Raw genomic sequence first — 115343 nt, 5'->3', positions numbered from 1 at the left:
CTTCTGAAAAATCAACTCGTCCCCAAAATTCAACCAGCTTCTGATCTTTTGTAAACGCTTTGAAAGGAAATCCTTGTGGAGAGATTCTCTCTTCCAATGGGCAGTGCAAACATTCTTCCTGCGTGGTATGTAATGCGCACCCTTTTCCTAAACTAATATCTACTATTTTTTTAAAGTCAAATGAATATATCTGTTCCATATCTTCCGCAAGCTTTGTTTCATGTAAAACCTTGTAATCCTTTGTTAAAATCCATAACGCTTTTTGGATATGACGAAAAAAAAATTGTTTATCTGTCATTATTCTCACTCATTTCTTAGGATTAATGAGGACAGTTCTAGAGCGAATTTTTCAATCTTTTGCTCATCAAACACGTCGATAGCACTTCTATATCCTATCAGTAGTACGCCAATCACCTCATGCTTATCCATGACTGGAACTGCATAAACATTCACTAATTTTTCTGTTCTAGCAATCGGATACTCCAATCGTTTTTCAACATCTGCCAAAATATGTTTATCTTTTTGAGATCTGGCTGTTTTCCAGACTAATCCTGCGATTCCTCTTCCAACTTGCAAACGAATATTTTTATACGCAATGCTCTGATTACCTGCTACATATAACCAGTGGATTTCTTTTGGAGCATGCGTTGGCGCAACATTTTCAGCAAGTCCTACGAAATCTACCTGCCACTCTTTTTGCTTCTGCTCTATTAAGCTTTGAATTTGTCTCATTTTCATTACTCCAATTCTCTGCTTCTAACATGGTTGAATTCTGCTAGAAAACTCACTTGTATACTACCAAATCTTCTTTCAAAGTAACATTTTATTCTTATAAATATGGGCTTTAGCAATCTTGAAATAGTGAAAATACAAACTAGCCGCCCTAATGCCCTGCTTATACGAAAAAAAGCTAAATCTATAAAAAGAAATACACTTTTGTTTATTGTTGCCTTTATAAATCAATCTCCACTGCTAAAATAGCGTTAAAAAGTTTATCCATATGCGCCCAATCTGCTGGTGTTGGCATTTGTTGAGACCAATACATAATTGCGCCCAAATTAGCAGCATAAATATATGTAAATAACTCAGCTGGAATTTCATCTGACAGCTTTAACTTATCCATGTTTTCCTCAATATCTTTTTGAAACTCTGTAAAGAAAAAAGTAGCCATCGTCTTTAAAAAAATATCATCGTCCTTTTGCTTTTCTAAAATAGGTTGTACATTGTTATAAATCGTATCAAATCCTGACTGAAATGGATGTTTAATACGTGCTTTGATATCTAACGCAAAATAGTCTTGAAACTGCTCATGCAAAACATATAATAATAAATCATATTTATCCAAAAAATGCTTATAAAAAGTAGTTCGATGGATCAAGGCTTGTTTACAAATACTATTCACGGTGACACTTGAAAATTTTTCCGTTTCGAGCATTTCTAAAAGCGTTGTGTAAAGCGCTTTTTTGGTTTTTTGTACACGTAAATCCGTATGATTCATCTACATATCCCCTAAATTGTTGCTTAACTATACACTATATACAATCTGGTGCTTACTTTTTCTCTGACAATCATGTAATATACACTGTATGCTTATAAATATAATAGCTCGAATTGAAGGAGGAAACAACTAATTGGCAAAATTACTTTACAAACTGGGACAGACCTTCGCTAAACACAAGTGGAAAACTATTTTCTCTTGGTTTATCATTTTAGGAATTATCGTCACGGTATTGACTATTAATGGGGTTAATTTTACAGATGATATCAAAATGAACGGTCTAAAATCACTAGATACCTCGAATAAAATTGAGCAAGAATTTAAACAAGATAGTCAAAAGGGAAGCATTCGGGTTGTTTTCAAAAGCAAGCAAGAGAAAGGCATCTTAACTCCTGAGTCCCAAGCTGCTATCTCAGAAGTATTGACGGAAATAAAGAAAAATGATTCTAAAATAGAAAGTATTGCAAATCCTTACGAAGCAAAAACAATCAGCCCAGATATGACAACCGCGTTTGCAGATATTAGCTACAGTGTCAATGCTTTGGCTGTCAATGAAGAGTCGATAAACAAAGTCAAAGATTCATTGCATGATATGGATGATACAAATCTTCAAACAGAATTAACAGGAAATGTAATGATTACACCAATGGATATTGGCGGTTCATCAGAAGCTATTGGTATCGTCGTAGCGCTTGTCATTCTAATTATTGCTTTTGGATCTGTTATTGCAGCTGGTTTACCGATTATCACTGCCATTCTAAGTCTAGGGACGAGCATTGGTATCATTGCTATTATTTCCAGCTACTTTGAAATGCCAAATGTTACACTCACACTAGCTGTTATGATTGGTCTCGCAGTTGCTATTGATTACGCGTTATTTATTCTATTTAAATATCGTCAAATCATCCGCACGGAAAAAGACCATATAAGAGCTGTCGGACTCGCTACTGGAACAGCAGGAAGTGCAGTGATTTTTGCTGGAATTACGGTTATTATTGCTGTTTGTGGCCTCTCACTTGTTGGCATTGAATTTCTAACGGTTATGGGACTTGCATCAGCGCTCAGTGTATTATTCGCTGTTCTTTCTGCATTAATTCTAATCCCAGCATTTATCGGCGTTTTCCATAATAAAATCAAGCCGCAAAAAGATAAAAAGAACAAAAAAGGGGATAACATTTGGACGAAATTTGTTGTTGGCAAACCACTTATTGCATTCCTTCTAGCAGTTATTCTGCTCGGTGGATTAAGTATTCCATTTGGTTCAATGGAACTTGGAATTCCTGATAATGGTTCTAAACCAAAAGATTCCACGGAGAAAAAAGCATATGATATTTTATCTGATAAATTTGGTGAAGGCTTTAATGGACCATTAGTTATTTTAGCAGATATTAGAGCGGATGATAGTGCGGCTCATTTAACGGAAGTTGCTAATCATATATCTGATATAAAAGATGTAGCAATCGTCACACCGCCAATGCCTAGTGAATCTGGTAACTACGCACTAATTAGTGTTATTCCAAAGACTGGGCCTACAAATAATAAAACAACGCAACTCGTTCACGATCTCAGAGGCTACGCAAAAACTACAGACAGTAAATATAATATTAATTTAGAAGTAACCGGTCAAAGCGCAATTAATATAGATATGTCACAAAAACTAAACGATGCAATTCCAGTTTTCGCAAGTGTTATCGTTGTGTTGGCATTCATTTTATTGACAGTTGTGTTCCGTTCACTACTGATCCCTTTAACTGCCGTTCTTGGCTTTGTACTTTCTCTAACGGCAACACTTGGCTTCACAACTTTAATCATGCAAGAAGGAGTATTTAGTAATTTATTCGGTATCAGCACAACCGGGCCAGTTCTCGCCTTCCTGCCTGTTATCGCAACTGGAATTTTATTTGGACTAGCGATGGATTATGAGGTATTTCTAATGTCACGTGTTCATGAAGAATACACCCTAACGAAAGACAATACCCACTCCATCAAAACTGGTTTACGAGAAAGTGGTCCAGTTATTATTGCCGCAGCGTTAATCATGTTCTCTGTTTTCATCAGTTTCGTTTTTGCGCCAGATCCTATGATTAAATCTATTGGTATCGCACTTGGCTTTGGTGTATTGTTTGATGCATTTATCGTCCGTCTAACAATCATTCCAGCCATCTCTAAACTCTTTGGAAAAGCTACATGGTATATGCCAAAATGGCTAGATAAGATTCTCCCTTCACTCGATATTGAAGGACATCATTTAAAAGATAAAGAATAGAGTAATGAGAATCAATCTAAAAGGCTATAAACATCCCGCTTACAGTAATTAAGATTACAGATTACGAGACAATAAACAGTGAGAAGTTTAAAAAATAGCACTCGATTTAATTAACTAAATATATTTTCATTATTTCTACGCCCCTAAAGTCAGTATCTTCCACTTGGACTTTAGGGGCGTATTTTAAGTAGGATTATCCTTTTGGCAAATTAACTTTATTTACCTCTAGAGCGTCATTTTAATATAGCTACTTCCTTTCACTTCCCTAATGTGTTATACTCATTTTGTTGCAAACGCAATAAAATGGAGGCTCGCAATGAAAGATATTTTAAGAGATATAGGGGTTATTGCTCGCGCGCTGGACTCGATTAGCAATATAGAATTTAAAGAATTAAATCTATCTAAAGGGCAATTTGTTTATTTAGTTAGAATTTGTGAAAATCCCGGTATTATTCAAGAAAAATTAGTCAATATTCTAAAAATCGATCGGACAACTGCTTCTAGAGCCATTAAAAATTTAGAAAAAAACGGACTTATTATAAAAAAAGCTGATAAAAACAATAAAAAAAATAAATTACTATTTCCAACCGAATATGGTCAGGAATTATATCCCCTAATTATTCGCGAAAATGAACATTCCAATTCAATTGCCTTAAAAGGATTTAATGAGTCAGAAATAAGTGCGCTCTCACTAGCACTAAAAAAAGTAAAAGATAACATTGCTGATGACTGGCTATATGTAAAAAAAGGAAATAAAAGAAATTATTAATTGTTGGAGGAAAAATAATGATACGTTTATGCACAATAACAGATTTAGAACTATTATTAGAAATAAGCTATAAAACATTTGATGAAACATTTAGAGCACAAAATAAACCAGAAAATATTGATACCTACTTAAAAACAATTTTTACCTTAGAAAAATTGCGCAAAGAATTAGATAATCCGCATTCCTATTTTTACTTTATTTATGACCAAGAAGAAATCGCCGGATATTTAAAATTAAATCTAGAAGAAGCTCAAACAGAAGAAATACTAGGTAAAACTATCGAAATAGAACGCATCTATCTATTAAAAGCATATCAAAACAGGGGATTAGGAAAGGAATTATTTACCCAAGCTTTAAAAATCGCAAAAGAAACACATGTAGAAAAAATATGGTTAGGTGTCTGGGAACAAAATAAAAACGCTATTCAATTTTATGAAAAATTGGGTTTTAGCGCAGAGGGGAAACATGCTTTTTACATGGGGGATGATCGTCAAATAGACATTATTATGAGTAAACGTTTAGAAAAATAAACTAATTTACCTTCCATTGCAAAGAAGATTGATTTAAAACAATTATCTTAAATCAATCTTTCCCTGTTTACCTTGCCAGCAATTATCTCTTTTTCTTGGCGATAGTTACATACATGCCTTCTGGAAGGTTCCAATTTTTTACGACTTCAAAGCCAGCATCAGCTAGTGCCTGTTCCAACTTATTAGCTGTAATCTGGATTTCCATTGGAGGACCTTTTAATTCAGTTCCTATTGTGTCGAATTCTAAACAAGCGAAGTAACCGCCCGCTTTTACCACTCGGCTCACTTCATTTAAGACTTTGCTTAACGAACTTACCTCATGGAGTACGAGTGATGCAAGTGCAATATTTATTGTCCCAGTTTCTAGCGGAATTTCCTCCATACTTGCTTCTAAAACATCCACATTTGTTAAATTTTCGTTTGCTGCTTTTTGCTGAATAAGTGCTAACATTTGTGGATCCAAGTCTAAAGCAAAAACAGTATTATCCACTAATTTTGCAGCTGGAATTGTTAAAAAACCTGTTCCCGCACCTAAATCCAGTATAGTGTCTGCTTTATCCACTGGCACTTCTTGGATAAATGCTTCCGGAGACAAAACTTCCTTGCGTTCCGGACGGTCTAAATAATCGACTTTTCGCTTAAAACCAGCTTCTCCGTGGTGATTGTGATGATGATTATGGTGATTGTGATGATTCATTTTCTCACTCCTTTAATGATGATGTTTTTCGATTTCAACGACAATACTTCCAATAGTTTGTTCACTTAAATAAGCTTCCATTTGTTGCTCGGCATTGTCCATGACTTCTCCAATTAAACAATGTGGCTTACTTTCGGCATGATTTTTAGGGTCGCAATGAAAGAAAGCTGTTTTCCCTTCAATCGCTTGAATAACGTCTAAAAAACTAATATCATTTGCTGGTTTTGCTAATTTATATCCACCATTTACTCCAGTTATTGACTCGATAAAACTAGCTTTTACGAGCATCGTCAGCACTTTTGAAAGGTAGGTTGGTGATACATTTTGTTTGATAGCAAGTTCTTTCACACCTACCGTCTTTTCAGCAGATAAATTAGCTAAGTATACCATCGTATGTAACGCATAATTAGTTGCTTTTGAGTATTTCATTATCTCACCCTCTTAATTAAAGACTTAATGTATCTATAATATCTTCTTTCGTTTTATTTGTCAATAAAAAAAACCTCTTTCAAATAATGAAAGAAGTTTTCATAAAAAATCAAGTTAATTTTTGTAATAAAGCAAGTAATTGTTCTTCGTTTGTAACAGAATATTCGGGTTGATAGAGTGCGTCTTTCGGTGCTAGATGCTTACGTCGATTAAGCCAAATTGCATTCCATCCTGCTTGTTTTGCCCCAATTACATCATTTTTAAAAGAATCTCCTATATAATACGTTTTTGAACCAATCATTCCTAATTGCTCTTCTACCAACGCAAATAAACGTTTATCTGGTTTTTCATAGCCAATTTTCCCAGAAATAAAAGTGTTTTCAGCTGGAATCCAGTCATTTATACATAAATCATTTATTTTATGCTGTTGATGCAAGCTTGGTCCATTCGTAATAATCCCCATCATCGCATTTCTGCTTTTCCCCCACGTAAGAACTTCTTTTATTCCTGGTAAAAGCGTGATTTTCCGTTGATTATTTTCATAAACCTGTTGGAACATTTCTGCTTGTTTTTTGGTAATTTGGTAATCAAAATCATTTAATGCTTGCGTAATTCGGTATATATGCATTTCTGCTTTTGGCATTTCCCCATCTACAACCCGGTGGTACACTTCATCGCTATAAAAACGACTTTTAATATATAAATTTTCGATTTCTAGTTTGCTTTCATCACCAAAAACGGTTTTAAAAGCATCTTCAAATGGTTTTAATTGATCATATACTGTATCATCAATATCAAAAATCAGATTAATCATGTTTTCCTCCTACAAAATAGCCGCTTCTCTTACTCTATCATTAAAACGCAATATGAGGAAGAGCCTAGGCAAAAAGCCCAGACTCTTCTCGTATTATTTAGCTAATTGTTTAATTCTTGTTGTCGCGCCTTTTAGATTGTAACATTCAGAGTAACTGCGGATTGGGCGCTTGATATGGTCAATTACAAAACGCTTACCATCAATATTATTGGCTGCTAAATTAGCATATAAAGTATTTATTTCTTTTTTAACAGCGGCATCATTAAATGTATAATGACCTGCGATGTCTAGTATTTCCAGTGATAGTTCGTCATCTTGCATAATTTCATTAACGGTAATATCTTTTTGTCCATCTAGCATCCACTTGCGCCAGCGTTCACTCTTAATAGATTGTACGAGTAAGACTTCACGTGTATTTGAAGGGTTTTTAATTAAGCCATTTTCTGCTAATCTCCGCTCCAATTCCACTAGTTTCAAGTATGCTCTCGTTTCTTCTGTACCATATTGTGGCGCTACATTCGTTGCAGTAATTTCAGATGGGATATGCTCGAGAAGCGTCACATCATCCAAATAGTCACCGTTATGCTCTTTTAATCCAACACCATATTTCTTCGCCATTTGCGCTAAATCATACGCATTTTTAAAGTTAAAATGTCCAACTTGCTCTGTTTTCCGTGTTAAAGTTCCCGTTTGACCAACAATAAAAGTTGGTAATGGCAAATCGCGTTTTTCAAGTTCTTCTTTCAGTTGAATAATAAATTTTTCATATGTTTCAGTAGAGGTTAGCCCGCCGTTTGTCTCTTCCGTTCCTACTTCATAGCCAATTTCCGGGAGATTACGCTTTTTCCGTTCCGCTTCACAAAAGGCAATTAAGTCCACTGTGCGCTCTAACACTGTTTCCAGTGGGATTACTTTGCCAATTTCAAATGGGTCTTTCGTTGGATCAATCATCAGTAAATCGAATCCCGCCTCAATATCAGCTACATACGACTGCTTACCAAGCTCCATTGCCTTTTCTGTAGGTAAATGCTCATTTCGTTCTTGATCACGTTGCCAAGGGCCTCCGTGGTCACGACAGACATAGTACAATCCATCAAAGGCTACTTCATCCGCAACTTCTTTAATGGCTTCAATAAAACTAAATTGATTCCAACCATTCACATAACCTCCACCAAGTTCATCTGCATCCACTTGATTTCGACTTGCAATAAACATTAATGGATAGTCATCTTCTTTCGCTAATTCAAAACTTGCTTGTAGTAGATTTCGTGACATTGGACCAACGCCAATAAGCGTTGCGCTATCTCCGGTTGTTTGTAATTTTAAAAGGGATTCGACTGCTTTTTTAATAGGTAATTTCAATTATTTGTTCCTCCTAGAATTTAATTTTATGAAAACATTGTTTGTAGTTTTTTAATAAGTGCGTCAGATTTTTTAATAATATCGGAAACACTCATTTTCACTACTTTTTTACCTTTAAAACGTTGACTTTCTCTAATTTCCACATCATTTGTAATAATGACGCAATCTGCTTCCTCAATTTCTTTAGCAGTTAATTTATTTTCAATTCCTGAAGAGCCTTGTGTTTCTACTTTGATAGTAACGCCCATTTTTTTTGCAGAAAGTTCGAGTGATTCTGCTGACATATACGTATGCGCTACTCCACTTGGACAAGATGTTACTGCTACAATTTTCATTAATTATCATCCTTTCTAAATATCTTCAAAATTAATATCTAAATCATCAATTTCTTGACCTTCTTCCAGTGCCTCATCCAGCTCGGTTGCATCTTTTTTCAATATCCTAAGCATAACCGCTGTTACAACGGCTCCTAAGGCAATCGAAATGACATAGCCAATCCGATTTTCTACTACCGGAAGTACAATGAGCCCTCCCCATGGTGCATGATTCAAACAACCAAATAAGAACGCCGATATATTCCCAACAATCGCTCCGGTCATTATGGAAGGTATAACCCGTAACGGATCAGCTGTTGCAAATGGGATGGCACCTTCCGTTATTCCCACACTTCCCATAATTAGAGCCGCAATACCAGAGTCTCTTTCTACACGAGTAAATTTTTTAGGGAAAAGTAATGTTGCCGCTCCAAGTCCTAGTGGAGGTACACAAATCGCTACACCAACACCACCCATTAAGTAGGGAAGCGTATCTACTTGTGTCTGCGCAAATGTTGCTGCTACTTTATTGACTGGACCGCCCATATCAAAGGAAATCATTGCTCCAAGCAGTGCTCCAAGTGGAACCTTCGCCGCACCTGATAAGCTATTTAAAGCACTTGTCATCCAGTCCATAAAGCCAGAAATTGGTTCGCCAATGAGGAAAACTATTATCCCCCCGGTGATCAATGTTCCGACAAGCGGATAAATAAAAATGGATCCTAATGTTTTCATCGAAGTCGATAATTTGATTCTTTTCAACTGATTAACTACAAAACCTGCCAGGAAACCAGCGACAATCCCGCCAATAAATCCTGCACCAATTTCATTTGCTAAATATGCACCAATCATCCCTGGTGCTAGCCCTGGTTTATCAGCCATACTAAATGCTATGTAACCACCTAAAATTGGAACAAAAAGTGCCAGTCCAGCTGCACCAATCTGATTTAATTTTGCAAGCCAACCTGCATCTGGTACTGCTGCTTGTCCGCTTAACATAACGGATAGTGCGAAAAGTATCCCCCCTGCTACGACAAATGGAATCATGTAAGAAGTGGCGGTCATCAAATGTTTCTGCAAAAATTTAAGTGTTCTCATTTAGTTATCCTCCTTCACACTTTTATTTAGTAAAGCCATTGTTGCTGCATCGTCAAGCTCACTTAATTGCGTCCGGAAATCATCATGCATTAATAATCTTGCTAACTTGGAAAGCACTTTTAAATGTAAATTGCCTTCATTTTCTTCTGGAACTGCAATTAAAAAAACCAACTGGACGAATTCATCTTCTGTCGTCCATCTTACTGGCTGACTTAGTTTTCCAATCACTACACAAGGACGCTCTACACCGCTACTCTGGGCATGGGGTAAGCCAATTTCATGCCCAATATATGTCGAAAGTGTTGCTTCTCTTTCTAAGATATCTTTTTCAAAAAGTTTTTTATTTCCCAAATAGTTGGCTTGATCTAACACATCTACTAATGCTAGAATGGCTTCTTCTTTCGTTTTCACTTCTAAGTTAGAAATGGACAAGAAATCGATTTTCATGCTCATACTATCTAACCTCCTCCTCATATTTTTTAATAATCTGGTCTGCTTCGATAGGTGTTTTCGCTTGTTCTAACTGCGAAATAAAGTCTGTTTGATAGGTCATTTTTGTTAATGTGATAATCGCTGGAATCTGCTCTTTTTTATCTTTACTTGCAAGAATAAAAACCACTTTCGCTTGTTTAGTACCAAAAATAATGGGTTGTTTACTTATCAGCAGTGCCATACTGTTCATTTGAACTAAACTACTATCATTTCCATGAAATAAAGCAAATTCCTCATCTTTCACTGAATAAAAGCCTAATTCCTCTTGTATTTCAATGATATTATTTGCATATTCAGGATGAACGAACTGATTATCTGAGAGTAACTTCGTAGCAGACTGAATTATTTCTTGCCAAGTTGCTTTTTTCGAGATAATCCGAATGGCATCTGTTCCGATGAGGTCACTTAATCCTAGTTTTCGATTTGGAATACTCACATGCCCATAACCTAGTTCTTCTTTGATTACGCTGATTACTTGTTGCTTAACAGAACTTTCTAGAAAACTAAGTCGCTTATTAATAGCAAAATAACTAGTTAAAATGTTTTTCTTTTTTAAACCTTGCTTTTCCAATTCCACAAAATCACATTCTTTTAAAACTGGATTTACTTTGATAGTTGGTTTTGGCAAAGGCGTATCCATTTTGGCAGTTGTAATAACTAAATCTACCGCTTCCCAAGACGTAAAATCTTTTAACATATACTCTGGAATGGTCGCAACAAACGCAATTTGATATTCACTGTTAAGCGTATCTTTCATCATAGCGATTGCTCCGTATCCTAGACCACAAACTAGTAATACCTGCTGCTTTTCTTCTCGTTGATTCCGTTGAATACTTGCTAAAAAGTGGATTGAAAGTAAGGATATCTCATTTTCATTTTCAACCTTTTCTAGTATTGGTATGGTTTTAATCGCTTTACTCGTTGCATGAAAAACATATAAAAATTCTGCTGGAATAACATCAAAAGTATCTTCATAAATTTGCACATTTTTCCTCACTCGCTCAATCAACGGCGCTACATGATTTAAAAGACCTTTGTATAAAATAGCATCTTCTAGAAATGGTAAGTTTAGTTCTTCGCTCATTGCATTTATAAGTGAATTTACTAATGTTTCAGTTGTAATCAAGTCCATCTCTTCATTTAAGCTTGCATACTTATTCGTGAAGAACACAAAACCCACTAAAATATTTAACTGTTCCTGTGTGAACTTATAATCCAAAATCATTTCCATACTTTGAATGAGTTGTGGCTTAAATATCGGAAGCACTAACTTAGTGTCTTTTAATGGATTTTCGATATTATTTTTTATATACCAGCAAAAAACTAAAATATTTGCTAAGTACCAATAATATGATTCATCATTGAGGATCCAACCCATTTGTTTTAGCAGTTGCTTGGACCATTTATTCACTCCATTTAGATCAATTTCTTTTAATGAAATTTTTATCTCACTCAACATCCGCTTACTATAAAGATTAGTTTCGTTATTTTCATTTTGAATCAAATCAATATACTCACGTAAAATCCGAACGCGCTCATTTAAAATAACGCTTTCATTCCCTTTCAAAATGTATCCTTGCTTATACTCCAATTGAAGGTTTATTTTTTGAAGAGTTTCTTCCAAAAGCAATAAATCTTTTTTTATGGTTGTCCGCGAAACACCCATCCATTTGCTTAAATGTTCTAAATTCACTTTTTTAATATTGAAAAATAGTAAGTACTGCAAAATATGAATTCTTTCTTGCGGGGTAAATATATACGCTTCGTTTTCCTCCCGTACTAATTTGACCAAATCAACTGGTGAAATTAATCTTCCTTTTCCCTCCTTTAAAATTGGTTTTAATTGGTTTAGCGTTAGTGCGTCATTAATATTATCAATATCATATCGGATTTTTCGCTCAGATATTTCTAGCTTTTTACTGATATCACGAATACTTGACTCACTTTTGCCTTCTAAATACTTTATGATTAGTATCATTCTGCCACTTAACATTTCGGTCACCCCTTTATACTAGTTGCGATAAAATGATTTAGAAGGCCTGCCCCTAACATCATGTTACCGCCATGTAAGCACTTCCACAATTTACATAATTCGAAATAAATTTTTACAAAAACTACAAGTCTAATGAAACTCCTTTTGAATTGATAGTTCGTGATATTAATTATACATTTTGTTAAATAAAGCAACTAGCCATTTTGACATACTAAAAAACCAACCCGCTCAATGAAGGTTGGTCCCTTTATATTATATTGTGTATTCCTTTTTGCTCAAAAAACATAACTTAATTTGTTACTGGTATATCATTTTTAATGAATGTATATCTAAAGCTAAAAAAAGCACTCATTTTTTGGGCGGGCACTTTTTTTATTTCAGTAACTTCACGTATAAACGTTGCCATAAGAATAAAGCAAAACCAGCAACTAAAAGACTAAAGGCAACTAGATAGATTCTTACACCAAACTGGATACCCCATGAATACTCTGTAACATTTATAGATAAAATATAGAGAGCTCTCATTCCGTAAAAACCAGCAAAGTAAATACCTGTAATTAAAAGAACACCAATAATTTGTACTATTTCTTTAGATACTTTTTGCGGTACTCGCATTTTTTTCCAAAGTGAAATTGGAAGGAATAACCAACTGCTCCAAAATATTAGTGCAGTAAATTGAAAAGGAATTGCAGGTATTTGTACCGTTAGTAAACAAACTAAAAAGGTTGCACTTATGATAATAAGAAAAGCTGTCACTTCTGCATCTAACTTGTAACGATCGTGCCATAACTGATAGCGCTTAATTCGCTCTAGTCCAACACCTTCTTTTGATAAATAATGACGAATAACAGTAAGAATCAAGAGTAGAATTAGAAAGAAAGTAAGCATTAAGCCGCAAATCAGCAGTATTGTATCAAAAAATCCGCTCGCCATTCGATCCCCTGCTCTCTGTTTGTTTTCGCTTGTTTATTCTCTTAAAAATTCGTTCTGCTTGTTTAGAATCTTTTGATGCAAACTGAGCCATAATATTCGCTTCATTTTGAACAAGATGTAAATAACCTAGTGCAACAAAAATTGGTTCAGATGCAGCATCATCTAAAATAACAATTTCGCTATAGTCAAAGAAACTTAGGAAATCGATATGTTCTTCTAATACTGTTTGTTGTCCTTCTTTTGTATTGATGACAAAGCCCTCTACTTCACCTTCAAAAAATTGCCCCATAGGCGAGACGATTTTAAGTTTCATTTTCTTCTCCTCCTATTTCAAGTCTTTGTAGGATCCGATAAACAAGAAGTCCCGCTCTGAACGTTCATCATAATCGCCATTTAAAATACGTTCAATACTACCAAGTAAATCTTCAATTTCAACAAATATACCTTCAGTTCCTGTGAATTTTTCAGAAACGTAGAATGGTTGTGAAAGGAAGTTACGAATTTTTCTTGCTCTATTTACAAGTTTTTTATCTTCATCACTCAACTCAGCGATACCTAAGACATTAATAATCTCTTGAAGTTCCATATAGCGTTGCAGAATGAATTTCACTTGTACTGCTAATTGATAATGACGTTCCCCTACAAAGTTCGGATTAAGTGCACGTGAAGATGATTGAAGCGGGTTAACAGCTGGGAAAATTCCTAATGCTGCAATTGAACGCTCTAATACGATAGTGGAGTCCAAATGACTAAATGTAGCAACCGCTGAAGGGTCATCAATATCATCCGCAGGTAAAAATACACATTGAATGGAAGTAATGGAGCCGTCTTTAGTAGATGCGATGCGATCTTGAAAATCTCCTACTTCTTTTGAAAGCGTAGATTGATATCCACCAGTTATCGGAATTTTACCTTGCAAAGAAGATACCTCAGAACCAGCTTGGATAAAGCGAAAGACGTTATCAATGAATAGAAGTACATCTTTTTTCTCTTCATCACGTAAATATTCAGCAATAGTTAGACCAGTCAAAGCAACACGCATCCGAACACCAGGTGACTCGTTCATTTGACCAAGTACAACGGTTGTTTGAGGTAATACGCCACTTTCTTCTAGTTCTTTATATAAGCCAATTCCTTCACGAACACGTTCACCAACACCAGTAAATACGGCATTTCCACCTAACATAGCAATATTGTTAATCAATTCTTGCATAAGAACAGATTTACCTACACCAGCTCCACCAAATAGCCCTGTTTTACCACCTTTTAAAATCGGACAAATTAAATCAATGACTTTAATACCGGTATATAAGATTTCTTTATTTGTGTCTAACTCAGAAAGTTTTGGCTGTTTACGGAAAATCGGCCATTTAACTTCTGTATCTGGTTCAGGTTTCCCATCAATAGCTTTTCCATACACATTCAGCATTCTACCAAGAACTTGCTCTCCAACAGGCACCTCAATCGGACGACCTAAGTTAACAACAACAGTTCCTCTAGCTAGTCCACTTACTTCACCAATTGCAATGGCTGATACTGTATTGATACCTGTATGCTGTACTACTTCTGCTAAATAACTGCCTTGATGTGTCTGATATTCAAGTGCATAACCAATTTCAGGTAAATCACTTTCATTAAATTCTATTTTTAAAACAAAACCACTAATGCTAATAATGGTCCCTGTGTGTTTTTTCATTTATTCTTCTTCCTTCCTGATTGTCTGTGCACCGCTAATGATATCTAGTAGTTCACTGGTTTTCTGTTGCAACGCTTTTTTTCTAGAATCGAAAATCGCTTCTTCAAGCTGTTTTTGGATATTATCCTTTGCTTGCTTCATTGCGATTCGACGCATACAATATTCGCTGGCAACCGAGTAGCGAAACATACTATAAAGCAAGCCGCATAGATAGTTTTCGAGTAAAAGCTGCTCGACTTGTTCATCCTCTTCCTCATAATCAAGAACATAATCAACCTCAATTGGTTGCATACCTTCTTCTTCAGGAATGTCAGGATAAATCTTTTCACACATCGCCTCTGAATGAACCGCATTAAAATATTTTGTGAAAACAACATATAATGCATCCATCTGCTTGGAGTTAATTTGATCAATAAAATCAGCCGTAATCGATGTTGTTGTTTCTAAGTCGATGTTTTCAAGCGAAACTTGTAAAAAAGCAGTAATATTTTGCCCAAGTTTAGTCAAGTAACGATGACCTTGTTCACCAATAACTACCCAGTTGATTGTTACTTGATCCCCAAGAGATTCAATGAGTTGGTCGATTTTTGAAAACACATCACTATTGTATGCACCGCAAAGGCCACGTTCCGAAGTGACTGCAATAGCGGTGACGTTTTTTTCTTCTACAGCTTGATTATTACCATTATGCATGGTTTTTCGCACCCAGCGTAGACTTTTCAAGATAGTTTCATAATAACTAACAGCCGCTTCAGATTTTTCTCGTAATTGAGGAAGTTTTCCAAGCGTTGCCAGTTCCGTGACATGGACGATTCTATGCGTTGAGTTCAGTGCTTTAATGGTTTTTTGAGCCTGGTTTGTGCTACTCAACTAAAAGCCCTCCCCGCTTCCGAAATAATTTTTTCGAGCATTTTAGTATGTGACTCATCTAGTTCGTGAATATCACCAATTTGACTTGCAAATAGTTTAAATGCTTCATTCGAATTCGCTTTTTCTAACAATAGTCCTTTATAAGTTTGGATTTTTGCTGGTTGGATTTTTGTTAGGGAACCATTTTGGAAAGCATATAAAACCATTGCCAACTCTGCTACAGATAAAGGATTTAAGATATTTTGTTTAAATAATTCTGTTAAAATCCGACCATCCATAACCATTTTCATACTACCATCATCGAGTGCATTCCCAAAATCAAGTAGTTCTTTTAATTCTTCATATTGCGAAAGAATTAAAGTTAAGTTTTTACTAAGTTTGCGGATAATTGGGTGTTGCGCATCTCCACCAATCCTTGAAACTGAAACACCGACATCTACAGCTGGCTTTTGACCGCGGTTAAATAAATCAGATTTCAAGAATAATTGACCATCAGTAATGGAGATAACATTGGTTGGAATGTATGCTGTTACATCATCAGATAATGTTTCAATCATAGGAAGTGCTGTAATCGAGCCCCCGCCATGTTCTTCATTCATTTGAACAGCTCTCTCAAGAAGACTAGAGTGAATATAGAAACTGTCCCCTGGATAAGCTTCTCTACCCGGCGGCCGATTAAATAGTAAACTAATTGCTCGGTATGCATCTGCATGTTTTGTTAAATCATCAAAAATAATCAATACATCTTTACCTTGATCACGTAAAGATTCTGCAACAGCCATTCCAGCATATGGTGTTAAATACTGGGACGTAAGCGAGTCGCTAGCAGCAGTAGCAACAACAGTTGAATACTCCATTGCTCCATGACGTTTTAGTGTTTCAATAACTTCAGCAATATAAGCTGCTTTTAGACCAATTGCGACATAAATACAATGTACATTTTGATCATGCTGATTAATAATCGTATCTACAGCAATTTGTGTTTTTCCGGTTTGTCTATTGCCAAGGATTAGTTGGCGTTGACCTCGACCAATTGGAGTAATGGAATCAATAGCTGCAAGTCCAGTATTAAGCGGACGAGTCACGCTATCAATAGTCATAATTGCCGGTGTTACACAAAAAAGTGGGTAACTACTTGTTGGTTGTTCTCCTTTATCTTCGTATAACATTTTTCCGGTTGTATCGATAATACGACCAGCCATGTCTTCAAAAAGAGCTACTTCCATAAAGTTTTCAGTTACAGACACATTCATGCCTTCTAAAATATCGTTGGTTTCGTCAATCAACCCAATTCCAACAAATTCTTCATTTAATTCAAGAATAATGCCACGATGCTTTCCGTCAATTAATACAGCTTGGTGAAGCGCTGCATTTTCTAAACCTGATGAGAAAATTACTCCATCGGAAAGTTTTTCTACTCGGCCATGTTCTTTTAAATATTCTAAGTCCACTGGCGTTTCATATTTTTTCATATCAAAATGAATAGTTTTCAAAATTTCACTTCCGCTTCTATTTTTTCTGTTGAGCGTTTAATTAATTCCTGATAGCTCATATCAATAGATTTTGTTCCATAATCGATAATAACCCCACCAATTAATTCTTTTTTCACACGGTACTCAATTTTATAATTTTCATGAGTCGGATACCAAATTTTTTCAAAGTGGTTAGCCGATTCCTTGCTGGCAATTGTTATACTAATTAGACCAGTGTAAAAGTGCAGGTTATATACACCTAAGAAATTCTTAAAGAGTGTACGTGATTGACGATATGAAAAGTGCGTTAACATATAAAATAGAAACTGTACAAATTCCGCATCTAATTCATCTAAAGTTCCATCTTCACGCATTACTTTAAGTTTTTGTTCTGGTGATAAATAACTACTTTGATAGATTTGTTTAACAGCAAGTTTTCCTGCTCGCTCATTGAATTTCTTAAATGAAGCAGTAAACATATGCAATTGATCAGAAGAGTACATTTCAAACAGCTGTAATATTACTTTGTATGGTAATGCACAGCGGATTTTTTCTGCACGTATTAAGGCATCAAATTCACGAATAGCTTCTGTAAATAATGCTGCTTCATCTTCCTCTGATTCAATGAATACCTGTTGTAGAATTTCATCTATATAACTGCTAAGCGCCTTTTTAGGGGCATTCGGTGTAGTTGGAACACTTGGAACCTCCACAATTTGTTTTGGCTGTTCGTTTTGCCACATGTGAAGTTGTTGTTCATATTGCCTATTTTCTGCTACTAATTGGTCAATCTCTTCTAAAAAAATGATTTCTCTTTGCTCTGCTTCACTTGCTAGTTGCTGATTCTTCTGTTCTTCTCGTGTCGTGGCAACCTTTTGACGTTTTAGTCGTCGTAAAAGGCTTTCTTTTTCGAGTGACTTATCTTGACTAAGTTCGTAAAAGAAACTGGTTAGAATATTTTCAAGTTTTCTTAAGGTAAAATGCAGCAGGTATAAAAAACCAACCGCAAAAATACCATAAAGGATAATTGCTTCTATTATTTTTTCCATGTTTACACCCATCATATAAACGGATTAACCCAAAGCAAAATGACCGCAATCGCTAATGCAAAAAGCATTAATGCGACAATCATAAGGAGTCCCAAGAAGAGACCTCCCATAACTTCTTTTTTAGCATTTGGGTTTTTTCCGATAATTTCTGTTGCTCTACTAACTGCAATTCCTTGTCCAATCGCAGCTCCTAAAGTGGCGAGTCCAATTGCCAGCGCTGCGCCTATTACACTACATGCAACTACTAAATCCATTATTAAATTCCTACCTTCTTATGAGAATTACGATACGATAGATGCGTACCTCATCTGTTAATCTTGATATACATAAAGTTGTAACTCGCCATTTTTATCATAAACAGCTACGCGATATTTAAAGCTTTCTTTAGCCAGTTTGGAAATAGTTTGTTTGAAGTTTACCAGTCCAGTTTCATCGGCAGTAACTTCTTGCTGATTCCAAGTTGTCCAGCTATCATCTGTTCCATCAGTGCTTCTTTCAAAAGCTAACTGATAAGTTTCAACTGCATCGCGCTGCATAGCGAATGTCATATCATAAGTTGCATTTTGAGGTGCAAGTACATCCTCTACTTTGGCTGTCATATCAGTACTTTTGACAGCATTGTCGTCCACTACATCTTGCTCAATTCCTTCTGACTCTTCTGTTGTTTCTATTTCAGACGGATTGCTTTCTTCTGGTTGAAATGGTGTTAAAGAAATTGTAAAATTAGCGCCTTTGTTATAAGAAACTTCTTTTTTGACAGGATACTCAAAAATCTTACTTTCTTTTGTTTCATTATTTGTTGTTTCAAGAATTAGTTTGGCCTCTAAGTTAACTGATTCATCTGTAATAACTGGTACCAAACGAATATCGCCCTTCTCTTGATTAACAATTTGATAATCCACTTCTGTATTGTCTTCTTCATTAATTAACTCTACAGTTGCTTTGTTAAGTGTATAATCTGCTGAACTCCAGTTATAGTTAACTTGTAATGTTTTTTCCGGAGTTTGTGTTGCTCGTAAACTTTTCAAAACAGTTGCTTGCATGGTGTAATATTTTTCTGAGCTGTTCAGTTTTATTGTTTCACCATTTTTCATTTCAATTATTGTTTGGAACTGGTAGGCAGTACTTGGGGTTAAATCTGTAATATTGAGAAGCTCCCCACTGCCATTTACAAGGTTTGTACTTGCATCCATGTAAAAGCTATCGCCGTCTACTTTTGTTACTTTAATTCGTGTGCGTTTAACTCCATCAATCTGTGCATCTAGCGCAACATTAATTTTCATCGTTGTACTTGTTACACTTTGCATTTGGTACACGGCAGAGACTGTTTGCGTTGTGAAAGATTCACTTTGCATTTTCACTTCTTGAATGCCTTTATCTGTACCTAAATCATATTGATAAGTAAACTCAAGATGATATTTTCCGTTTGGTGAAAGCCCTGTTAAATTAGCTTCTGTATCTACAGCTGATACATATTGTGTGTTTACTGTTTTGCCGCTAGTTTCATCTACAGCACTGATTTTTGTAACACCAATTAGTGTGTTGTTTGGATCGGCATAAGTGTAACTAACTTTGGCGCTTGTAACACCTGGAGCAATATATCCAATTCGTAGAGAAGGGATATTTCGTTCTAGTTTCTTATTTAGCTCTTCAATTTTTTTCAGCACTTCATCATAGTTATCAATTTCATCTAAGTTTCCGCCTGAACCACTTCCGCTAGCACTACCATTTGAGTTGCCGTCTGTATTACCAGTAGCACCACCAGTTGAAGCGCCATTCGAATCATTATTAGAGCCGCTGTTTGAATCATTGTTAGAACCACTACCTGAGTTGCTATCAGTATCAGTTGTTCCGTCGCCTTCTTTAGTTCCATTTGAGCCATTTCCAGCTTTTAGTGTACTACTGTATTTTTTAGTAGCATTTAGTTCACCGCTTGCCTGCTCAGATGACTTATTACTGCCACTTTCTGATTCTTTTTCTTCTTCTTTCTTAGCAACAGTTTTCTTTTCTTCCTCTTCTTTTACAACCGTTTTTTCATTATCCGTTCCACCGAAACTAGCAAGATCGATTTTGCGTTTATCAACGGTATATGTTTCATTACTTGCATCTAGAACTGTTTCATCATTGACTTTTAAGGTCATATGTCCTAAATAACGACTTTTCTTTTTATTTTCATAAATAGTAACACTACCTGTTTTATCAATTAGCAGTAACGGTTTGGAAACTTCTTTAATTTTTTCCCCGCCTAGATAAAGTGTTGCATCTGCATTTAAAAAGTATTGTCGATTTGCTAATTTAACTACGCTGTTTTCTGCAATTGTTGAATTTTTGTATTGAAATGAAGAATTAGTCGGCTCATATACTTCTCTTCCTTTGAGCTTACTACTTATACCATCTGTATCAATTACTGGAACACTTTTTGTAAACATAAGTGAATCTTTATCGAGATAGAGAATAGTACTTTCCATTATTTCATTTCGGGTATCTTCTTCATTGTTTTTAGCAATTAGCTGATCATCATTCCAACTGCGATACAATGTGTTTCCTTTTTGAAATTGCAATGTTTCCTGTTCGTTATTTAAAACTACACCATTATCAGGGAGGGAGACAAGATTGTATCTTGCCTCCTTAAAGGAACCCCATAAGACAACAGCAATAATTATTAGCGGAACAGCTGCAACGATTATGCCTATTTTCCATGTAGGTTTCATTTACTTTCCTCCAGTTCAATCACTCCAAATGTTTTCCCTGATTCTGCTTCTTTTACAGTTACTTCAGAGTCGTGATAATCTGCTTTAATCTTAACGCCAGAATCTAAATCTTCTTTTTGAACAGTTTGTGTTTTTGTAAAGTCTTTACCAAACCAAGACTGAACGGTTTCCCAAGCTGTTAATTCTTTTGGCTCAACAGAAATAGTCACTTCCGTTTTAGCATCTGATGTATTGTTACTCATCAGTGTAAAACTATCTTTTGAAATATCTGCTTTTACGTTATTTTCTTCATTAGTACCTTGATACAAGGCTACTGGTTTCTTATCTTGATCGAAAACAGTTAAAGTATAGTTGCTAGTTGGCTCCATTGATAACGAAACCACTTCGGAAGCATCTTTTGCAGCTACTTTTTCTGTATCAATCACTTTGTTATCTTCATCTTTCAATTCATAAGTGTACGTTTCATTTTTGTTTTCGTCTGTATTTGCTAACGCAACGTCTAGCGTATCACTTGTCGCACGAACGCTCTTGAAGGATGTTAATAACAACGAAACATCTTGTTGTAACGTAATAAAGTTGGAAGTTTTTTCATAAGTTTTGATTTCATTTGTTGGTGTTTTATAAGTGATAATCATTTTTCCTAGGAAACTTTGGTCTTTCTTTTTACCAGCTATACTAAAGTTTTGAGAAATTGTTGCTGGATAAGCACTTGGTAAAGTCATATTTTTTGTTTCAACTAGTTGTGTTCTCTCATTATTACCACCATAATCAATCAACTCATAGAATTCCATTTTGATATTTTGAATGGTTGCAGAACCTGGTTTTACTTCTTTTGCTTGTAGCTTGATACTTTTAGTTGCTGCATCCAGTTGGATTGTAAGTGAGTTGGAAGTAACATATTCGTCATCAGTTGTAAAATTGAAACTATTGTTCCACGCTCTACTTCCGCCGCCATCTAGATTATCGTATTTCGTGCTAATTGTTAGCGTATATCCAGTTCCAGGGTCTAATTCGCTAAATGTATTTATCCAACTAGCTGTATCTCCCCCTGTAAAGTTGCCTTTCTTCACTTCTGTTCCAGTTTTTGTATTCCTCAAGACATATTGGAAGCTCTTATTCGGGCCGCCTACCAAATAGCTTTGCGGATCGTTATAAGAGAATTTTAATGTCGCTTCTCTTGCGGAAACATTTTCTAGTGTAATTGGAGCAGAAACATTACTTGGTGGAGAAATATAAATAGCTTTTGCATCACTCAAGAAGCTTGGTGCCTTCGCTAAACTAGTTTTCATATAAGCAGCGATGACATAAGACTTACCAGACACATAATTTTGTCCACCAGAAGTATTATACAAGCCAAATTCTGGAGTTTTAGTTAAATCATCAAATGTTGCTACAGGAGTTTTAGTTGCTAACTCTTGTTCCAATGCCACTAAATCAGATAAATTAGACGAAATAGTTGCAGCATCATACATGCGATATTCAATGTTCGTTAATACATTACTTTCATCCAAGAAATTAACCGTACCTTTGATTGTTCGGTTACCATATGCAGGACTCCATTGATATGAAGTTGAAGTCATACTTGGAACACTCTTCTCTGTCGTAATTGTTTCTGTATAGTACACTTTATCTTTTTCACCAGTTCCATCGAGTAAATTGTATTTACCTTCTACTTTAACGATATAGTTGGTATTTGGTGAAAGTCCTACAACAGAAATATCACGTGTTGGCAATCCGTCTATTCTGACAGAACCAGCAATTGTTGTGCCATCTGTTTCATAAACATTGACATATAATTCATTTTTGTTATCTTTTTTCACTGTTGTGTTGTCTTTATCTTCACCGATTACATCAATCTTAACTCGTTTGTCAAAGATACCGATGTTTTCAGCAGAAATATCTGGCTCTACAAGGTCTTTTGTAGCAAGAGGTGATGAAACTTGTTCTGTTTTTTCTTGAGTAGAGTATAAATCTATTCTTGATCCAGAAGCTTCATCATTGACTAGCCCTAGAGAAAAGTCTACATAACGCCTGTTAAGAGCCGGAACATAGCTTCCATCACTTTGACGGACTAGAGTAAAGGAATCAGCAGTTTCACTATTACTAATTAAAATCCCATTACGATAAGCCATATACTTACCTGTCCAGATATTTTTAAATGTTACATTAGAAATATCTCCTTGCGAATTAGTGCTACCTTTTGTTACTGAGAAAACGTCTGCGCCATTGATACTATTTGTTGTTGAAATAACTCCATTAGCGGAACTAACAAAAGATCCACCATTTCCAATTGACATATAATAATTATCGCCCAGGTTTTCGTTATCCATTTGGTTTTCCATATAATTCATTTTCATTTCTAGTGATAATTGATACGTATTACCAAACCAAATATTTCCAAAAGGTAATGCAAGTGTTTGTTCATCAAATTGGTTAGCTCCAGATTTCGTTACTGTATAATCCGGATCAGTACTGGAAGCATCTTGTAAATTATATTTTGTTCTCATTACAGTACTTTTTGCTGTTGCATCAGGTTGAGGAGTAAGAACTAATGCTCGTCCTGTTGCATCCATTCCAATTCCAGCGCCTACTTGTGGAGCAGTTGTATTAATAGCTTTCAGTTGTTTTGTCATGAAAGTGTCTGTTACTGCTGAACTACCACTTGAAATAATGTAATCACCTTTTGTTGCAAGTGTTGTCGTGCCAGTGCTTGAAAGTGGTAATGTTACAGTGTTTTTCCCACTTTGAAGTGGCTTATTGCTTCCAGTTGTACTAGCAATTTCTAATGTACCAGGAACAATTGCCTTTTCTTCATCATTCACGTAGACATTCATTTTAACTTCGCTTGCAGAACGACTTAAAATTTCATATTCAACTGTTGGTTTTTCTTTTTTGATTTGAATCGTTTCAGAACTGATTTCAATATGATGTTCTTCGTAATTATCGTTCCATACTACATCCGCTTTAATAACATAGTCATAACCGCGTCCAAGTAGTTTGTTTGTTAAATCAAAGTACACATATTTGCCAAAATCAGCAGCTGTAGAAACTTCTTGCTCAACTAGCGGAGTATCTAAGTCGCTTGTTTTATAAATGCTATACACAATAGAGCTTGTCGCATTATATTTATCCAACATAGGCAAACTTGATTCTTCAATTCCAGCTAATCCGCCTACTTTCATTTGGTCGGACTGGTAATCGAATAGAACTTTATCCGTTACTGGTGCTTCTTTTTTCGTTTTAAATACAAACTGGCCAATTACTGGTACTTTATTCATTCCACTATCATAGCCATCTTCTATTTTCACTAAATATTCTTTATTAATATTTAAGTCTTCAAAGGAATAACTCTTACCTATACTACTCATTAAATCTTCAAAATCGCCTTGTAGCTCAATTGTTTTAATAAGTGTACTTGTATTATTTTCATAAATATTTAACTTAGCTTCATTTAATTTAACAGCGGCATCAGATAATTTAACATTAATTTGTGCCTTATCAGTTTCAACCGAGTCTAATGTGAAGGTCGCATTTACTTTGGAAACTTCTGTAGTTCGGAAAACACCTGATTGTCCGATAATTTGATCAACCATAATTCCTGCTCCATCATCTAAATTATAGGAAGCAGTCATCACAGCGACGTAATAGGTTTCACTTTCCAGCCCTTCAAATTCTAGTAAATTTGTAATATCGGCCTTACTTAAAAGATCCACTGTCGCTACAGGATTTCCACTATACATTCCTTGTGCATCTGATTTGTATAGCTTAAGTGTCGGGTGAGTTAAATTATCATAAAGAATCGTGTTATCTGCATCAAAAACTTCATAGTTAATGGATAATTTATCTTGTTCCGCTTCTTTTAATGAGAATTGAACAGTTGGTTTTGTCTTTTTACCAACGATAACACTATTTGAAACTGGTGATGCAAATGTGTAATCATACTGACCGTTGTTTCCAGAAATATAAGCTACAAAAACATAATTATTATCGCTCATATCCACTGTTCGACCAACTTTTACAGCAGTGTTTTTCTGACTAGCATCTACAACTGAGTAAGCATATTCTTTTGCTTTGTCCCCATTGGCTTTGTAATCGTCTTCCAAATAAGCTACATAACGAATGCTTGTTATTGCATTATCAGTATCAACTAATTTGACTGGCTCAACTAAAAATTCGCCTTTATCTGTACTATATGAAAGATTTAAGCCATCAATGGTTGGTTTTGCTTTTAATGTGGAGGAAATGAAGTACCAGCTCTCGTCTGTTACATCTTTACCATCAACAATTAGTTTGTCCATTTCGATAATATATTCTTTACTACTACTTAATGAATCAAACGTCACTTCTACTTGACCATTCTTCGTTAATGCAGCTGCATCTACTGTGATAGTTTTAGAAGTTGTTACTTTACTAGTATTTTCTTTGATTTTTAAAACAAGTTGATCAATTTTACCATAAAGCTCTGTCGCAGTAATTTTAGCTTTTAAATAATCCTCACCGCGTTCTGTTACTTCTGGTTTCAATACAACTGGTTTTGCTTTTACAGTTTGGCGGAAGAAGATTGTTTCTTGCGTTTTATCGCTAGCTGACAAATAACTTCCTTGAACTACTACTTGATAAGTTTCACCATACTTCAAATTATTGAAAGTGAAGTTTTGATTTATTTTTTTCGAATCTAACGGGACTTTTTTCACAACATTATTATTGCTGTCATAAAGGATTGCTTCCAATGATTTAAGTCTATTCGAAGTATCCGTTAGTTTTAACTCGGCAGAAGCAGTTTGACCTTTAACCTTCAAATTAACATCTACAATTGGCACTTGGAAACTATTCATGCCATCTGTTTCGTTTAATTTCTTGATAATTTCATTTGCCTGATCTACATCGCCTTGGTTTCCACCTGACTTATCTCCATCAGTTCTATTATCATTTGTATCGGACCCTGATTCTGTTCCTGTCGAACCGGATTTGTCTCCGTCAGCGCCTGAACTAGTTCCATTCGTGCCAGACTCTCCTCCACTTGCTCCACCATTACCGTCTGTGGTGTTTGAGCCTTCTGTGTTACTTGTTCCTTGTTCTTGATTATTATTTGCTTGTGTTTTTGATGCGGTATCATCTTTTTCTTCTTTATCTGTCGTTGCTTTCTCTTTCTCTGTTTCTGTTTTTGCTGGCGTTAATTTCCGTGCATCTGCATCATCATCAATTTCAACTTTGATGGAACGGATATCAATATCTTTTTCATTATCAGTTTGGCTAGTGAGTAATTCTTTTTCTAATTCAAAATGGTAATGATTGTTTTCCATTTCGATATAGGCATCATCACTTGCTATTTCTTCCAGCGTTTTATCTCCCATTAATTGGACTTTTTTATTTTTGTCAATGGAAACAATGACGTTTTTTGGTAATTTTTTATTAAGCCCTTTATTATTTTTCAAGTAAGCATTATCTAAAATAATGTATCGGCCTTCAGCAAGTTTAACAACAGTTCCTTTTGGTAGTTGTGCAATGGCTTTATCATCATCATTTTTCGCATTATATACACTTTTATTTTCTATTACTGATGTTTTAGATGGTAATTCTATTAAATCTGTTGAACTCTTTATTGCAACACTTTTTCCTAAGAATTGAATCTTTCCATCTTTTAAAAACAATGTCCGTGAAAGATTGATTGGCTTCATTTCTTTGCCATCACTAATTGTTTTTTCATTATTAATCCAAGTGTCGTTATACTTAGCTTCATTTGAAAAGGTAACTGTTTTTCCATCTGGACTATACGTGTAGCCTGCCATCTCAATGGCATAAGCATCGTCTCTCATCAGAAAAAAGGCTGAACCAATTGCGCTAATAGCAAGTAAAGTAACAATGCTTATGACTAAAATATTCTTTTTCAAGTTCTTCCTCCACCTTCTTCGTGATTATTTTTCCAACAAAACGCTTGGCTCATTTCGTTCAAGTGTCTTATCGGTATTGCGTTTCTTTGCAAACTGTTTCTATTAATTAATCTGAAATTACAAGGCTTCTTTTTCCAAATAATCAATCTTGTTCTCCCTGCTTGTCAGTCTCCATGGTGATGATTTAATATCTAGTATTCCTTTATTGTGTAATTCGTTTACAACTGATGATGTTGTAGGAACTGAACAGTTTGCTAATTTTGCTAAAATATTTATATGAAGCCAGTCAGAAAAAACTGGCATTTTCTTATTGGTTAAACCATTTTCTAGTAAGAAATTAAGTGTAGAAATAATTTTGTTCCTAGAAGCTTCTGTTCCTAGCAATTCTTGGCGTTTTAAATCTTGTTCGTTTTTTTCTGCTATTTGCAAGAAAAATACTGATAATATTTGTTCCTTCTCTAATTTACCGAAAACTGTTTCAGCAGGTATAAGGCAAATTTCCGTTGTTTCTAAAGCCTTCAACTCCAGTGAATTCCGAGTTGGGAAAATAAAGCTTTTTTGAAAGAAACAGCGAGCGATTCCTTTTTTCTTACCAGCACTTTCTTCTATTAAAGTGCCTTTCTTCATTAATAGAATATGATCACGATCAACTGTAATGCTCTCCCATGCTTTTATTTTTTTAAATACGTGAGAAAAATTACTCAGTAAATATGTATAAATAATGGCATCTCTCTTCACATAATCATAGAATTCAATATATTTCATTATTAATATCAGCCCTTCTAAATTTCTGTTTTATCTCTTTGCGTTGTGCTATTGGACTACACTTAAGTATCTTACTACCTTAGAAGAACTATGATAAGCGCCATAAAAAGCAAAACTTCCGATTTTAAGGTGCGATTTGTGACAATTTTGACATCATTGTTTTTTTGACGTATTTATTGATTAAGTACATAACAAAAAATCTCGTTGCCACCTGCCTCCTCGATAAACAGACTTTTAAAAGGCATTTTCCGCATAATGGCAACGTTTTCACAGGTGTTTGATCCCACTCAAAAACGTTAATTGGTTCTTCTTATATATAAAATTTAACTCAGATTATGCTTTTTATTACCTGATTTATAAAAGTTTCAAGTGCAAATTCCCACGCGAAATTTCCTTATTTTCATACGAAAAATCGTAGTATATAAAGCTAAGTTAACTTTGTTTTTTTGATAATATAGCATCATAGCAGGGTTTTTAAGTAAAAATCTATAAAATTCAGTTATTTGTAATTGTGACCGTTTAGACACAAATTTTCCTGTTCCAAAAGCTATTCTAATAATAAGGCACTTTTATTATTAAAAAAGATAGAATTGTTTGTTATAATGAACAAATGGTTTTCTTAATTAAATGAAGATAATGAAATACAAGGAGGAAAACTATGTGGAAACGGCATAAATGGCTTTTTATAGCGATTCTACTATTAGTAATTTATGTAGCGCCATTGTTCTTACTTAAAGGTGATAGTCATATTCGGATTCATGATAATTTGGATTCCAATGTTACTTGGTACAAAATGCTTCTAAATAGTGGGGATTATACAGCAAAAGTTGGTATGACAAATATGAACCAATTAATGGGTGGTAGTGTTTCAAGAGATACTTTTGATTCTGAATTTGTTGGTATTGACTGGCTTTACCTATTTTTTAGTACGCCTACTGCATTTGCACTAAGCCAATTAATTACTCGTGTATTTGCTTTTTTAGGATTATTTTTATGGGCAAGAGATTATCTTATAAAAGACGAAAAATTTCTCGTGCCGCTTTACTTTATATCACTAGCATTTGCACTAACACCTTATTGGCCATCAGGAATGCTAAGTACGCTTGGTATGCCACTTGCTTTATGGGCTTTTTTAAATATTAGAAATCATAAAAGGCGAATTTGGAATATCCTCATTTTGACGCTACTTCCTTTTTATTCCAGTTTGATTTTAGGTTTTTGTTTCTTTTTAGTGATGGTGAGCTGCATTTGGTTGTACGATCTCTGTACGAAAAAACAACTTCATATCCGCTTTCTATTAAGTATCATTTATATGGGACTAGTGTATTTGATAGTGAATTATCGTTTTATTTACACCATGTTCTTGCACCCCGAACCTGACTCAAGGAGTGAATTTGGGTTATATCATTTAAATGTACTTAGTTCCATCAGACTAAGTTTTAAAAATTTTGTCGTTGGTCATACACATGATCAAGCGCTTGTTGGATATGTTATTTTACCAATACTTCTGCTAGTATTAGCTTCTATTCTTATTCGAAAAGAATGGGCAAAAGAAAAAATCTTTCTATTAATATTTATCTTTACATTATTTTTATCGTTTTGGTATGGATTTTGGTGGTTTGATGCCTGGAACATTTTAAAAGAGCATATTGAAATATTGCGAACTTTTAACTTTTCTAGATTCCATTTTTTGCAACCATTCTTATTTTATGGTCTTTTTTCCCTTGCGATTGTTTACTTAATAAAAAAAGGGTCTGGTTGGAAGAAATTGGCTTATGTGGCGATTATTTTACAGCTCATCGTTGTTTTTGCTCATAATTCAGAAATATATTATCGTTTTGGGGACAATCCTAGTATTAATCAATTTTATGCAACAGAGCAATTGGAGGAAATTAAAGAATATATTGGCAAACCATCCTCCAGTTACCGAGTTGGAAGCATTGGACTACATCCTTCTATCTCACAAGAAAATGGTTTTTACACGGTTGATGGCTACGTCAATTCTTATCCACTTAGTTATAAACGTGCATTTCGTAAAATAATTGCTGGTGAGTTAGACAAGAGTCTTACTTTAAAAGATTATTATGATAATTGGGGAAATCGCTGTTATCTATTTTCTGCAGAATTAGGAAAAAATTATGATTATGGAAAGCACACTAAAAAACACATTAAAAACCTAACTTTTAACGCTAGCGCTTTTAAGGCAGTTGGTGGCGAGTATGTCTTATCTGCTGTCCCTATTGATAACGCCAGCGAACAAGGATTAAAATTCGAAAAAGCTTTTAATAATAAGCAGTCTTATTGGAAAATTTATTTATACAAAGCAATATAAGGAATTACTAAAAACATGGGAAGACGCTAGGTGTAACTAGCTACCTCTCATGTTTTTTGTGGTATGATGAGTAAAAGGAGTGATTTTAAATGAAACAGGCAATCCAATCAGTTGGTATTTGGGGCGACAGTATTTTGAAAGGCGTACTTTTCAATCCTGAAAAAAATCGCTATACGCTACTTAAAAACAACTGTATTAAACGCGCATCTGAAAAATTAGGTGTCACTTTTCAAAATCATTCCACCATGGGACGAACTATTATAAAAGGAAACGAAATTTTAAAAAAAGATTTAGCTAAAGATGCTAGTAACGATATTGCTATCATTGAATTTGGTGGGAATGATTGTGATTTCAACTGGGCAGAAGTGTCTGAAAACCCACATCTAGCGCACATTCCAAGTACACCCCTTGATTTATTTGAAGCGCAATTGTATGAAATGATTGCTAGGCTTAAAAAATTAGAAATCCAACCAATTTTGATGACACTTCCACCACTTCATGCCAAACGTTATTTTCAGTTTATTACGCGAAATGGGCTAAATAAGGAAAATATTCTTTCCTTTTTAGGTGGTGATGTCCAAATGATTTATCGTTGGCAAGAACGTTATAGTAATGCCATCTCAAGAATTGCAAAAACTAGTGGTAGCCATATTATTGATATTCGTGATATTTTTCTTGCTGAATTTCATTATGAAGACCTCCTCTGTGCAGACGGTATCCATCCAAACGAAGCAGGTCATATCAAGATGTCACGCAAATTCATTCAATATGCGAACTCCTATAAAAAATAGTAAGAGACATTACTTAACCCTAGAATAACAGGCAAGTAGTATCCCTTTTTAATGAAATGGTCCAAAATTAAAGATAACAAAGCTTTCATGTTATACTTTAGAAAAAAGGAGTGTATGCTTATTTTACAATTACAAAAAATGACTTCTGAAGATTTACAAGACTTTCTAGCATCCGCTATTTCAGACTATGCCCAAGATAAAATTGAAGCTGGTACTTGGTCTGAAAAAGAGGCGCTAACAAAATCAGAAGAGTCCTTTAAAAAATTACTTTTTGATGGAATAACAACGCCTAATGAATATCTTTACAGCATTTTCACCTCGCAAAAAATTGGTTATCTGTGGTTTCATTTAAACGAAACAGCTACTCAAAAAACGGCATTCATTTATGATTTCATTATTTTTGAAGAATTTCGTGGTCAAGGCTTCGGCACACAAAGTTTAGCCGCTCTTGATATTTTGGCTAAAGAAATGCAAATAGATAAAATGGAACTACATGTCTTTGCACATAATCAAACCGCCATCCATTTATATAACAAAGTTGGTTTTAAAAACACTGATATTACGATGGCAAAATACCTTTAAAAAAAAGCAGTTTGGAATCTATAGAAATTGGATTTCAAACTGTTTTATTTTAGACTCGATTGTTCTATTTCAGCTAACTTCTCGTTTCCTTTAGTTGTTCTTAAATATCTTGTTGTCTGACCCTCTGTACTTCGAAAAACAAAGTCATTTTCTTCCAACCAATAAACGGCAAAAAGCAACTGATTTTTAGTAAAGGGTCTGGTTCCTGGAAACGCCATTAATTCATACATTAAGTGATCCATAGTCGCATTTACATCTTCGGTTCTTGATAAAATTTGATACATTACCTCTTCAGTTGGTCGTTCCATTGTATCAACTCCCGCTTAAAACATTCTTATTCCCCCGATAATCATTGTCGCTTAAAATTGATTAAATCTTTATTAAGTTTAAGGCAAACAACACAACTAATAATAGATTAAATAATACAGCAATCCATTTTTCATCTAATAATTTATTTAAATGTGTCCCAATTATCGCCCCAAGAATTGCCCCAGGTATCATATAAATTCCAATAGAAAAGTCACTTCCACCAATTATCATGTAGGAACCAATACTCGCAAATGAAGTAAGCAGCGTAACATAACTTGAGGTAGCAGATGCAGTCTTTTGATTTAACATAAAGATCAAAAGTAAAATCGGAATAACAATTGGTCCACCTCCAATTCCGAATAAACCTGCTAAAAAGCCAATGATTATCCCAAATAAATATGGCATAATTCGATATTTACTTAAGAAGTGTGGTTGTTCACTTTGCCGCTTCTTTTTCCACACCATTAATAGCAAAAGTGCAACAATTAAAGCGCCATATAAAAAACGATAAACCGCTTCTGGAAGCATTTGATTTACCATCGCGCCAACAAAAGTCGTCGGAATGCTTGTAATTGCGATTTTCAGTGCTAAGCCTACATTTCCTTGTTTACGTTTGTAGTAGATACTACAAGTAAATATCGCCATTGTAAATACTGTTAAAGCAGAACTAAAAGCAGCTGTACCTTGAGAAACCCCCATTAGTAACAAGATTGGCAAAAGGATAACGCCCCCACCAATACCTAAAAAACTTCCAATAACACTAGTACTAAGAGCTATTAGAAAATATGTTATTATCTCCATTTAATATTACCTCTTTTCTATATATATTAGCTTATCATATTTCTATTAATTAAGAAGCACTAAAAAAGACAATAAATTATTGCCTTTAACTTTTTATAGTTGGAGTAGGTTCTATAAGTATTAGTTTAATTCCTCATCCTTATATGTACTGCCTTCTGTTCCCAATTACTAAAAATTGCTATTTATTCAGCACACCCCTTTGCTTACCTCCAGTATACTTGACTGACAAACATTAAAGAAGAGGTTTTTCTTCTTTATAGGTTTCAATTAATGCTTCTTCTAAATCATATAGCGAATCATTTGTTTGATCAAGTGAGTATCCATGGTCTAAAGCAAAAATAATAATCGCATCCCGGCGGTTTTTTGCATATAGCGGCGGATATTCGGTATATTTTAGTAAGCGACTCGCTTCTAGTCCTGAAAGTTTAAATCCAAAAGAAAGAGCAATTGTCCTATCCCGTGATGGCCTTCTAACTCCACTAAAAATTTGATAGCCATATGTTTCATGTAGTCTTGCTGCGCGAATAACGCTTGCTTTTGTTAAATTTTTTTCTGCTAGTAATTCCTTCAAATAACTAACCATTTCATTTGACTTGAATTCGCCCTCATTTTCATCTAGTACTTGGCGTAAATTGGTCGCTTTTTTTAATTCATGAAGTAATTTACTTGTCTCTTTTTCCCCATCCATTAGGCATGCCTCCGACTGTTTTTTTTCATTATATCACGGAATAAGTACCAGACTACTATGCTTCATGCTATAATTTTACTATAAATGTGTAGAAGGGGTTTAACTTAAATGGGAGAAATGACACTTGCTTTTATAGAAGAACAATATAAAGAATTAGATAAACTAAATGATAAAGAAAATCCTGCGATACTTACACGAAACATTTCATCTGGGGCATTGTTTGTTCGCAAAGTACTTCCAATTGGCTATACTTCTGTTATTGAACAACTTAAAAACTTATCTAGCAATTTTTTACCTAAAATTGAAGTAATGATTCCAAATGGCAAAAACTTAATTGTTTATGAAGAATACATTAATGGGAACAATTTAGCCGATTTAATAAAAGTACATTCTACATTTGCACCCGATGAAGTAACTCGGTTGATGTTAATGCTAGCTAACGCGCTATCCGAACTGCATGCAAACGACATTATTCATCGCGATATTAAACCTTCCAATATAATGATTTCAAATGATGGTATTTTAAAATTAATTGATTTTGATGCTTCTCGTGTTTATGAAGTTGGTAAAAATCAGGATACTGTTAATCTTGGCACCATTGGCTATGCGGCTCCTGAACAATATGGTTATTCGCAGACTGATGCCCGGTCAGATATTTATAGTATTGGGGTTTTGATGTTAGAGCTACTACTCGGAAAAAATACCCATCCTGATCAAGAAAATATTACCTCACTTGAAAAAATTGCTGTCCAAGCAGCATCGTTTGATCCAGATAAACGGTACCAAACGATGGAGGAATTTCGCACAGCGATAAAAAATGATTCTCTTGGGCCTACCTTTGCCTCCGAATTATCTGATTTTGCAAGTTTTGAAACTACAAAAAAAGAAATTAAACCACCTTCTCTTCCTTGGTATCGACATATTCCTGGTTTCAGAACCGGACGAACTTGGAAAACGGTTATCGCCGTATTTGGTTATATATTTATATTATTTGGTTTATTTAGCGCCCCAGCAGAGGGTGTTAAAATAAGCCACACAGTTAATTTTTTTGGTAATTTCCTTTTAATTATTCCCGCATTTGTTCTTTTAACGAATTTATGTGGAATTTGGACAAAGTTACCATTGCTAAAATCACCCTCTATCATAAAAAGAATACTTGGCCTGATTGTTTACCTATTTATCTGTATGATGATTTCTAGCATATTTACCGATTTATTCTACTAGTCCTATGCCCATAGCATAGGACTTTTCTTCTTATTACATGGTCTAATAGAAACAGATAAAACAAGAAGGAGAGAATACAATGAAAAAATGGAAACACGCTTTACTATTAATGGGGGTTCTTACTTTTGCTCTAACACTAACAGCATGTGGAGGAACTGAGGATACTTCTAATGAGGCAAAAACAGAAACAGCGAAAGCAGAAACGAAAGAAAAAGCAAAACAAAAAACAGACCCAAATACTCTGGGCGATTACAAAGTTGAAATTCTTAGTTCAACTGTTGTCAAAGATTATGAAGGAAAAGATGCTATTGAAATAAAAAGTAAATTTACCAATAATAGCAAAGAAAATATTTCATTTATGATTGCAATTGACCAACAAGCTTTCCAAAATGGAACACAGCTTGAAACAACCGTATCATCAAGTGGCGATATGGGCGGCATTGATAAAGATGTTCAACCTGGTGCAACATTAGAAGTAACTTCCATATATAGTTTACAAGATACTCAAAATAAAGTAGATGTTGAAGCTAAAGAACTCATTAGTTTCAGCAAAAACACTGTGAAAAAATCATTTGAACTAAACTAAAAAAATAACCTACTAACAAATTTTGTTAGTAGGCTATTTTTTTAAGCTTGTCTCCATTATGATTTGCCTTTTCGTTATTAAGTTTAATGAAGTAGATCAACTTTTGCTTATATAGTTTTATAGACTAATCGCTATTAGCAAATTTTATTTATCAAATGAAATAACTATTTTTCCAACTGCATGGTGCGTTTCGCTTAATGCGTGTGCGTCAAACACACCTTTTTCAGAGAATGGAAATGTTTTTCCAATAATTGCTTTTATCGTTTTATTTTCTAGTAACTTAGCTAACTCTTTCAATTGTTCACCATTGGGTTGAAGCCAAATACCACTAGCAGTAATATTTTTCTCTTTCGCTCGTTCCTCGTTAGAAATGCCGACTATACTTACTAAACGTCCAGTGTCTGCTTTTAGAACATCATAACTATCTGTTTCGATTTGTCCGCCCATAGTGTCAAAAACAACATCAATATCAGAAAGAATATCTTTAAAGTTAACTTCTTTATAATCAATCACTTGATCTGCCCCAAGTGATTTTAATAATTCATGATTTTTAGCACTCGCAGTTGTTATTACTTCTGCTCCAGCATGTTTCGCCAGTTGAATAGCGAATGTTCCAACACCGCCAGCTCCAGCATGAATCAACACTTTTTCTCCCTTTTGAAGTTTTGCATGGTCAAATAGTGCTTGCCACGCAGTTAAGCCAGCAAGTGGTACTGAGGCAGCTTCTTCAAAACTAATACCATTAGGAAGTTTTGCTAGCAAATGATCATCTACCGCAGTATATTCTGCATATGTTCCAAATCGTGTGGTTTCTGGGCGAGCAAACACCTTATCCCCAACTTGCCAATCTGTCACACCTTCACCTACCTCTGAAATGACACCAGCTACATCCCATCCTAAAATAATTGGGAATTCCCAGTCCATCATCTGTTTTAAGTAACCCTCCCGAAGTTTCCAATCAATCGGATTAATCGAAGTAGCGCTTTCTTTAATGATAACTTGTTTCTCACCAGGTTTAGGCATAGCTACTTCTTTTTCTTTTAATACTTCCTTACCACCATAATTTTCGATTACTACTGCTTTCATTTTACTTCTCCTCCATTTTCTCTATATTATTCATCATTTTTGTGACCGACTTTAACCATAAAGCAACTTCTTCTTCTGAAAAACCTGCCAATGCCTCATTTTGAAATTTTTCTTTTTCTGCTAATAAAGAAGCCAATTCTACTTCTCCATTTGCAGTTAAAAATAAATACGTATAGCGTTTGTTATCTTTTTTCTTTTTACGGGTAATTAGCCCTTCATCTTCCATACGCTTTAAATGCCTTGTAATACTTGCCGAATCAATGTATAAACTTTCTTTTAACTTATTTTGACTCTGACCGGGTGTTTGTTTAATGTGAAATAAAATCTCTACTTTGGTAAAGCTTTTATTTGTTTGCGTTTCAAAGACATGGCTAATTTCCTTGGATAACAGGTGCATTCGATAAAGTAATTCAGATCTTTCTGTACATGGTTTCAGTATCTTTCACCTCCATAGTTGATACGTCAAATGATATATCAACTATTATACACTTCATTATCTAAACCACAAAGAATTTGCTCGCTTATACTAGTAACTAATTTTTTGTAAGCATATTATTTGCTGTTATCCTTCTATTTACGCTACACTTAATGAATACTTAACTAAATGGAGGCAAGATTGTAATGACAAATGTTCTTTTCATCAAAGCAAATGGTTTACCTGCCGAACGCTCAGTCAGCGTGGCACTTTATGAAATTTTCTTAAAGGAATACAAAAAATCACACCCAGACGATCAAGTAACTGAATTAGATTTATTTGAAGCTAATCTACCTTATTATGATGTAACAATGATGAGTGGATTACATAAAGAAGTTGCTGGTGAAACACTTACTAGTGAAGAAAAACGCTTGGCTGATATCGCCAATGGTTACTTAGATCAATTCTTAGCAGCCGACAAAATCGTTATGGCTTTCCCACTTTGGAATTTCAGTATTCCGGCTCAATTTTTAACTTACTTATTCTATTTGAATCAAGCTGGAAAAACCTTCAAATATACTGCAAATGGTCCAATTGGTCTTGTTACAGATAAAAAAGTAGCTTTACTTAATGCACGTGGCGGAATCTACTCAGATGGCCCAATGCAAAGCTTCGAAATGTCTGTAAATTACGTAAAAAATGTCCTCGGTCACTTCGGAATTTCCGAACCAGAAATGGTGATTGTAGAAGGTCACAATGCAAAACCAGATCAAGCAAAAGATATTATCTCAGCAGGTGCCAAAGAAGCTGCTGAACTCGCTCAAAAATTCTAATCCAAAAGAACTGTCAATGTGAGCTGACCCCCAAAATTTAGACCTAAAAATCTAACTTTTGGAGGTTTTTTTGTATGGCAAAATACAGTTTTGAATTTAAACTTAACATTATCCATGACTATTTATCTGGTCAAGGAGGTGCAACAGTTATTGCAGGTCTGGAAGAAGCAATTTCTCAAACATATGATTGTTCCTATCGTCGCACCTTCCACTCTGATCAAGGCTGGGCGTATCAAATGAAGACCTATGTACAAACATTAAAGGATAACCGTATCTTTCAAAGTATGTCTTGGAAAGGAACCTGCTTAGATAATTCTCTTATGGAGAATTTCTTCAGTATTCTAAAGCAAGAATTGTATTATGGAAAAGTTTATCAAAGTCAAAATGAGTTACGACAAGCCATTAAGAATTATATTTATTATTACAATCATTATAGAATCAATGAAAAGCTTAACTGGAAAAGTCCAGTAGAGTTTCGACGTTTCAATCAAAAAACTGCATAAAAATAGAGTGGAAAAATCCACTCTATAAAAAGTCTAACTTTTTGGCGTCACTACAATGATGAATTTCATTAACAGTTCTTTTTTTGTGCATTTCTATCCATACCGTTAACATTTTAGACATATTTTTGTTTAGAAAAGTCCGTTTAAAGGAAAGGATAATAGGTGAAGTATCGTAATATAAATTTTACCTTATATCTTTAAAAGGAGGGAACAGCTTCATGATAAAACTTGGAATAAAAATCAGTCTATGCACTCTTTTAATATTGCCACTTAGCATTGCCCCAATGTCTAACAATGTTTCTGCAGAAGAAAATAGCAATGTCCAAGCGGCCCAAGATATCGTAAACATACCTGACCCCGCATTCAAAAGCTATTTAAATAGCATTCTTGGTCAACCTGCTACTAGTGATATTACAGAAGCGCAGATGGACACGATTACCGAGATTTCTATTAATGGAGGTACTGTGGCAGATATAACCGGCATAGATTATGCACATAATTTAACTTCTGTCCAACTAATTAACACACAAGTTACCGATTTTTCTTTACTAGCTTCATTATCAAAATTAACAAATATTAGTTTAGCTGGTAGTAATATTACCTCCAACTCCATCCCAGATCTTAATGGTTTACAAGAGCTAACAAACTTAACTATTAGTCCTGCAAATCTCACCAATGATGCTTTAACTAAAATCAATAAAATCCCCAACTTAACTTACTTAAATTTAGATAGTAACTATTCTTTGACCGATATTATGCCACTTAAATCATTACCTAATCTAGTTACTTTATTTGTACAATTTTGTGGAATTCATGATTATCGTGGAATTGAAGACTTTCCCAAGTTAAACAATTTATATGCTTATGGACAGAATGTTGGGCGGTCGGTCTTAATAAACAGTTCTATTAAGAGTTCCGCATTAAATTATGATGAAGCAAACCAAACTATTTTTGTTCCCTTTACGTTAATGACAGACCGCACCGTGAATTTCAACGGTGATCTTATTCCATTTTCAACTTCTACAAGTAGCTCTAGCACTTATTTCACATTAAATGAACAACAAATTGCTGGCAGTCGGTTAAGTATTGATGATACTGGTATCACAGTTAGCGGGATTACAAAAGATGATTTTGATGCCATTACTAAGATGGAATACAATGCGTTTTATAATAACCCAGCTGGAAGTTACGCAGCTCCTCCAAATATTACTTCCTATACGATTTCAGGTGGGACATACGACCATTACTTTGATATTGATCATTCCTTGACGATTACAAATGATGATACAATAAGTTATATAGAAGGAGATTCTATTACAGAAGCACAGTTCTTAGCTGATATTCAAGCCGAAACAGATGATGGAACCCCAGTGACAAGTGATTTTAATAGTGTGGTAGATTTAAATACTCCAGGGGTTTATACCGTGACACTTAATGCCGAAAATGCTGCAGGTCTAAAAGCAACACCTAAAACAGTCACAGTCACTATTTTAGCTAAACCAGTAATTACGGCGGATAAAACAATCACTTATACAACTGACGATTCCAAAACTCCCGAACAATTTTTAAAGGATATTTCAGCTACTACCAATGATGGAAGTCCCGTCACAAGTGATTTTGATAGTGTGGTTAACTTAAATAAAGCCGGCACGTACGAGGTGACCTTGCGTGCGGTAAGTGCAGATGGCGTAGAGGCAGATCCTGTAAAAGTTGTCGTAACAGTTGAGAATGGGGAAAAACCACCTGTCCCACCGACTCCTCCAACACCTCCTGGACCAGACCCAGCACCTCCTGGACCAGACCCAGCACCTGCACCTGCACCTGATCCAAGTCCAAATCCAAACGGTGATATTGATTCTTCTACTAACAACAAAAACACATCACCTAATCATCAAAAAAGCACCAAGCAAGCTTCCTTACCTGCTACAGGTGATGCTGATCAAGACACCATGATTTTAATTGGTATCGTTTTAGCCGGTGTAGCTGTTCTCTCTTTCAGAAAAAGAAAACAATATTAAACTAAAAAGCTGCGACTCTAGCTAAAATCGCAGCTTTTTTGCATTCATTATTTACTAACTTCTCCGCGCCATGCTCCCATGCCCCCCATTACATTTGTTACCTCAAAACCTTCAGTGGCTAAAAACTGACTAGCACGTTCTGACCGTCCACCTGCATAGCAAATGATTGTATAAGCTTGTTTGCTGTCTAGTTTTTTTAGTTCCTCTTGTAATTGGTTTATCGGGATATTGATAGCATTTGGAATATGCCCTTCCGCATAATCAGCAGCGTCTCTTACATCTAATATATTTCTTGGATTGACCTTCAATTCTTGTTCCAAGTCGTTTGCTGTAATAGATTGATACATTTTTTCACCTCTTCTATTTATTCTTTCTTAACCATATCGTCTATTCCGCAATCAAACAAACTTTCTGCTCAAAAAGAACCCTGAAGCTGAGTAGGTGAAAAAATTAGTTTCCTTCTATAAAATCACGACGTTTATAACCAATGTAGCCTAATCCAAGTAATACAATTGATATCACAGTAATTGTAATAAATGTTGGTAAGTCAAAGGACTCTCCTGGAAGCTGAGGCAACCAAGATTGAATGGCTGTTTTGGAGAACCAAACCGGGAGATCAAGAATCCCTCCAAAGTAATTCAACATAAATGAGTAGCCTAAATAGAGATAAACCACTTTCCCCAATCTAGGTAGCCATCCTAAGAATAAACCGGCAAGCCCAATGAAAAATAAAATAACTGGGAAGAAATTAAATCCGGCTCCAATAAAATCACCAAAATTCATATCCGAGTTACTCCCCATCGAAGCCAGTGCTGCTCCTCCAAGACTTCCGGAGCTAAAGAATAGAGCAATAATCCCTGCAATAGTTGCTAAAAACACGCTTGTCCAGTAGAACTTAGCACGTGAAACTTTCGTTGAAAAAAGCTGACTAAAACGACCACGGACTTCTTCTGAGAAAAGCCTGTTCATAATCGCAATCGGCAAAATAGCAGATAGCGAAACGAGCACAATCATAATTGTACCTGTAAACGATTCTTCTAATGAGATATTAGAACTGCTAAACATTTGTTTCAATAAATCATTACTTTCTAAAAACGACTGCATATCACCGTAAATCGACCCATATGCTGCTCCCATCACTATAAAGGCAACTAGCCATCCCATCGTGATACCTTTGCTGAGTTTAGTGAGTAATCCATGAACAGATAGTAAGCTACGTCTTGCGTTAGCCCGCCCTTCTCGTTGGGGAATATAACCATCACCCATATCACGTCTACTTTCAAGTACAAATGATAGAACGCTTAGGACGATAACAAAAAGGAGCAAATAGAGAAGTGGCAACCAGTTATTTTCAGTGAATGGATAGGTGAGATATGTCCAACCCATCGGATTAAACATCGATGCATTTACATTCGCTGTATCGGTAGCCGCACGCAAAATGTAAAGTAAACCTAAAATGCCAAGTGAAGCACCAGTTGCTCCAGATGATGCTGGCATGATTTGTGCAAAAAACAAGGCAAGCGCAGCACCTAAAAGTCCAGCTCCTGCAACAGAAAGACCGAATAAAAATGACCCTTCAACAGTAATCGTTTCTGCACCAAAACTTGCCATTATGACGGCTATTGCAACACCAAGCAATAGGTTAATTAAAAAAGTCTCCTTCATCACCGCAAAAGAGTTCGCTTGCCTTCCAACGCTGAATGAACGAACTAATTCAGTCAAACCCAAATCTTCCTCTTTTCGCGTATGACCAACCACATGCAGAATAGAAATAACTGCAGCAAATAATCCACAAAAAAGTAACATTTCATGCGAATACATTGCACCAAGCGTATAATCTGCTGCGCTTGAAACTGGCGTTGGACCAACCATCGCAATCATCGCTGGGTTCTGCATTGTTTCATACATTCCAACTAAGCCGTTTCCTTTTGCAATTTCCTCAAAAGCGGGAACAAAAGCCCCAGAAAACAAGCCAAGTCCACCTATCCAAAAAATAATTTTCTTCCAATCTCGTTTTAAATATTGGACAAATAAAATCGTCCAACATGCAAATTTTTCATTCATATTAATTTCCCTCCTCCGAATCCGCCTAAGCTTCGTAATGTCTTATGAACAGATCTTCAAGTGTTGGCGGAACGGACTCGAATTTCATAACGCCGAGTTTTGAGGCTTCTGCTAAAATAGTATTCATTGCTGTATTATCTGCAGAAAAAGTTGCTTCATCCTCTTTTTGAACAAAATCATGTACGCCATCGATTGTTTTGAGTGCGTTAACATCTTCCTTTGTTTGAACTGTAATGGTTGAACGTGTTAAATGCCGCAATTCCGCAAGCGAACCTGTCTCCACTACTTTTCCTTGTCGGATAATAGCAATTTTATCGGCAAGTCGTTCTACTTCACTTAAAATATGGGAGGATAAAATAATCGCTTTACCAGACTGCTTAATTTTTTCTACCTCATCTTGAAACACAGCTTCCATTAATGGATCAAGACCAGATGTTGGCTCATCAAAAATATACAGGTCAGATTCCACCGAAAGTGCAGCAATCAAGCCTACTTTTTGCCTGTTTCCTTTAGAATAGTTTTTTGCTTTTTTCTTTGGGTCTAATTCAAATTTTTGAATAAGTGCATCGCGGCGACTTTTATCCCCATTTCCGTGTAGTTTCATAAATAAATCAATAATTTCTCCACCAGTAAGGCTACCCCAAAGCGCTACATCTCCAGGAACATAGGAAATTCGCTTATGAATTTCCAGACTGTCTTTCCAAACGTCCTTACCAAAAATCTCTGCGCTTCCTCCATCGCTGTGAATAATTCCAAGTAGCGCACGAATTGTAGTGGATTTCCCTGCGCCATTTGGTCCGATAAACCCAAGAACTTCACCAGGATTTACCGTGAATGATACATCGGATAAAGCTTGGAATTTACCGAACTTTTTTTGAAGCTGTTCGACTTTTACAATTTCTGTCATAATTTCGATACTCCTTTTTTCGGTTTAATGATAAAATAGAATAAATAAACTTTCTTAGGTTTAAAATTACCCGTCTATTCCACTTTATAAACTGTTTTTCGATTTCACATCAATAATATGTTATTTTAAATCCTATGTCAATGAAATTCTAACGGTTTCACACAACTATTTTCTTTATTTTAGTTTATTAAATGAACTAAAGAGGATAACTAATTGAAGTTTTGAACTAAAAATAATAACAAAGTTTAATATATTAATGAAAGGTTGAATGCTAATGAACGGCTTTGAAAAACGTAGTGAAGAAAAACGAAAACAAATTTTAGCCACCACTTTTTCTTTAATGAATTCCAAAAAAGGGACTGACGGATTAACCATTGACGAGGTTGTAAAACAGTCTGGGATAAGTAAAGCAACTATATTTAAGTATTTTGATAAAAAAGAGAATTTGATTCATCAAGTTTTTATGCAATTTATGACAGACATGGCAGATTCAGCAAAAGAAATTATGGCGGAAGAACTACCATTTGAAGAAACTTTGATTGCGATGAGTCAAAATAAAATCCGCTATTTAGAACGGGTTGACCATCAATTTTATTTGGACTTAATGGCCTACTACACAAAGAAAAATGATCAAGAATTCTCTTTGCTTATGGAAGCATATACAAAAGAAAGCTTTCACATCATGCTAGATATATTTCATCGTGGTCGAAAGGAAGGAAAAGTAGACTTAAGATACTCGGATGAATTTTTAATTTTGTTTTTCCAAGCACTTGTTGAAGGAATTTCCAATCCAAAACTCTATGATAAAATTCTCCCTTATACCGCTGAATGGACGGAGGTTCTTGTTAAAGGAATAGCCCCAAATAAGAAATAAAGTATAAAACACCCTTTATAAGGTACCGTTAAAGTACTTCATAAAGGGTGTTTTTTTTGCCATTAAACTGCTTGAGCACCAGTAAATTGACTATTATAAAGATCTGCATAAAATCCATTTTCAGCTAATAAATCTTGGTGAGTTCCTTGTTCAATAACACTACCATGATTCATAACTAGAATTAAATCTGCATCACGAATCGTTGAAAGTCGATGTGCAATTACAAAACTTGTACGACCTTCCATAAGATTTCCCATCGCTAATTGAATATTTAATTCTGTACGAGTATCTACACTTGAAGTAGCTTCATCTAGAATTAAGATGGATGGGTCTGACAAAATTGCCCGTGCAATGGTTAACAGTTGCTTTTGACCTTGGGAAATATTTGATCCTTCTTCATTCAAAATAGTATCGTAACCATCTGGAAGTCTGCGGATAAAGTCATCAGCATAAGCGGCTTTTGCAGCTCCAATCACTTCTTCTTTCGTTGCACCATCTCGTCCATATGCAATGTTTTCAGCAATTGTTCCGTTGAATAACCAAGTATCTTGTAGTACCATACCGAATTTTTCACGAACGGCATCTTTTGTCATGTCTCGTGTATCAATACCTTTCATCCGGATTGAACCACCATCGACATCATAAAAACGCATTAGTAAGTTAATAATAGTGGTTTTCCCTGCCCCAGTTGGCCCAACAATCGCAACCATTTGACCTTCTTCCACATGAATATTCAAGTCAGTCATCAATGGTTTATCCGGTGTATAACCAAATTTCACATGATCGAAAACAATACTATTTTCTTCGCCAGCAACTTGATTAATATTTGCTGGAATTTCATCTTTTTCTTCTTCTTCATCCATCATTTCAAAAACACGTTCCGCAGAAGCAATAGTGGATTGAATGATGTTAGCAATATTGGCCACACTGGAAATCGGTTGGGTAAATAGTTGAACATATTGTGTAAATGATTGAATATCCCCAACTTGCAATGTGCCGTTTGTGACAAAAATACCACCGGCCACACAGACACCAACGTAACCTAAGTTTCCAACAAATTGCATTACTGGCATCATTATCCCAGAAATAAATTGCGCTTTTTTCGCCGCTTTAAAATAATCTTCATTTACTTCATCAAACTTAACTAATGTTTTCTTTTCTTGCCCGAAAGCTTTAATAATCGTTTGACCGCCATATGTTTCTTCGACAGTATCATTTAAAATACCTAAATTACGTTGTTGTGCCCCAAAGTAGCGTTGTGATCTACCAGCTATAATCGCTACTAAAATAATACTGATTGGCACTGTTACAAGTACAATTAGCGTCATTTGCCAACTAATTGTTAACATCATAATCAGGACACCAATCATCTGGACAATTGCTGTAATTGCCTGTGTAAGTGATTGTTGTAGTGTATTGGCGATGTTATCCATGTCATTAACTGAACGACTTAAAATATCACCGTTTGAACGAGTATCATAATATTTCAGTGGAAGACGAGCCATTTTTGCTTTTAAATCTTTACGCATATCATAAACTGTACGCTGTGCCACACTCGACATCACATATTGTTGAATAAAACTGAATAACGAACTTCCAAGATAGAGTACTAAAACAACCATTAGAATGTTAAATATTTTATCGTTGTCAATGCCGTCTTGACTCATTACACCTTTAAAAATTTCCGTCGTTGCTTTCCCAAGTTCTTTTGGGCTGAAAATATTAAATATCGTAGACAAAATTGCAAAGATAAATACAACGATTATTGCGACCGAACGAGGTTTCATATAACCAAGCAATCGGAACAATGTTTGTTTAAAATTTTTCGGTTTGGCGTTGGTTTGCATTCTCGCACCGCCTGGACCCGGGCCTTGTTTTGCTGCACTCATGCGATTTCCTCCTCTGACAGCTGTGACCTCATGATTTCTTGATAAATCTGATTGTTCTCTTTTAATTCTTCATGTGTGCCAATTCCTGCAACTTTACCTTCATTTAGCACAATAATTTGGTCAGAATTTACGACAGAGGTAATTCGTTGTGCAACAATAAGTGTAACAGCTTCGGTGGTTTCTTTCTTAAGCGCCTCCCGAAGTTTAGCATCTGTTTTAAAATCAAGTGCTGAGAAACTATCATCAAATATATAAATCTCTGGTTTTCTAATTAAAGAACGAGCGATTGAGAGCCGTTGTTTTTGTCCACCAGAAAAGTTATTACCGCCTTGTTCTACGCGACTATCAAGCCCATTTGACTGTTTAGAAACAAAATTTTCTGCTTGAGCTGTTCGAAGTGCTTCCCAGATTTCTTCATCTGTCGCATCTTCTTTTCCGTAGCGCATATTAGAAGCAATTGTTCCCGTAAATAACACAGCTTTTTGCGGCACAAGACCAATTTTTTGGCGCAAATTAGATTGCTCCATTTCGCGTACATCAATACCATTTATTTTAACAACACCACTTTCAACATCATAAAAACGCGGTATCATGTTGATTAAAGTAGACTTACCGGCACCAGTACTTCCGATAATAGCCACTGTCTCTCCTGCTTTTGCTTCAAAGCTAATGTTTTCAATAACCGGTTTTTCAGCACCTTCATAACGGAAAGTAACGTTATCAAAAGAAAGTTTTGCTGGGGGTGTGGTTGTTTTTGGATTAGCTGGGTTAAGTATTTCCGCTTCCATATCTAGCACTTCATTAATACGTTCTGCCGAAGCTCCAGCACGTGGAATCATGATAAATACTGCTGATAACATCATAAAGGACATCATAATTTGCATTGCGTATTGAATAAATGCCATTAAGTCCCCTACTTCCATATCACCATTTCCAATAAACATAGAACCAATCCAAACAATGGCAATGGATGTTAAGTTCATTAGTAACATCATTAATGGACTCATAAGAGAAAGCAATCGGTTAACCTTAATTGCCGTTTTTGCATAATCGGCATTGGCATCTTCAAATTTTTCTAACTCATCTTCATTACGGTTAAATGAGCGTACAACCCGAATTCCCGTCAACCCTTCACGAATAACACGGTTTAATTTATCCATTTTCTTTTGAAGGGATTTAAACATTGGCATGGCTTTACTTCCAAGAGCCACAACTAAAATAAGTAATAAAGGAAGAACTACAACAAAAATGAGCGATAATTTGGCATCACGTCCCACCGCCATAATAATTCCACCAAGCAACATAATTGGTGCCATCACCATTAATCGCATCATCATATATAGTACGTTTTGAATTTGAACAACATCATTGGTTGTTCTAGTAATTAGTGAGGAAGTTCCTACTTTATCAAACTCTTGTAAGGAGAAATCCTCTACTTTAGCAAAAATTTTATCTCGCAAATCTTTCCCAAATCCCATAGAAATTTTTGATGCAAGATAAACAACTATAACTGACAAAATAACAGACGCAAAGGATATGAGTAACATCCGCATTCCAGTACTCCAAATATAAGCGGTATCTCCTTCTACGACCCCTTTGTCAATAATATTGGACATCAGTGTTGGTAAATAAAGCTGACCAAGAACTTGCCCGAAAGTAAGGACTAATACGACTGTAATACTCAGCCAATAGGGTTTTAATCTTTTCATTAATTTCATCATTTGCGGTTTACGCCTCCTTATTTTCGGATTTTGTGTTTAAGTAATTTGTTAGTTTTTCTAGTAGGGTTATTAACTTTTTCATGTCGTCTTCTCCTAAAAATTCTTGCATATCTTCAAAACTAGTTTGGAACGCATCCAACATTTTTTTTGATACACCTGCGCCATGTTCTGTAAGTTCTACATACATTGAACGCTTGTCATCTGGATTTTGTACACGTTTTATGAGTCCCTTTCCTTCGAGCGATTGTATCATTTGGGTTACGCTCGGTTTGGAAATTCGAAGCATATGACCAAGATCGGAAACTCGAATTTTAGGTCCTTGGCTTTTAAGTCCACGTGATAAAATAAAAATAAATCTTGTCTCGGATTTACTATATCCTGGGATTTGAAAACTCTTTATTTCGGCATGCTTAAAGTTCATAAAAGCCTTGATAACCGAGTGTCCCAATTCTTGATTTTCGGAAGACATTTCTCCACTTCTTTCTGTTATTTGATTAGTTTACCTAACTAATTATATGATTTATTATTTTTTTGTCAAGCAATATCTTGAAGGATTTTAATATTAATCTATACTTTTAACTTTAATTGTCTTATAATGGCTTTAATTGTGTATAGATAAGAAGGGAGGGGAAAATGTGAGTTCAGTACAAAAGGTCGCCAGTTTAAGCCTTTTTACACTTGCTTGGCCGATATTCTTAGAGCAATTTTTGCGTCTGATGATTAGCTATATTGATGTTTTTATGCTAGGACATTATTCTGATGATGCAGTTGCTGCGACTGGGGTAGCCAATCAAATTCTTGTTATTTCTATTATTATTTATGGATTTATAAGTGTTGGTGTCCAAATAATTGTTGCTCAAATGATAGGTGCTAGAAAACATAAAGAAATTGAAAATGTTATTACAAATGGCTTAGTAGTAGCTTTCTTAATTGGGATTGTTATGAGTATTATTTTCATTTTTATGTCAAAAAGCTTTCTTACCTGGATGGGAATCGCGCCACATTTAGTTGAAGTTGGTGCTCCGTTTTTAGAAATTATTGGTGGGAGTTCCGTTGTTATTGCAATCCATGCATCCATTTTGCCTATTCTTCGGGCGCATGGTTATGTTAGGCAGTCCATTTTAGTGCCGGTAACAATTAGTATTATCAATGTTGTTGGTAATTACTTATTTCTTTATGGACCACTTGCCTATTTAAACTATGGTGTAGCTGGTGTTGGGATCTCTACAGCAGTGGCTAATTTCATTGGTATGGTGCTTGCGATTTTAATGTTAAGAAAATATATCGGCTATACTTTCCATTTCAAGAAATTAGAACAAGTATCGAAAAAATTATTATTTTCGATTTTACGTCTTGGTTTACCATCTGCTGGCGAAAACTTGTCCTATGCTGGTTCTCAGCTTGTTGTAACAGCGATTATTGCCATACTTGGAACAGAAGCACTAACGACAAAAGTCTATGCCTCTACAGTTAGTCAATTTGTCGCCTTGTTTGCCATTGCGCTAGGTCAAGCCTCACAAATCATTATTGGACGAGCAGTTGGAGCAAAAGAAATTGATAAAGCCTACAAACAAGGTCTTCGTAGTTGGAAGATTGGTTTAGTAGTTGCGACGATTATCAGCATTTCCATTTATCTTTTTGCTGAGCCAATTATGCGATTATTTACAACAAATACAGAAATTATTACAATGACAAAAGAGCTATTCTTACTATCCATTTTCCTTGAACTTGGGCGTGCTACTAATATCATTATTATCAGTAGTCTAAATTCTACGGGAGATGTTCGTTTTCCATTCATATGTGGTCTAATTGTAATGTGGATTGTTAGTTTGCCGTTTTCATATGTACTTGGAATTTCAGTTGGGCTTGGACTTGTGGGTGTTTGGCTCGCCTATATTATTGATGAGGGTGTTCGAGCAGTTTTAATGTATAGACGATGGCGAAGTAAAGTTTGGTCATTAAAATCAATTATATAAACAAACGTCTCTTTGATCTTTTCGAAGGGGCGTTTTTTCCTATATGACAAAATTGTCAGCTTCATTTGGAAATCGTCACCTAATTCGATGGTTCTTTTTTATTTCCCCGCTATACTATAGATATAAACCAATGAAAGGTTAGATGTGACATGCTTAATAAAAAAATAATGTATGCTTTATGTTATTTTAGTATTTTTTTTAGTCCTATTATCACTCCTGGTATTCTTCTTTTCTCTATAAAAGGCAAAGAAATGAAACATCATGCTAAATGGGCGCTTCTAACACATACTACCTTTGTTATCGGAATGATTGTTACTTTTCTACTTTATAATTATGTGTCATTTAGCACTAATAGTTCGGATACAGTTCCATTTTTGTCATTAGCTAGTGTATTTTTTATTGTTGTTCTAAATGTTACTATTCTTCTTTTTAACTTGATTCGTGGTATTACTTGTATAGTAAAGCATTCAGAGGATAATTGGGCTAGTTGTTAAGCAAACCACCTAATTTATGCTATAATATAGTGTACTTTGGGAGGTTTTTTTATGCGTTTTATTTTGGCTTACTTATCTATTTTTGTTTTAGGTATTTTTTCTGCACTTTTAATTGAAACTATTCTTTATGAAAACGTCACGCCACAACTCATTTTCTCTGCTATCCTCTTTGCTGCTCCTGTTATTTTAGTCGCCTCTACACTTGGCGAAATATTTTATGGTTTTAGTAACAAGGCTAGCTATTTCACCTTCACTATTTGGGGATTTGCTTATGGGGTTGTCGTTACCGTCATTATTCTTAGCATTATTCAAGTTGCAGGTATGTTTATTTCTGTAGGAATATCTGTGCTTGGTGGATGTATTATGGCTATTTTAGCAATTATTTTCTTTTTCTTACGTGGTGGAAATCGCGCCAGTGGAAAAGCTGCAACCAAATAAAAAAATGTCTATTCCAATTGATTTATTCAACTAGAATAGACATTTTTTTATTCTTCTTCAAAAGCATGATGATTTAAGTTCATTCGAATCGTTTCTAGCGGATATCCATAAAAATCTTCCGTAAATTCCTCCACTATAATGAACCCTTTTGCTAAATAAAAATGAATAGCTGTTTCATTACCTTTTTCCACATTAACAAACATTGGTAATGGCACATGAAACAAAGTCATTCCTACTTCTAAAAGTTCAGTGCCCAGTCCTCGCTGCGTTACTTCTGGCAATAAATAAAATGCTGCGAGCTCACTTTTCCCTTTTTCAAGTTCAATAAAATTTGCGAATCCAATCACGCTGTCTCCTTGCTCTAAAACTGCAAAAGGTGTCGCTGAAATACGATTATGAAGTGTTTCAACATTATAAAATTTGTCTAAAAAACCATCTTGTACTTCACTTGGGATTAATTCTTGATAGGTGTGGTGCCATGAAGTGATTGCTACATGTTGAATGGCTTCAGCATCTGTGTTTGTTGCTTTTCTAATCTGAAAGTCCATCGCCTATTCTCCTTCCACTTGCACAAATTGATAAAACAGTTTAACTGACTTTACCCCTTTTTCATAAAAAAATGCGCTAATAAAGTAATTAGCGCACAGAATTTATTATTTTTCGATTGTAATATCACCAGAACTAGAGTCAATGGTAACTCGATTTTTCGTATTTGAATCACTTGTTGGTTTTTTCACTGAACCAGAACTTGTATTTACTTCATAAATGGCTTTATAGCTAGCAGGTACTTTCAAATCTACTTCACCTGAGCCTGTATTTACTTGAATGTCTTTAGCTCCATTTATGAATGAAGCATCTATATCGCCAGAGCTTGTTTTAACATTTAGATTACTTGTAAGTTGCTCTAACTCAACAGAACCCGAGCTTGATTCCACCTGCATTTTCCCTTTTACATCAAGAGTTGAAATATCTCCAGAGCTTGAAGTTAATGTGGCTAGATCCATAATTTCGCTATTAGAAAGCTCTATTTCGCCAGACTCTATAGCGATTTTTGTGTTTTTTGCTTTCACTCCTGAAACTGTTACGTCTCCTGAATTACCATCTACCGTTAAATCACCAGTTACTTGAGTGATATTTGTTTCACCTGAGTTCGTTTCAACGTTTGTATCACCCTTTATGTCTACTAAATCAATATCCCCAGAGGTTGATGATGCCTTTACGCTAGCTGCTTCAATTTTATTTACTTTTAATTCTCCTGAACTTGTTGAGCTTACAAAATTATTAGCTTTGAAATTAGAAACGGTCATATCGCCAGAATCTGATTTTAGTTGTAAGTCACTTAGTTCTGTATCTTCTGTTAAATAGACAGTGAGTGTTTGTTTTCCATATGCATATATTTTCCCAAAATTAAACCAAACCATTTCTTCTGGCACAGTTAAATCAAAAGAAGTCCCATTAGATGATGTGGCATTTAATTTTTCAATGTCTTCTTTATCTTTTTTGGAATAATTTCCACTAAGCTCTACATAGTTTTTTCCATTAGTGCTTTTTTTCCATTCGATTAATGTATCGCGATTGGAAGAAAAAGTAATTTTACTAATATCAGAATCCGCTAAATCCCAAGTTTTCGTCAATGATTCGCCTTTTTCAATCATTGCTCCAGATTTCATTGTAAACACAACGCCGATTGCACCAATAATAAATAATACTAAACCAGCGAAAAATAATTTGCTTCTCCAATGTTTTTTAGGCATTTTTCCCGCCTCCCTTTACTGCAAATTTATGCCATTGAATAATTCCTATTGTTGCTTTTTTAGTGAATTGAAATAGTGAACTTGTAACAAATAGTAGCATTAATCCAAGTCCGACAAGACCAATTGAAATAAACATTTGATACATTTCAAAATCCATGCCAAATAATAGGCTTATTCCAAGTAGTATTGGTGTAAGGAAAAATGAGCCGACTGTTGCCCATAATGAAATCGAAACAGCCCATAACGAAACTATGATGGGAATAATTAGACAAACATCTAAGAAAAACAAACCTACACCTATTAATAATTGTCTTCCTGTTGATCTATTTTCTGTTTGATTTTTTCTTGGGACATAATAGTAATCGTTCTCTACTTTTTCCTCTTTAATATCGCGCTCATTTAAAATATCTGCTGCAATTTCTTCTGGTGTTCCGAGGTCAAACACAATTTGTTCCTCGCTTTTACCCTCTTCTAGCCCATTTCTGAAGTGCTCTTGATAATCTGAAAGCAACTCCCTACGCTCTTTCGAATCAAGCAATTCTAGACGTTGATTTAATTCATTTAGAAAATCTTGTTTATTCATTTTCCGCTTCCCCCTCAGTTAAAAGCTTGGCAACACTATCAGTAAAATTATTCCATTCTGAGATAAGCTCATTTAAGTAAATCTCACCTTTTACAGTTAGCTGATAATATTTTCTTGATGGTCCTTCATTTGACTCAACTAAATAGGTTGAACAATATTCTTCTTTAACAAGTCTTCTAAGTACAGGATAAATAGCACCTTCTGCTACCTCGATATATTTGGAAACTTGATTTGCTAGCTCATAGCCATAACAATCTTTTTTCTGTATTAAAAATAAACAACATAGCTCTAATACACCTTTTTTAAATTGTGGGTTTACATCCATGCTAGTCCCTCCATTCGGTAGTATTTTCTACTAGTAATAACTGACCACTACTATATATTATTCAGTACTGCTATAGTTTATCATACACTAGTGTTCAATGCAAGGTACTGGTTTAAAAAAGTAGTATTGTTTTTTGTTTAAATAAATGTTAACCTATCTAAGTAATAAGTTTACATTTAAGGAGTGGTTTTATTATGCGAGATCAAAAGTTAAAATTTTTAGTGGTGGATTCGCTTTTTGCGGTGATTATTGCCTTACTTGCCCAAGTTGCCATCCCACTTGGTCCAATACCTCTTACTGGTCAGACATTTGCTGTTGGTTTAGCAGCAACTATACTTGGTGCGAAACATGGTACTATTTCTGTCATAGTTTACATAATTTTGGGTGCTGTTGGTATTCCAGTATTTCAAGGAATGACTGCTGGAATTGGTATTATATTTGGACCAACTGGCGGCTTTATTATTGGCTTTATTTTTAGCGCACTTCTCACTGGCTGGATTCTTCAAAAAACAAAATTCACTGTTTCTTTTGCTATTATAGCTAATATTTTAGGTGCGTTAGTTACGCTTATGTTTGGTGTTTTATGGCTAAAAGTTAGTACTGGACTTGATTGGCCAGCTGCCTTTCTAACTGGAATGGTACCATTTATAATTCCAGGTATTATTAAAGCCGTTTTTGCAGCTATTTTAGGTATTATTATTCGCGATCGTTTACTTAAAGCAAAGCTACTTAAAGCATCATAAGCTCCATTAATACACATTTTACCTTTTCTCCTATATAATGATAATGATTAACACTGAGAAAAGGGGCTCGGTATATGTCATTACTGAATGAGGAAAATAGTTTTTACAACACAGACTTACTTGAAATGTTAAAAGACTCCACTGAAGCAGTTCTTCCATATAAAAGGATTCGCTTTAGACGTAACCAAAGAATTATTTCAGAAGGAGAAGAAAGCACATACTTCTATATTATAGGAGATGGTGTTGTCTCTATGAGTAAAAACACATGTAAAGAAGATAGCATTATTAGCTTCCTTGGAAAAAATGAATCGATTGGAACGCTTACAATGCTTGGTGGCGCAAAATCACCAGTTAACTATACAACTATTAGCGAAGTTAGTGTCTTTCAATTTGAAAGAAAATATGTTCTTAGTAAATTTCTAAGTTCGCCAGATGTTTTTTGGCAGATGAATACATTGATGCAAAATATGCTTCAGCCAATATTAGAACGAGAAGCATATGTTAACTTACCTTCTAGTGAAAAAGTATTAGCGGGATTAATTGCTTGTGGTGAACGTTTTGGCAGAATTGAGTCAGATGGTTCATGCCTTATCCCATATTATTTTACTCAAAAAATATTAGGTAATTATTTAAATTTAGCGCGTGCGTATGTCGCGACGAATTTGCGTAAGTTGGAGGAAGAAGGAATTCTTGCTTTATCGCCTAAGCCTTGGCGAATAAACGATTTTGAAACCCATAAGCAAAAATTAACTAATACATATAAGTCATATTTATAATCTTAATGCGGTTATGAAAGAAGAGCTATATTCTAAAAAATATAGCTCTTCTTTCATATTTTTGTCACACTTCGTCACCTTAACGTAATTTTTTTGTAAAAAAATAGTAATATTCTATTTCACAAACTAAAAAAATGTTATATAATTATTTTGCAACATAAAATAAAAAGAGAATTGGGGATACAGAATGAAGAACATTAAAAGAAAGTTAATTGTTATTTTAGCATTTGGTCTAGTTTTATCAATTAGCACTCCCGCTTTTGCTACAGAAACGGAAACACAAGACGACACAACCACTCAAGTTGCTCCATCATCAGAAACGTCAACTGAAGTTACTCCTGCATCAGAAGTAACAGCGAATGACAACACAGAGGAAGAGCAAAAAACAACAAAAAGCCCGTTAAAAGCATCCGCAAATGCGGTCGTTGCTAAAACAGGACTTTCATTCGAAATTGGTGCAACTCCAACAACAAATGATTTTGTTACTATTAACGATGCTACAAACAATCCAACTTTAACTTTCAAAAATGGGCAACCGGCAACAACTACTGCTGGAAATTACACAGCAGTGATTCTAGTAACATTTGATGATACTACATCCACAGAAATCACTGCTAATTACATAGTAAAAGCAGCAGCAACGCCTCTTGCAACATTAAAAACAAAACCAACTTTTGCTTTAGGGTCCAAACCAACACCAAGTCAGTTCGCAACTCCAGCAACTGGTGTCCAATTAAGTTTTAAATCTGGCGTACCTTCCACAAAGAAAACAGGTACTTTTAAAACTACTATAGTTGCTAGTAAAAACGGTGTAACAGAAGAGCTTATCGCTACTTTCGTCGTGGCTGACCAAGAGGCTCCTAAGGTTGAACTAAACAAGGGTGGAGGAGTAGTAATCAATGGTACTGTAATAACTCCTTCTACATTTGTGACAGCTACAGATAATTCTGGCAAAGTTTCTTTATCTTTTAAACCGGGGCATGAACCCTCCACTTCTAGACTAGGAATGCATTCAACTACTATATTAGCAACAGATCCATCGGGAAACACAACAGAATACCCGCTATATTATCATATCTATAGTGAAAAACCTACTTTCAAAACACCAGTGATTGATATGGAAAGAAGTACTGCTACAACCATCTATGGAACTACAACTCCAAATGTAGGAGTGAATATAGAAGATCTTGATGGAAATAGTATTGGTTGGGGAAGTGCAGATGCAACAGGACATTTTATAGTTGAATTAGATAAGCCACTAGAACCAGGTGATGAATTTATTATATATGCCATAACCGAAGTTGAATATAGTGAAGCTGCTCATTATATTTATGATATAGAATATTTAGAGGTGAATAAACAAAATCAAACACCTACCAAAGAAAAAACAAAATTCAAAGTAGCGAGTAATAAGACTTCTTCTTTAAAAACAGCTATATTACCAAAAACCGGTGATGAGCATTCTCTTCCGCTAGTAGCATTCGGTCTAATCTTGGCTAGTGGCGCAGCAGTTGTATTACGTAAAAAATAATCTAATAAAAAAAACGAACCCAATTCAACAACTGGGTTCGTTTTTTTATTATTTGGTTTTTCCAATAAAGAAGAATGTTGCAATGGCACTGATACCTTGAACGATGAAGAAGATACCAACGATAAGTACGATACCAATTGCCGAAACAACTGGATTGAAAAGTGCAATGAATCCAACAATGATACCAATGATACCAATTGTTAAAATCCAGCCCCAACCTTGTACATTGTTTTGTTTTGCGGTAAACGCACCAATCGTACGCATAATACCAGCAAATAGTACCCACATACCAAACAGTAATACAAGTGTTGCTGCACCTGCAAATTCATTAAATAATAGCAAGAAACCTAATAAAATAGATAAAATACCATCAGCTAGCACCCAACCTGAAACTTTCTGCATTTTCTTATCTGAGAAATAAGAAACTGTGTGAAAAATACCAGAAATAAGTAGCAAGAAGCCAAACATTAATGTTGAGGTTAATAAAGAAATCCCCGGATGGAATAAAAACCAAATTCCTAGTGCGATCATTGCAATCCCTGCTAATAAAACAAGAATTCGTGTAAAAGTTTTCATTTGTCTTTCAACTCCCAATTTTTTGTTCTAATTCGACCCCATTTTTGATGAAATTCAACTAGACTTATCTATAATAGCCTAAAAATAAAAAATTAAACACTTTTCTCGAACAAAATTTAACTTAAATTTATTGATAGACACAAAACTCACACATTATTGGCCGTAAATCAAATAAAATAAACAGATAGTTGACATTTTCATTCATCCAGCGTAATATAAAACTTAATTTAATCGTATTTTCTTATCATGAAAGGTGGAGGGACTGGCCCTTTGAAGCCTTAGCAACCGGAATATTATTTCACGGTGCTAATTCCAGCAGTATGTTCTGAAAGATAAGTCGGAAATCCAAGTTTAGGAAACTTTATCCTCTCTGGCGGCTTATATACTGCTAGGGAGGTTTTTTGATTGGAATTACAAGTAAATACATATTAAAAGAGGAGTGGATTTTATGAGTAATGAGTATCAATTTGAAACAATTCAAGTACACGGAGGACATACACCAGACGGGGATACACATTCAAGAGCCGTTCCTATTTACCAAACAACTTCCTACACTTTTGATAGTCCAGAGCATGCAGCAGCTTTATTTGGTCTTCAAGAATCTGGAAATATTTATACGCGAATTATGAATCCAACTACTGCTGTGTTAGAAGAACGCTTAACTTTACTTGAAGGCGGTATTGGTGCAGTTGCAACAGCTTCTGGAATGGCTGCTATAACCTATTCCATTTTAAATATTGCTGGTTCCGGTGATCATATTGTCGCAGCAGCAACACTTTATGGTGGTACACATACACTGTTTTCTCATACTTTTAAAACATTTGGGATTGAAGTTACCTTTGTAGATCCAAATGAACCAGAAAATTTTGAAAAGGCCATTAAAGAAAATACGAAGGCTGTCTTTGTTGAAACAATTGGCAATCCAGATATTAATATTGTTGATATTGAAAAAGTGGCAAACATTGCGCACACTTCTAATATCCCACTTATTGTTGATAATACTTTCGCAACCGCTTATTTAAATCGTCCGTTTGATTTTGGAGCTGATATTGTCGTTTATTCAGCTACTAAATTCATCGGTGGTCATGGGGTTGCAATTGGTGGAGCCGTAATTGATTCGGGCAAATTTGACTGGGCAAATGGTAAGTTTCCAAAATTAGTTGTTCCAGATGACAGTTATAACGGTTTATCCTACACAAATGATGTTGGAGCAGCAGCTTATATTACCAAACTACGTGTTTCACTTTTACGCGACACAGGTGCAGCACTATCACCTTTTAATGCATTCCTACTTATCCTTGGTTTAGAAACACTCTCCCTGCGATTAGAACGACATGTAAAAAATGCAAAATTAGTTGCAAACTTCTTAAATGACCATCCAAAAGTTGCGTGGGTTAACTACCCTAACCTAAAAGAAAATAAATATTTTGATTTAGCGCAAAAATACTTACCAAAAGGTCCTGGATCTATTTTCACTTTTGGCGTTAAAGGTGGTTATGAAGCTGGGAAAAAAGTGATTGAGTCGGTGGAACTATTCTCCCATTTAGCAAACGTTGGAGATGCAAAATCGCTTATTATTCATCCAGCCTCCACGACTCATCAACAGTTAAGCGAAGATCAACAACTTACTGCTGGGGTAAAACCGGAATCAATACGTCTATCTATTGGAATTGAGAATGCAGATGATATTATTCAAGATTTAACACATGCACTAGAGCAAATTTAAGGGGATGTGAAGAGAAGTGAGCCTACAACAAAAAGAACTATTTCAAAAAAGTCCTCTTCTACTTGAAAACGGAGAAACCTTAAGTCCTGTTTTAGTTGGCTATGAAACTTACGGAACATTAGCAAAATCTCGGGATAATTGTATTTTATTAGAACATGCTCTCACTGGAACAGCACATGCAGCCAAGCACTATGAAGATGATGCGCCTGGTTGGTGGGATGATTATATTGGACCTGGAAAAACCATTGATACTAATAAATATTTCTTGGTTTGTACGAATGTGTTTGGGGGATGTAGTGGTACAACTGGACCATCTTCCATTAATCCAAAAACTGGCGACCCTTTCCGCCTGCAATTTCCTGGTTTTTCAATTAAAGATATTATTAAAGTTCAACGTGAGCTTTTAGAGCAATTAGGTGTTGAAAGGATTGTTTCGGTTATTGGTGGATCTATGGGAGGGATGCAAGCTACAGAATGGGCAATTGATTATGCGGATATTACTGATAGTATTATTAATATCGCATCCCCTCTTGCTGCTGGGCCTGATGCGATTGGCTATAATTTAATCATGCGGATGGCAATTTTAAATGATCCTGATTTTAATGGAGGAAATTATATCGGTCAACCTGAAGGCGGCCTTGCTACAGCTAGAATGATAGGCATGATGACTTACCGAACGAGCGAATTATTTTCAAAACGTTTCGAACGATTCACAGTTGCCGAAAGTTCACCAGCTGCCTTTTCCAAAGAACATTTTCAAATTGAATCTTATTTGCAATATCAAGGTGATACTTTTGTAGAACGGTTTGATGCAAATAGTTACTTATATTTAACGAAAGCGATTGATTTATTCGATGTTACTGCTCCGGATAAGGATGACCTCCCAGCGTTTTCAAAAATAAAAATTCCGTATTTGCTAATTGGCATTACAACGGATCAACTTTTTCGAATCCATGATTTACGCCGTGGATATGAGCTATTAAAACAATGGAGCGTTCCAGTTACTTATCATGAAGTTGCTTCTGAATATGGTCATGACGCATTTTTAGTGGAAAAAGAATTACCTAAGTTCGAACCATTAATTCGGTCATTTTTAGCAAATTTACCAGTAAAAACACCTAAAAAAGCTAGCTCAGAAGTTTGAGCTAGCTTTTTTTATTAATCTTTATAAATTGATTTTGTACGGTTAAGCCAAGCATATCCTAAACCGATTACAAGGCCTCCTCCTACAAAGTTCCCTAACAGCGCAAGTACGAGGTTGACTGAAACATTTCCTACTGTCATTGCAGCAAGTGTTCCGCCAGAAGCAAAAAACGCTAAAGAGAAAGAAGAGAAGTTGGCAATAACGTGCTCAAATCCTAAGAATGCAAAGATGAAAATAATGAAAATCATCGCAATTACTTTTCCAGCATCATCTTTCATTCGCAGTGTACAAAGCACGGCGGTATTTACAACTATATTGGCAAAAATACCTTCGACAAAAATCTCGAGTGGCGCTTTTTCAAGCTTACCAGTTACTGCGGTAAACAAAAAGTGGTCTGCTGGTAAATTTTGGAATGCGGACGTTAAGGATACTAAATACCCTGCCAAAATCCCGCCAAGTAAATTACAAATAATACATAAGAACAAAATTTGCAATGCTTTTCCAGGCTTGATTATTTTTTGATATACACCTGTTGTCATATACATCATATTAGACGTTCCAAGTTCCGCATTCATATAGATAATCATTACGAGTGACCAACTAAACATAAATGCATAAACAATTTTTCCAAGACCTGGTGCAAAATGATCCACTTTATCACCAATCATTACAGCAACAGCGGTCCCTAGTGTTAAGAATAAACATGCTAGCATAGCGCGCACAATATAACGAAGAATACTATTATTTACTAAATCAATTTTTTTGCGCGTACTATAGTCAATTTTCTGCATTAATGGACTGCTTTCTACATCCAAATTACTTCAACTCCAAATAAAGAATTATTCTTGTGAAAATCACAACTTGTTCATTGTAGCACGTTTTTAATTTTATGAAAATAGCTTTCATAAAATAAAGCGTTACCATCAAAAGAAAAATGATTTCTGGACATATTTAAGTAATTATCTTGTTTATAGTTCCCGAATTTTACTATATTAAAACAAAAAGAGAATAGATTGCTCTATCCTCTTTCGTATCGCTTATTTGCTAAACCAATGTTTTTTAGCAGAATCTTTTGCTTTTCCTTCAGTTGATTGAGCTTCCTTGATTTCTTGTGCTACAATAGCTTCGTCCATACGTTGGATACGGCCGTGTAATTCATCCATTGCTACATCATTTACGTTTCCTAGTTCTTGTTCAGTCGCAATTAAGATAACGCCTGTTGAACCTTCTGGGATTGTTTTTAATGTTCTTTCAAATATTGTCATCGCGTTTTTCACTTCGCCGGCATCTTTTGTAGTACCAACGATTGCACCAATCATCCAACCGATTAAAATACCAAACGGACCACCTAGAATACCGATTAACATCCCAATAAGGCTATCTTTCATATTTTTGTCAGCACCAGTAAAGTCAAGAAAATCTTGTGCTTCAAGTTTATTCCCAGGTTCATGTTTTACGACCGCCATTTGGTAGCCAATGATTTTACGTTCCTGGTGTAATCTTTTCATTTCAGAAAATGCTTGATAAGAAATACTTTCCTCATCGAAGTTCATAATTAACACGGTCTTTTCTTTTTTCATTTGTTGTACCCCTCTCGCATCATAAGTATTGTACAGGTATGTTTATAATACCTATTGTTATTCTACTCGCTTTCTATAGTAAATAGCAATTAATAGCACTAGTAAGATTTACGAGCCCATCGCCACTTTTTACTAAAGCCCCTTCTTACCAATGATTGGAAAAAATTTCGAAGTTTTTTTGGCATATTTCTTAAAATCTTCTCGGTCTTGATATTTTTTCTCAAGCAAAGGAACTCCGGAAACAAATAATAGCAATAAGGTAATCAGCGCTGGGCTAATAAGTAACCAACTATCTGTTATTTCTGTGAGAGCGACTAAAAACACACCCCACCAACTGAGTGCTTCTCCAAAGTAATTCGGATGCCTTGTTAGTGACCAAAATCCAGTTGTTAATAATTTCCCTTTATTTGCTGAATTCTTTTTAAAGTTTTCTAATTGAAGATCTCCTCCTACTTCGAATATAAAACCAATCAGCCATAAAATGATTCCGACCATTTGCCACCACTGAAAAGTTATTGTTTCGTTTGCAAAGGTATGTGTAATCGGTAAAGCAATAATAAAGAGTAATACTCCTTGTAAAACAAAAACATTTAAAAAGGCTTTTACATTAACCCAACTAGTTCCCCAGCGTTTTCGCATATTTACATACCGATAGTCCTCAGGTTTATTCCAATTTCGACGAGCTAAGTGCCAAAATAAGCGTACTCCCCATATAGTGACTAATATAAGCATCGTGATGTTTTGAGTAGTCATACTAAAAGTTGCCAAAAAGCCTGTCCAAGCTACGACAACAAAACCACCACCCCAAGCAATATCCACTAATGAATATTTTTGCTTTATTTTTGAAATAATAAACCAGATAACAAAATAAACTAGTAATGTTCCAGCTACAAGCCAATATATCATAGTGCCCCCTCCTTTTTAATACCAGCAACTGCTACGCTTCCAATTCCCGCGCTAATCGCTATTGCTGCTGAACTATCTACTACATAACTCATTTGTCCTATTTTCTTCTTTAGCTGCGTGCTCCAATCGTGAGCAATTTCAGCAGAACAAACATGCGTAACTGCCAAATCTAATAATGGATTTTCCCGATGTATTTTACTGACTTTTTTAATGATTTTTTTCATACTTTGCTTTTGGCTAAACGTTACACCAATTAATTTTCCAGAACCAACCTCATCAAGGCTAACAATTGGATATAACGACATTTTTTTCGCCAGTTCCCCTAAAAAGCGAGGAATTCTCCCGGATTTTACCATTGGTGATAAATCTGCAACTGCCACATAGATAAAACTACGGCTAGCTACTCGTTCCATTTGCCTCGTAACTGTTGCAAATGAACTTCCTGCTTCGATGAGTTCCACTGCTTGCTTCACTAAAAGTCCCTCGGCAACCGAGTTTAATCGAGAATCAATTACTTGTATCCAATCGGATGATAGCTTCTTGGCTTTTATCCGCTGCTTGATTAATTGATAAGTTCCACTTAATTGCGCGGATACCGTGATGACTAGTACATGTTCATACTTACTTTCTAAAAAGGACAGTAAAGCATCTACTGAATGGATGGTTGGTTGCGCTGTACTCATTTTAGTTTTTTGTGCCAGCTTTTCTTTTATCAATTCTGGCCCAACTGTCAATTTATCCAAAAAATTTTCGTCTTCCGTTAAAATATTCATTGGTAGTACATGTATTTGGTGCTTTAGTAAAAATTCTTCGGGTAAATCAGAAATAGAATCGGTCACAATAGCTATTTTTGCTCGAGGTTTTTTAGTTACATGATATTGAAGATTCATATCATCTACTTTTTGGTAGGTCATTGTGCCAAACTTTGCTAGTATAGTTAATACTTCTCTAGGTTCATTGGTATGGATGTGGAGTTTTATTTGCGCTTCATTACAAGCGATGACTAAAGAATCTCCTTTAGCGGCTAGATTAGTTTGAATGGTTTGTTTTGTAACCGTGGGATCTTTGATAATAAATTCTGAACAGTATCTGTATCGCGGTTCGGTAGTTTCCACATGTTCGATTATTGTTTGATTGCTTCCTACAGCTTCGGCCATTACTGCTACTTTTTCACAGTAAGCATTCGTTAGCCCAACAATAAAATAGTAAAAACCTTTTGCTCCCGAATCTACTAATCGATTTTTCTTTAAAATAGGCATTTGAAACTGCGTGTGAGCCAAAGCTTTTTCTGCGACCACTTGTGCGTTTAACAGGGAACGATCGAGAGACCGCTCTTTTGAGTAATTTTCCGCAAGTGCTTCTGACCAAGCGCTCATCACTGACAAAATTGTTCCTTCTTTTGGATCGAGCAATGCTTCATACGCCTTGTTTACAGCCTTTTGAAAAGCTTGCACTAATTCTTCCACAGTTGATTCTAGGTGATGATAACTTTCGGCAACGGCATTTAAATATTGTGCAAATATCATTCCTGAATTTCCTCGAGCTCCAATTAGTGCCGCCGAAGCAACTTCATCTAGTAGCTCTTTCGTGGAATATTCTTTGTGAGCCACATTGTCAATAATCGCTTGCATTAATGAAGCTAAATTACTGCCAGTGTCACCATCTGCTACAGGAAAAACATTAATCCGATTTAGTTCATCTTTTTTGCTTATTACCTCTCTGGCACCATTTAACATGCCTTGTAATAAGCGATTATTTCCTACTTCAGTCATTGTTGCGAACCTCCTACAAAGAAATTCATATTAATAAAGTAAACAATCATAGAAGTAACCGTCGTCACTGCAGTTCCCCAAATAAGATCAATTATAGTCATCGCAACTGGCCAATCTTTTAATGTTGCTAAGTTCGTCAAATCGTATGTCGCGTAACAAATTAAACCAAATAATGCAGCTGCTAAGGTGACATAACCAATACTTTCTTTTTCGGTTCCTGGAATTAAAACGAAAAAGGTAACACCAATCACATAAAGTAGATAGAAAATAACAGCTGGCCATATTCGGACATCTCCCATTAACTCCCCGATAAAATGCTGATACATTTTTTTAGAAACAACAAGTACCCAAAAAAGATCAAATATCAAAAAAATAATGGCGTTCGTTATGAACAGCTTCAAAAATTGTGTCATTTCAATCCCCCTTATCACCTGATAAGTGAATTTTAACATACCTAAGTCGTTCTCCCTAAAAGGTTGCTCATATTCCCTCATGTGAATTTTGGCGCAAAAGAATCAACCGTTTGTTCTTTTGCTGTCATTTTTTCGGGTTGGCGAGTGAATTTGTCTGGTAAATCTGCTAACTCTTGTACATACTTGCGAATAAAGTTTCCCGATGAATCAAATTTACCTAGTGCTTTTCAAGGACAACCTTTCATAGAAACTGCACTATTACTAGTTTAAGGTTATAAAGCATAAAATTGCGATAATTTAGTAAACTTTATTGCTTTATACATTCAAAACCATTATTTTTTGTGCATTATCTGTAGTGAAAAATACACAAAAAAGCCTACTAAGAAGAAATATTTTTTCCGCTAGTAGGCGCTTATAAATTACTCTTTTGATTCTTCCGGCGTTGTTACAAATTCGCTTTCTGGTTGTTCACCATATAAACCTGATACGCGTTTGAACCAAATGAATACGTGTGTCACGATTACTTTAAGAACTGCATAACCCGGCACAGCAAAGATTACTCCTAGTACGCCGAACAAGTTTCCGGCAATTAAGATAACAAAAAGAATAGTAATTGGGTGTACTTTTAGTGTTTTACCCATTACTTGTGGAGAAATAAATTTACCTTCAAGTAATTGGACAACACACCAGACAATGATTAATTTAACTAGTAACCAAGGAGATGTGACAATCGCTATAATGATAGCTGGTGTAATTGCAATTGCTGGCCCTAAATACGGAACAATACTAGTACATGCTGCAATGATCGCTAACGTCAATGCATAAGGTAAACCAATAATTAGATAACCGATAAACAAAAGAATACCAATACATAAACTAACGATGATTTGTCCACGAATATAAGAACTGATTTGATGGTTTGCTTCACCAAGAACTTGACGAGTATGTGCACGACCATTGACTGGCAACATTTTCAGTAGAAAGTCTGGCAGCTTTTTGCCATCTTTAAGTAAGTAAAAGAGGACAAGAGGAGTAGTCACAATTGCTAGTACTACTTCTGTAACTGTTCCAACAATACTTCCGATACTTGAAATCGCTCCATTTAATACAGAGGTCCCTTTCTCAGAAATAGTTTTCATAATTTCACTCATATTGGTACTTAGTCTATCTTTTAATTGGTCGAACAAACTTGATTGACTGAATTCATTAAATTTCTGTGTGATTTGATCCCAGTATCCAGGGAAAGTTTTAAATAGGCTAACAATTTGATCCTTGACTGCTGGAATAACAAAACTAAATAGTAGAATAATCAAACCAATAATAACTAGGTATAATAAAGCTATGGCCCAACCGCGCTTCCATTTATTTTTCTCCAACCAATCAATTACTGGATTAAATAAGTAATAGGAAATTCCTGCTAATATAATTGGTGCAGCGACCGTTTTGAGAATGACCATCAATGGATCAAAAATAAAGGCTATTTTAGTTAAAACGTAAATATCAAGTGCTACTAAAAGAAAGATTAATAACCCTAATACAAACTTGTTATCAATAAAAAACTGTTTAAATTTTGTTAATGACCCCTTCACTTTTCCACCCTCTTTTGTGTATATTTATTTTCATTTGTTATTATTATATAGAATATTACCCTCGTTCTCACTTAATTACCCATTTATTTAGGAAAAATCAGCCCCAAGTTGTAGCATTAACCTTGAACTAGCCCTTCTGGATCTAATTCAAGCAATGCATGAGCAAAGTAAAAATGATAATCTGCTTGGAATTTCTCAAATAACTGAGCGCCTTCTTTTTGATACATAACAAGTGGATCTTGTTGTCCATATGCCCGTAAATGAATCCCTTCACGAAGTTGCACCATTGCATCTAAATGCATTACCCACATTTGGTCCATTAAGTTTAAATAAACTTCTTTTTCAATAGCATTAATGGTTTCTAACGGAAATTTGTCTCGCTCTTTTTTATGCCAAGTGACAATTTTTTCCACCACTTCACTTGCTTCCATTAACGATACTTCATCAAAAGAAATCGGGAATTTTGTTCCACCGAGAAATTCTTTTTGTCGAGCGTAATATTTGTCCATTTTCTCTGGATCTATTTCAGAATGAATAAAAGCATATTCGGCTACTTCACGAAGAATTTTTTCAGAAGATACACCTAGTTTATTCCTTTCAAGCAATTGATCTCGCTCTTTGTATACCATTTTCCGTTGTAAATCGATTACTTCATCATAGGAAAGTAAATCTTTACGAATATCATAATTAGCGCCTTCAAGTCGTTTTTGCGCATTAACTACAACTGAGTGAATTTTATTGGAGTTTACTGGTTTACCATCACGTGGCGCTTTTCGTTTAAGTTTAATAGATAATTTTTCCCAGTTTTTACTTTCAAATTGTTCTAGTAAATCGTCTTCTAATGAAATCATAAACTTACTAAATCCAGGATCTCCTCGTCGACCAGAACGTCCCATTAACTGCAAATCAATACGGCGACTTTCATGACGTTCTGTTCCAATCACGGCTAATCCGCCTAGTTTATGAACATCCGGGTCGAGTTTAATATCGGTTCCACGTCCAGCCATATTCGTCGCCAAGGTTACCATGCCACGTTTTCCTGCCTTGGCAATAATTTCCGCTTCTTGCGCATGGTTTTTGGCATTTAAAACTTGATGAGGAATTCCTGCTGCATCTAGCAATCCGCTAATCCACTCATTACTTTTTATGGAAGAAGTACCAATTAATGTTGGCTGTCCTTTTTCATAACGCCATGAAACTTCATATACAATCGCGCGTCCTTTTTCTTTTTTTGTGTAGAAAATATCATCTGGAACATCTTCACGGTTAATTCGTAAATTAGTTGGGATTACAACAACATCCATATTATAGATTTGTCTAAATTCTTCTTCTTCGGTTTTAGCCGTACCTGTCATTCCAGAAATTTTCTTATACATCCGAAAATAATTTTGAATAGTAATTGTCGCCAGTGTTCGTGACTCTTCTTTCACTTCGACATCTTCTTTTGCTTCAATTGCTTGGTGTAGTCCATCATTAAAACGGCGTCCTGGAAGCGCACGTCCTGTATGTGGGTCAATAATAAGTACTTCCCCATCAAGCACAACATAATCTTTATCTTTATGCATTAAAAAATGAGCTCGCATTAGTAGCATCGTAATACGTAGTTCTGATTGTGCTTCAGCTGAGTAAAGTGATTCTACTCCCCAAAATTTTTGTGCTTTTTCAATTCCAGCATCATTTAACCAAACAAAACGTTTATGTTCTTCTATTTCATAATCATCTTTCATCATTGTTTTCACAAGTTTATTAGCTGTTTGATAAAGTGTAAGATCTTCTTCTTTTCGATCTGAAATAAGCAACGGTGTACGAGCTTCATCAATAAGAATAGAATCTGCTTCATCGATTAATACAAAGTCAAGACCGCTTTGTACTTTATCTTCCATTTGGCGAACCATATTATCACGTAAATAGTCAAAGCCAAATTCAGAAGCTGTTCCATAAATGACATCTGCCGTATAAATTGCTCTCTTCTGTGCTTTATCCAACCCAGATTCGTTTAATGCAACTGAAACACCTAAATATTCTAGTACTTGGCCAATTTCTTCTCGGTCACGTCTAGCCAAGTATTCATTAGCTGTCACAAGATGCACACGATTACCACGCATTACTTCAATAAACATCACAAATAAAGACATCAATGTTTTACCTTCACCGGTTTTCATCTCGGCTACTTTGCCATCTCCAATAACAAGTGCACCAATTAGTTGCACGACTACTGCGTCAAGGCCAATAATACGGCTAGCTGCTTCTCTTGCAAGTGCAAAAATATTAATTTTATCTCGATCTGTCATCGGTTTTGTTTTGAACTTTTCACGCCAATAATTGGTTTGTTCGCAAAGTTCATTTTGATCCATATTTTTATATAAGCCTTCTTTTTTCACAATTTGGCGAGCTATTTCACGATACTGTTTTACAATTTTTCGATCATCAAAATTCTGTTTCATTGAATAACATCCTCCATACCTTCTATTATAGAATACCATAAAGTCATCTGGCAATTCATTTCCAGTCTTTCTCCATCAAAAAGAGCTCTGATTTCATATTACAAATATATTAAATTTTTCTATTTACGAAAAGTAATAGGTTTCCCATAGCGAAAGTTGTTGATTGTTATCCAATCCATTCCTTTATCTCAAAGGACTCCCCAGCAGTACATCCCAAGTCTTAGGAATACACGTTCGTTTTTATTATTATTACAAGTTTATTACAATCATCTGGTATAGTCCGTTCTCTATATTCGACCTATTATCTCATTGTTTGTTTTTTAAGTTAAAACTGGGTAAACTTAGTATTAATCACTATAAAATTAATTCTCAATTACTTATTTATGTATGGGATTTTCTGAAAAAAAGAGAGGAGTTTTATGAATATGAAAAAAGCAACTATCGCGGCTACAGCTGGGATTGCGGTTACAGCATTTGCTGCACCAACTATCGCATCCGCAAGCACTGTAGTAGTTGAAGCTGGAGATACTCTTTGGGGTATTGCTCAAGATAAGGGGACAACTGTTGATGCACTAAAAAAAGCGAACAATTTAACATCTGATAAAATCGTACCTGGTCAAAAATTACAAGTAACTGAGGTAAAAAGCGAGAAAGCAGAGAAATCTGTTAGCGCAACTTGGTTAAATGTACGTTCTGGCGCTGGCGTGGATAACAGCATTGTCACTTCTTTAAAAGGTGGCACTAAAGTAACTGTTGAATCTAACGAAGCAAATGGCTGGAACAAAATTTCTTATGGTGAAGGAAAAACTGGTTACGTAAATGGTAAATACTTAGGTACTGCTGTAACAAGTGCTCCTGCTGCTACAGAAGAAGTGAAGCAAGCAACAACACAAGCTGCTGCGGAAGCTAAAACAGAAGCTAAACAAACTACTCAAGCAACTGTTGCACCAAAAGCGGCAGAAACTAAAACAGCAACACCAGCTCCTGCTGTAAATACAAATGCTTCAACACACACTGTTAAAAGTGGCGATACAATTTGGGCATTATCCGTTAAATACGGCGCTTCTGTTCAAGAACTAATGTCATGGAATAATTTATCTTCTTCTTCTATTTACGTTGGTCAAAATATCGCAGTAAAACAAAGTGCAGCTAAAGCGTCTGCTCCAAAAGTAGAAACTAAATCATCTACTCCTGTAGCCGAAAAACAAACAACAACTCCTGTAGCGAAAGAAAATACAACTACAGTGAAAAAAGAAACAACGCAAACAACAACTAAAGCACCGGTACAAGCTGCAAAACCAGCTCCGGCACCGGCACCTACAGTTAATACAAACGCTTCTTCTTACACAGTAAAAAGCGGTGATACGTTAAGCAAAATTGCTACTACATTTGGAACAACTGTTTCTAAAATTAAAGCACTTAATGGCTTAACTAATGATAATTTACAAGTTGGCGATGTTTTAAAAGTTAAAGGTACTGTACCAGCTACTACTACCAATAATGTAACTACTCCAACAACTAATACAAATACAAGTACTAATACAAGTACATCTAACACAAGCACTCCTTCAAAAAATACAAGCTCTAATCAAAGTACAAGCAACAGTGCTAGTGCTAGTTCACTAATTGCTGAAGCTCAAAAACACCTTGGTAAAGCTTATTCATGGGGTGGTAATGGTCCAACTACATTTGACTGCTCTGGCTTTACTTCTTATGTGTTTGCTAAATCTGGTATCACACTACCAAGAACTTCCGGCGCTCAATATGCTAGCACAACAAAAATTTCTGAATCTCAAGCAAAACCTGGTGATTTAGTATTCTTTGATTATGGTAGCGGAATTGCTCACGTTGGTATTTATGTTGGTAATGGTCAAATGATTAATGCACAAGACAATGGCGTTAAATACGATAATATTCACGGCTCTGGATGGGGTCAATATTTAGTTGGCTTCGGTCGTGTATAATTAATAAATAATTGAATGAAACCTGTGGAGCAGGAATTTCGCTCCACAGGTTTTTTGTTGGCATTTTATCCTGATGAAAGACGGTGCTCTATGAAAAACTCCATTAAAGTAAAAATATTTCCCAAATTCACCAAAGGCTATAAAGAAGGCTACCCTTTAATTCTTAAAGAACGTATGGAAAAATGGCCTAAAGAAATAGAAGAAGGCGATGAATTAGAATTAATAGATACATCTGGTAAATTTGTAGCACGAGGTTATCATGGTAAACAAAACAAAGGTGACGGCTGGCTTTTTACTTGGGACAAAAAAGAACAGCTTGATAAAACTTTTTTAACTAATTTAATTACAACCGCAAGAGACAAAAGACAGTTCTTATTCGCTGATGATTCTACAACCGCATTTCGGATTTTTAACGGAGAAGGTGATGGTTTTGGTGGTTTTACAGCAGATTATTATGATGGCTTTCTTGTAATCCAGTGGTATAGTCTTGGTGTTTATTCTTTTCAAAAAATGATTTTAGACATCTTTATGTCCCTACCAGAAATTAAAGGGATATATGAGAAAAGACGGTTTCAAGAAGATACTAAAGATGATTTTGTTGCCGGTCAAAAAGCTAATTTCCCTCTAATTATTAAAGAAAACGGAATTAATTATGTCACTTATTTGGATGATGGGTGGATGACTGGTATTTTTCTTGATCAGCGTGATGTAAGAAGACGTATTAGTGAAGATTACGCTATCTCTAAAAATGTTTTAAATACATTTTCTTATACTGGCGCGTTTTCTGTTGCAGCTTTATTTGGTGGCGCTAGTAAAACTACTAGTGTAGACGTGGCCGGACGTTCTCTTAGCAAAACAAAAGAACAACTTGAAGTAAACGGACTGGATCCAGCAACTCAGAATATTATTGTGGAAGATGTATTTCATTATTTTAAATATGCCTTACGTAAACAACTTACTTTTGATTTAGTTATTGTTGATCCGCCTAGTTTTGCTCGAACAAAAAAAGTCACATTCCGAGCTGCCAAAGATTATCCTAATTTACTTCGGGAAATTATAGATATAACCGCTACTGGTGGAACAATAATTGCTTCTACAAACTATGCTGGCTTTGGAATGAAAGCTTTTAAGAAAATGATTGCGACAGCTTTTGAATCAACGGAGCGAACTTATAAAATTACAGAAAGCCACTCCCTCCCTGCTGATTTTACGATAGATAAAAACTTTCCTGAAGGGAACTATTTAAAAGTGCTATTTTTAACTTTAGACATATGATTAGCCTGACCGAAAATCCCCTTGTTAACTTCATTATTAACAGTTATTTGATGGGATAGTTAACTATAGATGTTAATGGCTGTATAATACAGTTTCTTAAGGTTAGATGGTTATTTACTAAATGTTTATATCGTTTAATGAATGTTACCCTCCTGCCCATGGAAAAAAGCTCACTAAAAGGATATGTTAGAGAATAAGTACGACACCAAGCTATAATAATAGACAACCCGCTATTTGGCAGGTTGTCTATTATTTATCGAATCCTTTAGAAGAGCAACTTGAATTTAAATCATTTATTCTTCTAAATATAGGTCCCCTTCTCATGACCAAAATTTTTATAGTTTATTATTTTGTTGATGCAATATTGTATTCTAAACCTAAATTATCAAATGAAATTTCAAGGGACCTGCAACACTTTAGTTAACAGCTAGTTAGATTACTTATTTTTTTTGTTTCAAATTGTCGAGGAGTCATCATGAATTTTGTGTGGATTCTTTTGTTTGGATAGTAGTCTTCTAAATAGTCTTGGATCAACACCTTCATTTCTATTTTACTTTTGTGCTTGTTGGGTTCGATTAATTCTCGTTTGATCGAACGATGAAACGATTCGATTACTGCGTTGTCAACAGGAGTTCCAGGTTGGCTCATTGAATGTGTGATATGGTAGTCGGTCAACAGTTCTTGATAGGTAAGAGAACGATATTGGCTACCTCTATCGGAGTGAATTACCGTAGGCAATTCACCTTTGTAAACTTCTAATGGCTGGATGACAATTTCTTTTTTCATACGTGAATCTACCATATTGCAACGTGGAATACGGGTTGCTAAGTCAATATAGGTGGACAAATAGAGGCGACCATCACTACAAGGAATGTAAGTAATGTCTGCCACCCAAACAGCATCGATTTGATTCTGTTCAAATTGTCGATTCAACAAGTTTTCTTTTACAATTTCTTCAATTGCTTTTCCTCTACCATAAGAAGATTTTCGTCGATGAAATCCTTTTGCACATAAATTCATTCCACGCATTAGGATAGCCACAACACGTTTATTAGTTTCGATTCCTTCATCATAAAGCTGTTGAGCAATTCTTGGAAATCCATATCGACCTTTGTGCTCGTAGAAGACTCGCTTGATATTCTCTTTTAAAAAATTATGGCGGAGTTGGGTCCTGCTTGGACGACGATTCCGCCATAAATAATATCCTTGCCTACTTACATTTAAAATCCTGCACAATGCTTGAATTGCATATTGTTGATGATGTTTGTGAACAAACTCAAAACGAACTATTTTTTTTGCTTCACAAACGGGTCGAACTTTTTTAGAATTTCATTTTCCTGATCGAGAATGTAGAAATCTGCTTTATCGGGTAATCTTTTTCCATGTCCGGCAAAAGCTTTATTTCCGTATCGACGGTATTCTGAGACCCATCGAGAGATTGTTGGACGAGAGATATTGTATTCTTCAGAGATGCTCTTAATAGTTACTTTCTTCTCAAGGATATCCCAAGAAACCTTAAGTTTAAAATCACGGTCATATGTTTTTCTCAATAGCGTTCATTCCTTTCGGTAATGTACCTGATAGTCAAGAAAAGTGTACCATAACCCGTTTTCTTTATTGTATTAAAATTACTAAACTAAAATTTTATTAACAACTCTATATTTATTTTTTGATTTTTCGTCCAATTCTTTTTGAATCTCTGTAAATTCATGAAGGAACTTCTCTTTCTCTTTCTCATCATTAAAACCATTATAGCGAAATTCAATTTCAGTATCTGTAAACAAATTATCATATTTATCTTGTAGATGTGTTAGCTTTTCATCTAAATCTTTATCTTTTTTTAATTCATCAGGTAAATCATTTTCCTCTAGAAATCCAGCCTCGTCGTATACCCAAATAGGATAACATTTATAATCCAAAAATAATCTTACTTCACTCATTATTTTACACTCCCTTATTTAATTGAAACAGTATTGGCACCAACAATGAAACCATTCTTACCGACCGTAATTGCGACCCTACGTTTTTTCCCATTATAAATAACTTCATAAATAGGTCTTCCTTTACCTTTTCCTTGGTAGCCAACAATTTTTCCTTTTTCTAATGCAGTCATCAAAAAATCAGGTAACTCAGATTTTGAAATACCCTGTTTAGCAAATTGTTCCCCATGTTCAATAAGAATATGCTCAAATCCAGCGGATGGATTTCCTTTTTCCAGCCAAACGATTTTTTTATCATCTGGTAATTCTTTTATTCTTATAACATCTTCTTTTGATATTTTTACACCATCTTTTTCAAGTTTTGCTATTAATTTTTTATCTAGTTCACTTAAAACAACCCCACTGGCTTTCTTCGTACTTTTTTCAACATCCTTCACTTTGTCTGCTTTTTTATTAATCTTATTTATGTCTTCTACGCCTTCAGCAATAAATTGGAAGCCTTTGGCCCCATATTTGCCTACTTTCGCAAGTGGAATGATAAATAACAAGGAAAGTCCTCGTTCGCCCCATGATAGCTTGTCTCCGGTTATCAGGTCTTCTCCTGTCACCACTCTAGCACCGTCTCCTATCGGTGTAAAGAGGTCGGCTATTTCTTTCATTGCTTTCACTGGGTCAAAGTCTTTTGCTTCTGCTTTCATTGCTTCTGCTTGGGCTAGCATTTTTCCTAAGCCACCATCTTTTCCTGCCCATTTATCATGTTTTACGGTGAATTGAATATCGTCTTGGGTCAGTGTACGGCCATCTTTGGACCATGCCCATATGTATGTCCCGTTTCCTAAGTCTATTCGTGTATAAGTTCGGCCCGTTGTATCTGGTTCTTCTTGCGCCTCTTTTTTCTGTTGAAAAGCTCGAATGGTATTTGCCCACCCTAGTTTTTCCTGACTTGGAATCATAAAGGTACCCGTTGTCGGATTCCACGCGGTCTTTGTTTGGGCTAGCCCTTGATCAATCGCCTGTTTCAAATGCGCGATTTCGGAAAAAATGCTGGGCGAACTTGCGTGAAAGGCGATTAATTTTTGAAGTTTTTCTTCTAGTTCTTGTTTACTTGTTTGATACGCTTCCAGTAAGGCATGATTAAATTGCAGCTGGATTTGCTGATCTGTTTCGGATAATGGGGATTGCCTCACTTGATTCTCTAGATCATTCGCTTGGTGGATGAGTTCATTGACTCGTCGTATTTGTTCTTCTAGTTCGGACTGTTTGAGATCCCCGCTGTCTACTTCACTTTGGTACCGTTCTGGGAATTTTTTGACGGCTGCTTCGGTCGCTTCTGATAATAAAATCCCTCCCTGTACAAGGGGATAGAGCACGGTGCTATAATAAGCTTTGGCCGAGTCGTATGCTTTTCCTTTTAAGAAAGGCTCGAGGGTGAACTGACTAATCGCTTGTTGGAGTGCTTCATAGCCTTCTAAATGTTGCTGGCAAACTTGGCTGGTACTCGTCGCTTGGGCTTTGGATTTTGATACGTACATATCGATACTCATGATTTCGCCTCCTGTTCTTCTAAGCTTGCTTTTCTTTTTCCGTAGGCGACTTCATTGAGTTCATCTTCTAGATTTCTTTTTTCTTGTCGTAAGGTTGCTTCCATGGTTTCAAAATGTGCTTGTGTCGATTGTGAAAGAGAGAAAACCCGTTCTTGCGTTTGTTCCCGTAAAAAGGCTCGATCATTTTTCCGAAACTGCCAGCTAACTTCTTCCACAAATCGGAGTCCTTGTCGCAAATGGATGTCATAGGCCTCTTGAAGTTGCTGAACAGCTCGCCTTTTTTGTTGATTTTCGTCTTCTTTTCCCATTAATCGCCGTTCCTCTTGTTGCCACTCGGTCCACGTCTTCATGGTGTTGAACCTCCAATGGTTGAAAGGTTGGCCCCCAGTTCCGCATCTTTCGCAGCAAAGGCCTCTGCGACACTATGTAAATTCGTACTTGCCATCGTTAACGCACTCGCAATCTGAGTGGCTGCTTTGCCTTCTGCTTGGATTGCCGTGTGTGCCTGTGTATTCCTCCCAACCGTTGTTTCTTCATCTTTCATAGTGGTTGTTCCTTGTTTCTGAAGGATCGAAACAGCTTGTTGAAGCGCAGTGGCTTTTTCTGTGGCTTGCCCTAAATCACTTGCTACTGTGCTCATTTTTCTTCATCCCTTCCTGTTCATTTTTTCACATTAATTCTAAGTTGTTTTTCTATATATACTACGATATATCGTAGTACCTCTATACTAATATAAATCCTCCGAATCCGATTGTAAACACAAATTTTAATATATGTTCAACCGTCAAAATATGTCCAACAGCACAATATTCTTGTATCTCTTATTTGGGAGGTTTTTCAAATGTTACATGATGTAAACTCAAAATAAATATAAAAAACCGAATTCTGTGCCCCACAGAACCTTATCCCCCCATTTAAAACTAGGAGTTTCAAAAAAACAGAAAAAATGTTTTTTGATATTTTTTTGGTAATAGTTTTGGCTATAAACACCGTTATCTACATAGTAATGTATTTAGTGATTTTCAAAGTATCACAAAAGCATCCTACTTTACAAAACAAAAACCCCCACAAAAGTGAGGGCTGAAATCTATAAGTTAATTTTTGATGATTTTTCACTTATAAAACCAAACTATTACTTCTTGCTCTGCTTGGTTTTGTTGAACTATTCGCATTAGCCTTCCTACCAAATGTATCCGTTCCATACCCTTTATAATTAAACTGGAGGTGCAGATTCTCGATCAATTTCCACCCAGGTGGTTTTCTATGGATAAAGAAGTAAGACATCTGATAAAACCAGCAACTAATACTGTTTTTATTTGGGAGGAAATTTCCATTCCATCATCTCATTGACTCCACATATAATTGGTAATTTTTATTTCCTCCCGATAAATTATAAACTTCACTAAAACCATTATTCCGAAGTATATTTTGGGCTGCATTCCCAGTTACTCCTTTATTACAATATGTTATGGTTGGCAAATTTGCATCAAGAGAGGTAATCTTTTCACGTAATTCAGCTAATGGAATATGAATAGCACCTTTAACTGCGGATTTTTCGAATTGTTTTTTAGATCTTGTATCAATAATTTGCATTTTTTCGCCATTGTTTTGTTTTTGAATGAGCGCTTCTGGAGTTATAAGCGGATTATCATTTAGTGCGTTATTCAAAGCCATACCAGTATATAAAATGGGATCTTTCGTTGTTGCAAATGGTGGCGCATAGGCTAAATCTAAGTGAAATAAATCTGCTGCTGTTGCTTTAAAAGTAATCGCTGTGGCAAGCACGTCGATTCTTTTATCCACCCCACTTGTCCCAATTATTTGAGCACCTAAAATACGCCCTGATTCTTTAGCAGCAATTGCTTTAATTGTTAATTCTTTCCCACCTAGATAGTCTGCCTTATCTGGTTTTATATTGTACAATACTTCTATATCAATGCCTTCTTCATGTGCTTCCTGTTCTGTTAAACCTGTGTATGCAACTGCTGTATCAAAAACACGAATAATTCCTGTTCCAAGAATGCCTTGATGTTTTAGTGAGCCGCCCGTTAAACTATCCCCAGCAATACGTCCCATCTTATTGGCTGTTGAACCTAATGGACGATACAATGGTTTTCCCGTGATCAATGAATAGCTTTCTGCCACATCTCCAACAGCGGAAATATGAGGAATATTCGTTTGCATCTGTTCATCCACGGAAATTGCCTTAGAAATACCAAGTTCAATACCCGTTTCCGCTATTAAATCTGTATTAGGCATAACTCCAGCCGCTAAAATTATCATATCTGTTTGGTACTCTTTTTGTTGATTATCCCATACAGCAGAAATTTGTTTTCCATATGGTGTTAAACTTACTTTTTCCACAGTAGTATTTAAAATAACCTCCACACCTGCTTGCGTTAATACTTTTTGCACGCGAAAAGCCATATCTTTATCTAGATGTTTCAAAATTTGGTTGCCTCGTTGCAAGATTGTCACTTCGATATTTTGCAAACTCAATTGTTCTGCCATCTCTAGTCCAATAAATCCTGCCCCCATAATTAGGGCTTTTTTGGGTCGTTTTTCTTTCATAAATTGATCTATTTTAGCAGTATCTTGAATATTTCTAACTTGAAAAAGATTCGTCGTTTCAGAATATTTTTTAAAGACTTCTGGTATAACAGGCTTTGCTCCGGTTGCAAGCACTAACTCGTCATATGAATCATGCAAAATCTCTCCTGTTTTTACATTTAATATCGCTAATTTCTTTTGTTGAGGATAAATTTTCTGTACCTGATGTTCGGTAAAAATAGCCACATTATATCGTTTTTGAAACCATGCGGCATCTCTTGGTGTCAACGTATCCATCGACTCAACTTCTCCGCCTATATAATAAGGAATTCCACAGACTGAATAAGAAATATCTTTATCTTGTTCGTATACAACAATTTCTGCTTCTTCTGTATTTCTTCTTGCTTTTGCAGCAACACTTGTCCCAGCAGCTACTGATCCTATAATGACTATTTTCATATATTTATCTCCATTCATTCCAAATAATTAACGCAAAATATAAACCTGTCTATGTAACAAATAGGACAGATGACCCTACTGATTTTCAAATAGTTTGCTCACTTTATTTTTGATAAAACATTGCGGTTAAATTCCCGATTTGGTATTATTCTAGCTTTTTTGGTTATGTCAGTTAAAATCTATTCATTTCTAAGAACCAAAAATATTACCAAATAAATGGAAATAATTGTTTCGTTGTTTTCTCATAAATTTCAAATTGTTTTCCGTATTTTTGACGTAAATAGTTGTTAGCATTGGGTATATAAGAAAATATAAATAGACAGGTTAAACCTATTGGTATCAACAATGCCCACCAATTAAAGGTAAGTAATGCAAAACCAGCCACCCAAAGAATATCGCCTAAATAGTTGATATGAATTGCATATCGAAATAAACCTTTTGTGTATAGTTTTCCTTTATTAGCTGGATCATCTTTAAATGGTTTTCTTAATAGTTCAGACACAGTATTAAGTAGGCTACCAACAATAAATAGCACTATCCCTAATATATATACAATTGGCTGAATATTTTGAGGTCCGAAAATAGCAAATAATGGAAAACCTAAGTAATACAAACCAAAAGCAATACTATTCCCAGTGGCTTCTTTCCAGCTTATCCCTCGTGGAAGCCATAAAAACATCATTCCATTTAGACGTATAAAGACAATTATTAAGCAAAAGTAAATACTATTACGAATGATAGTATCTGTTTGCCAATGATTAAATAAGAAAACAGCTATGCCTAAATAGCACAATTGCGCAATTAAAATAAATATTTTAGCAGATAGTGTGTGTTTTTTTATACCATACATTTTCCACTTCCCCCTTTTTAAAGAGTACTAATAATATCAATTTTATGTTTAGACTTTTTGTAAGGTAATTTAAAATTTTTATTATTAATTTATTCCACTCTCTGGGGCAATTAAACTTGTTAATTCGGCTATATCTTTGTCATATTGGTCCGTTATTAAAGTGACTTCATTTAGCTCAAATGCTTTTACGGCAGATGATTTATGTATTTTTGAGCTGTCGCAAAGTAAAAATGCTTTTTTTGCGGCTTTTAAAATTTCTTTTTTCTTGTTGGCTTCTGTTAAAGTTGGTGTACTTACACCGCGAACGATATCAACCCCATTTGCTCCTAAAAAAGCTTTATCAAAATTAAAAAGTTGGATATTACTATCTGTTAATGGACCGTTAATAGAAGAGATAAATGGGCTATATCTTCCGCCTAAAATAGTGATTTCCGCACGTATTTCTGTGGATATATTAAAAATGCTGGTATTGGTAGTAAAAATGCTTATTTTTTTATCCAAAATTTTGTTTAGTAATGCCGTACAAGTTGAACCTGAATCCAAATAAATAACATCACCATCATTAATTTCTCTTGCAGCTAAACTGGCGATGATTTCTTTTTGTTCTGTTTGAATTATACTTTTAGCAGAAATTGGTAATTCGCTCGTACTTGAGGATAGTTTGACAGCACCACCAATAAGCATATTTACTTTTCCTAACTTTTCCAGTTCTTTTAAATCTCTTCTTAAAGTGGATATAGAAATATTAGGAATAACTTTTTGCAATTCATCAATCTTTATAATTTCTTTTGTTTCTAAAAATGCGATAATTCTTTCTTGCCTTTCATAGGGAATCATATATACCTCCAAAAATAGCCATCTCTTTATAATGTCATTAAATTTTATATTTAATTATATTTTATCACTATTTTTCAATTTTATCCAAATACAAAAAAGCTACGAAAAACCTTTGAACGTTTTTCGTAGCTTTGATAGATTTTATTTAACCATTCCTATTTCCTGTTTTAAAAATGAATCTCCTTCTGTGACGCTAAGTGAACTATCTTTTAAATTTGTGAAAATAATTAGTACATCTGTATCTTTTCCTTTTGATTCCAAATATGGGAAATCTACTGCAACTAATTCTGTATCTTTACTAACTTTGTCTCCTTCTGCCACTTTCATTGTAAAGCCCTCGCCATTTAGTTCTACTGTATCAATTCCAATATGGATTAATATCTCTAAACCAGCTGCTGTTTTAATAGAGATAGCATGTTTAGTTGGGAAGATAGAAGTAATTTCTCCTTCAACTGGGGAATAGATACTTTTTTCGGTTGTTTCCAGGGCAAAACCGTCTCCCAAAGCTTTAGAAGAAAAAATTTCATCTTCTACTTGATCAATTGTTTTAATGACTCCATTTGCTGGAGAATAGATAATTGTTTTTTTCTTAAAAAATTTCAAACTGCTCCTACTCCTTTAAATATCGATATATTCTAAGCAAGTTTTTCTTCTCTATTTGTAAATATATAGGCTAGTATCATCGAAACCATCATTGCTATCAGTAGACCAATAATTGCTTGGATGAAATTAGTTGAGTTATCACCGAAAAATGCTGGTAAAGTGATAACACTACCGAATACAAAAGAATTTGCCACAACTTGCATCAGCCCTAAATAGGCTCCACCGGCTGCCCCACCAATAATTTGAGCTAAAAATAACTTTTTATTTTTTACTAAAAGCCCGAATAATGTGGCTTCAATAATAGCAGATAGTGCGATTGTAATAAAACCAGTCATTGCAAAACTACGTAATTGGGAATTTTTAGCTTTTAAATAAACGCCGATTGTTGTTCCCATTACAGCAAAGTTACATGCAAATGTGAAAGGTACGATATAATCAAATCCGTACGTAGAAATATTATTAATCATAATTGGATTAACTGCCCAGTGAATACCTAAACTTACTAGAACACTCCAACCTCCACCAACAAGGATCCCAGTTAAAATACTACTTCTTTCTATTAACCAGTTAACGCCATTTGCCACTAGTTCTCCACTATAAACACCAATTGGTCCAATAATAATGACAGTTAAAGGAACCATAATAGCTAATGATATGAGAGGAATAACTACTAGCTTAAGGTTTTCTGGAACTTTTTTATCAAGAAATTTATATAGATAGGAAAATGCCCAGATAGATAAAATAATGGGAACTACTGTCGAATTATAATTCATTAAAACTACTGGTATACCAAAGAATTCTGTTGTTGCTCCATTCCCTGCATTACCTAATAATCCAATAAAATCTGGATGGATTAAAGCTGCTCCAATTAACGCAGAAAGATACGGACTTGCTCCAAAACGTCTTGCAGAAGTAAATGCAAGTAACACAGGTAAGAAATAAAATACGCTCATACTTGTTGCATATATAATCGTATATGTTCCACTGTCTTCACTAATCCATCCCAATTGTACACATAAAATTAATAAACCACGTAAAATTCCCGAACCTGCAAGTGCTGGTAATAATGGGGCAAAAATTGCTGAAACAGAAGAGAAAATCTTACTTATCACACTTTCAGAAGAATCATTATTATCATTTGGTTCTAAATTTCCAGTTCCTTTAACCAAACTTTCAAATTCATCATATAGCTTAGGTACTTCTGTTCCAATAAGTAGTTGATATTGACCAGCTTTATTTACGACATTAATAACGCCATCAATATTTTTCACTTTTTCATCATTTGCCTTGGAAGAATCTTTCAATGTTAACCTTAGCCTAGTAGCACAATGCGTCATATTAGCAATATTTTCTGCTCCACCAATATGTTCGAGAATTTCTTTTGCCATTAATTTATAATCCATTCTGTCCACATCCTTTTTAGTAGTATTTATTAATTAGAGCTAGTTAAAAATTCAAGCATTAGTTGATTAGCTTCAATTGCATCATTTTTATCAATTATCGTTTGAATATGGTTTAATCCCACCTGATCAATCATCTTATTAAGTTGTGTGATCATTCGAATATTTTGTTCACATTCCTTAGTAGCATTTTCGATTACTGGGAAGGTATCAAAATAAATAACGCCATCATATTGATGTTTTCTAATATAATACAAGAATTCTAGTGTTTTAAAAGGAGTTGCAGAACCAATCATTAAGCCATCATCATTTAAGCCGTATCCATCATTTAGGTGAATACCAAATAATTTATCTCGACTCCCAAAAATTTCAGCAGCAAAAGCAGGATTCTCATGTTTCATTAACATATGACAATAATCTAGTGTAACACCCACATTATCTCGGTTAATTTCATTTAACATCATTCCAGCTAGCCCCATACTGTCAATAAAAGCATATGCTCTCGGTTGAAATGGTTTATATTCAATGCTAATTTTCAAATCTGGCGCATAGTCTGCAATTTCAATGAAAGCATCTCTAATTTGGTTCCAAACTTTTTGGTAATTAATTTGAAAGCTATAATCGAAGCCATCAAACCCTAACCAAATAGTCACCACTTTTCCTCCTGCATTACGGCAATAATCAGCGGCATTTTTACAAAGTTCTAATGCATGTGCTGAAATTTTTGCATCAGCATTTCCCAGTTCTCCATTTATAAATTCTCCACGAAAGCGTAATGCTACACCGTTTAACTTTAAATCATGCGCTTCCATCATTGTTTTAATTTCAGAAGCTTCAAATTTTTCAATATGCTCTGGGTAGTTCAAATCTACATATCCTAAACCTAATTGTTTAAACTGTTCTAGTACTTTTTTTAAATCATTTTCATATACTGGTAAAAATGAATTAATTCTTGTCGCTAATTTCATTTATTTCCCTCCATATTTTTAAGATGAGATAAGCATATCATATAAATGAATCGCTTACAATCATATTTTTTCATTTTATTCCAATTGATTTCATTATTTTCCATATTTATCCAACAGAATATTCCTTTAGATGGCGTTTTTAACCACTTTTGAATTATTTTGATTTATCCATCGCAGTAATAGTTTTTCATAATTTTTCAAATAAAAAACAAGCCTTTTGTATCAAGAGACTTGTTTTTTATTTGAATAGTATTGTCGTTATATCAGTTTTAACTAGCTAACACCACTTTTTTATTATGGATGTTGTTTTTCTGTTTTATTTTTAACGGATTGATTTGGAAGAAAACTTTCAAACCAATCATATAAATCATCTTCCTCCGCTTCATTGATATTATGACCAATAAAGTAGCGATGTTTTTCCACATCACAACCTATATTACTAAAAAATGTAGCAAGTTTATCCGCTTCATTCACTTGAATAACTGCATCTTCTAAACCATGACCTATAAAAATACGTTTATTTTTCAGCAATAAATTGGCAGGTCTATCTTCCAAAATTGGAAGCAAGCGACCGCTCAAAATGGCTGCAGCTTTGTATTGCCCACCATAACTATGCAAAATCGATGTCGTTAAAATGGCTCCTTGATCAAAGCCGGCAAGGAAAATTTGATCTTTATCAATGGATTTATATTGTTCACAAATATTATCAATGAATTGTGCCACCCGAATACTTGTATCATCAATTTCATGTGTATTTGGGTCTCCTTCTGTAACCATATGATAAAACCCGAAGCTAGGTCCATATTCTATATCTCCGCGTAAAGAAACAACGACAAAACGATCCATTAATAACTCTAATCTTCCGGCCATATCTAGCTCATCTCCACCAAAACCATGAATTCCAAATATTACCGGAAATGTTTCTCCTTCTTTTCTACCAATTGGTTCATAAATATCATAAGCGTACATTCTCATTTTACACCAGCCTCGTCTTTATAACAGTTTTTTTAATACTTCTGCTTCTTCATCAGTTAGTGTAATCCCTTTTCCCATTTTTTCATGGTCTTCTGCCCAGTCGCGAATATCATATTTAACTGGACGACCATTCCAACTAATTCGATTTAATTCTTTTCGCCAACCACGTGCATTTTCGGATAGTACACCGATTTCTTCGATAATTTCATATTCAATATTAGCCAAATTATCTCCTACCTTTTCTACTTGTTTATCTAACATACTATCAAATATTTACCCCAAATAACATCTAAACAATCGTTAATTCCATAAAAACATCCTTCTTACTAGAATTTTTGATTTGATTGGGTTACGATTAGGAGGTAATACATGGTTTGGAGGTGCCTCAGAATTGAATAATGAAACAACTGATTATTTGCTTGAAACATGTTTAATGGCAGGTAGAATCATGATGGAAAGCGGCGCAGAAATGTACCGTGTGGAAGATACGATGAACCGGATTGCAAATATTGCTAGTAGCAAAAAAGGGATTAGCTTTGTGACACCAACAGGGATTTTTATGTCGCTTGAAGGAGAACGAAATGTGCAGTTACAGCAAATCCCAACTAGAACAATTAATTTAGAAAAAGTGTCGTTAGTCAATGAATTATCTAGGGATTTTGCCGAAAAAAGAATTACCTTAAAAGAATTACATACCCAACTCACTAATTTAGATGCAGATGTTCGTCATTTCCCGCTATGGTTGCAAATTCTTGCTGCATCACTTGTTAGTGGTTCATTAATGATTATTTTCGGCGGTAGCTGGGTTGATTTTATCCCCACTTGCTTGATTGGTGCTATTGGATTTATTATTTTTCACTATACACAAATTTTTATGAAGGTAAAATTTCTAGCTGAATTTTTAGCTTCATTGACAGTAGGCTTATTGGCTGTGTTCACGATTTCGATTGGACTAGGAATTAATTTGGATAAGATGATTATCGGTGGTGTGATGCCACTTGTTCCTGGGGTTCCCATTACTAATGCCGTACGAGATTTAATTGCTGGTCACCTACTAAGTGGAATGGCACGTGGTACAGAAGCGCTTCTTACTTCTTGCGCAATTGGAATTGGAATAGCGGTTGTTTTCCGCTTTTTCATGTAAAGGAGGCTCCAAAATGGATTTAGTTTGGACAATTATCACTCAATTAATACTTAGTTATATAGCCACAGTAACCTTTGCGATTATTACAAATGTACCAAAAAGAGCGCTAAATGCTTGTGGTATTACTGGAACATTTGGTTGGATGGCTTATTGGACTTTACTTCAAACGGATTCTGGAATTGGTGCATCTACTCTAGCAGGCGCATTTGTAGTTGCTGTACTTAGTCACATTTTTGCTAAATACAAAAAAATGCCCATCACCATTTTTAATGTTCCTGGTATTGTACCACTTGTTCCTGGAGGACTTGCTTATCAAGCTGTACGCAATTTTGTGCTCGGTAATTATACGGAAGCAATTGGTATTTCTGTGCAAGTCACCATCGTCGCTGGAGCTATCGCAGCTGGTTTAATGCTATCCGAAGTTTTCAATCATAGTATACGTACCTTTCGCGAACGAAAAGAGCATATATAATTAGTACAAAAAAACTGCTAATAACAACCGTTTCATGATTGTTATTAGCAGTTTTTTTTATGTTAATTTTCATTTAGATTAGTTAATTTTGCACAAATATCTTTCGTTGCTGGATATACTTCTTTATATAGTTCATACAATTTTTCATAGCTGGCTGTATTTTCTTTATTTGGTAGAAAAGTATCTTTTTTATATTGAACAAACATATCACGACAGCTTTCGAAATCTTTAAACCAGTTATTCCCAACAGCTGCAATCATGCATGCTCCTACTCCAGGTCCTTGTTCCACTTCTAAACAAATTATCTCTGCATTAAAAATATCTGCTTGCATTTGTAGCCAATCGCGATTTTTTGCACCGCCTCCAACACTAATAATTTGTTTAAAGTGTTTATTTTTAGCAGATTCCATTAGTACTTGAGCATCTTTCAAGCTAAAAGTAATCCCTTCAAGCACAGCGCGAGCAAAATGTTTTAATTCATGACGGGTATCCATTCCGATAAAACTGCCGCGAATTTTTGAATCAATATGTGGTGTTCGTTCCCCTACAATGTATGGTGTGAAAAGCAAACCTTCACTGCCAGGAGAAACTGACTGAACATCCGCAAGTAATTCAGCAAAACTCAAGCCTTTACCAAATGTATTTTTAAACCAGTTTAAAGAATTTCCGGCTGCAAGCGTTACTCCCATCGAATAAAATACATCCGGAATAACATGGTTAAAAAAATGTAATTTCCCTTGATAAGCAGAAATTGCTGTTTCAAAAGAGCTAAACACGCCACTCGTTCCAATTGAAACAAGCGCATAATCCTCGTTAACTATTCCTGCACCTAGCGCGGCGCAAGCATTATCAGCTCCACCAGCAAATACTTTTACTTCTTTTTTTAAGCCAAAACGATTCGCATAGTAATCATTTACGACACCAATTTGAGCTAAAGATGGAACCACATCGGGTAAAATGTCTTTATTAATATGGAACTTTTCGCAGATTTCAGTCGACCACGCTTGTTTTTCAATATCAAATAAGGAAGTTCCGGCCGCATCAGAGTATTCAGAATGGATATTTCCTGTCAAAATAAAACCTAGATAATCTTTTGGTAGCATAATCTTGCTAACTTTAGCCCATACTTCTGGTTTATTTTGTTGTAGCCATAAGATTTTTGGCAACGTAAAGCCTTCCAGAACAATATTTTTAGTAATCTCTAATATCTGGCTTCCAAATTGTTCCATGATTTCTGTACATTGTTCTGTAGTCCGTACATCATTCCATAAAATCGCCGGGTAGACTACTTCATCGTTTTTCCCAAGTGTTACTAGTGAATGCATTTGTCCAGAAAAACTAATTGCCTCAAGTTCTGCACTAAAATCAACCACTTCTAAAGTTAATGCCGTCAACACTTCTTCCAAAGCGATAACCCAATATTCTGGGTGTTGTTCCGAAAAACCGGGAGCCGGCGAGTCGATATGATACTCTGCTGTGGACTCTGTAATCAATTGCCCCGCCTTATTCATAACGATACCTTTTAGTGAACTTGTTCCAAGATCAATTCCTAGTACATAACCCATTTGCTAAAACTCCTTTATATTTAAAAGATATAATCATTTAATACTGATTTTACATGCTCGATATGGCTAGATTCAAGTTTGATACTATCTCCATGTTTGTATGCATAGTTAGTTAGTGATTCCAAGTCTTCTTTTTCAGCTAATATAGACTTACCAATCTCTGTATCTGACCATTTGCCATAGCGTTCAGCAAGGATATTTTCCATAAACTTATCTTCTGTTAATTTAGCAGCTGCTTTCAGTCCACGGGCAAATGTATCCATTCCAGCAATATGTGCTAACAATAAATCTTCCATTGCAAAAGAAGAGCGTCTTACTTTTGCATCAAAATTAATACCACCGGGAGCAATTCCACCATTTTGTAAAATTTCATACATTGCCAGTGTTACATCAACAACATTTGTAGGGAACTCGTCTGTATCCCAGCCTAGTAGCATGTCTCCTTGGTTAGCATCAATGGAACCAAGCGCATTATAATCACGTGCTACACGTAGTTCATGTTCAAAAGTGTGACCAGCAAGCGTTGCATGGTTTGCCTCTAAGTTTAATTTAAAGTCACCTTCTAAATCGTAATGTTGAATAAATGCCATTGTTGTTGCAGCGTCGAAATCATATTGATGTTTGGATGGTTCTTTAGGTTTTGGTTCAATTAAGAATTGTGGTTTATGACCAATTTTTTCTGCATAGGCAATCACCATTTTAAATAGGCGAGCGATGTTATCTTGTTCAAACTTCATATCTGTATTTAACAGCGTTTCATAACCTTCACGTCCGCCCCAGAATACATAGTTTGCTCCACCTAATTTTTTAGAAATATCTAACCCTTTTTTCACTTGTGCTGCTGCATAGGCGAAAACTTCTGGGTCATTTGTTGAACCTGCCCCATTATTAAAGCGCGGGTGAGAAAACATATTCGCAGTGTTCCAAAGTAATTTAATGCCTGTTTCTTCCATTTTCACTTTGATTAAATCGGTAATTTCATCCAAATTATTCATAAAATCCTCGATGGAATCTCCTGCTGGGGCAATATCAATATCATGGAAACAAAAATATTCTACGCCTAATTTTTCAAGAATTTCAAAGAATGCCTCTACACGATTTTTCGCAGTATCCATCTCTGTTTCACCAATCCAAGTTCGCTCATTAGTAGCCATACCGAATGGATCACTACCATCTTGTGTCATTGTATGCCAATAAGCCATCGCAAAACGTAAATGTTCTTTCATTGGTTTTCCAAGAACTACCTCGTCTGCTTGATAATGGCGAAATGCCAAACTATTTTTTGTATTCTTACCTTCAAATTGTATTTTTTCTACTTGTGGGAAATAACTCATTGTATATATCCTCCTTTTAAATTTATATATTATTTTAGTTAGTTGGTGCGTCGAACTAACTATATAATACCCTTTTTCCCCATCTCTTGTAAAGCGGTTTCAGCAAATTCGTCCAAATAAAAAACTGTGGCGCCTATTTTCCACAGTTTTTCATTAAAAATTTATTTCTTAAAAATGACTTTTTGCGTTTCAAGTCCGAGTACTTGTCTAGTAATAAGTGCCACTCCGCCAAGCAAAGAGGAGTCATAAATGTCATGTTCAGTAAACTCAATTCGTGTATCGCCCAATGGATCTAGTTTTTTATATGCTACAGAAATTCGCTCCAGTAACTCAGGAAATTGCGCTAAAGAACGTGAAGATAAAAATATTGCTTCAGGGGCACTAAATTGGACTAAGTTATATGTAATTTGCGAAATAGCTGTAATCCATTCCTCAACAACTTCTAAAACAAACGGATTGCCCATTTTGATTAATGCAGCAAACTCATCCACTGTTAAATCCGGTTTTTCTTTGTGTTTTGCTATTTTTTCCATAATAGCTTTTTCAGAATAAAGTTCTTCTAAACGATAAACTTGTTGATCTTTACAAACAACTGAACGACCAATTTCGCCAGCCAACCCTTGTACACCATGGTAAAGTTGCTCGTTAATAATGGTTCCTACACCAATTCCATTATGAATATTCAATGCAATCAAATTAGTTAGTGGTTCCGCATCTGCATGATTCCAAAAATCTCTAATTGAAATAGCGGTTAAGTTCGCTTCATTTTCAAATCGAATGGGTACATCTACTATTTTTTGTAAAGCATGAAGTAATGAAAAAGAATCTAACTCTAAAAATGGACTATAACGGATTTCATTGTTGTAAACTGGTGCATGGGTTGATACAGCAATACCCAAAAGCCCATTCATTGTTTCATAATTCGGCAGGCTAGATATTATTTTTTTCATCATCTGAAAAACATCTTTTATGCTCTTTCCTATTAATCTAAGTGATTCTTTTTGGATTACTTCCCCATTTAAATAATTCACTGAATATCGTAAATGTCTTGCCCCCATATCAAAAGCTAAAACATAACCATAGCGATAATTAAACTGAATTAAATTTGGTTTACGTCCACCAGCATTACTGGACTCACCAATGCCGAGTTCTTCAATAAGTCCTGACTCATGAAGTTCGCGAACAATGGATGATACAGTGGATTTTTGCAGGTGAATTCTACTCGCAATTGAACTTCGAGATGTTGGTCCGGCATTAAATAATGTTTTTAATACTAATTTCTTATTATTTTCCCGCATCACATCTTGGTCTGTTTTTTGAGTCATACTTATATCCCTTTCTTGCCGTACATTTTATTTTCTACTGAAAAGTATATCATATTTTTTCCAAAATAAAGGAAAGATAATTTGCACATAAAAATAGGAAGGTAAAATGAAACTTCATTTTACCTTCCCCTTCTTTAACGTCTAGCAATATTCACTGTTGTAAAGACAAATTTATCATAACGGTGACGCGACTTCGAAAATTCAAAAGCAAGACCATTATTCAAATACACGGTTTGTTCTACTTCGACAACTGGATCATCCGCCGCACAGTCCAAATATTGTTGATCAAGCAAAGTCGCTTTATCCGCACGAATTTGTTTATAGGAACTCGCAATTTTTAAATGAAGTTCCTCTTGAATATACGAATAAATGGAGCCTTCCAAAATTTGTTGGTTAATTCCCGGGATGACTCCGACTGGCATATACGTATGTTCTAACACATATGGTTCATCTTTAACTACACGCACACGAAGAATATCATAAATGGGTGTTTCCATCTCAATATGCAAACGTTCCGCAATTTCTTCTGTTGGAAAAATAACTTTGAATTCAATGACCTTGCTAATCACTTTTTGACCATTTAAAAGTTTTGTAAAGCCATTTACTTCTTGATTGTGAATCTGCAACCGGTCCGCGTCCAGCGCCGATTTGATAATGAAAGTACCATGTCCACGTTTTCGGTAAAGCAATCCTTCAAGTACAAGTACCTCAAGTGCTTTTTTCATTGTCATTCGACTACAATCAAACTCTTTCGCCAAAGTTATTTCATCAGGAATAGGTTGATTAAGCGGATATGCGTGATTCATTATTCTTTTTCGAATTTCTTCAGCGATAAAACTATATTTTGTTTGATTCTGAGCCACGGAAGTTCACCTCTTTACACATAATAGTTTTATTTTATCATATTTAATCTTCAAAGCCATTATTTTTTGCGAGTTCTTTATACCAATGACCGGAAGCCTTAATAGTACGTTTGAAATTATTATCCAAGTCTACTTCGACTAAGCCATAACGGTTTTTGTAAGCATTCGCCCAACTCCAGCAATCCATAAATGTCCAAAGGTGATAACCATTACAATTTGCACCTTCATCTATTGCTTTATGCAACCATTTCAAATGACTCTTAATAAAGTCAATTCGGTAGGTATCTTCAATCATTCCATCTGCATTACGATAGCGACTTTCACCTTCAACACCCATTCCGTTTTCAGAAATAAAGAATGGAATATTATTATAATTATCGCGAATATTAATCGCAATATCATAAATCGCTCTTTCAAAAATTTCCCAACCACGGTATGGGTTCATTTTACGGTATGGCATTTCATAATTGTCAAAAAGATGTTCTGGCATAAACGGTGCATCCGGATGTGCCGCATATTCTTTTGCTTTCACACGGCGTGGTTGATAGTAATTCACACCTAAAATATCAATAATATTATTTTTGATTATCGCTAAATCTTCCTCTGTATATGTTGGTAAAGCATCATGCTCACGAATAATTTCCACAAGATCAGCCGGGAATTCCCCTTTTGTTACTGGATCTAGGAAACTACGATTGAAAATTAAATCTGCAATATGCGCCGCTTTTACATCAGCCGGGTTTTGGCTACGCGGATATGATGGTGTTAAGTTTAAGATAATCCCGATTTGAGCTTTAGGAATATTTAATGCATGAAATTCTTTAACAGCTAATGCATGTGCAAGTGTTGTATGGTAAGCCACTTGTATTGCGCGTTTAAAATCAACAACATTTGGAAAATGCATATCATATAAGTATCCCGCTTCTACAGGAACAATTGGCTCATTAAAAGTAAACCAATGTTTCACACGATCACCAAATAACTCAAAACAAGTTTTTGCAAAAGTTGCGTAGGCATCAACAACTTCACGACTTTCAAATCCGCCTTTTTCTTGCATCGACATTGGCATATCAAAATGGTATAGATTCATAAATGGTTCTACATTATTTGCAAGCATTTCATCAATAACTCGATTATAAAAATCAACTGCTTTCGGATTTACTTCTCCGATACCATCTGGAATAAGACGAGACCACTGAATGGACGTCCGGAAAGAATTATGTCCTGTTTGTTTCATTAAAGCAATGTCTTCTTTATATTGATAATAAAAGTTCGATGTATTTGTTGGTCCAACACCATTAAAGAAACGTCCTGGTTCAATATCATACCAGTGATCCCAAATACTAGGTTTTCTACCATCTACATTTGCTGCACCTTCTGTTTGAGGACCGGAAGCAGCACTACCCCACCAAAAATTTTCTGGAAATTTATACGTCATTATTTCTTACCTCCAATAATTATTTGCTTTTATTATACCTTATTTTTTTAAAAGTATAAACTTATTTTTTTAAAAGTTTGTTTTTTTATTTTTTATTTCAGATTGTATTGCTAAAAATGTTCTAATCGTCTACAATAAAAAAGTCGTATAAGTTCGGTAATATGGACCGTTCGTTTCTACCAGGCAACCGTAAAATGCCAGGCTACGAGCTATTGTAAATTACATAGGGATTTTTTGCTATTTTTTATTTTTTTATTCCCTTTTTTTACCTTTGCTCTTTCCGTTATGTGCGACAACATAAATAGGGAGGATTTTTTTAATGGATAAATTTTTTAAATTACGCGAGAATAAAACGACTGTTCGAACAGAAATACTCGCAGGGCTAACGACTTTCTTATCAATGGCTTATGTACTTTTTGTCAACCCATCCATGCTTGCAACTACTGGAATGGAATTAAAAGCTGTTTTTGTAGCGACGATTCTTGCTTCTGTTGTTGGATCACTTGCAATGGGGTTAATCGCCAACTATCCAATCGGACTTGCTCCAGGTATGGGATTAAATGCCTTTTTTGCTTATACCGTATGTGCGCAGTGGGGTATCCCTTGGCAAACAGCACTTGCAGGCGTACTTGTTTCTGGGTTAGTTTTTATTTGTTTAACACTTTCAGGTATTCGCGAAAAAATTGTTAATGCGATTCCTTCTGAGCTAAAATTTGCAGTTGGAGCTGGAATTGGTTTTTTCATTGCTTTTCTAGGATTGAAAAATGCCGGAATTATTGTGCCAAATGATTCGACGATTGTTGCGCTTGGTGACTTGCATTCTGGACCAGTTTTGCTTGCTGTTTTCGGAATTATTATTACCGTTTGTTATATGACACTTGGATGGAAAGGCGCGATTTTCTTTGGGATGGCTACAACTGCAATTGCTGGAATGATTTTTGGACTAATTGATGTTCCTACGCATATCGTTTCTTCCGTTCCAAGTATTGCACCGACTTTTGGTCAAGCAATTATTCATTTGCCAGATATTTTCACCCCACAAATGTTAATTGTTATTTTAACCTTTTTCTTCATTGATTTTTTTGATACTGCTGGCACTCTTGTTGCTGTTGCGACACAAGCTGGTTTTGTCAAAGATAATAAAATCCCACGTGCAGGACGTTCACTTTTTTCTGACTCCATTGCAACCGTATTTGGTGCCATTTTCGGGACATCCACAACTACTTCCTATGTAGAGTCTACTGCAGGTGTGGCAGTTGGTGGTCGAACTGGTTTAACTGCTGTCGTTATCGCCATTTGCTTCTCTTTATCCCTATTCTTTTCTCCGCTTCTCGGGGTCATTACTAGTGCGGTTACAACGCCAGCGCTCGTTATTGTAGGTATATTGATGATTGGTAATGTGGCGCATATTGATTGGACAAAATTTGAAGTTGCTGTGCCTGCGTTTTTTGTCGTATTAATGATGGTGCTTACATTCTCCATCGCAACAGGTATTGCAATAGGCTTTATCTTCTATCCAATTACAATGGCACTTAAAGGTCGTTATAAAGAAGTCCATCCAATCATGTATGTGATGATGGTACTGTTTATACTATATTTTATATTTGTTGTTTAAAACGTCAAAAGACCGAGGAATCTTCACTGTCCTCGGTCTTTGTTTAATCATAATAGACAATCATAAAATTTTTGCCTCGTTCTTCATCGTATCCTTGTACAAAATCAGTTTCCTCTAATTGCTCTAAATCTTTAACCACTACTGAAATATTTTTTCCTAATTTAATTGTTTTACGAATTTTTTTAGATAATTTTTCGCGTTTTTCTTCATCTAATTGAAAACTCTCTGGGAATCGTACATTGTTTTCTTTTTCAAATGTATCTACCATTGTGTTAAACTCAGTGATTTCTTCTGGCTTTTCAATGGTTGTCCGGGCAAATTCGGCAATATTAAGTGTTTCTTCGCCTGCTAAATATTCCGTTGTCGCTTTTACAAAATTAGATTTATCAAGCAATGATTCTTCCCGTTGCTTAATATAATCTGTACAAACCTCTACAAAACCTTCTGTATAAAATTTCTCGTCAGTAATTTTTTCAATTCCTAAAAATTTATCTTTCCAATATACTGAATCACCGCGATTGAGTCGGTCGAGTATTAACACTTTATTTCCTAAATCTTGTTCTAAATTGAAAATCAAACAACCTTTATCCAAATCAGTTCCTGTAATTCCTTTATCATAACCAATCTGGAATTCCCGACCATTAAAATCATTTTTCAAAAAGACTTCTTTATTTTCAACTTTAAAAATACCAATACCATTCGTAAAATCACCGTCAACAACACAGCCTTCAATAAAGAAAATCCACACATCACCGCTTTTAATATTTGGATGTGTTGTTTCACTATATAAATGTTCCAAAATTTTCTTTGATTCATCAAGAAATTCATCTTCCATTGCAAACATATTGGCTGCAAACGTTCGAACTTCATTAAAGTCTAGATCCGTTTCGTGAGTGAACTGATAATATTCATCTTTTTTAAATGGTTCTAAAAAAATCGAAGCAAGTGTTTGATTCATTTCGGAGCCAATATCAGCAAGTACATTGACCGACACCTCTGTCCCTTCTTCCCTCGCTTTATTTCCAGCAAAGTGGACAACGAGTTTAGTTATCTTGGCATAAGAAAAATCTGGCATTTCTTTATCATCCTAACTTTTATAAAATGGTTATTTCCTGTATACTAATTTTATTATGAACACTTGGAGGGAAAGCAATGATTCCAGCAGATTTTGAAGATCGCGTTTATGAAGTAGTTAGACAAATTCCTCGTGGCAAAGTAACAACTTATGGTCAAATTGCCTATAAAATTGGCTTTCCAAAAAATGCCCGGCTTGTTGGTGCCACTTTAAAACGTTCGAAGCGTGATAAAGTTACACCTTGTCATCGTGTCGTTAATGCGGCTGGTCGTCTTGTACCTAATTGGGATGAACAGCGCGAACTACTTTTATCTGAAGGTATCCAATTTAAAGCAAATGGACATGTTGATCTAAAAACCTATTTTTGGCAATAAACTTCATACGCTCTACCAACATCCTGAACTCCATGCGCATCAGATCCATATACAAATGGAATCTGCAATTCATTCGCTAAAAGAATAATCTCTTTTGGCGGGTAAGTTTCACCACATAAGGCTTTAAATAACCCAGCTGTATTAAAATCAAGTTCGTAATCTCTTTTTTTTACTAAAGTAAGCACTTGTTGAAATTGTTCTTTTACTTCAACTGAAAACATATTCCCTGACGGACCAAAATACTGCCAAAACTTTTGACATAAAGAAATATGTCCCATCCTCGTAGGTTTATAACTTCCCAAATCCGCTTCGATTGACTGTTTAATTCCTGCTAAATAGGCTAGTTGCGCGTTTTCAAATCCATCGTAAAATTGAACAATTCCTGTATCATAATCCTCCGCTGAAAAATCAATGGCACGATAACCACCCTGCCCTTTTAAAAAATGTAATGACAAAATACCGTCGTCTGTTTGTGGCCCGTACTCATTAAGAAAATCCCGCGTAAAATCTTCATACCCCATCAAATAATCTACTTCAAATCCAATATGTATTAATAAATCACTCGCATATTTTTTCTTTAAATGCATCATTTTTTTCAAATAGTATTCTATATCATTAAGCGCCATACCCGCAGTCTCTACTGCTTCCTGGTCTCCAGCGGTTTCTTTCATAAATTCACTAGGAAGCGGTGCATGTTCGACAATTGAATATTCATCAAAATTAAGTTCTATCGCTCTTAAAATCATTTCTTCTACGTCTTCTCTCGTTCCGTGCGGACAAAATTCTGTATGTGTATGTCCATCTCTTTTCATCCTCTGCACCCCTTCCATTTTCTTCTAAATAACACACTTATTATACCATAATGAGCCATTTATTATTTATAACCTATAATATAAAAAGAAAGTTCTCTACCTAAAAAACAAACTTAAAAAAATAAATCTAGCTTATAGCAACAAAAAAAACAGTTGGAAAATAAACATGACAATATCGTCACTTTGAAGATTATTATTGTAAGAAAAAACGCAGGATTATTTAGAAATTCTCTTATATACTTGTTTCCATGGAGCGCTTTTACCCAAAAGAAAGCGAGTGATGTTAAAGCCTTATTAAAAAATTCAAATTCGTCTTATCCCTTGGCGTTGCTTTAACATTATGAACTCCCTAATACTCCCTTAACCGCATCCCCCTGGTGCGGTTATTTTTTATATTAAAACGTACAAGTCATGTCAGCTAATAAAAAGCCAAAATACTGCCAACAAGATGACATTTTTTTCTATAAAAATTGCAAAAACGTTCTCATTGACTACATTTTAAAAAATTTCTGAAAAATTGGTTTTTATGCTTGAAAATATTCTCAACAATGTGTAAACTAACAACATAGGTAAGAAAAGTTGACCTACTTGATGCGAAAGTGCAGTTTCTTTTTCACTTTATAACATTTTATGTATTGAAATTGGTTTTTTACTTTTTCTTATAGTCAAAATATTTAAACAAGGAGCGATTAAAGTATGGCACAAATGTCCACTATCCAAAATGACACAAAAACAGCAGAAGACTACGCAGCACGTGTGTTTGCAACAATTAAACAACGTAATCCTGGAGAAACCGAATTTCATCAAGCGGTAGAAGAATTTTTAACCTCTGTTATTCCAGCGCTTGCTAAAGAACCTAAGTACGAAGCAAATGGTATCTTAGAGCAACTTACTGAACCTGAACGTCTTATTAGTTTTCGAGTTTCATGGGTAGATGATTCTGGTGCAGTACAGGTTAATCGTGGTTACCGCGTGCAATTCAATAGCGCAATTGGACCATATAAAGGCGGCTTACGTTTTCACCCTTCTGTCACAGGAAGTATCGTCAAATTCCTTGGTTTCGAGCAAATTTTTAAAAATTCCTTAACAGGATTACCAATAGGTGGAGGTAAAGGCGGATCTGACTTTAATCCAAAAGGAAAATCAGATGCTGAAGTAATGCGCTTTTGCCAAAGTTTTATGACGGAATTACAAAAACATATCGGTCCTGATACAGATGTTCCTGCTGGTGATATTGGGGTTGGTGGACGAGAAATAGGTTACTTATTCGGTCAATATAAACGTCTTCGCGGCGCATATGATGCAGGGACTTTAACTGGAAAAGGACTTACTTACGGCGGAAGCTTAGCAAGAACAGAAGCTACAGGCTATGGTCTTGTTTATTTTACAGTAGAAATGTTAGAAGCTGCCGGTGAAACAATCCGTGGCAAAAAAATTGTTGTTTCTGGTTCTGGAAATGTAGCTACTTACGCTATTGAAAAAGCACACGAACTAGGTGCAAAAGTAGTGGCATGTAGTGATTCTTCTGGTTTCATTTATGATAAAGACGGCATTCAAGTAGCAACCGTTAAGCAAATAAAAGAAGTAGAACGCAAACGTATTAGTGAATATGTTGCTTTCCATCCTTCTGCTGAATATTATGCTGGTGGTGATGTTTGGTCAATTCCGTGCGATATTGCTTTACCATGTGCCACACAAAACGAAATCAATGCGGATCAAGCTCGTGCCTTAGTGAAAAATGGTGTTATTGCAATTGCAGAAGGTGCTAATATGCCTTCTACACTTGAAGCTATTGATATTTACCATGAAAACAATGTACTATTTGGACCTGCCAAAGCTGCTAATGCTGGTGGTGTTGCAGTATCCGCGCTTGAAATGGCTCAAAACAGCACTCGAATGAGCTGGACATTTCAAACAGTTGATGAACATTTACAAAACATTATGAAAGACATTTATAAAAATTCTAGCAACGCAGCAAGCGAATACGGCTCACCTGGAAACTTAGTTATAGGTTCCAACATTGCCGGTTTCCTAAAAATCGCTGATACAATGATTGCTCAAGGAATTATTTAATAAAAAAGGCACTCTTCCCCAAAAAGAGTGTCTTTCTTTTTCATCACAAAAAACTAGCATCTCATTACAATTTTGTTTATACATTAACTTCTAACGAACATAATAGAAACAATTGCTTTTAATCTGTTTAGAACTCTTTCCAACTTTTTGCCAGTACGCCGATATACAACTTGATTATTTCCTAGGATAATTTCTTTTGCTAATCTTTTTTCATCTAAAATATGAAGTTTGTGAATTGTAGCCTAGACAAACAATTATTTTATTTTTCTCTGCCTGTCTGGGCTTTTCCATACACCTGTTCCATATCCTAAAATCGTTTTTATAGCTGGGAAAAAGGTTGTTGCAATCGTTGCCGCACTTAACATCCAATAAAATAATAAATAAAGTGGTGCGAAGATAAAATATTTTACCTTTCGACTTTTCTTATCCATAAATAATGCTGTGAAAATTTGTGATAAACCAGCTACCATTTCAAAGCAAATAAAAATCCCTGAAAGTACAAGCATATGTTTTATGGCTTGATATTGTTGCGTCCAAATTAAATACATCATGGTGATGAAAAAAATAATAGAAGATATCCAAAAAAAGAATGTCCAAATAATACTTAAGCTTTGATCAAAATAAATGCCCGTTCTTCCAGGTTTTCTAAATGGATGACGAAAAACTTTTTTGAAATTAGTCAACCATACTTCGGTACCACCTTTTGCCCAACGTTTCCGCTGTTTATATAATAATTTAGTTGTTTCTGGCACTTCCATATAAAATTTGATGTCTTCAGCAAACAACGCTAACCATCCGCCAAGTTGATGATCCCATGCTATACTAATATCCTCTGTAGCTCGATTTTGTCTAAAAAGTCCAGCATCAATAAGTGCTTGCTTTTTGTACATGGTGTTTGCCCCGCTATATGCATAAATCACACCAAAAACAGCTGTTTGAGTACGTTTAATAATACCAACTATACTCGCGAATTCTACTGTTTGTGATTTCCCAACTAGTGTTGATCGATTTCGTACTACAGCATTAGAAGTAATCGCCGCAATGTTACGGCTCTCCATCCGAATAAAATAGTTAATATATTTTTTCAGTGCATTGGTTCTGGTACAATATCTGCATCGTTGCTCAAAATTAATTCTCCTCTAGCAAACCCGACACCAATATTAAAGGCATGTGCTTTTCCTTTATTTTTTTCTATTCTAACAACTCTCAAATTGTGATATTGTTTTTGTAATCGTGCTAAAATTTCAGGTGTTTCGTCTGTTGAACCGTCATCCATAACAAGCACTTCATACTTACTATAATGTAGCTTGTTCATCATATAGTGTATTGTGTCTTCGATAATAAGTTCTTCATTATGTGCTGGAATCATAATCGTTATAAATGGCTCCACCTCTTTTGGTATATCAATCCACTCATCCTGCCGATAATGATATAGGAACTTATAACAAATTACCCCTGTCAACCAAGCAATTCCTCCTAAAACTGGATAAGTGAGTAAAATAACGAAAAAAATCATTATCAGTATATTTATAAATGGTGAGCCTGGTTTCTATATTCATCATTTTAGAGGTACCTCATTCTCTTTATACAATTTCTCTATATCATCATCAAGGAAGTTTTGTTCTTCAGAAACAGAATAGTACCGAACCAATTCACGCTGTTTCTTTGGACCGAAACGTTCATGATATAATTTTTCCATAATCTGTTCTCGTCTCTCTGCTTGTATTACATTATACGTTGCTTCTTTTTGTAAATGTTGTTTAAAAGTCCGATTATTCCATATGGTTAAACAGACAAACATAATAATAATGAAAATAATTGCGGCTAAGTAATAATATTTTAATATATTAAAAATATGTATAGCCATTTCAAAAGCATTATAGACAATTACCTCATCTTGCTGAAACAATATCGGAAATAATATGAACCAAAAGGGAAGCAATAAAAGAAGCCAAGCAAATAGAACAATTACTAATTGACGAATTTTCAGCCCAATATGACCTCTCTCAAAAAAATAATCTACAATTAAGCTTTCTTCCTCGGTATGTTTTATCTCGGAAGTTTCCATATAGTATACACTCTCTTTCCTTATAAATTTTTCACTTTTACAGCCCACCGCTAAATAATCTTCACTTACACATAATCTGCAATAGGCTTTCTTCTAATTTTTTCTATTCTTTAGAACTTATGAATCAATCAACTCACTTGAAAGATTCGAGTCCAACTCTTTTTTTATTCGATATACTGTCATCCGTGTCACGCTATTTTTTTCTGCAATCGCTTTTATAGATAGCCCATCATTTAACATTCGAACAATTTGATGGTAAACTGCTTGTTTTTGTGGGTCTTTTGCATTTGCAGTATAAAGCTTCGGTCTCCCTTTGTACACTCCTTTTTCTTTTGCAATCGCTATCCCTTGCGCCTGTCTTCTTTTACTCTCAGTTCTTTCTCTTTCAGCAATCATAGCTAACAACTGAAGAATTAAATCCTTTACAAATTTATCCAATAAGGGGTCTGCTAATGGCTCACTTAACAAAGGTACACTAGTGACCAATAAGCCAACATTTTTCTCTTTAAGAAAATTTACCGTCTGTACGATTTCTGTATAATTTCTCCCCAACTGGTCAATGGCTTCTACCATGAAAAAATCATCTTTATGTGCAAAATTTAATGCTCGATTAAATTCCTCCCGATTAATGACATTCGTACCAGATTTCTTCTCTACAAATATTTTTCCAGCTCCATGTCTCTTAAATTCTTCCATTTGTCGATCTAGATTTTGATCAGTAGAACTTACACGGGCATAAGCTATTATCATAATAATCCCTCCTTTTTTCAAAACCATTTAATATACACCCTAATTTTACATAGAAAATGGTGTGTTTGCAATAACTAAGTTGTGTTTACTATGGGTGTCACCAATTGGATAATTAAAAAAGTCCCTATTGATTCATATCCATGTACAATGTGATTCATTATAGATATATAAAAAGAAGAGGCGAAAATCCGTCTCCTCTTTCTAAGTCTCATTGTTATAGATAATTTGCGATTTCTACCAAACCAAACTAGCACGTTTTTAAACCCCGTTCAATTTTGCTACTTCATTTAGTTGCTTCTTCTTTTATTTCTACTAGTTTCTTCTTAGTCATTGTAGGTGGACGTCCTTTCTGTTTAGAAAGTCCCTCTATACCAAGCGTACGATACATTCTAAGCCAATTCACAATCAAAGATGGATTGTTCATTTTAAGAAAATTGGCTACTTTTTGATAGGATAACTCTGTCGTTAAGTACAACTTATCGCATTTAACTTAAATTGAACAGAGTAATTCTTACTTTTCCGACTACGAAGTAGTCCTTCTTCACCAAATTCTTTATAGGCATTTATCCATTTTCTTACTTGAGAATTAGTTTTAACCCCATACTTTTTTGCAAGAAATGTTGTACCTCCTTGACCAGATAAATAGTCATGGACAATGTTAAGCTTAAATTCCAAACTGTATTTTACCATACAAAAAACCTCCAAAAGTCAGATTTTCAGATCTAACTTTTGGAGGTCAGCTCATATACCAGAGCTTTTTTAAATTTACAGTATCTTATATTCAACAGTTAATCTAACCTATTTGCTAAATACTATTCAACTTACTATTTTGCAGAATCATTCCTTTTATTTCTAACAAAGGGAATAATTGCAATTGCAAAAGAAACAGTTGCAACTACTAAAACAATAATATTGAAATTGTTAAAAATAAGCGTCCCTAAACTAAACAAAATGATAAAGAAAAGCAAATAACCAATCCATTTTTTATAATTCAATATCATATCCCCTCACTTTAAGTGGTTTATTTTCTTACTTTTTGATAACTTGTTGTTACTGGACCTTTCCAGGTGCTCTTATTATTTGTAAATTCATCAATAACTTTATAGTAGTAATACTTTTTATCTGATTTTTTATAGATGGTTTGTCTCATATACTTATAACCTTTAAAATTACTGCTTAATCCAGTTGTTATCATTGCCCTAGCAACAGGAGGCCCCATCGGAACCGCAGTTAATCCACCAGCTAATAATGCTTGATATAAAGTATTAATCCCCGACAGTTTTACTACCTGTTTGGAAACATATTTATAAGTAGATCCTCCCGATTGCGTTTGATTAGAACGTACCATTGGAATTATTGGATCTACAAGCTCTATTTGCCCTGGATTTTGATCAAATCCATATATTATTAGCTCCTCATTTTTTTCCACAGTACTTGCTTGAGCTACATTAGGAATTGATATCCCACTAATTAATATTCCTACAACTAATAAAGCACATACACAGTTCTTTACTTGCTTTTGTCTTGTCTCTGTTCTCATTTTTCATTCTCTCCTTTTTATGTAATTTATTGTGCATCTTAATGATATCATGTTAAAAATAAATTTGATAGTGTTTTCACATAATTTTCTGTTTTTTTAGTATGTGATTGTAAACTTATTTGTTTTAAACATTAGAATAAACCTCCTTTAGTATTTTTAACTTCTGTATTATCTAATAATTGGTCAAAAAATTTCATATTATTTATACTCCAATCCGATAGTTAAGTCAATTATTCACTATATTTCTATCAATTCTGTTTATGAAGCACTGACGTTTGCAGTGGTTTTTGTCTCACTCGTAGTTATACTTTTTGACAAAAAAATAACCATCTGATTCACTTTAGCAAGGCGATCGATGGTTACTTCTTCATGTAATTATTAGTCATTGTCTTTTATATGGTATTATTTATTGAGAATTATGTTCATGCATAGCTCTCTTTTCTTTTGCTATTAACACATTTATAGACGCTTCGACATACCCTATCCAAAAACTTCTAATGAATGTTTTACAAACCAAGGAGGCCGCATTCTGCCAACAAAAATGCTTACGCCAAATCAGAAGGAACGAAACCTTTTTGAATCATTGTAAACTAACTTGTTTTCTGTCTACTTCATTGATACCTGCCCACCTATGACTCTTGAATAATTAGTTTATAAACTGTTTCTTTTTCAAAGCGTTCATTTGGTTTTAAAATCACGTTGCCCCACTCTGGATAATCGGTTGCTCCTGGTGCCACTTGGGTTTCCAAAGTAATTCCTCCATGGTTCGCTAATTTTTTCCCGTGCATGATAGGACCTTCATCCCCAACATTCGCTGTAAAAACCACTACAGCAGGATCGTCTGTTGTCATTTCGACGATTACTTTTTTATCTGGAGAAGTGAGTGTGACTTGTGGCGATTGTTTATTTAATAAAAATGGGTGATCCAGTCCATCAATTTTACTTGCTTCTGATGCCACGTTCGTAAATAGTTCGCTCATTTTTTTCCCTTGAGTAAAATCAAAAATCGTTCCTTGAACACTGTTAACATTTCCTGTTGGAATAACTTGTTTATCTACTTCAATGTAGCGTTGTGCGTTCATTTTTAAAATATGTTCATCGATTCCTTTTGTACTATCTCCTGTCAAATTAAAATATACATGATTGGTAGGATTGTATATGGTCGCTTTGTCAGTTGTCGCAGTATAAAAGATTTTCCATTCATTCGTATTGGTTAATGTGTAGGTGACTTTTGCTGTTAGATTCCCCGGAAAGCCTTGATCTCCATCTGGACTTGTGAAAGTGAAGGTAACAGCCACAAAATCTTTTGCTATTTTTTCGGTAGCTTCCCACATATATTTGTCAAAGCCGATACCGCCGTGTAAGTTATGTCCCGTTTCAGAATCTACAGAAACTTGATATTGTTGCTGCTCAATAGTAAATGTTCCTTGTCTTATTCGGCCTGAAAAACGTCCAATTGACGCACCAATATAAGGATCTTTTTCTAAATACTCTTCAATTGAATCAAATCCTAAAACCGTTTCTCTTAGTTTTCCATCTACCATCACTTTTAAAGAAACGATACGGGCTCCTTGGTTTGACACAGCTAGTTCCGAGCCTTGATTGTTTTTTAAAATAAATAAATCAGCAGTTTTACCAAAGCTCTTTTTAAGAATATCCATTGTAATCGCCCCTTTTTCCCACAAAAATTATACACCAAACCTTCAAATTTAAAATGAACGATCGAACAGATTTAAAAACTTGATTTTTGGAGTAATCTCTCCTGTCTCAACATCGACCTTTTTTTATTTAATTGTTACGTACTCTAAATCAACTAATTTTGCCCATGTTTCAATTTGATCAGAGGTTAAGTTTAAAGAAATAACGGTATGATGTCCGCCACCGGTTTCAATCCATGACTGAACGCCTTCATGGAAGTTTGGTTTTGGTTGCCACATTACCCGTGCAACAGGTAAGTTTGGTGCAGCTTCTGTTGGCTCAAATGCAACTACTTCGTTAATCAATAATTTATAATGGGTGCCAAAATCCGCCATAGAAACGACAACACCTGCACCTGACTTTCCATCAAAGACTAAACGAGCAGGGTCTTCTCGATTCCCCATTGAAAGAGGAGAGACAACAATTTTCGGCTTATTATTAGCTAACGTTGGGTCAACTTCCATCATATGAGATTGTAAAATCGCTTCTTGACCTACTGCTAATTCATAAGTATAGTCTTCCATAAATCCAGTGTTTTCATTTCTAGCCATAATTTTCATTAAGCGATCAATCGCAGCTGTTTTCCAATCTCCTTCGCCAGCAAAGCCATAACCTTCTGCCATTAAACGTTGGACAGCTAAACCTGGTAATTGTTGCATACCATATAAATCTTCAAAGTTGGTACTGAAGGCATTGTAATTTCCTGCTTCAAGAAAGCGACGCAAACCAATTTCTTGACGTGCTTGTACTTTTACATGTGCCGTCCATTTTTCTTCGTCATACTCCCCATAATCAAAATCGTATAACGTTTGATATTCTGCAAACAATGTATCCACTTCTTCTTTTGTTACTGCATCAATGACTTGAACTAAATCCCCAATGCCAAAGTAATCAACTACCCAACCAAATTGAATTTGTGCTTCTACTTTATCTCCTTCTGTCACGGCTACATTTCGCATGTTATCCCCAAAACGAGCCACTTTAATAGCAAAGCTTTCATTATATGCTACGGCTACATCCATCCATTCAGCAATTTGTTTTTGTATTTCCGTACGTTGCCAGTAGCCTACAACCACTTTATTTTGTTTGTTTAAACGAGCATTAATAAAACCGTATTCACGATCGCCATGCGCTGCTTGATTTAAGTTCATAAAGTCCATATCTATAGTTTTCCAAGGAATACTTTCATTGTACTGGGTCGCTAAATGAAGCAATGGTTTTTGCAACAATTTTGTACCACGAATCCACATTTTAGCTGGGGAAAATGTGTGCATCCACGTAATGACACCAGCCACTTCATCCCGATAATTGACTTCTTTCATAATTTTCGTAATGGTCTCTGCCGTTACAGCTAGTTCTTGTAGTTTAATTGGATAAGGTAATTGACCACTATCATTTAACAGTTGTACCATTTCTTTTGCATGGGTACGAACTTCTTGTAATGCTTCTTCTCCATATAAATGTTGTGAACCGACGACAAACCAAAATTCTTTTTGACTAATTGTTAGCATTTTTTTCTTCCTCTCCATTCTTGACTATTTTAAAATCATTGGATTATTTTTGACCGTAATAGGCATCTTTACCATGTTTACGTAAATAATGTTTATCTAAAATTCGTTGAGGTAATTCTTCTGAAAAATGATTCAATTGTCGCGTGAATAAATTCATTTTACATACTTCATCCAATACCACGGCGTTCATTACAGCACTTTTAGCATCTTTGCCCCATGTAAAAGATCCATGACCATGTAATAACACACCTGGAACAGCCATTGGAGCAATCCCTCGTTGTTGGAAGGTTTCAACAATCACATTTCCTGTTTCTTTTTCATATCCTCGATTAATTTCTGCTTGTGTTAAAAAACGTGCACAAGGTACTGTCCCATAAAAAGTATCTGCGTGAGTAGTCCCCATGGCGGGCACATCTAAGCCAGCTTGTGCCCAAATTGTTGCCCATGTTGAATGCGTATGAACAACCCCTCCGATTTCTGGATATTTTTGATACAAAATAACATGGGTAGGTGTATCAGAAGACGGATTTAATTTTCCTTCTACCACGTTACCTGCTAAGTCACAAACCACCATATCTGCTGGTTGTAACGTATCATAATCCACACCAGATGGCTTAATTACAAATAACTCTTTTTCTCGATCAATGCCACTGACATTCCCCCAAGTGTATTTGATAAGCCCTTGTTTAGGTAATTCTACATTTGCCTGATAAACTTCTTCTTTTAAAGCTTCTAACATCTTTGTCCCTCCTTTGATTCTTAGTTCCATGCTTCTGCAGTTTTTTCAATTGATAGTCCCGCCTCATAGCGTTGCATAAACTGTTGGAAGCCCAGAACATCATCAGGATTAGGTTTTTCCTCAATTGCTTGGCTTTGTACAAAAACTTGTTGCGCTAAATAATCTGTTAAAGTGACTTCTTTTTCGGCATATTTTAAATAATCTGCTAATAAAGCAATCCCCCAAGCGCCTCCTTCACCAGCTGTTTCCATTAACGAGACAGGTGTATTCATTGCCGCAGCTAAAATTTTTTGTGCCACCCCGGCAGTTTTAAAAATACCGCCGTGCCCGAACACTTGATCAATGGCTACCTGTTCTTCATCTGTTAAGATTTGCATGCCTATGTGCAATGCACCAAATGCTGAATACAAGTGGCTTCGCATAAAGTTTGCCAAATTAAATTGACTATCTGGTGTCCGAATAAACAACGGACGCCCGTTTGACACTTGCGTAATGTTTTCACCAGATAAATAACCATAAGGAAGTAAGCCACCACAATCTTTATCCCCTAATAAAGCCTGTTTGAAGAGCAGTTCATACAACTGATTTGTTGAGATGTTTAGTCCACCGAGCGTTGCAAATTCATTAAACAGTTGTATCCAAGCATTAATATCAGAAGAACAGTTATTCGCATGAACCATCGCTACTAATTCTCCAGCTGGTGTAGTTACCATGTCCAATGCTGTATGAACTTTCTTTAACTCTTTTTCCAAAACAATCATAGCAAAAATCGAAGTCCCCACAGAAACATTTCCGGTACGAATAGCGACACTGTTGGTAGCAACCATCCCCGTCCCTGCATCGCCTTCTGGTGGACATAACGGAATCCCAGCCTTTAAATCACCTGAAGGATCCAACCGTTTAGCTCCTTCTTCGGTTAATATCCCTGCAGATTTTCCAGCGGCAAGGACATGTGGCATAATCTCTTTTAATTGCCAAGGGTACTTAGCAGATATGACTTTTTGCTCAAAACGTGCCAGCATTTCTGCATCAAACTGCTTCGTTTTAGGATCAATTGGAAACATCCCTGAAGCATCGCCAATTCCTAACACTTTTTCACCAGTGAGTTGCCAATGAATAAATCCTGCTAAGGTAGTCATATAGGCTATGTCTTTTACATGTTCTTCTTGGTTCGACATCGCATGGTATAAATGAGCAATACTCCAGCGTTGAGGGATATTGTAATCAAATAATTCCGTTAGTTCTTTTTCTTCTGCGGCCGTCATAGTATTCCGCCATGTTCGAAAAGGAACCAGTAAACGATCGGATTGATCAAAAACTAAGTAGCCATGCATCATAGCACTAAACCCTAATGCTCCTACAGTTGTTAAGGTTACATCGTAGGTTGTTTGGACATTTGTTTTTAATTGTTGATAACTCTCTTGTAATCCATGCCAGATTTCTTCCAGACTATAGGTCCAAATGCCGTCAATTAATTGATTTTCCCATTCGTAAGTGCCTGAAGCGATTGGTTGTTGATAATCATCAATCAAAACAGCTTTGATTCGAGTGGAACCAAATTCAATGCCTAATGATGTCTTTCCTTGACTAATTGTTTTTTTTACTGCTTTCGAGTCCATTATTACGCCTCCTGTACCTGAATTTCATTATTCATTTGTTTTCATATTTCGTGTGTAGCCTGTTGGTTCACCGAAAACAGGGAAGCCTTCCTCATCCCATGAAAAAATTTGTGCATTAGCATGTCGATTGGGGTTATCTAACGGATCGCCTGCTTTATTTTTTTCTGGTCGAGCATGGTATACAAGAACATCAGCTTGGTCATCTTCACTTTTTGTAAACGAGTTATGTCCTGGTCCGAATTGTCTATTTTTTTCTGAGGAAACAAAAACGGGTTCTGAAGCCTTATGCCAAGAATAGCCATTTAATAAATCGGCATTTTCATCTGCCCACAGTAGGCCAATTGCATAATTTTCATCTGTGGCACTTCCAGAATAGGTGATAAATACTTTGCCATTTCGTACTATGGCAGCCGCACCTTCATTGACAGAAAAACCAATTTTTTCCCACTCAAATTCTGGAATAGATAATAAAACTTGTGAGCCTTTTAGCGTCCAAGGATTTTCCATTTCAGAAATATAAAGATTGGAATTTCCCGGAATTCTAGGATCTTGTTGTGCCCAGACATAATACAATTTATTTTGATGTTGAAATGCTGTACCGTCCAAACTGAAACTGTCAAAAGCCGTTTTAATTTGGCCTTTTTCAATCCAATCGGTGTTCATAGGATCTGCTTGTTGGTTTTCAATTACAAACATTCGATGATGGTGGTGTTGGTCCCGTATTTGTTCATCGTCGCTTGCAGCAAAGTAAATGTACCAACGCTCATCGATGTAATGAATTTCTGGCGCCCAAATCAGTTGACTCATTGGGCCTTCTGTCGGTGCCTGCCAGACCAACAAGCACTCTCCGTTTCCTAGTTCATCGATATTTTTCGCTCTACGAAGTTCAATAGACTGATATCCTGGTACCGAACCAGTAAAATAATAAAACCCGTCTGTATGTTTATAAATCCATGGATCAGCTCGCTCTATAACAATCGGATTTTTGTACGTCGCTTTTTTATTCATATACTTCCCTCTACTTTTCCTATAACTTTTTGATTTTAATAACATTCCATGAATATTTGTCCAGTGTAACGACTATTTTTCCGTTCTCTAAGCAGTTAATTGTTTTTGTTTGTGGAAGAAGTGTAGTTGGCGCGGTCCTTAAATTTTTATCGGATAATTGTTCACTTTTCAGAACAATCTGTTGACCAGAAGTTTCTAAAGAAAAATCGTGATCTAGCTGCACGGTTTGCTTCTCATGACTACGATTAACAAAAAATAAAACTAAGTCTTCTTCATTTTCTACAATGACACTGTCTACAAACGGAACATTTTGTGCCTTTTCAGAATCATATGTCGGTCCAGTGTCTACCTGTTTTAATACTTTTCCTGTTGCATAATTGGATAGATGTTCCAAAATATAATACGTTGGATTGCACCACGCTTGGCCACCTGCATCTGTCAAAATTAACGGAATCGTATTTACTAATAAAGATTGACAACCGATTTTCACTCGATCTGCATGACGCAAAATTGCTAAGCCTAGCGAACCAAATAACAAAGCATCTTCCATAGTAAAATAACACCAATCAATGGGACTCCCAATTTGAAAATCTTCATGTTCTTTTTCAGGTTGCGCATGTACGTTCCATTCATCAAATGCTAAGTACATCGTTTTCTCGCTCCGTAAAAGACCCTTTACATAGTCGCAAGTCGCGATAATTTCTTCAATTTGCCGATCAAAACGATACGCTTTAGCTAAATAAGTAGGTGTGTCATCCCGTTCATTTTTAGGTGGTCGCGTTAAATCATCTGCATCGTACTTATCGATATAGTTGTGTAATGCTAAATAATCCACCTGCTCGTATGCCTGTTCTAGTGCAACACGATCCCATTCTGGATAGCTAGCTAACCGTGGGGTTGAACTTCCTACTAAAATGGTTTCAATAGAATCGTCTACTAGCTTCATGACTTTTGATGCTTCATTTGCCAAACGGCCGTATTCATATGCACTTTTAGCACCAATTTGCCACGGACCATCAAGTTCGTTTCCCAAGCACCAAAGTTTGATATTAAAAGGAGTTTCTTGACCATTTTCCCGACGTAAATCACTCCAATATGTGCCTTTTGCAAAGTTGCAATATTCTACTAAATTTCGAGCATCGTCAATGCCTTTGGTTCCAAGATTAACTGTGAAAATAGGTTCAGCATTTGTTGGTTGTATCCATTGAAAAAATTCATGAATGCCAAATGTATTTGGTTCAATTCCCCGCCAAGCTAAATCAATTTTTCTCGGTCGCTTATCGATTGGGCCAATGGTATCCAGCCAATCATAACCAGAAGTAAAATTTCCTCCCGGATAACGAATCACACCTAAGTTTAATGATTTGACGAGTTCCAATACATCTTGGCGAAAACCATTTTCATCTGCTGTAGGATGCCCTGGTTCATAAATGCCTGTATAAACTACACTACCCATATGCTCCACAAAAGACCCAAAAAGGCGAGGACTAATTTCTCCTACTGCAAATGCTTGTCTGACGCTTATCTTTGTTTCATTCATGTTCCAACCTCCCTTTCCTTGATAATATTAAAAATAGTAATTGCCACAATCCTCCGACAAATAAGAAAATAAACGGCGGAAATAAAAAGACCAATAATGTAAACAAAAGAATCAACATACTACAACTAAGATTTCTTAAAAAGGAAACCACCAAATCCAAAGCACTTTCTTCAAAAATCCTGATGAAAGACGCTTGTTCCATTTGACTACAGTTATTTATCCACGAAATTAAAAGCATTAAATACATGATCGATACGACAAAACCACTAATCAGTAAGAACAAATTGTTTTCTTGTAGCAACAAATTCGTTATTGTAAATATCCCCACCGTCAAGCAACTCCACAATACGTTGATAAAAAAATGTTTACGGATCCCTGTAAAAAAGTACTTCAAAATATGTCCCGTTGCCCCTCCTTGCCATTGACGCAACACATACAACACTGCCACAGAAGCAGGCACTACAGTAATCACAGGTAAAGAAATCACGACCCACAATAAACCTAATAAAAGATAATCAGAAAGTACAATTAGTTTTGTATAAAATTTGGTTTCTACTAATTTCATTTGACCAACCTACTCTTTCATTCCAGTCATTGCCGTTCCTTGTACAAAGTATTTTTGAGCAAACATATACACAATTAATAACGGCAACATAGAAATAACTGTTCCTGCCATCACCGGTCCGTAAAAGGAAATATTTTGACCTGTGAATAATGCTAATCCAGCTGGCAATGTCCGCATTTCTGAGCTGCTCGTTAAAATTAACGGATACAATAAATCATTCCAACTATTCATTAATGTAAAAATAGCTAAAGATAAGACTGTTGGTTTACTTAATGGCAACATAATTTTCCAAAAAATCCTAAATTCGTTTAAACCATCAATTCGAGCAGCTTCTTCTAATGATGATGGCAATGTAATGAAAAATGAACGCATCATGAAAATTCCAAAAGCGGTAGTCATTCTTGGAATAATTAATCCAGAATATGTATCCAATAAGCCTAACAAGTTCACTTCAAGAAATAACGGAATCATAAATACTTGAAATGGAATCATCATGGTTAATAAAACAAAGTAGAACAAGACCGATTTTCCTTTAAAGTTCATTCGTGCAAACGCATAACCTGCCAGAGAATCAAAGAAAACAGATGTGATAACTGTTCCTCCAGCAAAAATGACGGTATTTTTGATGTAATCTAGCAACGGAATAGTAGACCAAACCTTGATATAATTATCTAACGTATAATTATCCGCAAAAATCTTTGGCGGAAATGAAATAATGTCCTTTTCAAATTTAAATGATGAAAGTAATAACCATAGAAAAGGAAAAGCAATGATAAATAACGCTAGTACCATACCAATAGTTGTGAAAATCTTTTTTCGACTAAATTTTTTTCGTTTATTTTCAGCGATTAAAATCGTTTGTTCAGTGACCATTGTTTTCCCTCCTATTTCATTTGTTTTTCTTTATTGGACATATATATATTCGTAGAAATAGCAATAACTGCCACAATGACAAACAGAATGGAAGATAATGACGAAGCATAGCCAAGTTCATATGGCGCGGTAAACCCACGACTATAAATATATTGGACCGCTGTTTCTGTTTTAAATTGTGGGCCCCCTCCTGTCGCTACATACACTTGGTCAAAGACTTGCATCGAACCAATTAAATTAGTCAAAATGCAAAAACCAAGCGATGGAACAATTTGCGGCAAAGTAATATTGAAAAATTGTTGACGGTTCGTTGCGCCATCCATTTCTGCTGATTCATATAACGAAGGAGAAATCCCTTGAATAGCCGTTAATAAAATCGTCATAGTGACCCCAAAATTTTTCCAAACTGTCATCACTGCAACAGTTGGCATTGCTAGAGTAGGATCTCTAAAAAATTGAGGAGTTGGCAACCCTACTTGCGTAAATAAGTATGGAATCGCACCTATATTAGGATCCAGTAACATCGAGAAAATAATCGCAATAGATGTCAGTGAACAAATAACTGGAATATAAAAAGTCGAGCGACAAAAACGATTAAACTTTGTATTTTTTGTAAGAACCACTGCTGCTAGTAAGCCAACTATAATCTGCAATGGCACCTCTAATAAAGTAAAATACAACGTGTGGAATAGTGAATTAATTGCACGACTATCACTGAAGATTCGACTGAAATTATCAAAACCGACGAAATCCTTATTGGTAAAGAAAATATTTAAATCAGTAAAACTAATGGCAAACGTTCCTAATAACGGAACCACCGTAAACAGTAACAAAATCAAAAAAGATGGAGCTAAAAATAAATATGCAGCATGATTCGGTTTATTCCAGTATCTGGCAAATGTTTTCAATCGATACACCTCTCTTTAAAAGATTTTGAAATGGTGATTGTGACTAAAGGGATTTCTGTCACAATCACCCGCCGTAATTTTTTGTTAGCCAATGACTGGCATTTATTGACTTAACAATTGATTGATAGCTTTATCAGCATCTTTCATTAGTTTTTCCGGATCATCGCCAGCCAATAATTTTTCAATTAGTGGATTGATAATATCATTGTTAATAGCAGAGATTTTAGTAAATCCAGGTAAGAACGGCTCCGCATAATCCATTTGTTTCGATAATTCGGAAACAATCTCATTATTTTTCACTTCATCGTCATTTGCTACAGAGTTCAAATAAGCTGGAAAACCATTTTCGATGCTCCATTTTTTCCCTACTTCTGTTGTATTCCAAAATTTTAGGAATTCATAAATCGCTTCTTTTTTGTCACTACTTGTGCTTGCTGGAATGGCATAGCCTACACCATCTAGAATAGCGGTTTTTTCACCATTTTCAGTTGCTTGTGGTAAGGTCGTTACTCCATAATTAATTTCATTGGCTTTCAAACCATTATTCAACCAAGGGCCATTCAATTCCAACGCTAATTGGCCTGCATTCATTAAATTATCCATTTCTGCTCCTGAAATAGATTCCGGACCTGCTTTTTCTTCGTAAATCATTTTTTGAATAGCTTTTAATGTGGCTAAATTTTCAGGAGAAGCAAATTCTGATTTTGTGTAATCATCATTCACTAATTTTCCTCCGTTTGCTAGCATCCAGTTATATAGTGGAGCATTGCCGTCTTTGTTAAAAACAAACCCAGAAACATTACTTCCTTTGTCTGCTAATTTAGGTGCCATTTCTGTTAGCTGATCCCATGTTTTCGGGGGTTTCGTTGCATCTATACCTGCTTTTTTAAATAAATCTTTGTTCCAATACATATACATACCTTGCACCTGCATCGGGATAAAATATTGCTCTTTGTTAACAATGCCAAGGTCTATAGCGGTTTTGGTAAAATCTGATTTGTCGACGCCATCATATTTCCAAAAATCATCTAACGGTTGAACCGCTCCATTTTCAACATATTGGGCATAATCAACATAATTCAAGGCAAAAAAGTCTGGAGCTGTATTTGATGAAATGGCTGGTGGCAATTTTTCGTTTAAATTAGCCCAAGTCATCACATCCATTTCCACTTTGATATTTTTGTCGTTGGTTTTGTTAAATTCATCGACAATCTTTTGTAAAACTTCTCCATCTGAAGCGGTAAATCCATTCCAGAAAGTAATGGTCACTTCATCTCCTGAGCCGTCCTTAGAAGCACTTTTCCCACTACCACAAGCTACCAAAAGACATGCTGCTACAACGACTATCGAACCAAGTAAAAATTTTTTGAATTTCATTGATAAATCCTCCCTTATTTTTTGTTTTTATTACCATTTGCAACGAATCATATTCCAAGAAAATGGTTGTAGTTGACAATGAACGCCATCAGCGACGATTTCATAAGCTGCTGATTCCGTTGGTTGAACGATTTCTCGTCCTTCTCTATTGATTTCCTTAATGTCAAAGCCACTTAATTGAGAAAATTCCTCTACTGAATTAACGATTATATTATCGAAAGTGATTTCAAAATCTAAAATTTCTTTCCCTCGATTAACAGCAAAAATTACTACTTCATTTTTTGATTCATTTAAAACTGCAATTGATTCAAGATAAGGCACTTTTGCAAAATCTTTTGTCTGATAGGTTTCTGATTCAATCCGTGGTTGTAACACCTTTCCACGACCATTATTTGACACTTGCATAAATGGATAAAAAATAGTCTGCTTCCATGCTTGACCTTCAGGATTCGTCATAACCGGCGCGATCACATTCACCAATTGTGCCAAACAAGCGATTTTAACACGATCACTATGCTTTAATAACGTAATAAGTAAACAACCTAAAAGTAACGAATCTTCAAAATTATACTGATCTTCCAATAACGAAGGAGCGATTTGCCATGGCTTAACTGTTTCGTCATGTTCGTTACTGTGATACCAAATATTCCATTCATCAAAAGAAAGATTGATTTGTTTGCTACTATGTTTTTTCGCTTTCACTGCGTCACAGATAGCTATAACACCTGTTATAAAAGCATCCATATCTAATGAACGTGCTAAATAGTTTTCAAGATCATCTTCTTGATTCCCATAATATTGGTGCAATGAAAGATAATCAATCGAGTCATAAGCATGTTCCAAAACGGTTAATTCCCAGTCGCCAAACGTCGGCATATGACTATGAGAGCTGCCACAAACTACCAATTCAATGGTCTCATCCACTAATTTCATGGCTTTGGCAGTCTCTGCGGCTAGCCGTCCGTATTCTTCTGCTGTCTTATGTCCAATTTGCCAAGGGCCGTCCATTTCATTGCCTAAACACCAGGTCTTGATGTTCAACGGCGTTTCTAATCCATTGGTTTTTCTTAAATTACTCCAATAACTATCTCCTTCATAATTGCAATATTCCACTAGATTTCTTGCAGCATCAATACCTCGAGTACCTAAGTTAACAGCCATATTGATTTGTGCATTTGCTTTTTTTGACCATTCATAAAATTCATGTAAGCCAATTTCATTTGTCTCAGTGGTTCGCCAAGCTAAATCCAAGCGCTTTGGTCGCTCTTCAACTGGTCCAATACCATCTTCCCAGTTATAGCCTGATAAGAAATTTCCACCTGGGTAACGAATAATTGGGACATTTAACTCTTTTACCAACGCTAAGACATCTTTTCTAAATCCTTGTTCATCTGCGTTTGAGTGCTCCGGTTGATAAATCCCTTCATAGACTGCACGACCCATATGCTCCACAAAAGAACCATAAATCCTCTCATCCACTTCAGAAATAGTAAAATGCGTATTCACCGACAATTTTGCTTTCAAATCCAACCCTCCTTTAATATTTATATAAATAATAATTCAATTTGAAAGCGTTGTCAATAATAATTATATTAAATAGTATTTTAACAATAAATATAACGTAAACATTTATATTAACCATATTTTGAT

At 35.3% G+C, this 115343-nt stretch carries 108 protein-coding genes, 4 pseudogenes and 2 riboswitches (1 of these 114 running past the window's edge); of the genes and pseudogenes, 27 read left to right on the top strand and 85 right to left on the bottom strand.

Going from position 1 to position 115343, the window contains the following annotated elements; translation table 11 throughout:
* From HCJ50_RS07020 to HCJ50_RS07010, 3 genes are all read right to left on the bottom strand, one after another.
* Window positions 1-298, bottom strand: partial view of a sensor histidine kinase gene (locus tag HCJ50_RS07020; RefSeq protein WP_185344780.1) — the start only. 692 nt of this gene lie to the left of the window's left edge; only the first 298 of its 990 coding nucleotides appear in the window; the start codon lies at window positions 296-298; the stop codon falls past the left edge of the window.
* A gap of 5 nt (window positions 299-303) precedes the next feature.
* Window positions 304-732 carry a GAF domain-containing protein gene (locus tag HCJ50_RS07015; RefSeq protein ID WP_185344778.1) on the bottom strand — a complete coding sequence of 143 codons (429 nt, stop codon included), beginning with the start codon at window positions 730-732 and terminating at the stop codon, window positions 304-306.
* A 220-nt stretch (window positions 733-952) separates the two neighbouring features.
* Window positions 953-1498, bottom strand: a complete 546-nt coding sequence (locus HCJ50_RS07010; protein WP_185344776.1) for a TetR/AcrR family transcriptional regulator — start codon at window positions 1496-1498, stop codon at window positions 953-955.
* Between the two features lie 133 nt (window positions 1499-1631).
* Here HCJ50_RS07010 and HCJ50_RS07005 point away from each other — a divergent pair, with 133 nt between their 5' ends.
* The 3 genes from HCJ50_RS07005 (at window position 1632) to HCJ50_RS06995 (ending at window position 5063) form a co-directional block, all read left to right on the top strand.
* Complete coding sequence (locus HCJ50_RS07005) at window positions 1632-3764, top strand: MMPL family transporter (protein WP_185344774.1); 2133 nt, start codon at window positions 1632-1634, stop codon at window positions 3762-3764.
* Window positions 3765-4080: 316 nt separating this feature from the next.
* On the top strand, window positions 4081-4533 hold the full coding sequence (locus HCJ50_RS07000) for a MarR family winged helix-turn-helix transcriptional regulator (RefSeq protein WP_185380539.1): 453 nt from the start codon (window positions 4081-4083) through the stop codon (window positions 4531-4533).
* Window positions 4534-4550: 17 nt separating this feature from the next.
* Window positions 4551-5063, top strand: a complete 513-nt coding sequence (locus HCJ50_RS06995) for a GNAT family N-acetyltransferase (RefSeq protein WP_185344771.1) — start codon at window positions 4551-4553, stop codon at window positions 5061-5063.
* 82 nt (window positions 5064-5145) lie between these two features.
* On the opposite strand, the gene HCJ50_RS06990 is transcribed toward HCJ50_RS06995, so the two are convergent.
* The 18 genes from HCJ50_RS06990 to HCJ50_RS06905 all read right to left on the bottom strand — a co-directional run bounded on the left by HCJ50_RS06990 (window position 5146) and on the right by HCJ50_RS06905 (window position 27649).
* The gene (locus HCJ50_RS06990) at window positions 5146-5760 is read right to left on the bottom strand and encodes a class I SAM-dependent methyltransferase (protein ID WP_185344769.1); all 615 of its coding nucleotides are present in this window, start codon (window positions 5758-5760) and stop codon (window positions 5146-5148) included.
* Between the two features lie 12 nt (window positions 5761-5772).
* The gene (locus tag HCJ50_RS06985; protein WP_111143625.1) at window positions 5773-6189 is read right to left on the bottom strand and encodes an Rrf2 family transcriptional regulator; all 417 of its coding nucleotides are present in this window, start codon (window positions 6187-6189) and stop codon (window positions 5773-5775) included.
* Window positions 6190-6298: 109 nt separating this feature from the next.
* Window positions 6299-7003 carry an HAD family hydrolase gene (locus HCJ50_RS06980; protein ID WP_185344767.1) on the bottom strand — a complete coding sequence of 235 codons (705 nt, stop codon included), beginning with the start codon at window positions 7001-7003 and terminating at the stop codon, window positions 6299-6301.
* 93 nt (window positions 7004-7096) lie between these two features.
* On the bottom strand, window positions 7097-8365 hold the full coding sequence (locus HCJ50_RS06975) for a class II D-tagatose-bisphosphate aldolase non-catalytic subunit (RefSeq protein ID WP_185344765.1): 1269 nt from the start codon (window positions 8363-8365) through the stop codon (window positions 7097-7099).
* A 26-nt stretch (window positions 8366-8391) separates the two neighbouring features.
* Window positions 8392-8700 carry a PTS fructose-like transporter subunit IIB gene (locus HCJ50_RS06970; protein ID WP_003718767.1) on the bottom strand — a complete coding sequence of 103 codons (309 nt, stop codon included), beginning with the start codon at window positions 8698-8700 and terminating at the stop codon, window positions 8392-8394.
* Between the two features lie 15 nt (window positions 8701-8715).
* Window positions 8716-9777 carry a PTS fructose transporter subunit EIIC gene (locus HCJ50_RS06965; protein WP_185344763.1) on the bottom strand — a complete coding sequence of 354 codons (1062 nt, stop codon included), beginning with the start codon at window positions 9775-9777 and terminating at the stop codon, window positions 8716-8718.
* The gene (locus HCJ50_RS06960; RefSeq protein WP_185344761.1) at window positions 9778-10230 is read right to left on the bottom strand and encodes a PTS sugar transporter subunit IIA; all 453 of its coding nucleotides are present in this window, start codon (window positions 10228-10230) and stop codon (window positions 9778-9780) included.
* Window position 10231: 1 nt separating this feature from the next.
* Complete coding sequence (locus tag HCJ50_RS06955) at window positions 10232-12262, bottom strand: BglG family transcription antiterminator (RefSeq protein WP_185344759.1); 2031 nt, start codon at window positions 12260-12262, stop codon at window positions 10232-10234.
* 372 nt (window positions 12263-12634) lie between these two features.
* Entirely contained in the window at window positions 12635-13195 is a 561-nt protein-coding gene (locus HCJ50_RS06950) for a hypothetical protein (protein WP_185344757.1), read from the bottom strand.
* Window positions 13176-13508, bottom strand: a complete 333-nt coding sequence (locus HCJ50_RS06945; RefSeq protein ID WP_185344755.1) for a F0F1 ATP synthase subunit epsilon — start codon at window positions 13506-13508, stop codon at window positions 13176-13178. Before HCJ50_RS06945 ends, HCJ50_RS06950 begins: the two co-directional genes overlap by 20 nt.
* A gap of 12 nt (window positions 13509-13520) precedes the next feature.
* Window positions 13521-14891, bottom strand: coding sequence for a F0F1 ATP synthase subunit beta (gene atpD / locus HCJ50_RS06940; protein ID WP_185344753.1), 1371 nt, complete (start codon window positions 14889-14891; stop codon window positions 13521-13523).
* On the bottom strand, window positions 14892-15761 hold the full coding sequence (locus HCJ50_RS06935) for a F0F1 ATP synthase subunit gamma (protein WP_185344751.1): 870 nt from the start codon (window positions 15759-15761) through the stop codon (window positions 14892-14894). It lies immediately after the preceding gene.
* Window positions 15758-17254 (bottom strand): F0F1 ATP synthase subunit alpha, encoded by a 1497-nt coding sequence (locus HCJ50_RS06930; RefSeq protein WP_185344749.1) that lies wholly within the window; start codon window positions 17252-17254, stop codon window positions 15758-15760. Before HCJ50_RS06930 ends, HCJ50_RS06935 begins: the two co-directional genes overlap by 4 nt.
* Complete coding sequence (locus HCJ50_RS06925) at window positions 17251-18282, bottom strand: F0F1 ATP synthase subunit delta (protein WP_185344747.1); 1032 nt, start codon at window positions 18280-18282, stop codon at window positions 17251-17253. Before HCJ50_RS06925 ends, HCJ50_RS06930 begins: the two co-directional genes overlap by 4 nt.
* Before the next feature lie 11 nt (window positions 18283-18293).
* The gene (locus HCJ50_RS06920) at window positions 18294-18536 is read right to left on the bottom strand and encodes an ATP synthase subunit c family protein (protein WP_003721714.1); all 243 of its coding nucleotides are present in this window, start codon (window positions 18534-18536) and stop codon (window positions 18294-18296) included.
* 57 nt (window positions 18537-18593) lie between these two features.
* Complete coding sequence (locus HCJ50_RS06915) at window positions 18594-20993, bottom strand: hypothetical protein (RefSeq protein WP_185344745.1); 2400 nt, start codon at window positions 20991-20993, stop codon at window positions 18594-18596.
* Window positions 20990-26884 carry an ATP phosphoribosyltransferase regulatory subunit gene (locus tag HCJ50_RS06910; RefSeq protein ID WP_185344743.1) on the bottom strand — a complete coding sequence of 1965 codons (5895 nt, stop codon included), beginning with the start codon at window positions 26882-26884 and terminating at the stop codon, window positions 20990-20992. The genes HCJ50_RS06915 and HCJ50_RS06910 overlap by 4 nt, the downstream gene beginning before the upstream one ends.
* A gap of 117 nt (window positions 26885-27001) precedes the next feature.
* Window positions 27002-27649: a Crp/Fnr family transcriptional regulator gene (locus tag HCJ50_RS06905; RefSeq protein WP_185344741.1), complete on the bottom strand. Its 648-nt coding sequence runs from the start codon at window positions 27647-27649 to the stop codon at window positions 27002-27004.
* Window positions 27650-28307: 658 nt separating this feature from the next.
* Here HCJ50_RS06905 and HCJ50_RS06900 point away from each other — a divergent pair.
* The 3 genes from HCJ50_RS06900 (at window position 28308) to HCJ50_RS06890 (ending at window position 31354) form a co-directional block, all read left to right on the top strand.
* Complete coding sequence (locus HCJ50_RS06900) at window positions 28308-29981, top strand: DUF6044 family protein (RefSeq protein WP_185344739.1); 1674 nt, start codon at window positions 28308-28310, stop codon at window positions 29979-29981.
* A gap of 89 nt (window positions 29982-30070) precedes the next feature.
* On the top strand, window positions 30071-30772 hold the full coding sequence (locus HCJ50_RS06895) for an SGNH/GDSL hydrolase family protein (protein ID WP_185344737.1): 702 nt from the start codon (window positions 30071-30073) through the stop codon (window positions 30770-30772).
* Between the two features lie 114 nt (window positions 30773-30886).
* A complete protein-coding gene (locus HCJ50_RS06890) occupies window positions 30887-31354 on the top strand; it encodes a GNAT family N-acetyltransferase (RefSeq protein WP_260443026.1) in 468 nt (155 codons plus the stop codon).
* 44 nt (window positions 31355-31398) lie between these two features.
* Here HCJ50_RS06890 and HCJ50_RS06885 read toward each other — a convergent pair whose 3' ends face one another.
* The 3 genes from HCJ50_RS06885 to HCJ50_RS06875 all read right to left on the bottom strand — a co-directional run bounded on the left by HCJ50_RS06885 (window position 31399) and on the right by HCJ50_RS06875 (window position 33152).
* Complete coding sequence (locus HCJ50_RS06885) at window positions 31399-31662, bottom strand: DUF3116 family protein (RefSeq protein WP_185344735.1); 264 nt, start codon at window positions 31660-31662, stop codon at window positions 31399-31401.
* Window positions 31663-31723: 61 nt separating this feature from the next.
* Complete coding sequence (locus HCJ50_RS06880; protein ID WP_185344732.1) at window positions 31724-32464, bottom strand: sulfite exporter TauE/SafE family protein; 741 nt, start codon at window positions 32462-32464, stop codon at window positions 31724-31726.
* Window positions 32465-32696: 232 nt separating this feature from the next.
* On the bottom strand, window positions 32697-33152 hold the full coding sequence (locus HCJ50_RS06875; RefSeq protein ID WP_185344730.1) for a hypothetical protein: 456 nt from the start codon (window positions 33150-33152) through the stop codon (window positions 32697-32699).
* Between the two features lie 108 nt (window positions 33153-33260).
* On the opposite strand from HCJ50_RS06875, the gene HCJ50_RS06870 reads away from it, so the two are divergent.
* Window positions 33261-34376 (top strand): serine/threonine-protein kinase, encoded by a 1116-nt coding sequence (locus HCJ50_RS06870; RefSeq protein ID WP_185344728.1) that lies wholly within the window; start codon window positions 33261-33263, stop codon window positions 34374-34376.
* Window positions 34377-34455: 79 nt separating this feature from the next.
* Window positions 34456-34962 (top strand): DUF5067 domain-containing protein, encoded by a 507-nt coding sequence (locus HCJ50_RS06865; RefSeq protein WP_185344726.1) that lies wholly within the window; start codon window positions 34456-34458, stop codon window positions 34960-34962.
* Window positions 34963-35106: 144 nt separating this feature from the next.
* Here HCJ50_RS06865 and HCJ50_RS06860 read toward each other — a convergent pair whose 3' ends face one another.
* Together HCJ50_RS06860 and HCJ50_RS06855 are read right to left on the bottom strand one after the other, a co-directional pair.
* Window positions 35107-36048 (bottom strand): NADP-dependent oxidoreductase, encoded by a 942-nt coding sequence (locus tag HCJ50_RS06860; RefSeq protein WP_185344724.1) that lies wholly within the window; start codon window positions 36046-36048, stop codon window positions 35107-35109.
* A 1-nt stretch (window position 36049) separates the two neighbouring features.
* The gene (locus HCJ50_RS06855; protein ID WP_185344722.1) at window positions 36050-36445 is read right to left on the bottom strand and encodes a MarR family winged helix-turn-helix transcriptional regulator; all 396 of its coding nucleotides are present in this window, start codon (window positions 36443-36445) and stop codon (window positions 36050-36052) included.
* 224 nt (window positions 36446-36669) lie between these two features.
* On the opposite strand from HCJ50_RS06855, the gene HCJ50_RS06850 reads away from it, so the two are divergent.
* The 3 genes and pseudogenes from HCJ50_RS06850 (at window position 36670) to HCJ50_RS06840 (ending at window position 39817) form a co-directional block, all read left to right on the top strand.
* The gene (locus HCJ50_RS06850) at window positions 36670-37296 is read left to right on the top strand and encodes an FMN-dependent NADH-azoreductase (RefSeq protein ID WP_185344720.1); all 627 of its coding nucleotides are present in this window, start codon (window positions 36670-36672) and stop codon (window positions 37294-37296) included.
* A gap of 146 nt (window positions 37297-37442) precedes the next feature.
* Window positions 37443-37799, top strand: a pseudogene (locus HCJ50_RS06845) (transposase); the annotation flags it as partial.
* Between the two features lie 218 nt (window positions 37800-38017).
* Window positions 38018-39817: a LapB repeat-containing protein gene (locus tag HCJ50_RS06840; protein WP_185344716.1), complete on the top strand. Its 1800-nt coding sequence runs from the start codon at window positions 38018-38020 to the stop codon at window positions 39815-39817.
* Between the two features lie 47 nt (window positions 39818-39864).
* Here the strand turns inward: HCJ50_RS06840 and HCJ50_RS06835 are convergent, their stop codons facing one another.
* From HCJ50_RS06835 to HCJ50_RS06825, 3 genes are all read right to left on the bottom strand, one after another.
* Complete coding sequence (locus tag HCJ50_RS06835; protein WP_003718747.1) at window positions 39865-40164, bottom strand: rhodanese-like domain-containing protein; 300 nt, start codon at window positions 40162-40164, stop codon at window positions 39865-39867.
* Window positions 40165-40267: 103 nt separating this feature from the next.
* Window positions 40268-41881: an ABC transporter permease gene (locus tag HCJ50_RS06830; RefSeq protein ID WP_185344714.1), complete on the bottom strand. Its 1614-nt coding sequence runs from the start codon at window positions 41879-41881 to the stop codon at window positions 40268-40270.
* A 25-nt stretch (window positions 41882-41906) separates the two neighbouring features.
* The gene (locus HCJ50_RS06825; RefSeq protein WP_185344712.1) at window positions 41907-42788 is read right to left on the bottom strand and encodes an ABC transporter ATP-binding protein; all 882 of its coding nucleotides are present in this window, start codon (window positions 42786-42788) and stop codon (window positions 41907-41909) included.
* Between the two features lie 274 nt (window positions 42789-43062).
* On the opposite strand from HCJ50_RS06825, the gene HCJ50_RS06820 reads away from it, so the two are divergent.
* On the top strand, window positions 43063-43662 hold the full coding sequence (locus tag HCJ50_RS06820; protein ID WP_185344710.1) for a TetR/AcrR family transcriptional regulator: 600 nt from the start codon (window positions 43063-43065) through the stop codon (window positions 43660-43662).
* Between the two features lie 62 nt (window positions 43663-43724).
* On the opposite strand, the gene HCJ50_RS06815 is transcribed toward HCJ50_RS06820, so the two are convergent.
* From HCJ50_RS06815 to HCJ50_RS06805, 3 genes are read right to left on the bottom strand one after another with little or no spacing between them, the layout of a single operon-like run.
* Window positions 43725-45551, bottom strand: a complete 1827-nt coding sequence (locus HCJ50_RS06815; protein WP_185344707.1) for an ABC transporter ATP-binding protein — start codon at window positions 45549-45551, stop codon at window positions 43725-43727.
* Entirely contained in the window at window positions 45548-47272 is a 1725-nt protein-coding gene (locus tag HCJ50_RS06810; RefSeq protein WP_185344705.1) for an ABC transporter ATP-binding protein, read from the bottom strand. Before HCJ50_RS06810 ends, HCJ50_RS06815 begins: the two co-directional genes overlap by 4 nt.
* Before the next feature lie 7 nt (window positions 47273-47279).
* The gene (locus HCJ50_RS06805) at window positions 47280-47741 is read right to left on the bottom strand and encodes a MarR family winged helix-turn-helix transcriptional regulator (RefSeq protein WP_185344704.1); all 462 of its coding nucleotides are present in this window, start codon (window positions 47739-47741) and stop codon (window positions 47280-47282) included.
* Between the two features lie 166 nt (window positions 47742-47907).
* On the opposite strand from HCJ50_RS06805, the gene HCJ50_RS06800 reads away from it, so the two are divergent.
* From HCJ50_RS06800 to HCJ50_RS06790, 3 genes are all read left to right on the top strand, one after another.
* Entirely contained in the window at window positions 47908-49248 is a 1341-nt protein-coding gene (locus HCJ50_RS06800; protein WP_185344702.1) for an MATE family efflux transporter, read from the top strand.
* Between the two features lie 149 nt (window positions 49249-49397).
* Entirely contained in the window at window positions 49398-49742 is a 345-nt protein-coding gene (locus tag HCJ50_RS06795) for a hypothetical protein (protein WP_185344700.1), read from the top strand.
* 51 nt (window positions 49743-49793) lie between these two features.
* Window positions 49794-50180, top strand: coding sequence for a hypothetical protein (locus tag HCJ50_RS06790; RefSeq protein WP_185344698.1), 387 nt, complete (start codon window positions 49794-49796; stop codon window positions 50178-50180).
* 47 nt (window positions 50181-50227) lie between these two features.
* On the opposite strand, the gene HCJ50_RS06785 is transcribed toward HCJ50_RS06790, so the two are convergent.
* From HCJ50_RS06785 to HCJ50_RS06770, 4 genes are all read right to left on the bottom strand, one after another.
* Window positions 50228-50728: a GNAT family N-acetyltransferase gene (locus tag HCJ50_RS06785; RefSeq protein ID WP_185344696.1), complete on the bottom strand. Its 501-nt coding sequence runs from the start codon at window positions 50726-50728 to the stop codon at window positions 50228-50230.
* Window positions 50729-50833: 105 nt separating this feature from the next.
* A complete protein-coding gene (locus HCJ50_RS06780; protein ID WP_185344694.1) occupies window positions 50834-51934 on the bottom strand; it encodes a DUF4097 family beta strand repeat-containing protein in 1101 nt (366 codons plus the stop codon).
* Window positions 51927-52517, bottom strand: a complete 591-nt coding sequence (locus HCJ50_RS06775; protein WP_185344692.1) for an HAAS signaling domain-containing protein — start codon at window positions 52515-52517, stop codon at window positions 51927-51929. The genes HCJ50_RS06780 and HCJ50_RS06775 overlap by 8 nt, the downstream gene beginning before the upstream one ends.
* Window positions 52510-52842: a PadR family transcriptional regulator gene (locus tag HCJ50_RS06770; RefSeq protein WP_185344690.1), complete on the bottom strand. Its 333-nt coding sequence runs from the start codon at window positions 52840-52842 to the stop codon at window positions 52510-52512. The genes HCJ50_RS06775 and HCJ50_RS06770 overlap by 8 nt, the downstream gene beginning before the upstream one ends.
* Window positions 52843-53036: 194 nt before the next feature.
* Here HCJ50_RS06770 and HCJ50_RS06765 point away from each other — a divergent pair, with 194 nt between their 5' ends.
* From HCJ50_RS06765 to HCJ50_RS06755, 3 genes are all read left to right on the top strand, one after another.
* Window positions 53037-53585, top strand: coding sequence for a biotin transporter BioY (locus HCJ50_RS06765; protein ID WP_185344688.1), 549 nt, complete (start codon window positions 53037-53039; stop codon window positions 53583-53585).
* A gap of 74 nt (window positions 53586-53659) precedes the next feature.
* Window positions 53660-54361: a Crp/Fnr family transcriptional regulator gene (locus HCJ50_RS06760; RefSeq protein WP_185344686.1), complete on the top strand. Its 702-nt coding sequence runs from the start codon at window positions 53660-53662 to the stop codon at window positions 54359-54361.
* A 187-nt stretch (window positions 54362-54548) separates the two neighbouring features.
* Complete coding sequence (locus tag HCJ50_RS06755) at window positions 54549-55892, top strand: LPXTG cell wall anchor domain-containing protein (RefSeq protein WP_185344684.1); 1344 nt, start codon at window positions 54549-54551, stop codon at window positions 55890-55892.
* A gap of 48 nt (window positions 55893-55940) precedes the next feature.
* On the opposite strand, the gene HCJ50_RS06750 is transcribed toward HCJ50_RS06755, so the two are convergent.
* Window positions 55941-56468, bottom strand: a complete 528-nt coding sequence (locus HCJ50_RS06750; protein ID WP_185344682.1) for an HdeD family acid-resistance protein — start codon at window positions 56466-56468, stop codon at window positions 55941-55943.
* A 238-nt stretch (window positions 56469-56706) separates the two neighbouring features.
* Window positions 56707-56807: riboswitch (SAM riboswitch) on the top strand.
* Window positions 56808-56916: 109 nt separating this feature from the next.
* Between HCJ50_RS06750 and HCJ50_RS06745 the strand changes: the two genes are divergently transcribed.
* Window positions 56917-58194, top strand: coding sequence for an O-acetylhomoserine aminocarboxypropyltransferase/cysteine synthase family protein (locus HCJ50_RS06745; protein ID WP_185344680.1), 1278 nt, complete (start codon window positions 56917-56919; stop codon window positions 58192-58194).
* A 16-nt stretch (window positions 58195-58210) separates the two neighbouring features.
* On the top strand, window positions 58211-59338 hold the full coding sequence (gene metX, locus HCJ50_RS06740; protein ID WP_185344678.1) for a homoserine O-acetyltransferase MetX: 1128 nt from the start codon (window positions 58211-58213) through the stop codon (window positions 59336-59338).
* A 14-nt stretch (window positions 59339-59352) separates the two neighbouring features.
* Here metX and HCJ50_RS06735 read toward each other — a convergent pair whose 3' ends face one another.
* From HCJ50_RS06735 to secA2, 8 genes and pseudogenes are all read right to left on the bottom strand, one after another.
* Complete coding sequence (locus HCJ50_RS06735; RefSeq protein ID WP_003718723.1) at window positions 59353-60153, bottom strand: formate/nitrite transporter family protein; 801 nt, start codon at window positions 60151-60153, stop codon at window positions 59353-59355.
* Between the two features lie 222 nt (window positions 60154-60375).
* The gene (locus HCJ50_RS06730) at window positions 60376-60918 is read right to left on the bottom strand and encodes a DUF456 domain-containing protein (RefSeq protein ID WP_185344676.1); all 543 of its coding nucleotides are present in this window, start codon (window positions 60916-60918) and stop codon (window positions 60376-60378) included.
* A 132-nt stretch (window positions 60919-61050) separates the two neighbouring features.
* Window positions 61051-61821, bottom strand: coding sequence for a DUF1295 domain-containing protein (locus tag HCJ50_RS06725; protein WP_185345012.1), 771 nt, complete (start codon window positions 61819-61821; stop codon window positions 61051-61053).
* Window positions 61821-63596 (bottom strand): DAK2 domain-containing protein, encoded by a 1776-nt coding sequence (locus tag HCJ50_RS06720; RefSeq protein WP_185344674.1) that lies wholly within the window; start codon window positions 63594-63596, stop codon window positions 61821-61823. Before HCJ50_RS06720 ends, HCJ50_RS06725 begins: the two co-directional genes overlap by 1 nt.
* The gene (locus HCJ50_RS06715) at window positions 63593-64009 is read right to left on the bottom strand and encodes a DUF2177 family protein (protein WP_185344672.1); all 417 of its coding nucleotides are present in this window, start codon (window positions 64007-64009) and stop codon (window positions 63593-63595) included. Before HCJ50_RS06715 ends, HCJ50_RS06720 begins: the two co-directional genes overlap by 4 nt.
* Before the next feature lie 110 nt (window positions 64010-64119).
* Window positions 64120-64224: pseudogene (locus HCJ50_RS06710) on the bottom strand (FAD-binding domain-containing protein); the annotation flags it as partial.
* A 204-nt stretch (window positions 64225-64428) separates the two neighbouring features.
* A complete protein-coding gene (locus HCJ50_RS06705) occupies window positions 64429-65598 on the bottom strand; it encodes an AI-2E family transporter (RefSeq protein ID WP_185344670.1) in 1170 nt (389 codons plus the stop codon).
* A 116-nt stretch (window positions 65599-65714) separates the two neighbouring features.
* A complete protein-coding gene (secA2, locus tag HCJ50_RS06700) occupies window positions 65715-68042 on the bottom strand; it encodes an accessory Sec system translocase SecA2 (RefSeq protein WP_185344668.1) in 2328 nt (775 codons plus the stop codon).
* 425 nt (window positions 68043-68467) lie between these two features.
* On the opposite strand from secA2, the gene HCJ50_RS06695 reads away from it, so the two are divergent.
* Both HCJ50_RS06695 and HCJ50_RS06690 read left to right on the top strand, forming a co-directional pair.
* Entirely contained in the window at window positions 68468-70006 is a 1539-nt protein-coding gene (locus HCJ50_RS06695) for an invasion associated endopeptidase (protein WP_376698125.1), read from the top strand.
* A gap of 90 nt (window positions 70007-70096) precedes the next feature.
* Window positions 70097-71281: a class I SAM-dependent rRNA methyltransferase gene (locus HCJ50_RS06690; protein WP_185344664.1), complete on the top strand. Its 1185-nt coding sequence runs from the start codon at window positions 70097-70099 to the stop codon at window positions 71279-71281.
* A gap of 420 nt (window positions 71282-71701) precedes the next feature.
* On the opposite strand, the gene HCJ50_RS06685 is transcribed toward HCJ50_RS06690, so the two are convergent.
* The 15 genes and pseudogenes from HCJ50_RS06685 to HCJ50_RS06620 all read right to left on the bottom strand — a co-directional run bounded on the left by HCJ50_RS06685 (window position 71702) and on the right by HCJ50_RS06620 (window position 83632).
* Window positions 71702-72526 carry an IS3 family transposase gene (locus HCJ50_RS06685; RefSeq protein ID WP_311769584.1) on the bottom strand — a complete coding sequence of 275 codons (825 nt, stop codon included), beginning with the start codon at window positions 72524-72526 and terminating at the stop codon, window positions 71702-71704.
* Between the two features lie 41 nt (window positions 72527-72567).
* A complete protein-coding gene (locus HCJ50_RS06680) occupies window positions 72568-72831 on the bottom strand; it encodes a helix-turn-helix domain-containing protein (RefSeq protein ID WP_221636542.1) in 264 nt (87 codons plus the stop codon).
* Between the two features lie 81 nt (window positions 72832-72912).
* Window positions 72913-73221 (bottom strand): hypothetical protein, encoded by a 309-nt coding sequence (locus HCJ50_RS06675; RefSeq protein ID WP_185344662.1) that lies wholly within the window; start codon window positions 73219-73221, stop codon window positions 72913-72915.
* A 14-nt stretch (window positions 73222-73235) separates the two neighbouring features.
* Window positions 73236-74765 (bottom strand): T7SS effector LXG polymorphic toxin, encoded by a 1530-nt coding sequence (locus tag HCJ50_RS06670; protein WP_185344660.1) that lies wholly within the window; start codon window positions 74763-74765, stop codon window positions 73236-73238.
* Window positions 74762-75115 (bottom strand): DUF3958 family protein, encoded by a 354-nt coding sequence (locus tag HCJ50_RS06665; protein WP_185344658.1) that lies wholly within the window; start codon window positions 75113-75115, stop codon window positions 74762-74764. Before HCJ50_RS06665 ends, HCJ50_RS06670 begins: the two co-directional genes overlap by 4 nt.
* Window positions 75112-75405, bottom strand: coding sequence for a TIGR04197 family type VII secretion effector (locus HCJ50_RS06660; protein ID WP_185344656.1), 294 nt, complete (start codon window positions 75403-75405; stop codon window positions 75112-75114). Before HCJ50_RS06660 ends, HCJ50_RS06665 begins: the two co-directional genes overlap by 4 nt.
* 479 nt (window positions 75406-75884) lie before the next feature.
* Window positions 75885-76004: pseudogene (locus tag HCJ50_RS15995) on the bottom strand (M15 family peptidase); the annotation flags it as partial.
* 99 nt (window positions 76005-76103) lie between these two features.
* A complete protein-coding gene (locus HCJ50_RS06655; RefSeq protein WP_185344654.1) occupies window positions 76104-77774 on the bottom strand; it encodes an FAD-dependent oxidoreductase in 1671 nt (556 codons plus the stop codon).
* A 205-nt stretch (window positions 77775-77979) separates the two neighbouring features.
* A complete protein-coding gene (locus tag HCJ50_RS06650; RefSeq protein ID WP_185344652.1) occupies window positions 77980-78624 on the bottom strand; it encodes a DUF1295 domain-containing protein in 645 nt (214 codons plus the stop codon).
* Between the two features lie 84 nt (window positions 78625-78708).
* Window positions 78709-79461 (bottom strand): DeoR/GlpR family DNA-binding transcription regulator, encoded by a 753-nt coding sequence (locus tag HCJ50_RS06645; RefSeq protein WP_185344650.1) that lies wholly within the window; start codon window positions 79459-79461, stop codon window positions 78709-78711.
* A gap of 141 nt (window positions 79462-79602) precedes the next feature.
* Window positions 79603-80064, bottom strand: a complete 462-nt coding sequence (locus HCJ50_RS06640; RefSeq protein WP_185344648.1) for a PTS sugar transporter subunit IIA — start codon at window positions 80062-80064, stop codon at window positions 79603-79605.
* A gap of 32 nt (window positions 80065-80096) precedes the next feature.
* Entirely contained in the window at window positions 80097-81467 is a 1371-nt protein-coding gene (locus HCJ50_RS06635) for a PTS transporter subunit EIIC (protein ID WP_185344646.1), read from the bottom strand.
* 29 nt (window positions 81468-81496) lie between these two features.
* Window positions 81497-82432 carry a sugar phosphate isomerase/epimerase family protein gene (locus HCJ50_RS06630; RefSeq protein WP_185344645.1) on the bottom strand — a complete coding sequence of 312 codons (936 nt, stop codon included), beginning with the start codon at window positions 82430-82432 and terminating at the stop codon, window positions 81497-81499.
* A gap of 294 nt (window positions 82433-82726) precedes the next feature.
* Window positions 82727-83401 (bottom strand): alpha/beta hydrolase, encoded by a 675-nt coding sequence (locus HCJ50_RS06625; RefSeq protein ID WP_185344643.1) that lies wholly within the window; start codon window positions 83399-83401, stop codon window positions 82727-82729.
* A gap of 24 nt (window positions 83402-83425) precedes the next feature.
* Entirely contained in the window at window positions 83426-83632 is a 207-nt protein-coding gene (locus HCJ50_RS06620) for a YdbC family protein (RefSeq protein ID WP_185345008.1), read from the bottom strand.
* 166 nt (window positions 83633-83798) lie between these two features.
* Between HCJ50_RS06620 and HCJ50_RS06615 the strand changes: the two genes are divergently transcribed.
* Both HCJ50_RS06615 and HCJ50_RS06610 read left to right on the top strand, forming a co-directional pair.
* A complete protein-coding gene (locus HCJ50_RS06615) occupies window positions 83799-84551 on the top strand; it encodes a threonine/serine exporter family protein (RefSeq protein ID WP_185344641.1) in 753 nt (250 codons plus the stop codon).
* Between the two features lie 13 nt (window positions 84552-84564).
* A complete protein-coding gene (locus HCJ50_RS06610; RefSeq protein ID WP_185344639.1) occupies window positions 84565-85023 on the top strand; it encodes a threonine/serine exporter family protein in 459 nt (152 codons plus the stop codon).
* 62 nt (window positions 85024-85085) lie between these two features.
* Here the strand turns inward: HCJ50_RS06610 and xylB are convergent, their stop codons facing one another.
* The 5 genes from xylB to HCJ50_RS06585 form a co-directional block, all read right to left on the bottom strand.
* On the bottom strand, window positions 85086-86588 hold the full coding sequence (gene xylB, locus HCJ50_RS06605) for a xylulokinase (protein WP_185344637.1): 1503 nt from the start codon (window positions 86586-86588) through the stop codon (window positions 85086-85088).
* Window positions 86589-86608: 20 nt separating this feature from the next.
* Entirely contained in the window at window positions 86609-87922 is a 1314-nt protein-coding gene (xylA, locus tag HCJ50_RS06600; RefSeq protein WP_185344635.1) for a xylose isomerase, read from the bottom strand.
* A gap of 161 nt (window positions 87923-88083) precedes the next feature.
* On the bottom strand, window positions 88084-89247 hold the full coding sequence (locus tag HCJ50_RS06595) for an ROK family transcriptional regulator (protein WP_185344633.1): 1164 nt from the start codon (window positions 89245-89247) through the stop codon (window positions 88084-88086).
* A 134-nt stretch (window positions 89248-89381) separates the two neighbouring features.
* Window positions 89382-90110 (bottom strand): GntR family transcriptional regulator, encoded by a 729-nt coding sequence (locus tag HCJ50_RS06590; protein WP_185344631.1) that lies wholly within the window; start codon window positions 90108-90110, stop codon window positions 89382-89384.
* A gap of 43 nt (window positions 90111-90153) precedes the next feature.
* Window positions 90154-91548: a glycoside hydrolase family 1 protein gene (locus HCJ50_RS06585; RefSeq protein WP_185344629.1), complete on the bottom strand. Its 1395-nt coding sequence runs from the start codon at window positions 91546-91548 to the stop codon at window positions 90154-90156.
* 123 nt (window positions 91549-91671) lie between these two features.
* Window positions 91672-91773: riboswitch (purine riboswitch) on the top strand.
* Window positions 91774-91867: 94 nt separating this feature from the next.
* On the opposite strand from HCJ50_RS06585, the gene HCJ50_RS06580 reads away from it, so the two are divergent.
* Window positions 91868-93163, top strand: a complete 1296-nt coding sequence (locus HCJ50_RS06580) for an NCS2 family permease (RefSeq protein WP_185344627.1) — start codon at window positions 91868-91870, stop codon at window positions 93161-93163.
* Window positions 93164-93206: 43 nt separating this feature from the next.
* Here HCJ50_RS06580 and HCJ50_RS06575 read toward each other — a convergent pair whose 3' ends face one another.
* A complete protein-coding gene (locus tag HCJ50_RS06575) occupies window positions 93207-94238 on the bottom strand; it encodes a nucleoid-associated protein (RefSeq protein ID WP_185380505.1) in 1032 nt (343 codons plus the stop codon).
* A 77-nt stretch (window positions 94239-94315) separates the two neighbouring features.
* On the opposite strand from HCJ50_RS06575, the gene HCJ50_RS06570 reads away from it, so the two are divergent.
* Window positions 94316-94612: an MGMT family protein gene (locus HCJ50_RS06570; protein ID WP_185344625.1), complete on the top strand. Its 297-nt coding sequence runs from the start codon at window positions 94316-94318 to the stop codon at window positions 94610-94612.
* Here the strand turns inward: HCJ50_RS06570 and hisJ are convergent.
* Entirely contained in the window at window positions 94597-95424 is an 828-nt protein-coding gene (gene hisJ / locus HCJ50_RS06565) for a histidinol-phosphatase HisJ (RefSeq protein ID WP_185344623.1), read from the bottom strand. The genes HCJ50_RS06570 and hisJ overlap by 16 nt on opposite strands.
* 696 nt (window positions 95425-96120) lie before the next feature.
* Here hisJ and gdhA point away from each other — a divergent pair.
* Window positions 96121-97497, top strand: coding sequence for an NADP-specific glutamate dehydrogenase (gdhA, locus tag HCJ50_RS06560; protein ID WP_185344621.1), 1377 nt, complete (start codon window positions 96121-96123; stop codon window positions 97495-97497).
* Between the two features lie 254 nt (window positions 97498-97751).
* On the opposite strand, the gene HCJ50_RS06555 is transcribed toward gdhA, so the two are convergent.
* The 18 genes and pseudogenes from HCJ50_RS06555 to arfA all read right to left on the bottom strand — a co-directional run bounded on the left by HCJ50_RS06555 (window position 97752) and on the right by arfA (window position 115223).
* Window positions 97752-98555, bottom strand: coding sequence for a glycosyltransferase family 2 protein (locus HCJ50_RS06555; protein WP_376698825.1), 804 nt, complete (start codon window positions 98553-98555; stop codon window positions 97752-97754).
* 26 nt (window positions 98556-98581) lie between these two features.
* A complete protein-coding gene (locus HCJ50_RS16085; RefSeq protein WP_376699624.1) occupies window positions 98582-98959 on the bottom strand; it encodes a glycosyltransferase in 378 nt (125 codons plus the stop codon).
* Between the two features lie 96 nt (window positions 98960-99055).
* On the bottom strand, window positions 99056-99565 hold the full coding sequence (locus tag HCJ50_RS06550) for a hypothetical protein (RefSeq protein WP_185344619.1): 510 nt from the start codon (window positions 99563-99565) through the stop codon (window positions 99056-99058).
* Between the two features lie 117 nt (window positions 99566-99682).
* A complete protein-coding gene (locus tag HCJ50_RS06545) occupies window positions 99683-100315 on the bottom strand; it encodes a recombinase family protein (RefSeq protein ID WP_185344617.1) in 633 nt (210 codons plus the stop codon).
* A gap of 289 nt (window positions 100316-100604) precedes the next feature.
* Window positions 100605-101005 (bottom strand): annotated as a pseudogene (locus tag HCJ50_RS16080) (transposase); the annotation flags it as partial.
* Between the two features lie 134 nt (window positions 101006-101139).
* Window positions 101140-101310, bottom strand: coding sequence for a hypothetical protein (locus HCJ50_RS06530; RefSeq protein WP_185344611.1), 171 nt, complete (start codon window positions 101308-101310; stop codon window positions 101140-101142).
* 26 nt (window positions 101311-101336) lie between these two features.
* Window positions 101337-101855, bottom strand: a complete 519-nt coding sequence (locus tag HCJ50_RS06525; RefSeq protein ID WP_185344609.1) for a hypothetical protein — start codon at window positions 101853-101855, stop codon at window positions 101337-101339.
* Window positions 101856-102484: 629 nt separating this feature from the next.
* Window positions 102485-103516, bottom strand: coding sequence for an aldose epimerase family protein (locus HCJ50_RS06520; RefSeq protein ID WP_185395522.1), 1032 nt, complete (start codon window positions 103514-103516; stop codon window positions 102485-102487).
* 123 nt (window positions 103517-103639) lie between these two features.
* The gene (gene araA / locus HCJ50_RS06515; protein WP_185344605.1) at window positions 103640-105064 is read right to left on the bottom strand and encodes an L-arabinose isomerase; all 1425 of its coding nucleotides are present in this window, start codon (window positions 105062-105064) and stop codon (window positions 103640-103642) included.
* Between the two features lie 43 nt (window positions 105065-105107).
* Window positions 105108-105803 carry an L-ribulose-5-phosphate 4-epimerase gene (locus tag HCJ50_RS06510; RefSeq protein WP_185344603.1) on the bottom strand — a complete coding sequence of 232 codons (696 nt, stop codon included), beginning with the start codon at window positions 105801-105803 and terminating at the stop codon, window positions 105108-105110.
* A gap of 20 nt (window positions 105804-105823) precedes the next feature.
* Window positions 105824-107422 carry a xylulokinase gene (locus HCJ50_RS06505; protein ID WP_185344601.1) on the bottom strand — a complete coding sequence of 533 codons (1599 nt, stop codon included), beginning with the start codon at window positions 107420-107422 and terminating at the stop codon, window positions 105824-105826.
* A gap of 27 nt (window positions 107423-107449) precedes the next feature.
* Window positions 107450-108430 (bottom strand): glycoside hydrolase family 43 protein, encoded by a 981-nt coding sequence (locus HCJ50_RS06500; protein ID WP_185381499.1) that lies wholly within the window; start codon window positions 108428-108430, stop codon window positions 107450-107452.
* Window positions 108431-108449: 19 nt separating this feature from the next.
* Window positions 108450-109970 carry an alpha-N-arabinofuranosidase gene (locus tag HCJ50_RS06495; RefSeq protein WP_185344597.1) on the bottom strand — a complete coding sequence of 507 codons (1521 nt, stop codon included), beginning with the start codon at window positions 109968-109970 and terminating at the stop codon, window positions 108450-108452.
* Entirely contained in the window at window positions 109963-110535 is a 573-nt protein-coding gene (locus tag HCJ50_RS06490; RefSeq protein ID WP_185344595.1) for a DUF624 domain-containing protein, read from the bottom strand. Before HCJ50_RS06490 ends, HCJ50_RS06495 begins: the two co-directional genes overlap by 8 nt.
* A gap of 9 nt (window positions 110536-110544) precedes the next feature.
* Entirely contained in the window at window positions 110545-111408 is an 864-nt protein-coding gene (locus tag HCJ50_RS06485) for a carbohydrate ABC transporter permease (protein WP_185344593.1), read from the bottom strand.
* 11 nt (window positions 111409-111419) lie between these two features.
* Window positions 111420-112316: a carbohydrate ABC transporter permease gene (locus tag HCJ50_RS06480; RefSeq protein WP_185344591.1), complete on the bottom strand. Its 897-nt coding sequence runs from the start codon at window positions 112314-112316 to the stop codon at window positions 111420-111422.
* A gap of 102 nt (window positions 112317-112418) precedes the next feature.
* Entirely contained in the window at window positions 112419-113693 is a 1275-nt protein-coding gene (locus tag HCJ50_RS06475) for an ABC transporter substrate-binding protein (RefSeq protein WP_185344589.1), read from the bottom strand.
* 30 nt (window positions 113694-113723) lie between these two features.
* Window positions 113724-115223 (bottom strand): arabinosylfuranosidase ArfA, encoded by a 1500-nt coding sequence (arfA, locus tag HCJ50_RS15990; protein WP_311769580.1) that lies wholly within the window; start codon window positions 115221-115223, stop codon window positions 113724-113726.
* Window positions 115224-115343: the final 120 nt, after the last annotated feature.

It is taken from the genome of Listeria immobilis (assembly GCF_014322765.1).
Lineage (GTDB): Bacteria > Bacillota > Bacilli > Lactobacillales > Listeriaceae > Listeria > Listeria immobilis.
Note: the sequence above shows the minus strand (reverse complement) of the source record. Positions and strands in the feature narration are given on the sequence as shown.

What these genes read in the sequence shown, in the direction of transcription:
- HCJ50_RS07015 (WP_185344778.1), bottom strand. Translation starts at nt 732, where the DNA reads ATGAGACAAATTCAAAGCTTAATAGAGCAGAAGCAAAAAGAGTGGCAG.
- HCJ50_RS07010 (WP_185344776.1), bottom strand. Translation starts at nt 1,498, where the DNA reads ATGAATCATACGGATTTACGTGTACAAAAAACCAAAAAAGCGCTTTAC.
- HCJ50_RS07000 (WP_185380539.1), top strand. Translation starts at nt 4,081, where the DNA reads ATGAAAGATATTTTAAGAGATATAGGGGTTATTGCTCGCGCGCTGGAC.
- HCJ50_RS06995 (WP_185344771.1), top strand. Translation starts at nt 4,551, where the DNA reads ATGATACGTTTATGCACAATAACAGATTTAGAACTATTATTAGAAATA.
- HCJ50_RS06990 (WP_185344769.1), bottom strand. Translation starts at nt 5,760, where the DNA reads ATGAATCATCACAATCACCATAATCATCATCACAATCACCACGGAGAA.
- HCJ50_RS06985 (WP_111143625.1), bottom strand. Translation starts at nt 6,189, where the DNA reads ATGAAATACTCAAAAGCAACTAATTATGCGTTACATACGATGGTATAC.
- HCJ50_RS06980 (WP_185344767.1), bottom strand. Translation starts at nt 7,003, where the DNA reads ATGATTAATCTGATTTTTGATATTGATGATACAGTATATGATCAATTA.
- HCJ50_RS06970 (WP_003718767.1), bottom strand. Translation starts at nt 8,700, where the DNA reads ATGAAAATTGTAGCAGTAACATCTTGTCCAAGTGGAGTAGCGCATACG.
- HCJ50_RS06965 (WP_185344763.1), bottom strand. Translation starts at nt 9,777, where the DNA reads ATGAGAACACTTAAATTTTTGCAGAAACATTTGATGACCGCCACTTCT.
- HCJ50_RS06960 (WP_185344761.1), bottom strand. Translation starts at nt 10,230, where the DNA reads ATGAGCATGAAAATCGATTTCTTGTCCATTTCTAACTTAGAAGTGAAA.
- HCJ50_RS06955 (WP_185344759.1), bottom strand. Translation starts at nt 12,262, where the DNA reads ATGTTAAGTGGCAGAATGATACTAATCATAAAGTATTTAGAAGGCAAA.
- HCJ50_RS06950 (WP_185344757.1), bottom strand. Translation starts at nt 13,195, where the DNA reads ATGGCGAGCGGATTTTTTGATACAATACTGCTGATTTGCGGCTTAATG.
- HCJ50_RS06945 (WP_185344755.1), bottom strand. Translation starts at nt 13,508, where the DNA reads ATGAAACTTAAAATCGTCTCGCCTATGGGGCAATTTTTTGAAGGTGAA.
- atpD (WP_185344753.1), bottom strand. Translation starts at nt 14,891, where the DNA reads ATGAAAAAACACACAGGGACCATTATTAGCATTAGTGGTTTTGTTTTA.
- HCJ50_RS06925 (WP_185344747.1), bottom strand. Translation starts at nt 18,282, where the DNA reads ATGGAAAAAATAATAGAAGCAATTATCCTTTATGGTATTTTTGCGGTT.
- HCJ50_RS06920 (WP_003721714.1), bottom strand. Translation starts at nt 18,536, where the DNA reads ATGGATTTAGTAGTTGCATGTAGTGTAATAGGCGCAGCGCTGGCAATT.
- HCJ50_RS06915 (WP_185344745.1), bottom strand. Translation starts at nt 20,993, where the DNA reads ATGAAACCTACATGGAAAATAGGCATAATCGTTGCAGCTGTTCCGCTA.
- HCJ50_RS06905 (WP_185344741.1), bottom strand. Translation starts at nt 27,649, where the DNA reads ATGAAATATATTGAATTCTATGATTATGTGAAGAGAGATGCCATTATT.
- HCJ50_RS06900 (WP_185344739.1), top strand. Translation starts at nt 28,308, where the DNA reads ATGTGGAAACGGCATAAATGGCTTTTTATAGCGATTCTACTATTAGTA.
- HCJ50_RS06895 (WP_185344737.1), top strand. Translation starts at nt 30,071, where the DNA reads ATGAAACAGGCAATCCAATCAGTTGGTATTTGGGGCGACAGTATTTTG.
- HCJ50_RS06890 (WP_260443026.1), top strand. Translation starts at nt 30,887, where the DNA reads ATGCTTATTTTACAATTACAAAAAATGACTTCTGAAGATTTACAAGAC.
- HCJ50_RS06885 (WP_185344735.1), bottom strand. Translation starts at nt 31,662, where the DNA reads ATGGAACGACCAACTGAAGAGGTAATGTATCAAATTTTATCAAGAACC.
- HCJ50_RS06880 (WP_185344732.1), bottom strand. Translation starts at nt 32,464, where the DNA reads ATGGAGATAATAACATATTTTCTAATAGCTCTTAGTACTAGTGTTATT.
- HCJ50_RS06875 (WP_185344730.1), bottom strand. Translation starts at nt 33,152, where the DNA reads ATGGATGGGGAAAAAGAGACAAGTAAATTACTTCATGAATTAAAAAAA.
- HCJ50_RS06870 (WP_185344728.1), top strand. Translation starts at nt 33,261, where the DNA reads ATGGGAGAAATGACACTTGCTTTTATAGAAGAACAATATAAAGAATTA.
- HCJ50_RS06865 (WP_185344726.1), top strand. Translation starts at nt 34,456, where the DNA reads ATGAAAAAATGGAAACACGCTTTACTATTAATGGGGGTTCTTACTTTT.
- HCJ50_RS06860 (WP_185344724.1), bottom strand. Translation starts at nt 36,048, where the DNA reads ATGAAAGCAGTAGTAATCGAAAATTATGGTGGTAAGGAAGTATTAAAA.
- HCJ50_RS06855 (WP_185344722.1), bottom strand. Translation starts at nt 36,445, where the DNA reads ATGCACCTGTTATCCAAGGAAATTAGCCATGTCTTTGAAACGCAAACA.
- HCJ50_RS06850 (WP_185344720.1), top strand. Translation starts at nt 36,670, where the DNA reads ATGACAAATGTTCTTTTCATCAAAGCAAATGGTTTACCTGCCGAACGC.
- HCJ50_RS06840 (WP_185344716.1), top strand. Translation starts at nt 38,018, where the DNA reads ATGATAAAACTTGGAATAAAAATCAGTCTATGCACTCTTTTAATATTG.
- HCJ50_RS06835 (WP_003718747.1), bottom strand. Translation starts at nt 40,164, where the DNA reads ATGTATCAATCTATTACAGCAAACGACTTGGAACAAGAATTGAAGGTC.
- HCJ50_RS06830 (WP_185344714.1), bottom strand. Translation starts at nt 41,881, where the DNA reads ATGAATGAAAAATTTGCATGTTGGACGATTTTATTTGTCCAATATTTA.
- HCJ50_RS06825 (WP_185344712.1), bottom strand. Translation starts at nt 42,788, where the DNA reads ATGACAGAAATTGTAAAAGTCGAACAGCTTCAAAAAAAGTTCGGTAAA.
- HCJ50_RS06820 (WP_185344710.1), top strand. Translation starts at nt 43,063, where the DNA reads ATGAACGGCTTTGAAAAACGTAGTGAAGAAAAACGAAAACAAATTTTA.
- HCJ50_RS06815 (WP_185344707.1), bottom strand. Translation starts at nt 45,551, where the DNA reads ATGAGTGCAGCAAAACAAGGCCCGGGTCCAGGCGGTGCGAGAATGCAA.
- HCJ50_RS06810 (WP_185344705.1), bottom strand. Translation starts at nt 47,272, where the DNA reads ATGATGAAATTAATGAAAAGATTAAAACCCTATTGGCTGAGTATTACA.
- HCJ50_RS06805 (WP_185344704.1), bottom strand. Translation starts at nt 47,741, where the DNA reads ATGTCTTCCGAAAATCAAGAATTGGGACACTCGGTTATCAAGGCTTTT.
- HCJ50_RS06795 (WP_185344700.1), top strand. Translation starts at nt 49,398, where the DNA reads ATGCTTAATAAAAAAATAATGTATGCTTTATGTTATTTTAGTATTTTT.
- HCJ50_RS06790 (WP_185344698.1), top strand. Translation starts at nt 49,794, where the DNA reads ATGCGTTTTATTTTGGCTTACTTATCTATTTTTGTTTTAGGTATTTTT.
- HCJ50_RS06785 (WP_185344696.1), bottom strand. Translation starts at nt 50,728, where the DNA reads ATGGACTTTCAGATTAGAAAAGCAACAAACACAGATGCTGAAGCCATT.
- HCJ50_RS06780 (WP_185344694.1), bottom strand. Translation starts at nt 51,934, where the DNA reads ATGCCTAAAAAACATTGGAGAAGCAAATTATTTTTCGCTGGTTTAGTA.
- HCJ50_RS06775 (WP_185344692.1), bottom strand. Translation starts at nt 52,517, where the DNA reads ATGAATAAACAAGATTTTCTAAATGAATTAAATCAACGTCTAGAATTG.
- HCJ50_RS06770 (WP_185344690.1), bottom strand. Translation starts at nt 52,842, where the DNA reads ATGGATGTAAACCCACAATTTAAAAAAGGTGTATTAGAGCTATGTTGT.
- HCJ50_RS06765 (WP_185344688.1), top strand. Translation starts at nt 53,037, where the DNA reads ATGCGAGATCAAAAGTTAAAATTTTTAGTGGTGGATTCGCTTTTTGCG.
- HCJ50_RS06760 (WP_185344686.1), top strand. Translation starts at nt 53,660, where the DNA reads ATGTCATTACTGAATGAGGAAAATAGTTTTTACAACACAGACTTACTT.
- HCJ50_RS06755 (WP_185344684.1), top strand. Translation starts at nt 54,549, where the DNA reads ATGAAGAACATTAAAAGAAAGTTAATTGTTATTTTAGCATTTGGTCTA.
- HCJ50_RS06750 (WP_185344682.1), bottom strand. Translation starts at nt 56,468, where the DNA reads ATGAAAACTTTTACACGAATTCTTGTTTTATTAGCAGGGATTGCAATG.
- HCJ50_RS06745 (WP_185344680.1), top strand. Translation starts at nt 56,917, where the DNA reads ATGAGTAATGAGTATCAATTTGAAACAATTCAAGTACACGGAGGACAT.
- HCJ50_RS06730 (WP_185344676.1), bottom strand. Translation starts at nt 60,918, where the DNA reads ATGAAAAAAGAAAAGACCGTGTTAATTATGAACTTCGATGAGGAAAGT.
- HCJ50_RS06720 (WP_185344674.1), bottom strand. Translation starts at nt 63,596, where the DNA reads ATGACTGAAGTAGGAAATAATCGCTTATTACAAGGCATGTTAAATGGT.
- HCJ50_RS06715 (WP_185344672.1), bottom strand. Translation starts at nt 64,009, where the DNA reads ATGACACAATTTTTGAAGCTGTTCATAACGAACGCCATTATTTTTTTG.
- secA2 (WP_185344668.1), bottom strand. Translation starts at nt 68,042, where the DNA reads ATGAAACAGAATTTTGATGATCGAAAAATTGTAAAACAGTATCGTGAA.
- HCJ50_RS06695 (WP_376698125.1), top strand. Translation starts at nt 68,468, where the DNA reads ATGAAAAAAGCAACTATCGCGGCTACAGCTGGGATTGCGGTTACAGCA.
- HCJ50_RS06690 (WP_185344664.1), top strand. Translation starts at nt 70,097, where the DNA reads ATGAAAAACTCCATTAAAGTAAAAATATTTCCCAAATTCACCAAAGGC.
- HCJ50_RS06675 (WP_185344662.1), bottom strand. Translation starts at nt 73,221, where the DNA reads ATGAGTGAAGTAAGATTATTTTTGGATTATAAATGTTATCCTATTTGG.
- HCJ50_RS06670 (WP_185344660.1), bottom strand. Translation starts at nt 74,765, where the DNA reads ATGAGTATCGATATGTACGTATCAAAATCCAAAGCCCAAGCGACGAGT.
- HCJ50_RS06665 (WP_185344658.1), bottom strand. Translation starts at nt 75,115, where the DNA reads ATGAAGACGTGGACCGAGTGGCAACAAGAGGAACGGCGATTAATGGGA.
- HCJ50_RS06660 (WP_185344656.1), bottom strand. Translation starts at nt 75,405, where the DNA reads ATGAGCACAGTAGCAAGTGATTTAGGGCAAGCCACAGAAAAAGCCACT.
- HCJ50_RS06655 (WP_185344654.1), bottom strand. Translation starts at nt 77,774, where the DNA reads ATGAAAATAGTCATTATAGGATCAGTAGCTGCTGGGACAAGTGTTGCT.
- HCJ50_RS06650 (WP_185344652.1), bottom strand. Translation starts at nt 78,624, where the DNA reads ATGTATGGTATAAAAAAACACACACTATCTGCTAAAATATTTATTTTA.
- HCJ50_RS06645 (WP_185344650.1), bottom strand. Translation starts at nt 79,461, where the DNA reads ATGATTCCCTATGAAAGGCAAGAAAGAATTATCGCATTTTTAGAAACA.
- HCJ50_RS06635 (WP_185344646.1), bottom strand. Translation starts at nt 81,467, where the DNA reads ATGGATTATAAATTAATGGCAAAAGAAATTCTCGAACATATTGGTGGA.
- HCJ50_RS06630 (WP_185344645.1), bottom strand. Translation starts at nt 82,432, where the DNA reads ATGAAATTAGCGACAAGAATTAATTCATTTTTACCAGTATATGAAAAT.
- HCJ50_RS06625 (WP_185344643.1), bottom strand. Translation starts at nt 83,401, where the DNA reads ATGTACGCTTATGATATTTATGAACCAATTGGTAGAAAAGAAGGAGAA.
- HCJ50_RS06610 (WP_185344639.1), top strand. Translation starts at nt 84,565, where the DNA reads ATGGATTTAGTTTGGACAATTATCACTCAATTAATACTTAGTTATATA.
- xylB (WP_185344637.1), bottom strand. Translation starts at nt 86,588, where the DNA reads ATGGGTTATGTACTAGGAATTGATCTTGGAACAAGTTCACTAAAAGGT.
- xylA (WP_185344635.1), bottom strand. Translation starts at nt 87,922, where the DNA reads ATGAGTTATTTCCCACAAGTAGAAAAAATACAATTTGAAGGTAAGAAT.
- HCJ50_RS06595 (WP_185344633.1), bottom strand. Translation starts at nt 89,247, where the DNA reads ATGACTCAAAAAACAGACCAAGATGTGATGCGGGAAAATAATAAGAAA.
- HCJ50_RS06585 (WP_185344629.1), bottom strand. Translation starts at nt 91,548, where the DNA reads ATGACGTATAAATTTCCAGAAAATTTTTGGTGGGGTAGTGCTGCTTCC.
- HCJ50_RS06580 (WP_185344627.1), top strand. Translation starts at nt 91,868, where the DNA reads ATGGATAAATTTTTTAAATTACGCGAGAATAAAACGACTGTTCGAACA.
- HCJ50_RS06575 (WP_185380505.1), bottom strand. Translation starts at nt 94,238, where the DNA reads ATGCCAGATTTTTCTTATGCCAAGATAACTAAACTCGTTGTCCACTTT.
- HCJ50_RS06570 (WP_185344625.1), top strand. Translation starts at nt 94,316, where the DNA reads ATGATTCCAGCAGATTTTGAAGATCGCGTTTATGAAGTAGTTAGACAA.
- hisJ (WP_185344623.1), bottom strand. Translation starts at nt 95,424, where the DNA reads ATGAAAAGAGATGGACATACACATACAGAATTTTGTCCGCACGGAACG.
- gdhA (WP_185344621.1), top strand. Translation starts at nt 96,121, where the DNA reads ATGGCACAAATGTCCACTATCCAAAATGACACAAAAACAGCAGAAGAC.
- HCJ50_RS06555 (WP_376698825.1), bottom strand. Translation starts at nt 98,555, where the DNA reads ATGGAGAGCCGTAACATTGCGGCGATTACTTCTAATGCTGTAGTACGA.
- HCJ50_RS06550 (WP_185344619.1), bottom strand. Translation starts at nt 99,565, where the DNA reads ATGGAAACTTCCGAGATAAAACATACCGAGGAAGAAAGCTTAATTGTA.
- HCJ50_RS06545 (WP_185344617.1), bottom strand. Translation starts at nt 100,315, where the DNA reads ATGATAATAGCTTATGCCCGTGTAAGTTCTACTGATCAAAATCTAGAT.
- HCJ50_RS06525 (WP_185344609.1), bottom strand. Translation starts at nt 101,855, where the DNA reads ATGAGAACAGAGACAAGACAAAAGCAAGTAAAGAACTGTGTATGTGCT.
- HCJ50_RS06520 (WP_185395522.1), bottom strand. Translation starts at nt 103,516, where the DNA reads ATGGATATTCTTAAAAAGAGCTTTGGTAAAACTGCTGATTTATTTATT.
- araA (WP_185344605.1), bottom strand. Translation starts at nt 105,064, where the DNA reads ATGCTAACAATTAGTCAAAAAGAATTTTGGTTTGTCGTCGGTTCACAA.
- HCJ50_RS06510 (WP_185344603.1), bottom strand. Translation starts at nt 105,803, where the DNA reads ATGTTAGAAGCTTTAAAAGAAGAAGTTTATCAGGCAAATGTAGAATTA.
- HCJ50_RS06505 (WP_185344601.1), bottom strand. Translation starts at nt 107,422, where the DNA reads ATGGACTCGAAAGCAGTAAAAAAAACAATTAGTCAAGGAAAGACATCA.
- HCJ50_RS06500 (WP_185381499.1), bottom strand. Translation starts at nt 108,430, where the DNA reads ATGAATAAAAAAGCGACGTACAAAAATCCGATTGTTATAGAGCGAGCT.
- HCJ50_RS06495 (WP_185344597.1), bottom strand. Translation starts at nt 109,970, where the DNA reads ATGAATGAAACAAAGATAAGCGTCAGACAAGCATTTGCAGTAGGAGAA.
- HCJ50_RS06490 (WP_185344595.1), bottom strand. Translation starts at nt 110,535, where the DNA reads ATGAAATTAGTAGAAACCAAATTTTATACAAAACTAATTGTACTTTCT.
- HCJ50_RS06485 (WP_185344593.1), bottom strand. Translation starts at nt 111,408, where the DNA reads ATGGTCACTGAACAAACGATTTTAATCGCTGAAAATAAACGAAAAAAA.
- HCJ50_RS06475 (WP_185344589.1), bottom strand. Translation starts at nt 113,693, where the DNA reads ATGAAATTCAAAAAATTTTTACTTGGTTCGATAGTCGTTGTAGCAGCA.